Annotated in this window: 112 protein-coding genes and 1 tRNA gene; 77 read left to right on the forward strand and 36 right to left on the reverse strand. The window is 61.6% G+C overall.

Annotated elements, in window-relative coordinates; all coding sequences use genetic code 11:
- Positions 1-299 (forward strand): transposase (locus BM131_RS06325; RefSeq protein WP_139222589.1); only part of this gene is annotated, 299 nt, incomplete at its 5' end.
- A gap of 55 nt (positions 300-354) precedes the next feature.
- Here BM131_RS06325 and BM131_RS06330 read toward each other — a convergent pair.
- The 5 genes from BM131_RS06330 to BM131_RS06350 form a co-directional block, all read right to left on the reverse strand.
- Positions 355-1344 carry an ABC transporter permease gene (locus tag BM131_RS06330; protein ID WP_090187234.1) on the reverse strand — a complete coding sequence of 330 codons (990 nt, stop codon included), beginning with the start codon at positions 1342-1344 and terminating at the stop codon, positions 355-357.
- Positions 1337-2344: an ABC transporter permease gene (locus BM131_RS06335; RefSeq protein ID WP_090187237.1), complete on the reverse strand. Its 1008-nt coding sequence runs from the start codon at positions 2342-2344 to the stop codon at positions 1337-1339. The genes BM131_RS06330 and BM131_RS06335 overlap by 8 nt, the downstream gene beginning before the upstream one ends.
- 96 nt (positions 2345-2440) lie before the next feature.
- Positions 2441-4162 (reverse strand): peptide ABC transporter substrate-binding protein, encoded by a 1722-nt coding sequence (locus BM131_RS06340; RefSeq protein ID WP_090187242.1) that lies wholly within the window; start codon positions 4160-4162, stop codon positions 2441-2443.
- A gap of 24 nt (positions 4163-4186) precedes the next feature.
- Positions 4187-5209, reverse strand: a complete 1023-nt coding sequence (locus tag BM131_RS06345) for an ABC transporter ATP-binding protein (RefSeq protein WP_090187245.1) — start codon at positions 5207-5209, stop codon at positions 4187-4189.
- Entirely contained in the window at positions 5202-6215 is a 1014-nt protein-coding gene (locus tag BM131_RS06350) for an ABC transporter ATP-binding protein (RefSeq protein ID WP_090187248.1), read from the reverse strand. Before BM131_RS06350 ends, BM131_RS06345 begins: the two co-directional genes overlap by 8 nt.
- 259 nt (positions 6216-6474) lie before the next feature.
- On the opposite strand from BM131_RS06350, the gene argE reads away from it, so the two are divergent.
- The 3 genes from argE (at position 6475) to BM131_RS06365 (ending at position 10205) form a co-directional block, all read left to right on the forward strand.
- Positions 6475-7638, forward strand: coding sequence for an acetylornithine deacetylase (argE, locus tag BM131_RS06355; protein ID WP_090187250.1), 1164 nt, complete (start codon positions 6475-6477; stop codon positions 7636-7638).
- The gene (locus tag BM131_RS06360) at positions 7635-8975 is read left to right on the forward strand and encodes an NAD(P)/FAD-dependent oxidoreductase (RefSeq protein ID WP_342713948.1); all 1341 of its coding nucleotides are present in this window, start codon (positions 7635-7637) and stop codon (positions 8973-8975) included. The genes argE and BM131_RS06360 overlap by 4 nt, the downstream gene beginning before the upstream one ends.
- A gap of 66 nt (positions 8976-9041) precedes the next feature.
- The gene (locus BM131_RS06365; RefSeq protein ID WP_090187253.1) at positions 9042-10205 is read left to right on the forward strand and encodes a M20 aminoacylase family protein; all 1164 of its coding nucleotides are present in this window, start codon (positions 9042-9044) and stop codon (positions 10203-10205) included.
- A 147-nt stretch (positions 10206-10352) separates the two neighbouring features.
- Here the strand turns inward: BM131_RS06365 and BM131_RS06370 are convergent, their stop codons facing one another.
- The 3 genes from BM131_RS06370 to moaA are packed head-to-tail and all read right to left on the reverse strand — an operon-like array spanning position 10353 to position 13703.
- A complete protein-coding gene (locus BM131_RS06370; RefSeq protein ID WP_090187255.1) occupies positions 10353-11420 on the reverse strand; it encodes a glycosyltransferase family 4 protein in 1068 nt (355 codons plus the stop codon).
- Positions 11417-12697: a 3-deoxy-D-manno-octulosonic acid transferase gene (locus tag BM131_RS06375; protein WP_139222590.1), complete on the reverse strand. Its 1281-nt coding sequence runs from the start codon at positions 12695-12697 to the stop codon at positions 11417-11419. The genes BM131_RS06370 and BM131_RS06375 overlap by 4 nt, the downstream gene beginning before the upstream one ends.
- Position 12698: 1 nt before the next feature.
- Positions 12699-13703 carry a GTP 3',8-cyclase MoaA gene (gene moaA, locus BM131_RS06380; RefSeq protein ID WP_090187737.1) on the reverse strand — a complete coding sequence of 335 codons (1005 nt, stop codon included), beginning with the start codon at positions 13701-13703 and terminating at the stop codon, positions 12699-12701.
- Between the two features lie 87 nt (positions 13704-13790).
- Between moaA and BM131_RS06385 the strand changes: the two genes are divergently transcribed.
- Complete coding sequence (locus BM131_RS06385; protein WP_245754155.1) at positions 13791-14273, forward strand: D-galactarate dehydratase; 483 nt, start codon at positions 13791-13793, stop codon at positions 14271-14273.
- A 183-nt stretch (positions 14274-14456) separates the two neighbouring features.
- Here the strand turns inward: BM131_RS06385 and glmS are convergent, their stop codons facing one another.
- Both glmS and glmU read right to left on the reverse strand, forming a co-directional pair.
- Entirely contained in the window at positions 14457-16280 is a 1824-nt protein-coding gene (gene glmS / locus BM131_RS06390) for a glutamine--fructose-6-phosphate transaminase (isomerizing) (protein WP_090187261.1), read from the reverse strand.
- Between the two features lie 4 nt (positions 16281-16284).
- Positions 16285-17634 carry a bifunctional UDP-N-acetylglucosamine diphosphorylase/glucosamine-1-phosphate N-acetyltransferase GlmU gene (gene glmU / locus BM131_RS06395; protein ID WP_090187265.1) on the reverse strand — a complete coding sequence of 450 codons (1350 nt, stop codon included), beginning with the start codon at positions 17632-17634 and terminating at the stop codon, positions 16285-16287.
- Positions 17635-17763: 129 nt separating this feature from the next.
- Between glmU and BM131_RS06400 the strand changes: the two genes are divergently transcribed.
- Genes BM131_RS06400 through BM131_RS06410 form a run of 3 tightly spaced genes read left to right on the forward strand, consistent with a single transcriptional unit; the run spans position 17764 to position 20172 of the window.
- The gene (locus BM131_RS06400; protein WP_090187268.1) at positions 17764-18426 is read left to right on the forward strand and encodes an HAD-IA family hydrolase; all 663 of its coding nucleotides are present in this window, start codon (positions 17764-17766) and stop codon (positions 18424-18426) included.
- Positions 18427-18466: 40 nt separating this feature from the next.
- Positions 18467-19660 carry a DegT/DnrJ/EryC1/StrS family aminotransferase gene (locus BM131_RS06405; protein WP_090187270.1) on the forward strand — a complete coding sequence of 398 codons (1194 nt, stop codon included), beginning with the start codon at positions 18467-18469 and terminating at the stop codon, positions 19658-19660.
- A complete protein-coding gene (locus BM131_RS06410) occupies positions 19657-20172 on the forward strand; it encodes a hypothetical protein (protein WP_090187273.1) in 516 nt (171 codons plus the stop codon). Before BM131_RS06405 ends, BM131_RS06410 begins: the two co-directional genes overlap by 4 nt.
- A 184-nt stretch (positions 20173-20356) precedes the next feature.
- On the opposite strand, the gene BM131_RS06415 is transcribed toward BM131_RS06410, so the two are convergent.
- Positions 20357-20815 (reverse strand): CreA family protein, encoded by a 459-nt coding sequence (locus BM131_RS06415; protein WP_090187275.1) that lies wholly within the window; start codon positions 20813-20815, stop codon positions 20357-20359.
- Positions 20816-20917: 102 nt separating this feature from the next.
- On the opposite strand from BM131_RS06415, the gene BM131_RS06420 reads away from it, so the two are divergent.
- From BM131_RS06420 to BM131_RS06560, 30 genes are all read left to right on the forward strand, one after another.
- On the forward strand, positions 20918-22081 hold the full coding sequence (locus tag BM131_RS06420) for an isovaleryl-CoA dehydrogenase (protein WP_090187276.1): 1164 nt from the start codon (positions 20918-20920) through the stop codon (positions 22079-22081).
- Positions 22078-22362 (forward strand): hypothetical protein, encoded by a 285-nt coding sequence (locus BM131_RS06425; protein ID WP_090187279.1) that lies wholly within the window; start codon positions 22078-22080, stop codon positions 22360-22362. Before BM131_RS06420 ends, BM131_RS06425 begins: the two co-directional genes overlap by 4 nt.
- A gap of 14 nt (positions 22363-22376) precedes the next feature.
- Entirely contained in the window at positions 22377-22871 is a 495-nt protein-coding gene (locus BM131_RS06430) for a lysozyme inhibitor LprI family protein (protein ID WP_090187281.1), read from the forward strand.
- Complete coding sequence (locus BM131_RS06435; RefSeq protein ID WP_090187283.1) at positions 22868-24427, forward strand: carboxyl transferase domain-containing protein; 1560 nt, start codon at positions 22868-22870, stop codon at positions 24425-24427. Before BM131_RS06430 ends, BM131_RS06435 begins: the two co-directional genes overlap by 4 nt.
- A gap of 45 nt (positions 24428-24472) precedes the next feature.
- Positions 24473-26392, forward strand: a complete 1920-nt coding sequence (locus BM131_RS06440) for an acetyl/propionyl/methylcrotonyl-CoA carboxylase subunit alpha (protein ID WP_090187285.1) — start codon at positions 24473-24475, stop codon at positions 26390-26392.
- Between the two features lie 136 nt (positions 26393-26528).
- The gene (locus BM131_RS06445; protein WP_090187287.1) at positions 26529-26894 is read left to right on the forward strand and encodes an NADH-quinone oxidoreductase subunit A; all 366 of its coding nucleotides are present in this window, start codon (positions 26529-26531) and stop codon (positions 26892-26894) included.
- A complete protein-coding gene (locus tag BM131_RS06450; protein ID WP_175499207.1) occupies positions 26885-27415 on the forward strand; it encodes a NuoB/complex I 20 kDa subunit family protein in 531 nt (176 codons plus the stop codon). Before BM131_RS06445 ends, BM131_RS06450 begins: the two co-directional genes overlap by 10 nt.
- Before the next feature lie 9 nt (positions 27416-27424).
- Positions 27425-28057 carry an NADH-quinone oxidoreductase subunit C gene (locus BM131_RS06455; protein WP_090187289.1) on the forward strand — a complete coding sequence of 211 codons (633 nt, stop codon included), beginning with the start codon at positions 27425-27427 and terminating at the stop codon, positions 28055-28057.
- Positions 28054-29292: an NADH-quinone oxidoreductase subunit D gene (locus tag BM131_RS06460; protein ID WP_090187291.1), complete on the forward strand. Its 1239-nt coding sequence runs from the start codon at positions 28054-28056 to the stop codon at positions 29290-29292. The genes BM131_RS06455 and BM131_RS06460 overlap by 4 nt, the downstream gene beginning before the upstream one ends.
- A complete protein-coding gene (locus BM131_RS06465) occupies positions 29289-29624 on the forward strand; it encodes a hypothetical protein (protein ID WP_090187294.1) in 336 nt (111 codons plus the stop codon). Before BM131_RS06460 ends, BM131_RS06465 begins: the two co-directional genes overlap by 4 nt.
- Before the next feature lie 60 nt (positions 29625-29684).
- On the forward strand, positions 29685-30881 hold the full coding sequence (locus tag BM131_RS06470; RefSeq protein WP_090187296.1) for an NADH-quinone oxidoreductase subunit E: 1197 nt from the start codon (positions 29685-29687) through the stop codon (positions 30879-30881).
- A gap of 139 nt (positions 30882-31020) precedes the next feature.
- On the forward strand, positions 31021-31833 hold the full coding sequence (locus BM131_RS20225; protein WP_175499209.1) for an NADH-quinone oxidoreductase subunit E: 813 nt from the start codon (positions 31021-31023) through the stop codon (positions 31831-31833).
- A 3-nt stretch (positions 31834-31836) separates the two neighbouring features.
- Positions 31837-32052, forward strand: a complete 216-nt coding sequence (locus tag BM131_RS06480) for a DUF5337 domain-containing protein (protein WP_090187299.1) — start codon at positions 31837-31839, stop codon at positions 32050-32052.
- 57 nt (positions 32053-32109) lie between these two features.
- A complete protein-coding gene (gene nuoF, locus BM131_RS06485) occupies positions 32110-33393 on the forward strand; it encodes an NADH-quinone oxidoreductase subunit NuoF (RefSeq protein ID WP_090187301.1) in 1284 nt (427 codons plus the stop codon).
- A gap of 246 nt (positions 33394-33639) precedes the next feature.
- Entirely contained in the window at positions 33640-33762 is a 123-nt protein-coding gene (locus tag BM131_RS20655) for a hypothetical protein (RefSeq protein ID WP_281245313.1), read from the forward strand.
- Between the two features lie 162 nt (positions 33763-33924).
- A complete protein-coding gene (locus tag BM131_RS06490) occupies positions 33925-34323 on the forward strand; it encodes a DUF5333 domain-containing protein (protein WP_090187304.1) in 399 nt (132 codons plus the stop codon).
- Between the two features lie 126 nt (positions 34324-34449).
- A complete protein-coding gene (gene nuoG, locus BM131_RS06495; RefSeq protein WP_090187307.1) occupies positions 34450-36459 on the forward strand; it encodes an NADH-quinone oxidoreductase subunit NuoG in 2010 nt (669 codons plus the stop codon).
- 2 nt (positions 36460-36461) lie between these two features.
- A complete protein-coding gene (locus BM131_RS06500; RefSeq protein ID WP_090187309.1) occupies positions 36462-36839 on the forward strand; it encodes a hypothetical protein in 378 nt (125 codons plus the stop codon).
- A 23-nt stretch (positions 36840-36862) separates the two neighbouring features.
- The gene (gene nuoH / locus BM131_RS06505) at positions 36863-37900 is read left to right on the forward strand and encodes an NADH-quinone oxidoreductase subunit NuoH (protein WP_090187312.1); all 1038 of its coding nucleotides are present in this window, start codon (positions 36863-36865) and stop codon (positions 37898-37900) included.
- 2 nt (positions 37901-37902) lie between these two features.
- Positions 37903-38391 (forward strand): NADH-quinone oxidoreductase subunit NuoI, encoded by a 489-nt coding sequence (gene nuoI, locus BM131_RS06510; protein ID WP_090187315.1) that lies wholly within the window; start codon positions 37903-37905, stop codon positions 38389-38391.
- Positions 38388-38777, forward strand: coding sequence for a carboxymuconolactone decarboxylase family protein (locus BM131_RS06515; protein ID WP_090187318.1), 390 nt, complete (start codon positions 38388-38390; stop codon positions 38775-38777). The genes nuoI and BM131_RS06515 overlap by 4 nt, the downstream gene beginning before the upstream one ends.
- A complete protein-coding gene (locus BM131_RS06520) occupies positions 38774-39175 on the forward strand; it encodes a carboxymuconolactone decarboxylase family protein (protein ID WP_090187320.1) in 402 nt (133 codons plus the stop codon). Before BM131_RS06515 ends, BM131_RS06520 begins: the two co-directional genes overlap by 4 nt.
- Entirely contained in the window at positions 39172-39777 is a 606-nt protein-coding gene (locus BM131_RS06525) for an NADH-quinone oxidoreductase subunit J (protein WP_090187323.1), read from the forward strand. Before BM131_RS06520 ends, BM131_RS06525 begins: the two co-directional genes overlap by 4 nt.
- A gap of 147 nt (positions 39778-39924) precedes the next feature.
- On the forward strand, positions 39925-40230 hold the full coding sequence (gene nuoK, locus BM131_RS06530) for an NADH-quinone oxidoreductase subunit NuoK (protein WP_090187326.1): 306 nt from the start codon (positions 39925-39927) through the stop codon (positions 40228-40230).
- A gap of 4 nt (positions 40231-40234) precedes the next feature.
- Complete coding sequence (gene nuoL, locus BM131_RS06535) at positions 40235-42367, forward strand: NADH-quinone oxidoreductase subunit L (RefSeq protein WP_090187328.1); 2133 nt, start codon at positions 40235-40237, stop codon at positions 42365-42367.
- A complete protein-coding gene (locus BM131_RS06540) occupies positions 42367-43908 on the forward strand; it encodes an NADH-quinone oxidoreductase subunit M (protein ID WP_090187331.1) in 1542 nt (513 codons plus the stop codon). The genes nuoL and BM131_RS06540 overlap by 1 nt, the downstream gene beginning before the upstream one ends.
- 12 nt (positions 43909-43920) lie before the next feature.
- Positions 43921-45357, forward strand: a complete 1437-nt coding sequence (gene nuoN / locus BM131_RS06545) for an NADH-quinone oxidoreductase subunit NuoN (RefSeq protein WP_090187334.1) — start codon at positions 43921-43923, stop codon at positions 45355-45357.
- Entirely contained in the window at positions 45347-46108 is a 762-nt protein-coding gene (locus BM131_RS06550; protein ID WP_090187744.1) for a biotin--[acetyl-CoA-carboxylase] ligase, read from the forward strand. The genes nuoN and BM131_RS06550 overlap by 11 nt, the downstream gene beginning before the upstream one ends.
- 13 nt (positions 46109-46121) lie before the next feature.
- Entirely contained in the window at positions 46122-46895 is a 774-nt protein-coding gene (locus BM131_RS06555; protein ID WP_090187335.1) for a type III pantothenate kinase, read from the forward strand.
- Positions 46892-48571, forward strand: a complete 1680-nt coding sequence (locus BM131_RS06560) for a ribonuclease J (RefSeq protein ID WP_090187338.1) — start codon at positions 46892-46894, stop codon at positions 48569-48571. The genes BM131_RS06555 and BM131_RS06560 overlap by 4 nt, the downstream gene beginning before the upstream one ends.
- Here the strand turns inward: BM131_RS06560 and BM131_RS20230 are convergent.
- Both BM131_RS20230 and BM131_RS06565 read right to left on the reverse strand, forming a co-directional pair.
- Positions 48555-48710 carry a hypothetical protein gene (locus BM131_RS20230; RefSeq protein ID WP_175499211.1) on the reverse strand — a complete coding sequence of 52 codons (156 nt, stop codon included), beginning with the start codon at positions 48708-48710 and terminating at the stop codon, positions 48555-48557. The genes BM131_RS06560 and BM131_RS20230 overlap by 17 nt on opposite strands.
- 66 nt (positions 48711-48776) lie before the next feature.
- The gene (locus BM131_RS06565) at positions 48777-50510 is read right to left on the reverse strand and encodes a DEAD/DEAH box helicase (protein ID WP_090187340.1); all 1734 of its coding nucleotides are present in this window, start codon (positions 50508-50510) and stop codon (positions 48777-48779) included.
- 178 nt (positions 50511-50688) lie between these two features.
- Between BM131_RS06565 and BM131_RS06570 the strand changes: the two genes are divergently transcribed.
- Entirely contained in the window at positions 50689-51114 is a 426-nt protein-coding gene (locus tag BM131_RS06570; protein ID WP_090187343.1) for an OsmC family peroxiredoxin, read from the forward strand.
- Positions 51115-51181: 67 nt separating this feature from the next.
- Here BM131_RS06570 and BM131_RS06575 read toward each other — a convergent pair whose 3' ends face one another.
- The 4 genes from BM131_RS06575 to BM131_RS06590 form a co-directional block, all read right to left on the reverse strand.
- Positions 51182-51604 carry a hypothetical protein gene (locus BM131_RS06575; RefSeq protein ID WP_139222591.1) on the reverse strand — a complete coding sequence of 141 codons (423 nt, stop codon included), beginning with the start codon at positions 51602-51604 and terminating at the stop codon, positions 51182-51184.
- A gap of 103 nt (positions 51605-51707) precedes the next feature.
- Positions 51708-52253 carry a GIY-YIG nuclease family protein gene (locus tag BM131_RS06580; RefSeq protein WP_090187347.1) on the reverse strand — a complete coding sequence of 182 codons (546 nt, stop codon included), beginning with the start codon at positions 52251-52253 and terminating at the stop codon, positions 51708-51710.
- The gene (locus BM131_RS06585; RefSeq protein WP_090187349.1) at positions 52250-53398 is read right to left on the reverse strand and encodes a DNA cytosine methyltransferase; all 1149 of its coding nucleotides are present in this window, start codon (positions 53396-53398) and stop codon (positions 52250-52252) included. The genes BM131_RS06580 and BM131_RS06585 overlap by 4 nt, the downstream gene beginning before the upstream one ends.
- A 78-nt stretch (positions 53399-53476) precedes the next feature.
- The gene (locus BM131_RS06590; protein ID WP_090187351.1) at positions 53477-55072 is read right to left on the reverse strand and encodes a peptide chain release factor 3; all 1596 of its coding nucleotides are present in this window, start codon (positions 55070-55072) and stop codon (positions 53477-53479) included.
- 183 nt (positions 55073-55255) lie between these two features.
- Between BM131_RS06590 and BM131_RS06595 the strand changes: the two genes are divergently transcribed.
- The 3 genes from BM131_RS06595 to BM131_RS06605 all read left to right on the forward strand — a co-directional run bounded on the left by BM131_RS06595 (position 55256) and on the right by BM131_RS06605 (position 57315).
- Complete coding sequence (locus tag BM131_RS06595) at positions 55256-55903, forward strand: hypothetical protein (RefSeq protein WP_139222592.1); 648 nt, start codon at positions 55256-55258, stop codon at positions 55901-55903.
- A gap of 122 nt (positions 55904-56025) precedes the next feature.
- On the forward strand, positions 56026-56655 hold the full coding sequence (locus BM131_RS06600; protein WP_090187357.1) for a hypothetical protein: 630 nt from the start codon (positions 56026-56028) through the stop codon (positions 56653-56655).
- A gap of 81 nt (positions 56656-56736) precedes the next feature.
- Positions 56737-57315 (forward strand): hypothetical protein, encoded by a 579-nt coding sequence (locus tag BM131_RS06605; RefSeq protein ID WP_139222593.1) that lies wholly within the window; start codon positions 56737-56739, stop codon positions 57313-57315.
- On the opposite strand, the gene BM131_RS06610 is transcribed toward BM131_RS06605, so the two are convergent.
- Positions 57316-58317 (reverse strand): Hint domain-containing protein, encoded by a 1002-nt coding sequence (locus BM131_RS06610; RefSeq protein ID WP_090187361.1) that lies wholly within the window; start codon positions 58315-58317, stop codon positions 57316-57318.
- Positions 58318-58465: 148 nt separating this feature from the next.
- Between BM131_RS06610 and BM131_RS06615 the strand changes: the two genes are divergently transcribed.
- Together BM131_RS06615 and BM131_RS06620 are read left to right on the forward strand one after the other, a co-directional pair.
- Complete coding sequence (locus BM131_RS06615) at positions 58466-59245, forward strand: SDR family oxidoreductase (protein ID WP_090187364.1); 780 nt, start codon at positions 58466-58468, stop codon at positions 59243-59245.
- Positions 59246-59347: 102 nt separating this feature from the next.
- Positions 59348-60430, forward strand: a complete 1083-nt coding sequence (locus tag BM131_RS06620) for an ABC transporter ATP-binding protein (protein ID WP_090187366.1) — start codon at positions 59348-59350, stop codon at positions 60428-60430.
- A gap of 29 nt (positions 60431-60459) precedes the next feature.
- Here the strand turns inward: BM131_RS06620 and BM131_RS06625 are convergent, their stop codons facing one another.
- The 3 genes from BM131_RS06625 to ccmI are packed head-to-tail and all read right to left on the reverse strand — an operon-like array spanning position 60460 to position 62374.
- The gene (locus BM131_RS06625; RefSeq protein WP_090187369.1) at positions 60460-60711 is read right to left on the reverse strand and encodes a DUF1289 domain-containing protein; all 252 of its coding nucleotides are present in this window, start codon (positions 60709-60711) and stop codon (positions 60460-60462) included.
- A complete protein-coding gene (gene ruvX / locus BM131_RS06630) occupies positions 60708-61184 on the reverse strand; it encodes a Holliday junction resolvase RuvX (protein ID WP_090187371.1) in 477 nt (158 codons plus the stop codon). Before ruvX ends, BM131_RS06625 begins: the two co-directional genes overlap by 4 nt.
- Complete coding sequence (gene ccmI / locus BM131_RS06635; protein WP_090187374.1) at positions 61181-62374, reverse strand: c-type cytochrome biogenesis protein CcmI; 1194 nt, start codon at positions 62372-62374, stop codon at positions 61181-61183. The genes ruvX and ccmI overlap by 4 nt, the downstream gene beginning before the upstream one ends.
- A gap of 211 nt (positions 62375-62585) precedes the next feature.
- On the opposite strand from ccmI, the gene BM131_RS06640 reads away from it, so the two are divergent.
- The 13 genes from BM131_RS06640 (at position 62586) to BM131_RS06700 (ending at position 76334) form a co-directional block, all read left to right on the forward strand.
- Positions 62586-63830 carry a sarcosine oxidase subunit beta family protein gene (locus tag BM131_RS06640; RefSeq protein ID WP_090187377.1) on the forward strand — a complete coding sequence of 415 codons (1245 nt, stop codon included), beginning with the start codon at positions 62586-62588 and terminating at the stop codon, positions 63828-63830.
- A gap of 115 nt (positions 63831-63945) precedes the next feature.
- On the forward strand, positions 63946-64275 hold the full coding sequence (locus tag BM131_RS06645; RefSeq protein WP_090187379.1) for a hypothetical protein: 330 nt from the start codon (positions 63946-63948) through the stop codon (positions 64273-64275).
- 96 nt (positions 64276-64371) lie between these two features.
- Positions 64372-64701 carry a sarcosine oxidase subunit delta gene (locus BM131_RS06650; protein WP_090187382.1) on the forward strand — a complete coding sequence of 110 codons (330 nt, stop codon included), beginning with the start codon at positions 64372-64374 and terminating at the stop codon, positions 64699-64701.
- A complete protein-coding gene (locus tag BM131_RS06655) occupies positions 64698-67703 on the forward strand; it encodes a sarcosine oxidase subunit alpha family protein (protein WP_090187386.1) in 3006 nt (1001 codons plus the stop codon). The genes BM131_RS06650 and BM131_RS06655 overlap by 4 nt, the downstream gene beginning before the upstream one ends.
- A complete protein-coding gene (locus tag BM131_RS06660) occupies positions 67696-68271 on the forward strand; it encodes a sarcosine oxidase subunit gamma (protein ID WP_090187388.1) in 576 nt (191 codons plus the stop codon). The genes BM131_RS06655 and BM131_RS06660 overlap by 8 nt, the downstream gene beginning before the upstream one ends.
- An 81-nt stretch (positions 68272-68352) precedes the next feature.
- On the forward strand, positions 68353-68952 hold the full coding sequence (locus BM131_RS06665) for a superoxide dismutase (RefSeq protein ID WP_090187391.1): 600 nt from the start codon (positions 68353-68355) through the stop codon (positions 68950-68952).
- A gap of 66 nt (positions 68953-69018) precedes the next feature.
- Positions 69019-69999: a threonine ammonia-lyase gene (locus BM131_RS06670; protein WP_090187747.1), complete on the forward strand. Its 981-nt coding sequence runs from the start codon at positions 69019-69021 to the stop codon at positions 69997-69999.
- 63 nt (positions 70000-70062) lie between these two features.
- Positions 70063-70515 carry a host attachment family protein gene (locus BM131_RS06675; RefSeq protein WP_090187393.1) on the forward strand — a complete coding sequence of 151 codons (453 nt, stop codon included), beginning with the start codon at positions 70063-70065 and terminating at the stop codon, positions 70513-70515.
- A 123-nt stretch (positions 70516-70638) separates the two neighbouring features.
- Entirely contained in the window at positions 70639-71541 is a 903-nt protein-coding gene (rarD, locus tag BM131_RS06680; protein ID WP_090187396.1) for an EamA family transporter RarD, read from the forward strand.
- A gap of 135 nt (positions 71542-71676) precedes the next feature.
- The gene (locus BM131_RS06685; protein WP_090187399.1) at positions 71677-72819 is read left to right on the forward strand and encodes a LysM peptidoglycan-binding domain-containing protein; all 1143 of its coding nucleotides are present in this window, start codon (positions 71677-71679) and stop codon (positions 72817-72819) included.
- Positions 72820-72876: 57 nt separating this feature from the next.
- Positions 72877-74703 (forward strand): ABCB family ABC transporter ATP-binding protein/permease, encoded by a 1827-nt coding sequence (locus tag BM131_RS06690; protein ID WP_090187402.1) that lies wholly within the window; start codon positions 72877-72879, stop codon positions 74701-74703.
- A complete protein-coding gene (locus tag BM131_RS06695; protein WP_090187404.1) occupies positions 74700-75041 on the forward strand; it encodes a hypothetical protein in 342 nt (113 codons plus the stop codon). Before BM131_RS06690 ends, BM131_RS06695 begins: the two co-directional genes overlap by 4 nt.
- A 102-nt stretch (positions 75042-75143) precedes the next feature.
- Complete coding sequence (locus tag BM131_RS06700; protein ID WP_090187407.1) at positions 75144-76334, forward strand: multidrug effflux MFS transporter; 1191 nt, start codon at positions 75144-75146, stop codon at positions 76332-76334.
- Positions 76335-76397: 63 nt separating this feature from the next.
- Here BM131_RS06700 and BM131_RS06705 read toward each other — a convergent pair whose 3' ends face one another.
- Both BM131_RS06705 and BM131_RS06710 read right to left on the reverse strand, forming a co-directional pair.
- On the reverse strand, positions 76398-80024 hold the full coding sequence (locus tag BM131_RS06705) for an efflux RND transporter permease subunit (RefSeq protein ID WP_090187411.1): 3627 nt from the start codon (positions 80022-80024) through the stop codon (positions 76398-76400).
- A complete protein-coding gene (locus tag BM131_RS06710; protein WP_090187415.1) occupies positions 80021-81244 on the reverse strand; it encodes an efflux RND transporter periplasmic adaptor subunit in 1224 nt (407 codons plus the stop codon). Before BM131_RS06710 ends, BM131_RS06705 begins: the two co-directional genes overlap by 4 nt.
- Before the next feature lie 219 nt (positions 81245-81463).
- Here BM131_RS06710 and BM131_RS06715 point away from each other — a divergent pair, with 219 nt between their 5' ends.
- From BM131_RS06715 to der, 3 genes are read left to right on the forward strand one after another with little or no spacing between them, the layout of a single operon-like run.
- The gene (locus tag BM131_RS06715) at positions 81464-82171 is read left to right on the forward strand and encodes a tetratricopeptide repeat protein (protein WP_090187418.1); all 708 of its coding nucleotides are present in this window, start codon (positions 81464-81466) and stop codon (positions 82169-82171) included.
- A gap of 14 nt (positions 82172-82185) precedes the next feature.
- Positions 82186-83487, forward strand: a complete 1302-nt coding sequence (locus BM131_RS06720; protein WP_090187422.1) for a PQQ-like beta-propeller repeat protein — start codon at positions 82186-82188, stop codon at positions 83485-83487.
- Between the two features lie 51 nt (positions 83488-83538).
- Positions 83539-85020, forward strand: a complete 1482-nt coding sequence (gene der / locus BM131_RS06725) for a ribosome biogenesis GTPase Der (protein ID WP_090187425.1) — start codon at positions 83539-83541, stop codon at positions 85018-85020.
- Between the two features lie 11 nt (positions 85021-85031).
- On the opposite strand, the gene BM131_RS06730 is transcribed toward der, so the two are convergent.
- Positions 85032-85751 carry a hypothetical protein gene (locus tag BM131_RS06730; RefSeq protein ID WP_090187428.1) on the reverse strand — a complete coding sequence of 240 codons (720 nt, stop codon included), beginning with the start codon at positions 85749-85751 and terminating at the stop codon, positions 85032-85034.
- Between the two features lie 42 nt (positions 85752-85793).
- Positions 85794-87086: a serine--tRNA ligase gene (gene serS, locus BM131_RS06735; RefSeq protein WP_090187431.1), complete on the reverse strand. Its 1293-nt coding sequence runs from the start codon at positions 87084-87086 to the stop codon at positions 85794-85796.
- Between the two features lie 266 nt (positions 87087-87352).
- Here serS and yajC point away from each other — a divergent pair, with 266 nt between their 5' ends.
- The 9 genes from yajC to BM131_RS06780 are packed head-to-tail and all read left to right on the forward strand — an operon-like array spanning position 87353 to position 93339.
- Positions 87353-87634 (forward strand): preprotein translocase subunit YajC, encoded by a 282-nt coding sequence (gene yajC, locus BM131_RS06740; RefSeq protein WP_090187434.1) that lies wholly within the window; start codon positions 87353-87355, stop codon positions 87632-87634.
- Between the two features lie 34 nt (positions 87635-87668).
- Positions 87669-89300, forward strand: a complete 1632-nt coding sequence (gene secD, locus BM131_RS06745) for a protein translocase subunit SecD (RefSeq protein WP_090187438.1) — start codon at positions 87669-87671, stop codon at positions 89298-89300.
- Positions 89301-89304: 4 nt separating this feature from the next.
- Positions 89305-90276 (forward strand): protein translocase subunit SecF, encoded by a 972-nt coding sequence (secF, locus tag BM131_RS06750; protein ID WP_090187440.1) that lies wholly within the window; start codon positions 89305-89307, stop codon positions 90274-90276.
- Positions 90277-90630 carry an Mth938-like domain-containing protein gene (locus BM131_RS06755; RefSeq protein WP_090187442.1) on the forward strand — a complete coding sequence of 118 codons (354 nt, stop codon included), beginning with the start codon at positions 90277-90279 and terminating at the stop codon, positions 90628-90630.
- Positions 90631-90635: 5 nt separating this feature from the next.
- Positions 90636-91250, forward strand: a complete 615-nt coding sequence (ccmA, locus tag BM131_RS06760; RefSeq protein ID WP_090187445.1) for a heme ABC exporter ATP-binding protein CcmA — start codon at positions 90636-90638, stop codon at positions 91248-91250.
- Positions 91247-91903, forward strand: coding sequence for a heme exporter protein CcmB (ccmB, locus tag BM131_RS06765; protein WP_090187447.1), 657 nt, complete (start codon positions 91247-91249; stop codon positions 91901-91903). The genes ccmA and ccmB overlap by 4 nt, the downstream gene beginning before the upstream one ends.
- A gap of 42 nt (positions 91904-91945) precedes the next feature.
- Positions 91946-92674: a heme ABC transporter permease gene (locus BM131_RS06770; protein WP_090187451.1), complete on the forward strand. Its 729-nt coding sequence runs from the start codon at positions 91946-91948 to the stop codon at positions 92672-92674.
- Positions 92667-92807: a heme exporter protein CcmD gene (gene ccmD, locus BM131_RS06775; protein WP_090187454.1), complete on the forward strand. Its 141-nt coding sequence runs from the start codon at positions 92667-92669 to the stop codon at positions 92805-92807. Before BM131_RS06770 ends, ccmD begins: the two co-directional genes overlap by 8 nt.
- Positions 92800-93339: a DsbE family thiol:disulfide interchange protein gene (locus BM131_RS06780; protein WP_090187457.1), complete on the forward strand. Its 540-nt coding sequence runs from the start codon at positions 92800-92802 to the stop codon at positions 93337-93339. The genes ccmD and BM131_RS06780 overlap by 8 nt, the downstream gene beginning before the upstream one ends.
- 200 nt (positions 93340-93539) lie before the next feature.
- On the opposite strand, the gene acnA is transcribed toward BM131_RS06780, so the two are convergent.
- On the reverse strand, positions 93540-96308 hold the full coding sequence (gene acnA, locus BM131_RS06785) for an aconitate hydratase AcnA (RefSeq protein WP_090187459.1): 2769 nt from the start codon (positions 96306-96308) through the stop codon (positions 93540-93542).
- Positions 96309-96549: 241 nt separating this feature from the next.
- Between acnA and BM131_RS06790 the strand changes: the two genes are divergently transcribed.
- The gene (locus BM131_RS06790; RefSeq protein ID WP_090187462.1) at positions 96550-97263 is read left to right on the forward strand and encodes a DUF1223 domain-containing protein; all 714 of its coding nucleotides are present in this window, start codon (positions 96550-96552) and stop codon (positions 97261-97263) included.
- A gap of 4 nt (positions 97264-97267) precedes the next feature.
- On the opposite strand, the gene BM131_RS06795 is transcribed toward BM131_RS06790, so the two are convergent.
- The 3 genes from BM131_RS06795 to BM131_RS06805 form a co-directional block, all read right to left on the reverse strand.
- The gene (locus BM131_RS06795; protein ID WP_090187752.1) at positions 97268-98170 is read right to left on the reverse strand and encodes a lysophospholipid acyltransferase family protein; all 903 of its coding nucleotides are present in this window, start codon (positions 98168-98170) and stop codon (positions 97268-97270) included.
- Between the two features lie 99 nt (positions 98171-98269).
- A complete protein-coding gene (locus tag BM131_RS06800) occupies positions 98270-99349 on the reverse strand; it encodes a FliG C-terminal domain-containing protein (RefSeq protein ID WP_090187465.1) in 1080 nt (359 codons plus the stop codon).
- Between the two features lie 44 nt (positions 99350-99393).
- Entirely contained in the window at positions 99394-99876 is a 483-nt protein-coding gene (locus tag BM131_RS06805; protein ID WP_090187468.1) for an autoinducer binding domain-containing protein, read from the reverse strand.
- Between the two features lie 139 nt (positions 99877-100015).
- Here BM131_RS06805 and BM131_RS06810 point away from each other — a divergent pair, with 139 nt between their 5' ends.
- Entirely contained in the window at positions 100016-100612 is a 597-nt protein-coding gene (locus BM131_RS06810) for a helix-turn-helix transcriptional regulator (protein ID WP_245754156.1), read from the forward strand.
- A 147-nt stretch (positions 100613-100759) separates the two neighbouring features.
- Positions 100760-101410: an acyl-homoserine-lactone synthase gene (locus BM131_RS06815; RefSeq protein ID WP_090187473.1), complete on the forward strand. Its 651-nt coding sequence runs from the start codon at positions 100760-100762 to the stop codon at positions 101408-101410.
- 67 nt (positions 101411-101477) lie between these two features.
- Here BM131_RS06815 and purB read toward each other — a convergent pair whose 3' ends face one another.
- Positions 101478-102785, reverse strand: coding sequence for an adenylosuccinate lyase (gene purB / locus BM131_RS06820; protein ID WP_090187475.1), 1308 nt, complete (start codon positions 102783-102785; stop codon positions 101478-101480).
- 82 nt (positions 102786-102867) lie between these two features.
- Here purB and BM131_RS06825 point away from each other — a divergent pair, with 82 nt between their 5' ends.
- Positions 102868-103305, forward strand: a complete 438-nt coding sequence (locus BM131_RS06825) for a DUF6314 family protein (protein ID WP_090187478.1) — start codon at positions 102868-102870, stop codon at positions 103303-103305.
- Between the two features lie 29 nt (positions 103306-103334).
- Here the strand turns inward: BM131_RS06825 and BM131_RS06830 are convergent, their stop codons facing one another.
- The 3 genes from BM131_RS06830 to BM131_RS06840 all read right to left on the reverse strand — a co-directional run bounded on the left by BM131_RS06830 (position 103335) and on the right by BM131_RS06840 (position 105953).
- Positions 103335-103949: a hypothetical protein gene (locus tag BM131_RS06830; protein ID WP_090187479.1), complete on the reverse strand. Its 615-nt coding sequence runs from the start codon at positions 103947-103949 to the stop codon at positions 103335-103337.
- Between the two features lie 195 nt (positions 103950-104144).
- Positions 104145-105563: a type I glutamate--ammonia ligase gene (gene glnA / locus BM131_RS06835; RefSeq protein WP_090187482.1), complete on the reverse strand. Its 1419-nt coding sequence runs from the start codon at positions 105561-105563 to the stop codon at positions 104145-104147.
- Positions 105564-105614: 51 nt separating this feature from the next.
- A complete protein-coding gene (locus tag BM131_RS06840; RefSeq protein WP_090187754.1) occupies positions 105615-105953 on the reverse strand; it encodes a P-II family nitrogen regulator in 339 nt (112 codons plus the stop codon).
- 174 nt (positions 105954-106127) lie between these two features.
- On the opposite strand from BM131_RS06840, the gene BM131_RS06845 reads away from it, so the two are divergent.
- Positions 106128-107867, forward strand: coding sequence for an NAD(P)H-hydrate dehydratase (locus tag BM131_RS06845; RefSeq protein ID WP_090187485.1), 1740 nt, complete (start codon positions 106128-106130; stop codon positions 107865-107867).
- A 58-nt stretch (positions 107868-107925) separates the two neighbouring features.
- Here the strand turns inward: BM131_RS06845 and BM131_RS06850 are convergent, their stop codons facing one another.
- Positions 107926-108393, reverse strand: coding sequence for a Hint domain-containing protein (locus BM131_RS06850; protein ID WP_090187488.1), 468 nt, complete (start codon positions 108391-108393; stop codon positions 107926-107928).
- A 173-nt stretch (positions 108394-108566) separates the two neighbouring features.
- Here BM131_RS06850 and BM131_RS06855 point away from each other — a divergent pair.
- The 3 genes from BM131_RS06855 to BM131_RS06865 all read left to right on the forward strand — a co-directional run bounded on the left by BM131_RS06855 (position 108567) and on the right by BM131_RS06865 (position 110652).
- A tRNA-Leu gene (locus BM131_RS06855) sits at positions 108567-108650 on the forward strand.
- Between the two features lie 25 nt (positions 108651-108675).
- On the forward strand, positions 108676-110010 hold the full coding sequence (gene tig / locus BM131_RS06860; RefSeq protein ID WP_090187491.1) for a trigger factor: 1335 nt from the start codon (positions 108676-108678) through the stop codon (positions 110008-110010).
- Between the two features lie 153 nt (positions 110011-110163).
- The gene (locus tag BM131_RS06865) at positions 110164-110652 is read left to right on the forward strand and encodes a hypothetical protein (RefSeq protein ID WP_090187494.1); all 489 of its coding nucleotides are present in this window, start codon (positions 110164-110166) and stop codon (positions 110650-110652) included.
- Positions 110653-110686: 34 nt separating this feature from the next.
- Here the strand turns inward: BM131_RS06865 and BM131_RS06870 are convergent, their stop codons facing one another.
- Together BM131_RS06870 and BM131_RS06875 are read right to left on the reverse strand one after the other, a co-directional pair.
- Positions 110687-112645, reverse strand: coding sequence for a bifunctional 2',3'-cyclic-nucleotide 2'-phosphodiesterase/3'-nucleotidase (locus tag BM131_RS06870; RefSeq protein ID WP_090187497.1), 1959 nt, complete (start codon positions 112643-112645; stop codon positions 110687-110689).
- Positions 112646-112767: 122 nt separating this feature from the next.
- The gene (locus BM131_RS06875; RefSeq protein WP_245754157.1) at positions 112768-114075 is read right to left on the reverse strand and encodes an MDR family MFS transporter; all 1308 of its coding nucleotides are present in this window, start codon (positions 114073-114075) and stop codon (positions 112768-112770) included.
- Between the last annotated feature and the right edge of the window lie 20 nt (positions 114076-114095).

Consider the following 114095-nt stretch of genomic DNA (forward strand, 5'->3'; position numbering starts at 1 on the left):
CGATCGCCTCGCGCTATCCATCATTGCGACATGTATTTGCGGATGGCGGGTATGCAGGGCCCAAACTGCGGGACGCGCTAAAGGCCCTCGGCCGATGGACCGTCCAGATCGTCAAACGCTCTGACACCGCGGAGGGCTTTGAAGTGCTGCCGCGACGGTGGGTCGTCGAGCGCACCTTCGCCTGGCTGAACCGATGTCGCCGCCTATCGAAAGATTGGGAAAAATCCATCGCAAGCGCAGAGGCTTGGATCCTCATCGCACACATCAGACGCGTCACACGGCATCTCGCAAGGGATTGAGAAGGTGCAGTTAGTTTTGAATCAGACTCTTAGGGCTGGGAAAAGTCTTCGGGCGCTAAAGACCGCGGATGCGCGGGTCGAGGGCGTCGCGTAGACCATCGCCGATATAGTTCACCGCCAGCACCGTCAGCGAGATCGCCAGACCCGGCAGCACAACACGTTCGGGGAAGGCGGTCATACGCGGCACGCTATCGGCAAGGATTTTACCCCATGTCGGAAAGTCCGGCGGAAAACCAAGACCAAGAAAGCTAAGCGCGCTTTCCGTGATGATCGCGGTGGCAAGGCCAAGGGTGGCGCTGACCATGATCGGCGATAGCACGTTGGGCAGCAGGTGCCGCGTGATGATGCGGCGGCTGGGCGTGCCGATGCTGCGGGCGGCAAGGACGTATTCCCGTTCTTTCAGCGCCAGCACATCGCCGCGCACGATGCGGGCGGTGTGCATCCAGCTGGTGATGCCGATGCCGGCAACGATCAGGATAAAGATGCCTTGCTCTGGCCCAAAGGCGCTGCGCAGCGGATCGCGGAACAGCAGCATCATCACCAGCAGCAAGGGCAGCAAGGGCAGGGCAAGGAACAGGTCGGTCAGGCGCATCAGCAGCCCGTCAAGGCGGTTGAAGTAGCCTGCGATCACACCGACGAAGGTGCCGATCAGGATCGCGAGGATCATCGCGGCGGCCCCGACGGCAAGGCTGATCCGGCCGCCCTGCATGATCTGCGCCATCAAATCGCGGCCAAGGTTATCGGTGCCAAAGGGGTGGGCCCAAGCGACCTTTTCCGCGCCCCACAGGGCGTTAATGATCGGGCGCAGGTCCTTGTTGCGGATATCCAGCGCGGCGGGGTCCAGCCGCCAGACCAGCGGGCCTGCAAGCGTAAACAGGATGATGGCGATCAGAAAGACGAGCGAGGCCACAGCACCCTTGTGGGTGCGGAACTGGTCCCAAACGTCGAGCCATTGGTTGCGGGCCTTGACTGCCTCTACGGGGGCGGTGGGATCGCCCGCCACTAGCAAGTTGTCAGCATCTGCGTGGGGGGCACGATTAGTCATAGCGGATCCTTGGGTCGAACACGCCATACAGGACGTCGGCAATCAGGTTGAACATCACGATCAGGATCGCAAAGAGGAAGGTCAGGGTCATCACCATCGGAATGTCATTGCCTTGCAGGGCGATGATCAGCAACTGGCCAAGGCCGTTCACCTTGAAAATCTGCTCTGTGATGATCGCGCCGCCAAAGATGGCGGGGATGCCAAGGGCGATGACGGTGATGACGGGGATCATGGAATTGCGCAGCACATGGCGCATGACCACGACGCTTTCCTTCATCCCCTTGGCGCGCGCTGTGCGCACATAGTCTTGGCCAAGGTTATCCAGCATGGACGCCCGCATGTAGCGGCTGACCTGCGCGGTGGTTTGCAGCGCCAGCACCATGACGGGCATGACCATCTGCATCAGCTGCACCTTAAAGCTGGCCCAGTCGTTTACGACGTGGGTGGTGTCATAAATCGACGGCAGCCAACCGAGTGTGACCGAGAAAATCACGATCAGCAGCACGCCGGAAAAGAACGGCGGCACGGAAAAACCGATCATCGACACGAAGGTGCCGACTTGGTCGAACACCGAATACTGGCGGTAGGCGCTGATGATACCGATGGGCAGGGCGATCAGCACGCCGACGACATAGGACATGCCGACGACCCACAGGGTCTGGGGCATGCGCTGTGCGATGGTGTCAAACACGGGGCTGCGCGATTGAAAGCTGATGATGCGCTGTGCGCCATCTGCGAAATTCGTGCCAAAGGCGCTATCGAACCAATACTGCGGCTCTACGATAAAGAATTGTTTAAGCCAGAGCGGGAAGCGTATCCACCACGGCTCTCCTAATCCCAGCGCAAGGCGCATTTTCTCTTTGACCTCTGGCGGGATGGTCAGGGGCATGTTCGCCATGGGATCGCCGGGGGCGAGTTCCAGCAGCATGAAGATCACGAAAGCGATGAACAAAAGCGTCGGGATCGAGATCAGCAGCCTGCGAAAGGTGTAGGTCAGCATTGCGGGGGGCGCCTTGGTTCAGGGCTTTGCGGGCAAAGCGGCAGACAGGAAAACGGCGGGGCGGGGGATAATCCCCGCCCGCGCCAAACGGAAGACTTATTCCTTGATGCGGTACCAGTCGGCTGCGTTCCACAGCTCTGAGTCCCATGTGTTCAGCAGCACGCCGCCAAGGGTGTTGGCGTGGGCAGACACGCGGCCACGGTCGACCAGCGGCACGATCGTCATGGACTCTTTGGTGACCATGTCGTTCAGCTTTTTGGCGATGCGCGAACGCTCGTCCAGATCGGCGGTGCCGTTCAGTTCAGCCACCAGTGCGTCGTATGCTGGATCGCAATAGCGGTTGATGTTCTCGCCCTGCCAGCCAGAGTCCGGGCGCGGTGCCTTTTCGCAAGTGTAGGACGCGAGGTAGGACGCAGGATCGGTGCCGTCAAAGTTGTTGGCATACATTTCCACGTCGGCATAGAACTTCTGGAAGGTATCGGGCGAACCCGGATCACCGCCAAAGAAGACCGAACCGTCGATGTTGCGCAGCTCGACAGAGGTGCCGATCTGTTCCCACCAGTCTTTGATCAAGGCTTGGAAGTCCTGACGCACAGCGTTGGTGGACGACTGGAACAGGATGTTCATCTCTACGCCGTCTTTGTCGCGGATGCCGTTGCCGTCGGTGTCGGTCCAGCCAGCTTCGTCCAGCAGCGCCTTGGCACCGTCAATGTCCTGCACCAGGCAGTCGGTGTTGTCGGATGCGTACATTGCAGGGGCAGGGACCAGATTACAGGTCGCACGGCCCGCATCGCCGTAGCCGACTTCAACCAGCAGATCGCGGTCGATGGCCATGGACAGGGCGCGGCGGACTTTTTCGTCCGACAGGAACGGGTGCGGGTGTGCAGCGGTTGCACGCTCGCCCTCGGGCAGATCGGATGACGGATCGGTCATGTTCATCTCGATCCGCTCGACCAGTGTGCCGAATGCGGACACAGGTGTGCCGACGCCGCCGTCAGCCATGGCTGCGATGACATCGGGTGCCAGCTGCAGGTTCCAAGCGTAGTCGAATTCACCGGTTTGCAGCACAGCGCGGCCAGCAGCCTCTGCGTCGCCGCCCCCTTTGAAGGTCACGGTCTGGAAGGCCGGCTTCATCGGGTCACGGTAGTTGGAATTGGCTTCCAGCTGGATCACGTCGTTGGTGCGGAAATCCGTCACAACGAAGGGGCCGGTGCCGATGGGCATAAAGTTCGCGTCGGTGCATTCCGGCGCGCGTGTGCCGGTGCATTCGGCGAACTGTGCGGCCTGAATGATGGGCGACTGGTTGCCCATGAAGGGACCATATGGGTTCGGGGTTGGCGCGGCAAAGTTCACCTTGACCGTCAGATCGTCGATGACTTCGACGGACTCGACGCCTTCGAACTTGGCCAGCTGCGCGCAGCCGCCTTCGGGGTCCATGCAGTAATCAGCGGTGAACTTAACGTCGGCAGAGGTGACGGGCGTGCCGTCGGACCACAGCAGACCTTCGGACAGCTTCCACGTGATCGAGGTCAGGTCTTCGGCCACGCCGCCATTGGCGACGGTGGGGATTTCGTCAACCAACCAAGCAACAGGTGCGCCGGTTTCGTCATAGCGGCCAAGGGGTTCGGTGACCAGCGATGCGGCCTCGATGTCCTTGGTGCCGCCCGACAGATAGGCGTTCATGATGGATGGCGCTTGCCAATAGATGATGCCAAGCGCGCCATCACGGCCCCGCTCGCCTTCGTGGGCGGCTGCATTTGCCATTTGGCCAAAGGCCATCGTGGCGGCAGCGCCCATGAGCATTGTTTTCATTTTCATCAGGTAACTCTCCCTTGTTGATGATCAGATGTAGCCAGCGGTTTTCTCCGCCGTGCCGGTTGTCTCGAACAGGTGGCAGGCCACAAAACGGCCCGGCGTCACCTCTTGGTATGTGGGTTCAATGTCTTTGCAGACCGGCATGACGGCCGGGCAGCGGGTGCAGAAATTGCAGCCCTTTGGCGGGTTGGCCGGTGACGGCACGTCGCCTTGCAGCACGATCCGTTCGCGGGTTTGCGCGATGGCCGGATCGGGTTCGGGCACGGCAGACAGCAGCGCCTTGGTATAGGGGTGCAGCGGGTCGCTATACAGCTCTGCCCGGGGGGCCAGTTCGACGATCTTGCCCAGATACATCACCGCGATGCGCGTCGCGATATGGCGCACCATCGACAGGTCGTGGCTGATGAACAGATAGGTCAGGCCGTATTTTTCCTGCAAATCCTCTAGCAGGTTCACGACCTGCGCTTGGATCGACACGTCCAGCGCGGCAATCGGCTCGTCGCAGACGATAAACTTGGGGTTCAGAGCCAGCGCGCGGGCGATGCCGATGCGCTGGCGCTGGCCGCCGGAAAAGGCATGGGGATAGCGTTTGGCAAAGCGGCGGTTCAGGCCGACGGCGTCCATCAGCTCGCCGACTTTGGCTTCCTTCTCGGCTGCCGATAGCTTCGTGTGCTCGTCCAGCGGTTCGCGAATAATCGCCTCGACCGTCATGCGGGGATTCAGGGACGCCTGCGGGTCTTGGAACACCATCTGCATGGTGGGCCGCTTTGTGCGCAGGTCGGACTGCGACATCTGGCCGATGTCGGTGCCGTCGATTGTGACCTCGCCGCCGGTGATATCGTACAGCCGCAGGATCGCGCGGCCGCAGGTGGATTTGCCGCAACCGGATTCGCCGACAAGGCCCAGCGTTTCGCCCTGCATCACGTCAAAGCTGACGCTATCCACGGCCTTTACCGCGCCAGTCTGGCGGCGCAGCAGGCCGGAATAGATGGGAAAGTGCATCTGAAGGTCGCGTACGCGCACCAATGCTGTGTTGGTTTGATCAAGCATCGACGGCCCCTTTGGCAACGAAACAGGCCGCATCATGGCCGCCGCCAAGGTCATAGCGGGGCGGGTTTTCTGTCGCGCAGCGCGCAATTGCCACATCGCAACGGTCGCGGAACGGGCAGGCTGTGGGCGCATCGCCAAGGATCGGCGGCTGGCCCTGAATGACCGTCAGGCGGCGGGCACGCTCGCCACTGATTTTCGGAATCGTGGTCAGCAAGGCGCGGGTATAGGGGTGCTGCGGGTTGCGGAACAATTCCTGCACCGGCGCATGTTCGACAACTTGGCCGCCGTACATCACCAACACGCGGTCAGCGATTCCGGCAATGACGCCAAGGTCGTGGGTGATCCAGATCACCGCCATGCCCAGCTTGTCGCGCAATTCCTTCATCAGCTCGATGATTTGCGCTTGGATGGTGACATCAAGGGCGGTCGTCGGCTCGTCCGCGATCAGCACTTTGGGATCGCAGGCCAGCGCAATCGCGATCATCACGCGCTGGCGCATACCGCCGGAAAATTGGTGAGGGTAATCGTCCAGCCGCTGCGCCGCGCCGGGGATGCCGACGAGTTCAAGCAGTTCCTGCGCACGGGCACGGGCGGCGTTTTTGTTCAGACCCATGTGGGCGCGCAGCGGCTCCATGATCTGATAGCCGACGGTGAACACGGGGTTCAGGGACGTCATCGGGTCTTGGAACACGAAGCCAATGCGCCCGCCGCGCACGGCGCGCAGCTGTTCCGGTGTGATATGCAACAGGTCTTGGCCTTCGAACCTGACCGAACCGCCGCGCACATCGGCGGGGGGGCTGGGCAGCAGACCCAGCAAGGACATCATGGTCACCGATTTGCCAGAGCCGCTTTCGCCGACGACGCCAAGAAGCTCTCCGGCGCGCAGGTCAAAGCTGACATTGTTCACGGCATGCACTTCGCCGCCGCGCACTTTGAAAACGGTTTTTAGACCCCGCACGTCCAGCACAGGATCAGCCGATCCCGGCTGTAGCGCCCCATCGGGCATAAGCGAACCTCCCCGGTTCATTTTTAAGCATACGCCTGTCTTTAGTGCAGGTCGTCTGGTGTCGGACGGTAACATGGTTTCCGAGGCCCGCAAGTGGAAAGCTATTTACCGTATGGTCAACAATCTTTGCGCTGAAAAAACGAGCGTTTGCAAAGGTTTTGCGCGAAAGTGTGGCGGTGATGGTCGCGGGGTGCCTTGACCTTTGGGATTCGGCGGGCAGGGTGGGCGCATTCATTTTTCCCATTCAAGGACTGCGCAAATGACCGCTACCCCCAGCCCGCGCGCATTGCTGGACAAGCTTGTCAGCTTTCCCACCGTCAGCCGCGACAGCAATCTGGACCTGATTGATTGGGTGGAAACCTACTTGCAGGGAATCGGGGCATCTGTGGTGCGCGTGCCCAGCCCCTGCGGGAACAAGGCCGCGCTTTATGCCCATGTCGGGCCGATGGTGCCGGGCGCTGTGGTGCTGTCGGGGCATACGGATGTGGTGCCTGTGGACGGGCAGGACTGGACGACGGACCCGTTCACGGTGGTGGAAAAGGACGGCAAGCTGTTTGGCCGTGGCTGCTGCGACATGAAGGGATTCGATGCGCTAGCGCTGTGGGCGATGGGGCTGGCCGCTAGCCAAGGCGTCAGCCGCCCGCTGCAAATCGCGCTGAGTTATGACGAAGAAATCGGCTGCACCGGCGCGCCCGTGATGATCGACCACATGGTCGCCCACAACATGCCGCGCGGCGATACGGTGCTGGTCGGAGAGCCGTCCATGATGCAGGTTGTCACCGGCCATAAAGGCGGCATCGGCCTGTCCGTGCATGTGCGCGGGTTCGAGGTGCATTCGTCCAAGATCACCGAAGGCGTCAGCGCCGTGATGCAGGCTGCAAGGCTGATCGACTGGGCCAACCAGATCAACGCCCAGCAGGTGGCAAAGACACCCGCGCCGATGGCCGCCGCCTTTGACCCGCCCTTTACCAGCCTGCACGTCGGCACCATTCAGGGCGGCACCGCCCACAATATCACCGCCAAAGACTGCCACTTTGACCTCAGCTTTCGCACTGTGCCAGGCGAAGATGTGGCGACATGGCGCGATCTGTTCATGGCAAAAGTCGCCGAGATCCAGGCCGAAATGCAGGCGATCCACCCCGAGACCGGCATCGACGTCGTGCAAAGCTTCGGCCTGCCGGGCCTCGCGCCAGAGGAACAGGGCAAAGCTGAAGAGCTGGCCCGCCGCCTGACCGGCGACAACGGCACCCATGTCGTCAGCTATGGCACCGAGGCCGGGCAGTTTCAGGAACGCGGCTTTTCCGCCTGCGTCGTGGGACCGGGCGATATCGCACAGGCGCATCAGCCCGATGAATTCATCACGGTGGATCAGTTCGCTGCCGGGCAGGACTTTATGCGCGCCTTGGTGGCGCATCTAAAGTGACCTTTCCCTTTACAATGACCACCCCGGCGCAATTCACCGATGCGCTGCCCGCACAGGCCGATGCCGTCGTGATTGGCGGCGGTATCATCGGCGTTATGACCGCGTGGGAACTGGCGCGGGCCGGGCAAAGCGTTGTTTTACTGGAAAAGGGCCGCATTGCGGGTGAACAATCAAGCCGCAACTGGGGCTGGATTCGCGCGCAGGGCCGCGATCTGGACGAGCTGCCGATCATGCAAGAGGCGCAGAAGATGTGGCCTGACCTTGCCGCCGAGGTGGGCGATATCGGGCTGCGCCAGACAGGCACGCTCTATCTGGCCGAAGACGCGGCCCAGCTTGCTGGATTCGAGGAATGGCAACGCGCCGCAGCCCCGCATCGCCCCGGCGCGATGATGCTGACGGGGCAGCGTCTGGCCGAGGCTTTGCCGGGGGCCAAGCGCGCCTATGCGGGCGCACTGTGGACCAAAACCGACATGAAGGCAGAGCCATGGCTGGCCGTGCCGAAATTCGCCGCCGCCGCCCGCAAGGCTGGCGTGCAGATCGTCGAAGGCTGCGCCGTGCGCGGGCTTGATCTGGTCGGTGGACGCGTGGCGGGTGTGGTGACGGAACAGGGGCTGGTGCGCACGAAAACCGTGGTGCTGGCGGGCGGATCGTGGTCATCGCTGTTCCTGCGCCGCCACGGCGTGAACATCCCGCAACTGTCCGTGCGCGCGACCGTAGCCGCGACGACGCGCATGGGCGACGTGAACCTTGGCGGCGCGGTCGACAAGCGGCTGGCATGGCGCAAGCGCGCCGATGGCGGCTATACCCTTGCGCCCGCTGGCTTTCACGAGCTGTTCGTCGGCCCCGATGCCTTTCGCGCGTTGCGCAATTTCGCGGGCTTGCTGTGGCAGGACCCGCTTGGCACCAAACTGCTGCTGGCCGCGCCAAGCGGCTATCCGGACGGCTGGCGCACGCCGCGCCAATGGGACGATGGCGATATCAGCCCGTTCGAGCAGTGCCGCATCCTTGATCCATCCCCCAACGCCGGGCGCGTGAAAAAGATGGCCCGCGACTTTGCCGATACTTTTCCGGGACTGGGCGAGGTCACAATCGCGCGCAGTTGGGCGGGCATGATCGACACGCTGCCCGACATCGTGCCAGTGGTGGACCATGTCGACCAGATCCCCGGCCTGACCGTCTGCACGGGTATGTGTGGCCACGGCTTTGGCATCGGCCCCGCCTTTGGCCGCATCACCGCGCGGCTGGCGCTGGGGCAGGCGCCGGGCTTTGATCTCAGCCGCTTCCGCCTGTCACGCTTTACCGACGGATCAAAATTGATCGCCGGCCCAAATTTGTAGGCCGAATTTGTAATCCGCGCCGCCACCACGGCGGCGCTTTGACGTTGTCTAGAATGGAGAGCTTAAATGCCCGTTAAGAACCGCTTTGCCGAACTGCTGCCCGATATCACCGCAATCCGCCGTGACCTGCACGAACACCCCGAAATCCTGTTTGAAACGCATCGCACTGCCAAAGTCGTCGCCGACCACTTAACCGCGATTGGCTGCGAAGAGGTCGTGACCGGCATCGGCCGCACCGGCGTGGTGGGCGTGATCAAGGGCAAGACCGACACCAAAGGCCGCGTCATCGGCCTGCGCGCCGACATGGACGCGCTGCCGATTCTAGAGGCAACAGGGCTGCCCTATGCCAGCAAAACCCCCGGCGCGATGCATGCCTGCGGCCACGACGGCCACACGGCCATGCTGATGGGCGCAGCGCAATATCTGGCGGAAACGCGCAATTTCGACGGCACGGTCGTCGTGATCTTTCAGCCCGCCGAAGAAGGCGGCGCGGGCGGCAAGGAAATGTGCGACGACGGCATGATGGACCGCTGGAACATCGACGAGGTCTACGGCATGCATAACTGGCCCGGCATGCCGCTGGGCACGTTCGGCATCCGTACAGGCGCGTTTTTCGCCGCGACCGATCAGTTTGAAATCACCGTAGAGGGGAAGGGCGGCCACGCGGCCAAGCCGCAGGAAACCATCGACAGCACGCTGATCGCGTCCCACGTCGTCGTCGCCCTGCAATCCATCGCGTCCCGCAACGCCGATCCGACCGATCAGGTTGTGGTGTCTGTGACCAGCATCGAAAGCTCCTCCAAAGCGTTTAACGTGATCGCCCAGCGGGTCATGCTAAAGGGCACCGTGCGCACGATGTCCAAAGACATGCGCGCCTTGGCTGAAACCCGGCTAAAGGCCTTGGCGGAAGGCACCGCAAGTGCCTTTGGCGCAAAGGCCGATGTGAACTACATCAAAGGCTACCCCGTCATGGTCAACAGCCCGGAGCAGACAGAGTTTGCTGCAGACATAGCCCGCAGCGTATCGGGCGATTGCACGGAGGCGCCTTTGGTGATGGGCGGCGAGGACTTTGCCTTTATGCTTGAAGAGCGTCCGGGGGCCTACATCTTGGTCGGCAACGGCGAAGGGGCCAGTGTGCACCACCCCGAATACAATTTTAACGACGATGTGATTCCGGCCGGCTGCAGCTGGTGGGCCGAGATTGTCGAAAAGCGGATGCCTGCGGCTTAAAGGATTTGCCCTGCGCTGCAGGGCAAGCCTCCGGCGGGGATATTTGTAAAACAGAGAGGGGGGCGGTTTCGCGTCGGCGGGGCCGCCCTTCTTCTGGTTGAAAATACCTTCGGGGGTCTGGGGGCAGACAGCCCCCAGTTGTAGGGTTCAATCAGTGCTGCTGCTAAGAAGCTTGCGATAGATCGCGATCAGCGATTGGGCTTCATCGTTGATGCGAAAGCCATCCTCGGCGCGGGGGCGGCAGGCGGCTTGCCAGCGCGTCAGGCTTGCGGGGTCGGACAGCACGTTGTCCAGCGCGGCGATCAGCGCGGGGGTGTCGTCAGTGGGAATGACGGTGCCTGTGACGCCCTCGCCTACGATTTCAGCGAAAGCCCCTGTGCGGGTCGCGATGGAGGGCACGCCGCAGGCCATGGCTTCAAGCGGGGTCAGGCCGAAGCCTTCGTGGCGTTGCGGCGCGACGTAAAGGTCAAGGGCGGCATACCACGGGGCGGTGGCGTCAGCGGGGACTTCGGGCAGGAACCGCAGGCGATTTACCAGCTTGTGGCCTTGGACGCGGTCGCGCAAGGCTTGCAAGAATGGGGTGTCGCGGCCCACGGCGCGGCCCATGACAAGACCGACCGCGTTCGGGTGGCGGGGAAGGACGTCGAGCATCGCCTCGACAAAGATATCGGTGCCTTTGGATTCGCGAATGCGGCCGTAGCAGCCGATCAGCAGGGCATCCTGCGGCAGGCCAAGACGCGCGCGCAGGGCGGCTTTGTCCGCGCTGGGGGCGAAGGTGTCTGTGTCGATGCCGTGGTGGATCACGGTGCTTGGCACCTTCAGATAGGCTTGCGTCAAAGCAGAGGTGGCAACGACGGCGTCCATCTGGCCGATCAACCAGCGGGTCAGGCCGGTGTGCTGCCGCTGCGAGGCGGAGGTGAACATGAGTTGCAAGTCTTTGCGCAGCAGATATTTTAGGCCAAGCCCCGCGATCATTTCGATATTGCGGCGGGCGTGCCAGACGCGGGGGCCGCCGCCGGGGCCTTGGCGGGACATCGTCAGCAGGCGGCGCAGCGGGATTTGTGGCACGCTGGCGGGTAGAACTGGGCCGGTCGCGGCAATGGCGATATCGCGCGACTGCAGCGGCACGAGGCGCAGCACGGTGGAGGTTACGCCAGAAAGCCTGCGTTTCAGGTTCGGTGCGATCACTGAAATCGCGCTTGGATCACGGATCATGCGGTGTCCTTTGCGGGCAGCAGGGCGGTCAATTCTGCGGCGATACGGGCAAGGTCGCCCTTTTGGGCGGCGGCGCAGGCGGCAGCATTGGATGCCATGTCGCGGGCGATCTGAGGATCGTTCAGCATCGTGCGTAGGGCGTCCGTCAGCTGCTGCGGCTTCAGGCCCGAGGTGGCACCGCGCGCCTCTGCCAGCATGTGCCAGTCAGCGGCGCAATTGTTCAGGTTTGCCCCCGTCAGCAGGGCGGTGCCCAAGGGGGCGGCCTCCCACGGATTATGGCCGCCGTTGGGGGTGAGCGATCCGCCAATGAAGGTCAGGGGCGCGGTGCGGTACCAAAGTCCCATCTCTCCCAATGTGTCGGCCAGATAGACCTGCGCGGTGGGGGTGTCCCCGTCGCTGCGGCGGGTCAGGGTCAGGCCTGCGTCCGCGATCAACTGGGCGATGCGGTCCGCGCGGTCGGGGTGGCGGGGGGCGAGGATCAGGCACAGGTCCGGCGATGTGGCCAGCAATGCTTTGTGAACGTCCAGCAGCAAGGTTTCTTCGCCCGCGTGGGTGGATGCGGCAAGCCAGCGGGGGCGGGGGCCCAGGGCGCTGTTCATCTGCGCGAGGGTATTTGGGTCGGCGGATGGCGGCGCTGCGGCGGCCTTTAGGTTCGCGCCGGTGCGGATGCGGCCTGGCGTGACGCCAAGGCTGCGCAGGCCTGTCGCCACAGCCTCTGTCTGGGCGATGATCAACGTGAGCTGGCCCAGCAGCCAACCTGCCGAGGCCCCGAGTTTCTGCCAACGCGCCAGCGCGCGCGGCGACAGGCGGGCATTCAGCAGCACAACCGGGCAAGGGGCGGTGGCGATCATCTGAGGCCAGATTTCGGATTCCATCAGCACCAGCAGATCGGGCTGCCAATGGGCATTGAACCGGCGCAGGGCGGCGGCGCTGTCCAAAGGGGCAAACTGGTGAATGCACCCCTGCGGCAGGCGCTGCGCCAAGATTTGCGCGCTGGTGGCGGTGCCCGATGTCACAAGGATTGTCGGCGCGTCCGGCTGGTCCAGCAGCGCTGCGATCACAGGCAGGGCAGAGAGGCTTTCGCCAACAGAGGCACCGTGAAACCAGATCAGCCGTCCGGCGGGGCGCGGCAGCGTGGCATGGCCCAGCCGTTCGCGCGTGCGCGCCGGGGCGGTACCGTGGGCAATCAGGCGGTCGCGGACGCGGCGAAACAGCAACGGCGCTGCGACATTCGCAACCCGCCCGTAGACGCGCAAGGCCATGGGCGGGCGTGTCACGTCAGCCGCCAGTGTGGCTCATGTGGCGACTGACTTGGCCATCGACCGTTTGGCGCGAATAGTCGAAATCGTGGCCCTTGGGTTTCAGCGCAATGGCGGCGCGGATGGCGTCATCCAGCACGGTATCGGATTCGGATGACCGCAGCGGACCGCGCAGGTCAGAGTGACCCTCTTGCCCTAGACAGGTATAGATCTCGCCAGTGCAGGTGATGCGGACGCGGTTACAGGATTCGCAGAAGTTATGGGTCATTGGCGTGATAAAGCCGATCTTTTGACCGGTTTCCTCAAGCCGCACATAACGGGCCGGGCCGCCGGAGTTATCGGGCAGGTCCGTCACGGTATACTGACCCGCGAGGTCCGCACGCAGGTCTTTGAGGGACCAGAACTGGCCGATGCGATCCTCGTTGCCGATATCGCCCATGGGCATCACCTCGATAAAGGTCATGTCGATGTCGCGGGACGCGGCCCATTCGGTCATGGTGAACAGCTCGTCCTCGTTAAAGTCCTTCAGCGCGACGGCGTTGATCTTGACGCGCAGACCAGCAGCTTGGGCCGCGTCAATGCCGCGCAGGACCTGCGGCAGACGTCCCCAGCGGGTGACGCGGGCGAACTTATCCTCGTCCAGCGTATCGAGCGAGACATTCACCCGGCGCACGCCAGCGGCGTAAAGGTCGGCGGCAAAGCGTTCCAGCTGGCTGCCGTTGGTCGTCAGCGTCAACTCTTTGAGAGCGCCGCTTTCCAGATGCCGGGACATGGCGCGGAAAAAGGTCATGATTTCGCGGCGCACCAAAGGCTCGCCGCCGGTAATGCGCAGCTTTTCAACGCCAAGACGGACAAAGGCGGAACACATGCGATCCAGCTCTTCCAGCGTCAGCAGCTCCTTTTTGGGTAAAAAGGTCATGTTTTCCGACATGCAATAGACGCAGCGAAAATCGCAACGGTCCGTCACAGAGACGCGCAGATAACGGATCGCGCGGGCGAAAGGGTCTATCAATGGTGCATTCATAAACATGAACCTAGGGCTGCGCGCATGTCTGCGCAAGGACAAGGCGGGCACTTGTCAGTTTTGTGCACGGGTCATAGCGTGAGGCCCATGAGAATCCTGTTATTGATCCCCGCCTTCGCCCTGTCCGCCTGTGAGGCGATGATGGTCCCCGCCGCCGCAACAGCCCCCGCTGCTGCGCCAGTGAATGCAGTCGCCACACCTGCGCCGACGCTAGACCCCACACCGCCGCCGCGCCCGCCCGCCGCCGCGCGCACTGTCGATCAGTTCGACACAACGAGCGCCGCCGACAAGGCCGAGGCTTTGGACGTTAAGGTGGATGCGCCGGTATCTGCGCTGGGCACCACGCAAGCAACGCTTGGCCCGCCCGCAGAGCCGGGCATCTGGATGAAAACGCCCTTGGTTAAGGCCTTGGTGATGGGACGGGTGTCCTACAACGGCAAAGACGCGAATGTTGAACTGCGCCCCTCTGGCGGGGCTGCCGGGTCTGGCAGTCAGATTTCGCTGGCGGCGATGCGGTTGCTGGACATTCCACTGACGGATATCGCGGAAGTTACGGTTTACGCCCAGTAGTTTAAGCGCAGTAATTTGCGCGCAGTAAGGTGGCTGGCGGCCCCGCCCGCCACCCCTTTCGGGGCTTTGCCCCGGACCCCAAGGTATTTTTGACCAGAAGAAGGGTGGACGGGGTTCCGCCGGGCGGTTGCCGGCTCTGTCGTGGGTGCGGCCGGACCGTCTAGGCGGGGCCGGCCATTTGTTTTACTCGACCGTGACGGATTTCGCCAGATTGCGGGGCTGGTCCACATCCGTACCTTTGGCGATGGCGGTGTGATAGGCCAGCAGTTGCGCCGGGATTGCGTAAAGGATGGGCGCGAGGAAGTCGGGCACATCGGGCAGGATCAGGGTTTTCCACACGCCCTCTGACGCAGTGCGCGCACCTTCGGCGTCGGTGATCAGAAGCACCTTGCCGCCGCGGGCCATGACCTCTTGCATGTTAGATACGGTTTTGTCGAAAAGCGCGTCGGTCGGGGCCATGACGATGACGGGGACGGCAGGGTCGACAAGCGCGATGGGGCCGTGCTTCAACTCTCCTGAGGCATAGGCTTCAGCGTGGATATAGCTGATTTCCTTGAGCTTCAGCGCGCCCTCATGGGCGAGAGGGTACATCGCGCCGCGGCCCAGAAACAGGATGTCGCGGGCCTCTGACAGTTCTTGCGCCAGGGCTTGCGTCGCGCCTTCGATATTCAGTGCGGCGTTCATGATGCCGGGCAGGTGGCGCAGGTCGGTCAGGCGCTTGGCAAGGGTATCTTCGTCAATCTCGCCCCGATCAGCGGCGGCTTTCAGGACCAGCAGCGCCAGCGTGGTCAGCTGGCAGGTAAAGGCCTTGGTCGAGGCGACGCCGACTTCGATGCCGGCCAAGATTGGCAGGGCCAGATCGCTTTCGCGCGCAATGGACGACTCGGGCACGTTCACGACGGACAGGATCCGGTCCGCCTTGCCCACCATGTAGCGCAGGGCAGCAAGGGTGTCGGCGGTTTCGCCGGACTGGCTGACGAACAGCGCCACGGTGCCGCGGGTGACGGGCGGTTCGCGGTAGCGGAATTCGGACGCGACGTCGATTTCCACCGGGATGCGTGCGATCTGTTCGAACCAGTATTTCGCGACCATGCAGGCGTAGAAGGCCGTGCCGCAGGCGACCAGCGTCAGACGCTCGACCTGTGCAAAGTCGATGCCGGGCTCGGGCAGGGTAACTTCGGTGCCAGCGGCGTTGATGTAATGGGAGAGGGCCCCTTGCAGCACGGTGGGCTGCTCGGCGATTTCCTTGGCCATGAAGTGCTTGTAGCCGGACTTGTCGACGGCGGCAGAGCCTGTCTCGATCTTTTTGCGCGGGCGGCTAACTTGTTCGCCAGCGGCATTGCGGATCTCAATGCTGGTACGGGTCACGATGGCCCAGTCGCCTTCGTCCAGATAGGTGATCGTGTCAGTCATTGGGGCCAGCGCGATGGCGTCGGAGCCGACGAAGTTTTCGCCGTCCCCGTGGCCGATCGCCAGCGGGCTGCCTTTGCGGGCGGCGATCAGCAGGTCGTCTTCACCGTCGAACAAAAAGCACAGCGCATAGGCACCGTGCAACTGGGCGATGGTCGCGGCAGCCGCCTCGCGGGGGGATTGCCCTTGATCAAGGTGATATTGTGCCAGCAGGGCGACGGTTTCCGTGTCGGTGTCGGTCTCATAGCTGATGCCGTTGTCGGCCAGAAAGGCGCGAAGTTCGCGAAAGTTTTCGATGATGCCGTTGTGCACGACGGCGACGCGGCCTGCGCGGTGCGGATGCGCATTGGTGACAGAGGGCACGCCGTGTGTGGCCCAGCGGGTGTGGCCAATGCCGGATTTGCCCGCGAGGGGATCATGCACCAGCAAGTCTTGCAGGTTGACCAGCTTGCCGATGGCCCGGCGGCGGTCGAGTGTCTTGCCGTTGATCGTCGCAATCCCGGCGCTGTCATAGCCGCGATATTCAAGGCGCTTCAGCGCATCCACCAAAATGGGGGCAGCTTCGTGGTTCGACAGGACTCCGACAATACCGCACATGGGGTCAGCCTTTCTTTGTGGCGGCCTTGAGGGCCTTGAGTTTACCCATCAAGCGCGCAGCGAGGCCCACCTTGTTGACTTGGGGCGCGCGGCCAAGGGCCAGATCGCCGGGGGCGACGTCGCGGGTAATGACAGAGCCTGAGCCGGTCATCGCGCCAGCGCCGACGGTGACGGGGGCGACCAGCATGGTGGACGAGCCGATGAAAGCGCCAGCGCCGATGACGGTCTGATGCTTGAAGTAGCCGTCGTAATTGCAGGTCACGGTGCCTGCGCCGATATTGGCACCAGCGCCGATCTGCGCGTCGCCGATATAGGTCAGGTGGCTGACCTTGGCGCCTGTGTCGATCAGGGCGTTCTTGATTTCGACGAAGTTGCCGACCTTCGCGCCTTCGGCCAGTTCCGCGCCGGGGCGCAGGCGGGCGTAGGGGCCGACGACGGCACCTTGGCTGACGTGGCAGCCTTCGAGGTGGGAAAACGCGCGAATGGTTGCGCCGGATTCGACCGTCACGCCGGGGGCGAAGACGACGTAGGGCTCGATCAGCGCATCGGCACCGATATAGGTGTCATGGGCAAAGATCACCGTGTCGGGCGCAGGCATGGTGACGCCGTCGGCGATGGCATTGCTGCGGGCGCGGCGCTGGTATTGCTGCTCTGCCGCGGCAAGCTCTGCGCGAGAGTTGATGCCAAGCGTCTCAGCCTCGTCGCAGGTGACCACGCCAGCGGACAGGCCCCGTGCGCGGGCAAGGCCAACGATGTCCGTCAGATAGTATTCACCCGAGGCGTTGTCGTTGCCGACCGCGTCGATGAGCGAGAACAGTGTATCCGCATCGGCGCAGATGACGCCGGAGTTGCAGAGGGTGATCGCGCGGGTCGCCTCGTCTGCGTCCTTGTATTCGGTGATCGCGGCCAGTGTGTCGCCGTCCATCACAAGGCGGCCATAGCGGCCCGGATCGGCGGCGTGAAAGCCCAGCACAACGACGTCATGTTTGGCGCGGGCGGTGATCATCGAATCCAGCGTGTCGGGGCTGATGAACGGGGTGTCGCCGTAAAGCACGACCGCGTTGCCGCTAAAGCCGTCCAGCGCGGGGCGGGCTTGGGCCACAGCATGGGCGGTGCCCAGTTGTTCGGTCTGCTGCACGCAGGTGATGCGGTCGTCGAAGGATTGCGCCGCGCGTGTCACCAGATCGCCGCCATGTCCGGTGACGACAACGGTGCGGTCCGGGTCTAGCGTGCCGCCTGACTGCAGCGCGTGGATCAGCAGGGGGGCACCGGCAAGGGGGTGAAGCACCTTGGGCAGGTCGGACTGCATCCGCGTGCCCTTGCCTGCTGCAAGGACGATTAATGCCGTGTTCATATGCCTGCCTTTATCATGTCGTCTTTGGCGTGGGTTGTATCCATTCCGCCTGCCGATACAAGGGAGGCGGGCGTCACGAAGGTTTACGGATCGTAACAGTGGGCGCGGGGTGACACAGGGATTTACGACATGCGCACAGTGGTTTTTGATCTGGATGGCACCCTTGCCAATACAAGCGGCGATTTGATTGCCGCCGCGAACGCCTGTTTTCGCGATTTGGGTTTGGGCGATCAGCTGGACGCGGCTCTGGACCAAAAGACCGCCGTGCGCGGGGCCAAGGCGATGCTGCGGCTAGGGCTGGAACGCGCCGGTGTGCCGGACGAGGATGTGGTGGATGCGCAGTATCAGCCGCTGCTGAACTACTACGGGCAGGCGATCAGCACCCATACCTATCTGTATGACGGCGCGATCACTGCGATTAACGGCTTGGTGGACGCAGGTTACCGCGTGGCGATCTGCACGAATAAGCCAGAGGCGCTGGCGATCCAGCTGCTGACCGCGCTGGGCGTGCTGGACCATTTCCACGCCATGCTGGGGTCCGACACGTTGCCCGTGCGCAAGCCTGATCCAGAGCATCTGTTCGAAACCGTGCGCCGCGCAGGCGGTGATACCACGCGCTGTTTGCTGGTGGGCGATACCGAGACAGACTCAAAGACTGCCCGCGCCGCTGGCGTGCCGTCTGTGCTGGTGACCTTCGGTCCCGCGGGCGAGGATATGGCCGCTTTGATGCCCGACGCGCTGCTGGATCACTACGATGACCTAGGGGCGGTTGTGCGCAGGCTGATCGGGTAAGCCATTGACGCCGCCAGAGCCCGGCGCGAAGGTTAACCTTATGTCAGAGGTCTTTACCGGCAATTTCACGCAGCAAGAACCGCTGCCAGAGGCGTCCATCGCGGCAGCAGAGGTCGTTTTGCGCCATGGCCGCCTGCACCGCTACAACGTGGCAGAGGGCGAGGTGTCTGAAACTGCGCGGCTCGAGGAAGACTTTGCCGCCAGCACCGGGGCGGCCTATGCGCTGGCGGTGGCATCGGGCGGTTACGCGCTGGGCTGCGCCTTGCGCGCCTGCGGTGTCGTGCCGGGCGAGCCTGTGCTGACCAATGCCTTTACGCTGGCCCCGGTACCCGGCGCGATTGCCGGGGTGGGGGCCGTGCCAGTGTTCGTCGGCGTGACCGAGGCGCTGGTGATCGACATGGATGATCTGGCCAAGAAGCTGGAGAGCGCCCGCGTGCTGCTGCTGAGCCATATGCGCGGGCATATCTGCGACATGGATGCGCTGATGGCACTGTGTGATGCGGCTGGCGTGACGGTGATCGAGGATTGCGCCCATACGATGGGTGCGCGCTGGAACGGCACGCCCACGGGTCGCTTTGGCAAGATGGGCTGCTTTTCCACGCAAACCTATAAGCACATCAACGCAGGCGAAGGCGGCTTGCTGATCAGCGATGATGCAGAGGCGATGGCCCGCGCCGTGCTGCTGTCGGGGAGCTATATGCTGTATGACCACCACCGCGCCGCGCCCCCGGCCGAGGTGTTCGCGGGGCTGCGGTATGACGTGCCCAATATCTCTGGCCGGATGGATAATCTGCGCGCCGCAATCCTGCGCCCGCAGCTGAAAGCGCTGACGCGGCAGGCGGGGCGCTGGAATGACCGCTATACGCGGTTGGCGCGGGGGCTGGCGGATGTGCCGGGGCTGACGCTGCCTGTGCGGTGCGCGAAAGAGCAATTCGTGGCGTCGTCGTTCCAATTTCTGCTGCTGGATTGGGCCGCGCCCGATGTGATCGCCGTGGTGGACGGCTGCGCTGCGCGGGGCGTTGCGCTTAAATGGTTTGGCGCGGCAGAGCCTGCGGGCTTTACCTCGCGCTATGACAGCTGGCGATATGCGGACACACCGCCGCTGCCCGCGACGGACCGAATATTGGCAGGGCTGCTGGATATGCGCCTGCCGCTGACGTTTTCCTTGGAGGATTGCGCGCTGATCGCCCGGATCATCCGCGATGTCGTCATGCAAGTGCGGGGGACACCATGAGGGTCACTGAAGTCGAAGCGGCCATTCGCGAGGCGCTGGGCCGGATCAACCGCCCCTTTCCCGGCTATACCATCGACCGCACCCCGCGCGGCGACGGCACACCGCATATCGAGGGCGAGGGGCCGTTCTTTGATCTGATCGTGGATGATGACGGCATGGAGCGGTCGCGCGAGACTGTGGATGGGCACGAGCTGTTGTTCCGCATCCTGCGCCGCGACATGCGCCTGATCGCCATGGCCGAAGAGCGCCGCACCCGCACGGACACCGCCCCCAGCTGGCTGAAAGCGCTGCGCAAATGGTGGCCCGGCGCGTTGGAGGGGTTGATTGGCAGCGACGACTATTCGCGGGGGACATGGATCGACGGGCATATCCGCTTGATGACCCATCTGCGCAGCGACTGGGGCGCCCGCGTGCATACCGAAAACGACGCCATGCTGCGGCGGTATCCGCTGACCAAAGGCGAGCACGAGAACTTTCGCAGGCTTGATTTGAGCGCCTACGGGGTGAAGTGAAGTTTTTTCGGCGCGGCTGGATGCCTCCGGCGGGAGTTTATCTGGCAAGGTGAATGCGGGTGGATTTTCGCGCGGGGGTCTGTGGGCCGCGCTGGGCGACGTGCATCGGGCTCGGGTCTGATCCCCTTCGGGGGGAGTATTTTTTGAAAAAGCGAGGACAGGCGGGGGCGGGCGTTTGGCTGGGTTATTCGCTGGGCGTGTAGAGGGGGACGGTGCTGATCGACATTTTGGCCGAGCCTTGGGTGAGCTCGTTGGCATGGGCGAGGTAGATCAGGGTGTTGTTCGCCTCATCGAAGATGCGCTTGATCTTGATGGATTTGAGGATGATCGACTGGCGTTCGCTAAAGACGTTTTCGCCGTCGGCACTGCGGTCAATATTGCCAAGCACGATGGGGCCAGTCTGGCGGCAAGAGATGGACGAGTTCGAGGGGTCTTCGAACCAGTTGCCATTGGACAGCCGGTCGATGATCGAGCGGTCGAAATAAGCCAGATGGCAGGTCACGCCCTGCACCTTGGGGTCTGAGACAGCCTCTATCACGATATCATTGCCGACCCAGTCCACGCCGACTTTGCCAACCACATCGGCGAAGGCAGGTTGCGTCATCAGGGTGAGGGCGGTCGCGAGCGCGGGGATATGTTTCATGACATGCGATGTAGTTTGCGCAGGGGATGATGCAAGAGGCTTGACCTGCGCGCGGGGCATGGCCTAACAATTGAACAAGTGTTCAATAAAGGATGCGCGGCAATGTTCCACGGCTCTATGACGTTCGATCTGGGTGAAGATGCTAATGCGTTGCGCGATATGGTGCATGCTTGGGCGCAGGACCGGATAAAGCCGATGGCGGCGACGATTGACCGCGAAAACGCCTTTCCCCCGACGCTGTGGCGCGAGCTGGGCGAGATGGGGCTGCTGGGTGTCACGGTGCCAGAGCAGTACGGCGGCGCGGGGATGAGCTATTTGGCGCATACCGTCGCGGTCGAGGAAATCGCGCGGGCGAGTGCGTCGGTGTCGCTGTCGTATGGTGCGCATTCGAACCTATGCGTCAATCAGATCAAGCTGAATGGAACCGACGCGCAAAAGGCCAAGTATCTGCCGCGTCTTGTCAGCGGCGAACATGTCGGCGCGCTGGCGATGAGCGAGGCTGGCGCTGGATCGGACGTGGTGTCGATGTCGCTGGCTGCCGAGAAGCGCAACGATCATTACCGTTTGTCGGGGACGAAATACTGGATCACCAACGGGCCGGATGCGGATACGCTGGTGGTCTATGCCAAGACGGATAAGGCGGCGGGGTCCAAAGGGATTACGGCGTTCCTGATCGAGAAAGAGATGAAAGGGTTCAGCACCAGCGCCCATTTCGACAAGCTGGGGATGCGCGGATCGAACACGGCAGAGCTGGTGTTTGACGATGTCGAGGTGCCCTTTGAAAACGTCCTTGGCGAAGAGGGCAAGGGTGTTCGCGTGCTGATGTCGGGGCTGGATTACGAGCGGGTGGTGCTGGCGGGCATTGGCCTGGGGATCATGGCCGCCTGTCTGGACGAGGTGATGCCTTACCTTGCGCAGCGCAAGCAGTTCGGCCAGCCGATCGGGTCGTTCCAGCTGATGCAGGGCAAGATCGCCGATATGTACACCGCGATGAACTCTGCCCGCGCCTATGTCTACGAGGTCGCGCGGGCCTGCGACCGGGGCACGGTCACGCGGGCGGATGCGGCGGCGTGTTGTTTGTACGCGTCCGAAGAGGCGATGAAGCAGGCGCATCAGGCCGTGCAGGCGCTGGGCGGGGCGGGCTTTATGGCCGACGCGCCCGTCGCCCGGCTGTTCCGGGACGCCAAACTGATGGAGATCGGGGCCGGCACAAGTGAGATCCGCCGGATGCTGGTCGGCCGCGAGCTGATGGCCGCGGTGGGATGACCCGCTGGCGCCTTTTCGCGCCGCTGGCCGCGCTGGTTGTGCTGACCGGGTATCTGGGGCTGCGGCTGGGGCAGCCATTGGATGACACGGCGATCATCGAACAGGCCGCGGCGCGGTATCTGACAGAGGCGGGGCCGGGTGCGCAGCGGACAGATTGTGCGGCGACGGCGCATCCGGATGCGCGGATGATCGTGGTGTGCCACGCGGCGGATGGGCGTGAGTTTTCCTATGTCATGGGGAACCGTGGCGAAGTGTTCGAGCGGTCCGGGCCGCAAGCATAACAGGAGTCTTGAACATGAAGATCGGTCGATATGCCGTTGTGATTGCAGCATTACACGCGCTGCCAGTAATGGCACAGGACTTGGGAGTCGACCGGGGCGATGTGCTGGCCTGCTTTGCGGATACGCCCATTGGTGCGATTTATCCGGACTGCCTTGGGGCTGCTGCAAACGTCTGCCAAGATCAGGATGGGGGCAGCACGACCATCGGGATGACGGAATGCATCATGGCAGAGACGGCGGTTTGGGATGACATGCTGAACGAGGAATACACGCGGCTTCAGCGCAATTTCAGCGCCCGCGGCTGGGCTGGTGGCGCGGTGACGAATGCAGAGCTGAAGATCGCGCTGCGCGATGCGCAAAGAGCGTGGATCGCATACCGCGATGCCGATTGCGGCTTGCGTTACAAAGTCTGGGAGGGCGGGACCATCAGAGGTGTTGTGGCAGCGAATTGCGAAATGACGATGACCGCCAGCCGTGCGCTGGATTTGCGCGATATGGACCGGCCATGAGCCGCGCCGCGCACATGGAGGCGCTGGACCGCGTGGCGCATGCGGCCGCCACGGCGATGGCGGGCGGGGGCGCGCGGGCGCGGGAGCGGCATGTCAGTCGCGGCAAGATGCTGCCGCGTGAACGGGTCGCCAACCTGCTTGATCCGGGGTCAAGCTGGCTGGAAATCGGCGTGACGGCGGCGCATGGCATGTATGGCGGCGACGCGCCGGGGGCTGGTGTGATCGCGGGGATCGGCTGGGTCAGCGGCGTGCAGGTCATGGTCGTGTGCAATGATGCGACCGTAAAAGGCGGCACCTATTACCCCGTCAGCGTGAAAAAACACCTGCGCGCCCAAGAGGTTGCGGCGCGCTGCGGGCTGCCTTGCGTCTATCTGGTGGACAGCGGCGGGGCGAACCTGCCCAATCAGGACGAGGTGTTTCCCGACCGCGACCACTTTGGCCGCATATTCTATAATCAGGCGAATATGTCGGCGGCGGGGATTGCGCAGATCGCAGTGGTCATGGGGTCCTGCACGGCGGGCGGTGCCTATGTCCCGGCGATGGCCGATGTGTCGATCATCGTGAAAGAACAGGGAACGATCTTCCTCGCGGGGCCGCCCTTGGTCAAGGCGGCGACGGGCGAAGTGGTGTCAGCTGAGGAATTGGGCGGCGGCGATGTGCATACGCGCCTGTCTGGCGTGGCGGATTATCTGGCCGAGGATGACGCCCATGCGCTGGCTTTGGCGCGGCAGGCGGTTGCCTCGATCTCTGCTCGGAATACGGGCGATATCAAGCGGTTGCAAAGCGAAGTTCCTGCAGTTGATCCGGATAGCCTGTTCGACGTGATCCCGGCGGATCTGCGTACGCCCTATGACATCCGCGAGGTTATTCGCCGGATCGTCGACGGCTCGCGCTTTGACGAGTTCAAAGCCCGTTTTGGCGAGACGCTGGTGACGGGATTTGCGCATATTGACGGCTGGCCCTGCGGGATTGTGGCGAATAACGGGGTGCTGTTCAGTCAGGCGGCGCAAAAGGGGGCGCATTTTGTTGAACTGTGCTCTCAACGCCGGATCCCGTTGATCTTTTTGCAGAACATCACCGGCTTTATGGTCGGGCGCGAATACGAGAACGAGGGGATCGCGCGGCACGGGGCCAAGATGGTCACGGCTGTTGCGACGACCAAAGTGCCCAAGATCACGATGGTGGTCGGCGGCAGCTACGGCGCGGGAAATTATGGCATGGCAGGAAGGGCTTACAGCCCGGACTTCATGTGGACGTGGCCCACGTCGCGCACCGCTGTAATGGGCGGCGAACAGGCGGCGGGCGTGCTGGCGACGGTAAAGCGTGACGGCATGGAGCGGCGCGGCGAGGCGTGGTCGGCAGAGGAGGAGGCTGCCTTCAAGCAGCCGGTGCTGGACCAGTTCGCTGAGCAGAGCGATCCGCTTTATGCATCTGCGCGGCTTTGGGATGACGGGGTGATTGACCCGCGTCAAAGCCGGGCGGTGCTGGCCTTGAGCCTTGCGGCCAGCTGCAATGCGCTCATCGAGGAGACACGCTTTGGCGTGTTCCGGATGTGATGATTTTCGCAGGGGACATGACGCGCCTGCACGGGGGGATGTGCGATGTTTAACAAGGTTCTGATTGCGAACCGGGGCGAGATTGCCTGCCGGATCATCCGCTCTTGCCAAAAGCTGGGCGTGGCCACGGTGGCGGTCTATTCCGACGCCGATGCGGATGCGCTGCATGTGCGCATGGCGGACGAGGCGGTGCGCCTTGGGCCTGCGCCGGTGGCGGATAGCTATTTGCGCGGCGATCTGATTGTACAGGCGGCGCTGGATACGGGCGCGCAGGGCATCCATCCGGGTTACGGTTTTCTGTCGGAAAATCCGGGGTTTGTGGATGCGGTCACGGCTGCTGGGCTGGTGTTTATCGGCCCGTCTGCGGATGCGATCCGCAAGATGGGGCTTAAGGATGCCGCAAAGGCGTTGATGGACAAGGCGGGGGTGCCGGTGGTGCCCGGATACCTTGGCGCGGATCAAAGCGCCGATGTGCTGGCCGCTGAGGCGGGCAAGATCGGCTATCCGGTGCTGATCAAGGCCGTGGCGGGCGGCGGCGGCAAAGGTATGCGTCTGGTCGAGGCGGCCGCGGATTTCGCGGATGCACTAGACAGCGCCAAGGCCGAGGCGCGGACCGCCTTTGGCAACGCCGATGTGCTGATCGAAAAGTATATCCAGCAGCCAAGGCATATCGAGGTGCAGGTCTTTGGCGACGGCACGGATGCGGTGCATCTGTTCGAGCGTGACTGTTCCTTGCAGCGGCGGCATCAGAAGGTGATCGAGGAAGCGCCAGCGCCGGGCATGACGGACGCAGTGCGCGCCGCGATGGGCGACGCGGCGGTCAAGGCGGCGCGGGCGATTGGTTATAGTGGCGCGGGCACGATCGAATTTATCGTCGACGGCAAGAACGGCCTGCGCACGGACGGCTTTTGGTTCATGGAGATGAACACGCGCCTTCAGGTCGAACATCCGGTGACAGAGGCGATTACTGGCGTTGATCTGGTGGACTGGCAGCTGCGCGTCGCATCGGGGCAGGCTTTGCCGCTGCGGCAGGATCAGTTGCAGATCACCGGCCACGCGTTCGAGGCGCGGCTTTATGCAGAAGACGTGCCCGCCGGGTTCTTGCCTGCGACGGGCACCTTGGCTGCGCTGCACTTTCCGGCGCTGGCGCGCATTGATAGCGGCGTTGCGGCGGGTAGCGAAATCTCTCCTTGGTATGATCCGATGATTGCCAAGATTACGGTGCACGGCCCGGACCGAGGGGCGGCGCTGACGGCGCTGTCCACGGCCCTCGCGCAGACGCAGGTGGCGGGGACGGTGACGAACCTTGGGTTCTTGCAGCGGCTAGCGGCCGCGCCGGATTTTGTGGCGGGCACGATGGATACCGGGCTGATTGGGCGGATGCCGGAATTGGCGGCATCCGCCGTGCCGGGCGCGCAAAGGCTGGCCTATGCCGCGTTGATTGCGGCGGGGCTGGACCGGGGTGCGCCGTGGCAAGGCTTTGCCCTGTGGCAGGGCGCGCCGCAGCGGGTGCTTATCGGCGAAGAAAGCGTTTTGGTCACAGCGGCGCAGGGCGGCTGGGATGTGCAGGTGGGCGAGCAGATCGTGCAGCTGCGGCGTGCCGGCCCGAACTGGCGGGTAGATGGCGCGCTGATGCCGCACGCCTTGCGGCACGGCGCGGCGGTGACCGTGTTTGGTGCGGACCCGTTCACGCTTGATCTGCCTGATCCGCTGGCGCGGGGCGGTGCGGGGCCGGGGGGCGATGTCGTCCTGTCGCCAATGCCCGGGCTGGTGGCGGCGGTGGCGGTGACCGAGGGGCAAAGCGTCGCAGAAGGCGACCGCATGGTCGTGCTAGAGGCGATGAAAATGGAACACGTCCTGCGCGCACCGCGCAGCGGGATCGTGGCGCAGGTCGCGGTGACGGCGGGCGATCAGGTCAAGGCAGGCGTCGCGCTGGTGACACTGGCACCCGAGGATGCCGCCTAAACCCCGCACCTGACCCCCGCGACAAAGCGGAGCGGCAGGCGGCGGGTTGGTTGACCCTGCCGGGGCACGGGTTTAAGTGTGACCCCAGCCGCGCCCGGCCGTTCGCTACCGGGTGCCACGGGAAAAGGATCACCCCTTGGAATCGATGCTGAACGAATACCTGCCGATCATGATTTTTCTGGGCCTTGCCATTGCGTTAGGCCTTATTCTGATACTGGCAGCTGCCCTGCTTGCTGTGCGCAATCCCGACCCTGAAAAGGTGTCAGCTTATGAATGCGGCTTTAACGCATTCGATGATGCGCGGATGAAATTTGATGTGCGATTCTACCTCGTGTCGATCCTGTTCATCATTTTCGACCTAGAGGTCGCGTTTCTGTTTCCTTGGGCCGTCGCGTTCCAAGACATTTCGATGACCGGTTTCTGGTCGATGATGGTTTTCTTGGCCGTGCTGACCGCAGGCTTTGCTTATGAGTGGAAGAAGGGAGCTCTCGAATGGGAGTGATGACCGGGACGCAAGTCGGACCCGACCGCGAGGTCGCAACGCAAGCGCTGAACCGCGAATTGACCGACAAGGGTTTCCTTGTCACGTCCACCGCTGACATTGTGAACTGGGCGCGCACCGGATCGCTGCACTGGATGACCTTTGGTCTGGCCTGCTGCGCGGTCGAGATGATGCACACGTCCATGCCACGCTACGACTTGGAACGCTTTGGCACCGCGCCGCGCGCATCCCCGCGTCAGTCTGACCTGATGATCGTGGCAGGCACGCTGACCAACAAGATGGCACCAGCGCTGCGCAAAGTGTACGACCAGATGCCAGAGCCGCGCTACGTGATCAGCATGGGGTCCTGCGCGAATGGCGGCGGTTATTACCACTACAGCTATTCCGTGGTGCGTGGCTGCGACCGGATCGTTCCGGTTGACATCTATGTGCCAGGCTGCCCGCCGACGGCAGAGGCGTTGCTGTATGGTATCCTGCAGCTGCAACGTAAAATCCGCCGTACCGGCAACATCGTCCGCTAAGGGGATCTTATGTCTGACGCTTTGAACGAACTTGGCCAGCACCTGGAATTGAAGCGCCACGATTGCGTGCTGGGGTGGGCTGTTGCCCATGACGAGCTGACCGTGACAGTCGCGCTGTCCAACATTGTGGGCTTTGTCGAGTTTTTGAAAACGGATGCGGCCTGCCGGTTTTCGTCGCTGGTCGATATCACGGCTGTGGATCACCCCCAGCGGCCCAAGCGGTTCGAGGTCGTGTATCACTTCTTGTCGATGTACCAGAACCAGCGCATCCGGCTGAAAGTCGACGTGCGCGAGGACGAGATGGTGCCGTCGATCATCACCGTGCACCCGTCCGCCAACTGGTTCGAGCGCGAAGTGTTCGACATGTTCGGCATCCTGTTTTCCGGCCACCCGGACCTGCGCCGTCTGCTGACCGACTACGGTTTCCGTGGCCACCCGCTGCGCAAGGATTTCCCGACGACGGGTTACACCGAAGTGCGGTATGACGAAGTGCAAAAGCGCGTTGTCTATGAGCCGGTGAGCCTTGTTCAGGAATACCGCCAGTTCGACTTTATGTCGCCTTGGGAAGGTGCCGAGTATATTCTGCCCGGCGACGACAAGGTTGCGCCGGATGGCCATGTCTCCAAGGGAGCAGCGAAATGATGGACGGCGATATTCGCGTGAACACCTATGACGACGGGTCCACGGACGCGCGTACGGGCGAGCAGAAGATCCGGAACTTCAACATCAACTTCGGCCCGCAACACCCTGCGGCGCACGGCGTTTTGCGTCTGGTGCTAGAGCTTGACGGCGAGATTGTAGAGCGGTGCGATCCGCATATCGGCCTGCTGCACCGCGGCACTGAAAAGCTGATGGAATCGCGGACTTACCTGCAGAACCTTCCGTATTTCGACCGGCTGGATTATGTGGCCCCGATGAATCAGGAACACGCTTGGTGCCTTGCCATCGAGCGTCTGACCAAGACCGAAGTGCCGCGCCGTGCGCAGCTTATCCGCGTTTTGTATTCCGAAATTGGCCGCATCCTGTCGCACCTGCTGAACGTGACCACGCAGGCGATGGACGTTGGCGCGCTGACCCCGCCGCTGTGGGGCTTTGAAGAGCGCGAAAAGCTGATGGTGTTCTATGAGCGCGCCTGCGGTGCACGTCTGCACGCAGCGTACTTTCGCCCCGGCGGTGTGCATCAGGATCTGCCCGACCAGTTGGTCGAGGATATCGACGCATGGTGTGTGGAATTCCCCAAGGTGCTGGCCGACATCGACGGTCTGCTGACGGAAAACCGCATTTTCAAGCAGCGTAACGCTGACATCGGCGTGGTGACAGAGCAGGACATTCAGGACTGGGGCTTTTCCGGCGTGATGGTCCGTGGCTCTGGTCTGGCATGGGATTTGCGCCGGGCGCAGCCATACGAGTGCTACGACGAGTTCGAATTCCAGATCCCCGTGGGCAAGAACGGCGACTGCTATGATCGCTACCTTGTCCGCATGGAAGAGATGCGCCAGTCGATCCACATCATGCGCCAAGCTTGCGAAAAGCTGCGCCATGAAAAGGGTGACATCATGGCCCGCGGTAAGATGACCCCGCCGACGCGCCACGCGATGAAGACCGACATGGAAAGCCTGATCCACCACTTCAAGCTTTATACCGAAGGCTTTCACGTGCCCGCGGGCGAGGTTTACGCCGCGGTCGAGGCACCGAAGGGTGAATTCGGCGTCTATCTGGTCGCTGACGGCAGCAACAAGCCATATCGCGCCAAGATCCGCGCGCCGGGCTATCTGCATTTGCAGGCGATGGACTATATTGCAACTGGGCACCAACTGGCTGACGTGGCCGCCATTATCGGCACCATGGACGTCGTTTTCGGAGAGATTGACCGATGATCGCACGTATCGCTTCCGCCGTCGCCGTATTGTCGCTGGCCGCTTGCGCCAGCAGTGGCACGGGCATTCGTCCGCTGGGCAACAACCTGCCGGCGAACCCGGTGCCTGTCGCCACGCCGCAGCCTGCCGTGCTGACCGCGAAAGAACGCCTTGTTGGCGCGATTGAATCCAATGGCTGCGCCTTGACGGCCGACAATGTCGGTGCGGTTCTGACGCAGGCGACGATCAGCCGCGAAGAACTGGTTCAGCTGACGCCGCAACTGCAGGCCGAAGGCCGGGTGGAAACCTCTGGCGACGGTGCAATCCGTGTGACCAGCGACCGCTGCATCTGACCCCAATGACGCGCCCCGCCATGACGGCGGCGGCGCCTGAGTAGACCGGAAGACCCTGATATGCTGCGACGCCTTTACCACGACCAGCCCGAGAGCTTTGAGTTCACTCCAGCCAACTTGGCTTGGGCAGAAGGCCAGATGACGAAGTTCCCCGAAGGGCGTCAGGCCAGCGCGGTTATTCCGCTGCTGTGGCGTGCGCAGGAACAGCATGGCTGGCTGACACGGCCCGCGATTGAATACGTCGCGCGCCTGCTGGGCATGGAATACATTCGCGTCCTAGAGGTCGCGACATTCTACTTTATGTTCCAGCTGCAACCCGTTGGATCCGTTGCACATATTCAGGTCTGCGGCACGCTGTCCTGCATGATCTGCAACGCCGAAGACTTGATCAGCGTCTGCAAGGACAAGATCGCGCCAAAAGCGCATCAGCTGTCCGCCGACGGCAAGTTTTCGTGGGAAGAGGTCGAATGCCTTGGGTCCTGCGCCAACGCGCCGATGGCGCAGATCGGCAAGGATTACTACGAAGACCTAACCGCCGAAAAGCTGGCCGAGATCATCGACGAAATGGCCGCTGGCCGCGTCCCCGTGCCCGGCCCGCAAAATGGCCGCTATGGCTCTGAGCCGAAGTCTGGCCTGACCAGCTTGAAGGACCACGAAAGCGGTAAGCATCAGTATAACGCCAGCGCCCAACTGGCCGTGGATATTGGCGACACGATCAAGCGGATCGACGGCACCGAAGTGCCGCTGCTTACGCCGTGGAACCTGTCCAAGACGGGCGGCAAGCCCGTCCGCGACGACATGATGCCGCCCGCTGGCCCCGATGGGACCCAAGGCGGCCGCACGGCAAGCGAGGCAGAAGCGCCGCGTGATCGCGGCGATTCCTCTGACGGTGTGGCAGAGGCAGAGGGCGAAGCCGCTGGCGTTCAGCGCAAGGGTAAGCCGAAAGAGGGCAGCGTTGCGCCCGCCGCGAAGACTGCGGTTAAGGCCGAGAGCGGCGTCGCCGTGGAACCTGTCGCTGAGGAAAAGCCGCTGACACTGACCGAGCCGCGTGGCGGCAAGGGCGATGATCTGAAGCGAATGAATGGTGTTGGCCCCAAGATCGAAGGCATCCTGCAAGAGCTTGGCTTTTGGCATTTTGACCAGATTGCGAATTGGACACCGGCAGAGATTGCTTGGGTCGATAGCCGTCTGAAGTTCAAAGGCCGGATCGAGCGCGAAGACTGGGTCAATCAGGCAAAGGGCCTTGTTGGCGCCTAATCTGCCTGATTTGCACGATAATCTTTGTGAGTGGTGAAAAAGTGGCTAACATTCCCCTTGGGGGGCTGTCCGTGCCACGTGCAGGCTGTCCGAAATTAAACTGACGTCGGTCCTGCCAGACCGCCGCACGGAGGGACAGATGAACAACACCGTTACACGCGAAAAGCGCATCCTAAAAATTGCCGCGATCACGGGACTTGTGGTCGCGGCCTTATGCTATCTGCTGCTGCGGTTCGGATTTCCCGGGGCTGTGATGACGGGGCTGATCATCGGCCTGATCGTCGCGGTAATCCTTTGGCTGATGGGGCGAAGCGATGATGCGGTTGTGACGCAGGATCCAGCCCCTGTTGCTGCGCCTGTTGCCAGTCCTGTTGCAGCGAGCCCTGTCGCGACTGATCCTGTTGCTGCCCCAGTCGTTGATGCGGGGCAGGGCGACGGCGTCGAAACGGCGGCCCCTGCTGCGGACACCGGGTCCGTTTTGAAACCTTCAGCCCGCCTTGCTGGGCAAGACGAACTGGCCAGCCGTAAGGGCAGCTGGAGATATGAAGGTGCCTCTGCCGTAGACGCTATGCCGGACGCCGATGCGGCCCCGGTGGCCCACCCGGGTGCGGAAGGCGCGTCAGAGGCGCAGGCTTTGCCCGACGCAGAAGCGACAGCGGGTCCGTCGATCAAGCCTGAGATGTTGACTGCCCCGCGCGATGGCGGCGGCGATAATCTGAAAGAAATCAAAGGTGTCGGCCCGAAACTGGAAACCTTGCTGCACGAGATGGGCGTTTACCATTTCGACCAGATTGCAAGCTGGTCCGAAACCGAGGTCGCTTGGATGGATCAGAACCTGAAAGGGTTCAAAGGCCGCGTCAGCCGCGATACATGGATCGCGCAGGCGCAGGTTCTTGCGGCCGGCGGCGAGACTGAGTTTTCTTCTAAGGTTGGAAAAGGCGGCGTTTACTAAATTATGACGCATAGACATGATGATAACACGGCACGGCAGGGGCGCATCGCCGCTGTCGTGATCGCGTTGGCCGGGGTGCTGGCGATGCTGGCCCCTTGGATTGTGGCGCAGACTGGAATTGCGCCGAAGTATGAAATTTTGATGTATCTGGTGTCGATGGCTGCGTTCATTTGGTCACTGGCTGTCACGCTGAAAATCTGGCAGAAGACCCGTAATTGATTTGTGCCGCGCCGCTTTGCGCCGCTGTTACAGCCCCAGCTTTCAAGGGATGATCCAATGCTGAAAGACCAGGACCGCATCTTTACCAACCTGTATGGGATGCACGACCGTTCGCTGAAAGGCGCACAAGCGCGTGGCCATTGGGACGGAACCAAGGACATTCTTGGCAAGGGCGCTGGCTGGATCGTGGACGAGATGAAAGCCTCTGGCCTGCGTGGCCGGGGCGGTGCGGGTTTCCCGACCGGTCTGAAATGGTCGTTCATGCCAAAGGAATCGGATGGTCGTCCGTCCTATCTGGTTGTGAACGCTGACGAATCAGAGCCGGGCACCTGCAAAGACCGCGAAATCATGCGCCACGATCCGCATACGCTGATCGAAGGTTGCCTGATTGCCAGCTTCGCGATGCAAGCGCATGCCTGCTACATCTACATTCGCGGCGAATATATTCGCGAAAAAGAAGCGCTGCAGAACGCGATTGATGAAGCTTATGACGCGGGTTTAGTGGGCAAAAATGCCTGCGGCTCTGGCTGGGATTTTGACATCTATGTCGCCCACGGTGCGGGCGCTTATATTTGCGGCGAAGAAACTGCGCTGCTGGAAAGCCTTGAGGGCAAAAAGGGTATGCCGCGGATGAAACCGCCATTCCCTGCGGGCGCAGGTCTGTATGGCTGCCCGACGACGGTGAACAACGTCGAATCAATTGCGGTTGTGCCGACGATTCTGCGCCGTGGCGGCGCTTGGTTCGCGGGTATGGGCCGGCCGAACAACGCGGGCACCAAGCTGTTTGCGATTTCCGGCCACGTCAACAACCCCTGCGTTGTCGAAGAAGAGATGTCGATCCCGTTCAAAGAGCTGATCGACAAGCATTGCGGCGGTATCCGCGGCGGCTGGAAGAACCTGAAGGCTGTGATTCCCGGCGGATCGTCCGTGCCCTGCCTGACGGCAGAGCAGATGGAAGACGCGATCATGGATTTCGACTGGCTGCGCGAACAGCGGTCGGGTCTGGGGACGGCGGCGGTCATCGTGATGGACCAGTCGACCGACATGATCAAAGCGATCTGGCGTCTGTCCAAGTTTTATAAGCACGAATCCTGCGGCCAGTGCACGCCATGCCGTGAAGGTACGGGCTGGATGATGCGCGTGATGGAACGTCTGGTGCAGGGCAATGCCTCGGTCGATGAAATCGACATGCTGCTGGACGTGACCAAACAGGTCGAAGGCCACACAATTTGCGCCCTTGGCGACGCGGCGGCTTGGCCGATTCAAGGTCTGATCCGCAACTTCCGCGGAGAGATCGAAGACCGCATCCGCCACAAGCGCGGACCGATCGCCGCGGAATAAGCGACATTCTTGCAAACGCCGGCCTTTGGGCCGGCGTTTTGCGTTGCGGCGTAAAGCCGCCCAAGTGCCGCCCGGGGCGTGCTTTTTGCATGACAGGGCGTGATAAATCTATCGCGCGCCGGCTCGACTAAACCGCTGCCGCATCTATCGTGATCCGCGATGGTCGCTTTGACCGTTTGCGCCTTTGGCTTATCCCGTCCGCTGGATGTCGCATCGCATATAATCGGGTTATTGAGGATGCATCTAATGAAATACGCTTTGATCGCGACCGTCTTGCTTGCTGCTGCCTGTGCCAAACAGCCAGAGCCGATGTCCCCTGTCACATTCACACCGCCAGCAGAGCCGGTGTTTGACTCGAGCATGAAGTAAGCCCATCCGGGCCTGCGTTCGGTGCCGCGCACGTTGCACCGGACGCATGAAAACAAGGGGTTTGTCACCCACAATCATCCGGGCGATATTGCATAACACGCCCGCTGGCCCAATGTAGAACGTCAACGGGACATCACGTTCCCGCCCTACAGGAGCAGAGACATGCGCAATTTTCTGATGAGTGCCGCCGTTTTGGCGATGGGTTTGACGGCTGCGGGCAGCGCGCAGGCCGCCCTTAAGGACGAGGCTGAAATCCGCAACGGTTTGCTGGTGGTCGGCATGGCCTATGAGATCAGCGAAAAATGCGGCAGCATTGATGCGCGGACCCTGCGCGGCATCACAACCTTGCTGAACCTGAAATCCCGCGCGCGCGAGCTGGGCTATTCCAACAGCGAAATCGACGCCTATGTCGACAACAAGCCCGAGAAGAAGCGCCTAGAGGGTATTGCCCGTGCGCAGCTGGTCCAACTGGGTGTGACCCCCGGCGTGGAAGAGACGTATTGCACCGTCGGACGCGACCAGATGGGCAAGAATACAGGCGTTGGCCGCTTGCTTCACTAAGACGCGGGCAAGCAGCGGCGAAAAAAGCGTCGCTGCGTCTGGCATACGCGTTCGCAACGGGTTAGAACGCCATCCAAACACCCGGCTTCTTGTGGCCGGGCTTGGGTCCGGAAGCCGGAGGCGTTCATGTCCGATCTGCGCAAAATCAACATTGATGGTCAAGTGATCGAGGTTGAAGGGGCGATGACGCTCATTCAAGCCTGCGAAATCGCGGGAATCGAAATCCCGCGTTTCTGCTATCACGAACGTCTGTCCATCGCTGGCAACTGCCGCATGTGTCTGGTCGAAGTCGTCGGCGGCCCGCCGAAACCGACCGCATCCTGCGCCATGCAGGTCCGCGACCTGCGCCCCGGCAAAGACGGCGAGCCACCTGTGGTGAAGACCAATTCGCCGATGGTGAAGAAAGCCCGCGAGGGCGTGATGGAATTCCTGCTCATCAACCACCCGCTGGATTGCCCGATTTGCGATCAGGGCGGTGAATGTGACCTGCAGGATCAGGCGATGGCTTATGGCGTCGACTTTTCCCGCTTTCGCGAGCCAAAGCGCGCGACCGAGGATTTGAACCTTGGACCGCTGGTCGAAACCCACATGACGCGCTGCATTTCCTGCACGCGCTGCGTCCGCTTCACGACCGAGGTCGCAGGTATCCACCAGATGGGCCAGACAGGCCGCGGCGAAGATGCAGAGATCACGTCCTATTTGGGCGAAACGCTGGCGTCCAACATGCAGGGCAACATCATTGACCTGTGCCCAGTGGGCGCGCTGGTGTCGAAGCCTTATTCCTTTACCGCCCGTCCGTGGGAGCTGTCGAAGACCGAATCTGTCGACGTGATGGACGCGCTGGGATCGAACATTCGCGTGGACACCAAAGGCCGTGACGTGATGCGCATTTTGCCGCGCAACCATGACGGAGTGAACGAAGAGTGGATCAACGACAAATCCCGCTTTGTGTTTGACGGTCTGCGCAAGCAGCGTCTGGATACCCCTTACATCCGCGAAAACGGCAAGCTGCGTAAAGCCGACTGGCCAGAGGCGCTGGCCGCTGTTGCTGCTGCGATGACGGGCAAAAAGGTGGCCGGTCTGGTCGGCGATCTGGCCCCCGTTGAGGCAGCATTTGCGCTGAAGCAATTGGTTGAAGGTCTGGGCGGCAACGTCGAATGCCGCACCGATAACGCCCAGCTGCCTGCGGGCAACCGCGCAGCTTATGTCGGCACGGCGACGATTGCGGACATTGATACCGCGCAGAACATCGTTCTGATCGGCACCAACCCCCGCGTTGAAGCCCCTGTGCTGAACAGCCGCCTGCGCCGCGCGTGGTCGCGGGGCGGTGACGTGACGCGCTTTGGCACGCCAGTCGATCTGACCTATGACGTCATCGAAGGCGGCACAGGCCGCGACGCGCTGACCGACTTTGCAAAGCAGGACCACGCTGGCAAAGGCACGCTTGTGATCGTGGGGCAGGGCGCATTGACCGGCTCTGACGGCGAGGCTGTTTTGGGCCATGCCGCACAGATCGCCGCAAGCGCTGGCGGCAAAGTTCTGGTGCTGCACACTGCCGCTGGCCGTGTTGGCGCGATGGATGTGGGCGCTGTGACCGATGGCGGCATCACTGCGGCGATCGACGGTGCAGAGGTGATCTATAACCTTGGCGCAGACGAAGTCGAAATCGCTGCCGGTGCCTTTGTGATCTACCAAGGCAGCCACGGCGATCGCGGGGCGCACCGCGCTGATGTGATCCTGCCGGCTGCGGCCTACACCGAAGAAAACGGTCTGTTCGTGAATACCGAAGGGCGCCCGCAGCTTGCGATGCGCGCCAGCTTCCCTCCGGGGCAGGCTAAGGAAAACTGGGCGATTCTGCGGGCTTTGTCCGCAGAGCTGGGCGCTGTCCTGCCGTTTGATTCGCTGGCCGCGCTGCGCCGGACCTTGATTGCGGCGCACCCGCATCTGGGCCAGATCGACGTGGTCGCTGCGAACGAAGGCGCTGCGCTGGACGCGGGTACGCTGGGCAGCGGTGATTTCGGCTATGCGGTCAAGGACTTCTATCTGTCCAACCCGATCGCACGGGCCTCTAGCCTGATGGCAGAGCTGAGCGCGAACGCCAAACTGCGCGGCGCGGAAAAGATCGCGGCCGAGTGAACATGATGCGGCCCGCCGTTGTTGCGGCCTTGCTGCTGGCGGGCTGCGTGCCACCGCAGGCCGCGCCAGGTGGGCCGACGTATTTGGGTGTCCGGACCAGCTTGCTGGACGGGGATCTTGTGAACTTTAACGTGGCCCTGACAGGGGCCGCGACACCGGATGCGGTGGAAAAATATGCGCAATGTGCTGCGGCGCAATATGCGTTAATCCGAGGTTACAGTTTTGCGCGTTTGGTGCGCACGAACGTCACCGAAGAGGGTGGCACTTGGGGCGCGGATGCTGTTTACACCATCTCGTCGGACCTGCCGCGCGGATTGGCGACGATTGACGCGGTAGTAACGGTTGCAGATTGCGGAACGTCGGGCATACCGACGGTCTGAAGGACGAAGGGTCAGAGGGAATTATGGTCAACTTCTTCACCACGACGAACACGGGCATCGTCCTGTTGATCTTGGGGCAGTGTTTGCTGCTGCTGATCCCGCTTTTGCTGGCGCTGGCCATGCTGATGTATGCGGACCGTAAGGTCTGGGCTGCTGTGCAGATGCGTCGCGGCCCGAACGTGGTGGGCCCTTGGGGCGTGCTGCAGTCTTTTGCCGACTTTCTAAAGTATATCGTCAAGGAAATCGTCGTGCCTGCGGGCGCTGACAAGGCGGTCTATTTCATTGCGCCGCTGCTGTCCTTTGTTTTGCCAGTCATTGCCTGGTCGGTGATTCCCTTCAACACCGGTTGGGTGCTGTCGGATATCAACGTCGCGATCCTGTTCGTCTTTGCCGTGTCTTCGCTGGAAGTCTACGGCGTGATCATGGGCGGTTGGGCGTCGAATTCTAAGTATCCGTTCCTTGGATCCCTTCGGTCTGCCGCGCAGATGATTTCTTATGAAGTCTCGCTTGGCCTGATCATCATCGGTATCATCATCTCGACCGGGTCGATGAACTTTGGCGACATCGTCGAGGCGCAGCGCGGCGCTGGTTTGCTGTCGTGGTACTGGGTCGCCCACTTCCCGATGCTGTTCTTGTTCTTCATCTCGGCGCTGGCTGAAACCAACCGTCCGCCGTTCGACCTGCCAGAGGCCGAATCGGAACTGGTCGCTGGTTATCAGGTTGAATATTCGTCCACGCCCTTCCTGCTGTTCATGATCGGCGAGCTGATGGCCGTCGTGCTGATGTGCGCGCTGGTGTCGCTTCTGTTCTTGGGCGGCTGGCTGTCCCCGATCCCCGGTCTGCCTGACAGCATCCTGTGGATGATCCTTAAGATGATGGCCTGCTTCTTTATGTTCGCCATGGTGAAGGCCATCACCCCGCGCTACCGCTACGACCAACTGATGCGGATCGGCTGGAAAGTCTTCTTGCCGCTCTCGCTGATCTGGGTCGTGCTGATCGCATTCCTTGCAAAATTTGAAGTAATGGGTGGCTTCTGGGCCCGTTACACTTGGGGAGTCTAACGATGGACTACGCACGCTCTGCGAAATACTTCCTGCTGTCGGACTTCTGGAAAGGCTTTGGGCTGGGGATGAAGTACTTCTTTGCCCCCAAAGCCACGCTGAACTATCCGCATGAAAAAGGCCCGCTGTCCCCGCGTTTTCGCGGCGAGCACGCCCTGCGCCGTTATGCCAATGGCGAAGAGCGTTGCATCGCTTGTAAGCTGTGCGAGGCCGTTTGCCCCGCGCAGGCGATCACCATCGACGCGGCCCCGCGCACGGATGACGGATCGCGCCGCACGACGCGCTATGACATCGACATGACAAAGTGCATCTACTGCGGTTTCTGCCAAGAAGCCTGCCCTGTGGACGCCATTGTCGAAGGCCCGAATTTTGAGTTCAGCACCGAGACACGTGAAGAGCTTTACTACGATAAAGAAAAGCTGCTGGCGAATGGCGACCGTTGGGAAGCCGAAATCGCGCGCAACCTCGAAATGGATGCGCCCTACAGATGAGCCTTGATGAAGCCACATATGAACGCGGCAAGGCACTGTCTGAGGCAGTGAACCCGGGCATGGAAGACGCGCTTGCAGCGCGTTACGATGCTTTGGTGCCTGGCTTGTCGCGCATGGTGGTCGAGGTGCCTTACGGTACATTCTACAGCCGCGGCGTTGTGGAAGAGAAAACCCGTCTGCTGGCGACGATTGCGGCCCTTACTGCGATGGGGGGGCAGACCAAGCCCCAGCTTAAGGTCAACATCGCCAGCGCCCGCGCTGTTGGTGCGAGCCGCGCAGAGGTCTGTGAGATTATCTATCAGATGACGCTTTACGGCGGCTTTCCTGCGATGATTAACGCGCTGAATGCCGCGATTGAGGTTTTTGAAGCGGAGGATGCGGCGTGAGCGATGCAAAGAACCCTTTTGAGGCCATGATGACCATGGGGCAGGACTGGGTGAAACAGCTCAATCCTGCGATGGAATCTTTTACGCCCAAAGGGTTCGAGACGCTTTGGCCGACGATGCCCAAAGAAATGATGGAAACCTTCTTTGGCAAGGGGTTGAACCCGGACGGTCTAGACGCCAAGACGCGGCTGTTGATGACCCTGATGGGCCTGACGATCATGGGCGCACAAGCCGAGGCGCAGTTGCGCATGACGGTGCGCCATCTGGTCGAGGCCGGGGCCACTGAAAAAGAAGTCGCCGAGACGATTGCGATGGCGGCCATGTTTGGCGGCGTGCCGTCGATGACCAAGGCGATGGAAATCGCCAACGACGTGATGAAAAAGGATGCCGAGGCATGACCCCTTTCGTTTTCACCTTTTACCTGTTCGCGATCACAACGATCATGGGCGGCCTGATGACGGTGCTGTCGCGCAACCCGGTGCATTCGGTGTTGTGGCTGATCTTGGCCTTCCTGTCTTCGGCAGGTCTGTTCGTGATCCTTGGCGCTGAATTTGTCGCCATGCTGCTGATCATCGTCTACGTCGGCGCGGTTGCGGTCTTGTTCCTGTTTGTCGTCATGATGCTGGACGTCGACTTTGCCGAGTTGAAGGCAGAGATGTCGAAATACTTGCCGCTGGGTTTGCTGATCGGCGTCGTCGTTCTGATGCAGCTGGCCATCGCCGTCGGCGCATGGAGCTTTTCGGACGGGATTGATGCGCGCCTCGCTGCGCCGGTGCCGGACACCTACAATACAACCGGCCTTGGTCTGTTGATCTATGATCGCTACATCATTTTGTTCCAACTGTCGGGTCTGATCCTGCTGGTGGCGATGATCGGCGCGATCGTTCTGACCCTGCGCCACCGCGTGGACATCAAGCGCCAGAACGTCATGGCGCAGATGCACCGCGACCCCAAGCTGGCGATGGAACTCAAAGACGTGAAACCGGGGCAGGGCCTGTAAGGCGCTCTCTTTGACCGAAGGATATAGCTGATGTCGAATACCACCATTGCTGCGCTGATCGTTGTGCTGATCCTTGTCTTCGGCGGCGGCTACACCTTTTTCGGCTAAGACCATAAAACGAAGGGCGAACGCCCAGAGGGACACGACATGATCGGACTAGAGCATTATCTTGTGGTGGCGGCGGCGCTGTTCGTCATTGGCATCTTTGGCCTGTTTCTGAACCGCAAGAACGTCATCATCCTGCTGATGAGCATCGAATTGATGCTGCTGGCGGTGAACATCAACTTCGTCGCCTTTTCCAGTTTCCTTGGGGATCTGGTGGGGCAGGTGTTCACGCTGTTCGTGCTGACCGTCGCCGCCGCAGAGGCCGCGATTGGTCTGGCGATCCTTGTCTGTTTCTTCCGTAACCGCGGAACCATCGACGTTGAAGACGTCAACGTGATGAAGGGCTGAACCCATGGAAACGATTATCCTATTTGCACCGCTGGTCGGGGCCCTGATCTGCGGCTTTACGTGGCGGATCATTGGCGAAAAGCCGGCGCAGTGGGTGGCCACTGGTCTGCTGTTCTTGGCCGCGTTCCTGTCTTGGATCGTGTTTCTGGGCTTTGATGGCGTCACGCGCGACATCACGGTGCTGCGCTGGATCGAATCCGGCTCGCTTGCGACCGACTGGGCGATCCGTCTGGACCGTTTGACCGCGACGATGCTGATCGTGATCACGACGGTCTCCGCGCTCGTGCACCTGTATTCCTTTGGCTACATGGCGCATGACGACAACTTCAAAGACGGCACGCCTTATCGCGCGCGCTTCTTTGCGTATCTGTCGTTCTTTACCTTCGCCATGTTGATGCTGGTCACCGCCGACAACCTGATCCAGATGTTCTTTGGCTGGGAAGGCGTGGGCGTTGCGTCCTACCTTTTGATTGGCTTCTACTACCGCAAGCCGTCCGCCAACGCCGCAGCGATCAAGGCGTTTGTCGTCAACCGTGTGGGTGACTTCGGCTTTGCCCTTGGTATCTTTGGCCTGTTCTTCCTGACGGACTCGGTCAAGTTCGCTGACATCTTTCCGCAAGTGGCCGATATCGCGCAGACCCAGATCCATTTCTTGTGGACTGAATGGAATGCCGCGAACCTGATTGGCGTGCTGCTGTTCATTGGTGCGATGGGTAAATCCGCCCAGCTGTTCCTGCACACGTGGCTGCCCGACGCGATGGAAGGCCCGACACCTGTGTCCGCGCTGATCCACGCCGCGACCATGGTCACCGCCGGTGTGTTCCTTGTTTGCCGCATGTCGCCGCTGTTCGAATACGCGCCAGAGGCGAAGCAGATGATTGTTTTCGTCGGTGCCTCGACCGCGTTCTTTGCTGCGACCGTGGGCTTGGTGCAGAACGACATCAAGCGCGTCATCGCATATTCCACCTGTTCGCAGCTGGGCTACATGTTCGTGGCCGCTGGTGTGGGCGTTTATTCCGTCGCGATGTTCCACCTGCTGACGCATGCTTTCTTTAAGGCGATGCTGTTCCTTGGCGCGGGTTCTGTGATCCATGGGATGCACCACGAACAAGACATGCGGAACTATGGCGGATTGCGCAAAAAGCTGCCCTATACCTTCTGGGCGATGATGATCGGTACGCTGGCCATCACCGGCGTCGGCATCCCGCTGACCCACTTTGGTTTCGCTGGCTTCCTGTCCAAGGACGCGGTTATCGAATCCGCTTGGGCTGGCGGCACGGGCTATAGCTTTTGGATGCTGGTCATCGCGGCGATGTTCACCAGTTTCTATAGCTGGCGCCTGATGTTCATGACCTTCTTCGGCAAGGCGCGCGGCGATCACCATACACATGATCACGCCCACGAATCCCCGATGGTCATGCTGATCCCTCTGGGTGTCCTAAGCCTTGGCGCAATCTTTGGCGGCATGGTCTGGTACAACAGCTTTTTCGGCGATCACCACAAAGTCGAACAGTTCTTTGGCATGACCACGGCAGAGGCACATGCGACCGAAGGCGGCGAAGAGGCTGCCGCAGAGGGTGACCACGCTGTTGCCGGGGCCGGGGCCGAGCACGCTGCCCAGTCCGAAGCTGCGGTTGAAGGCGAAGCTGATCACGGCGACGTTGCTGCGAACACTTACACGCCGGGGCAGGGTGCCATCTATATGGCCGCCGACAATCACGTCATTGATGACGCGCACCACGCGCCTGTCTTGGTCAAGCTGTCGCCGTTCATCGCCATGCTAATCGGTTTTGTCACCGCGTACATGTTCTACGTCCGCCGTCCGGATCTGCCGGGCAAGCTGGCAGCGAACCAGTCGCATCTGTATCAGTTCCTGCTGAACAAATGGTACTTTGACGAAATCTACGGCTTCCTTTTCGTGCGGCCTGCGCTGGCGATTGGTCGCTTCCTGTGGAAGCGCGGCGACGAAGGCACGATTGACGGCGGGATCAACGGTCTGGCCCTTGGTATCGTTCCGTTCCTGACCCGCACCGCTGGGCGGATGCAGTCCGGCTACTTGTTCACCTACGCCTTTGCCATGGTGGCGGGCATCGCGGCCCTGCTGACCTGGGTCACTCTGACCGGAGGGGCCAACTAATGGGCAACCTGCTTTCACTCACCACGTTTATTCCGCTGATCGGCGCTGCCATTCTGGCGCTGTTCCTGCGGGGCAATGACGCGGCGGCACAGCGCAATGCCAAGTGGGTGGCGATGTTTGCCACGTCCGCGACGTTCCTGATTTCGCTGTTCATTCTGTTCCAGTTCGATCCTGCCGATACCGGCTTTCAGATGGTCGAGGAGCATTCGTGGCTTCTGGGTCTGAACTATAAAATGGGCGTCGACGGCATTTCCGTGCTGTTCGTGATGCTGACCACGTTCCTGATGCCGCTGGTGATCGCGTCCTGCTGGGGCGTGGAAAGCCGCGTTAAGGAATACATGATCGCGTTCCTGCTGCTGGAAACGCTGATGCTGGGCGTCTTTATGGCGCTGGACATGATCCTGTTCTATCTGTTTTTCGAGGCAGGCCTGATCCCGATGTTCCTGATCATCGGCATCTGGGGCGGGGCGAACCGCATTTACGCGTCGTTCAAGTTCTTCCTTTATACCTTCCTTGGATCGGTCCTGATGCTGGTGGCCATGGTCGCCATGATCAACATCGCGGGCACCTCTGACATCCCGACGCTGATGACGACGGTTTTCCCGTCGGACGCCTTTACCGTGCTGGGGATCAACATTGTTGGCGGCGCGCAGACGCTGATGTTCCTTGCCTTCTTTGCCAGCTTTGCGGTGAAGATGCCGATGTGGCCCGTGCACACGTGGTTGCCTGACGCCCACGTGCAGGCCCCGACTGCGGGTTCTGTCGTGCTGGCCGCGATCCTGCTGAAAATGGGCGGCTACGGCTTCTTGCGCTTTTCGCTGCCGATGTTCCCCATCGGGTCCGAAGTCATCGGCCCGCTGGTGCTGTGGCTGTCGGCGATTGCGATCGTCTACACCTCTCTTGTTGCGTTGGTGCAGCAGGACATGAAAAAGCTGATCGCCTATTCGTCCGTTGCACACATGGGTTACGTGACCATGGGTATTTTTACGGTGAACCAGCAGGGCATTGATGGCGCGATTTTCCAGATGATCAGCCACGGCTTTATCTCTGGCGCGCTGTTCCTTTGCGTTGGCGTGATTTACGACCGGATGCACACCCGCGACATCGACGCTTATGGCGGTCTGGTGAACCGGATGCCCGCCTATGCGCTGATCTTCATGTTCTTCACCATGGCCAACGTCGGCCTGCCGGGCACATCTGGCTTCGTGGGTGAATTCTTGGTCCTGATGGGCATCTTCCAGGTGAACACCTGGGTCGCCGTGATCGCCACCTCTGGCGTGATCCTGTCGGCGTCGTACGGTCTGTGGCTGTATCGCCGCGTCGTCATGGGTGATTTGATCAAGGAAAGCCTGAAGTCGATCACCGATATGACAACCCGCGAGCGGGCGATCTTTGCCCCGCTGGTGGTGATGACCTTGTTGCTGGGCGTCTATCCTAGCCTTGTTACCGATATCATCGGGCCGTCGGTTGGCGCGCTGATCGATCAATACGACACGGCGACCGCGGCGTTTACCGCAGCCACTCAAGTCGCTTTGCACTAAGGAAACGGACCCATGATTTCTGCCGATATCCAGATTGTCCTGCCGGAAATCGCACTGGCGGTCTATGCGATCACCGCCTTGCTGGCGGCCGTTTACACCGTCAAAGACGGGGCGGCGTCGTTGCTGGTCTGGCTGACCTCTGGCATCTTTGTGCTGGTGGCCGCTTGGCTGATGACGAACGGTGCCGATGCGCAGACAGCCTTTGACGGCATGTTTGTCGCCGACAGCTTTTCGCGCTTTGCCAAGGTCACGATCCTGCTGTCCGCCGCCGCCGTCTTGGTGATGAGCGAGCAATACATGGTCGCGCGTAACCTGTTGCGGTTCGAATATCCGCTGCTGGTGGTCTTTGCCGTCGTCGGCATGATGGTCATGGTGAGCGCTGGTGATCTGATGTCGCTTTACATGGGCCTAGAGCTGCAGTCGCTGTCGCTTTATGTCGTCGCGTCCTTGCGCCGTGACAGTGTCAAATCGACAGAAGCTGGCCTGAAGTATTTCGTTCTGGGCGCGTTGTCCTCTGGTCTGCTGCTTTACGGTGCCTCGCTGACCTATGGCTTCACTGGCACGACTTTGTTCTCTGGCATCATGGCCGGCGTGCAGGATCAGCCGTCGCTGGGTCTGCTGTTCGGCCTCGTGTTCCTGATCTCGGGTCTTGCGTTCAAGGTTAGCGCCGCGCCGTTCCACATGTGGACGCCGGACGTTTACGAAGGCTCGCCAACGCCGATCACTGCGTTCTTTGCAACGGCCCCCAAGGTCGCGGCGATGGCGCTGTTCGCCCGCCTGATGTTTGATGCCTTCGGCGGTATTACTGGCGACTGGCAGCAGATCATTGCCTTCTTGTCCGTGATCTCGATGTTCCTTGGATCGATCGCGGCGATTGGCCAGCGCGATATCAAGCGTCTGATGGCTTACTCGTCCATCGCGCACATGGGCTATGCTTTGATGGGTCTGGCGGCTGGCACTGCGCTGGGTGTGCAAGCGATGCTGATCTACATGGCGATCTATGTGACCATGAACATCGGCACCTTTGCCTTTATCCTTGGCATGCAGCGCGATGGTCGTCCGGTGACGGATATCCAAAGCCTGAAAATGTACGCCAAAGACCAGCCCACCCGGGCACTGGCCATGCTGGTGCTGATGTTCAGCCTTGCTGGTGTGCCGCCGATGGTCGGCTTCTTTGGTAAGCTGTATGTGCTGCGTGCCGCCTATGACGCGGGCCTTGCATGGTTGGCGGTGGCCGGTGTGGTCGCATCCGTGATCGGCGCGTATTACTACCTGCGCATCGTCTACTACATGTACTTCGGCGAAGAGACCGAAAAGCTGGACGCCCCGTCGCAGCCCATCCTTGGCGCGTTCCTGATCGCTTCTGCGCTGATCATGGTCGTCGGCGTGGTCAACCTGTTCGGCGTAGAGCCGATTGCGGCTGCTGCCGCTGCGGCCCTTGTCAACTGATCCAACACAGCACGCCCTCTGGCCAGAGGGCGTGCTGTGCCACCACCTGACGCAGGTGGATAGCACCATGGCAGAGGCGGTGCGCATTGCGCCAACCCTGCAAGCGCCAACTTGGGTGATCGCTGATATCCAGACCGGCGCACGCGGTCGCCGGGGCCGCGCATGGCAAAGCCCGCCGGGCAACTTTGCCGCCACCCTGATTTATCGCCCCAACTGCACCCCGCAACAGGCCAGCCTGCGATCCTTTATGGCCGCCGTGGCCCTGTTCGAGGCGCTGGCGATGTATATTGACCGCACCAAGCTCAGCCTGAAATGGCCCAATGACGTCCTGCTGAACGGCGGCAAGATCGCTGGCATTCTGCTGGAAACCAGCGGGCAGGGGCCTTACGTCGATTGGCTGTCTGTTGGCATCGGCGTTAACCTTGCTGCTGTGCCCGACGACGTCCGCGACGCGGCCTTTGCGCCTGTGTCCCTGCGCGGCGAAGGCGGGCCAGAGGTCACGCCGGGTGATTTCCTTGTGCGTCTTGCCAATGACTACGCCACGCAAGAGGCGAAGCTGTGGGAATTCGACTTTGACATTATCCGCAGTGACTGGCTCCGCCATGCGGCCCGTCTGGGCGAGGTGATTACCGCCCGCACCAGCCGTGAAGAGATCACCGGCACATTTGACACCATCGACACCGACGGCAATCTGATCTTAACCACCCCCGAGGGGCGCAAGGTCATTCCTGCCGCCGACATCTATTTCTAAAGGGGCGCTGCCCATGCTTCTGGCCATCGACTGCGGCAATACGAATACGGTGTTTTCCATCTGGGACGGCACCCGCTTTTTGGCGACCTGGCGGACCAAGACGGACTGGCAGCGCACGGCTGACCAGTATTTCGTCTGGCTGACGTCCCTGATGCAGATGCAAAAGGTTGATGTGACCATCAACGAAGTCATCGTCAGTGCGACAGTGCCGCGCGTGGTGTTCAACTTGCGTGTTCTGGCCGACCGCTATTTCAACTGCCGCCCCATTGTCGTGGGCAAGCCTGAATGCAAACTGCCCACGCAGCCGCGCGTCGATCCCGGCACCGCCGTTGGTCCGGACCGGCTGGTGAACACCGCTGGTGCCTTTGATCGCCACGGCGGCAACCTGATCGTGGTGGATTTCGGCACGGCAACAACGCTGGATGTGGTTGACGATGACGGCGCCTATGTCGGCGGCGTGATTGCCCCCGGCGTCATGGTCAGCCTAGAGGCATTTCACATGGCCGCCGCTGCGCTGCCGCACGTCGATGTGACCAAGCCAGAGCGCGTGATTGGCACGAATACCGTCGCCTGCATGCAGTCTGGTGCGTTCTGGGGTTACATTGGCCTCGTGAAAGAGATAACCGCACGGATCAAAGCCGAACGCGGCAGACAGATGACCGTCATCGGAACTGGTGGACTGGCCTCTCTGTTTGCACAAGGCGACCAATTATTTGACCGGGTCGAGGATGACCTGACGATGCACGGGCTGACCGTGATTCATCAATACAACAAGGACCTTACATGAGTGCTGCAAAAGCAAACGACCGACTGATCTATATGGCGCTTGGCGGCGCCGGTGAAATCGGCATGAACTGCTACGTCTACGGCTATGGCCCCAAAGGCAAAGAGCGTCTGATCGTCATCGATCTGGGCGTCACCTTTCCCGACATGGATGGCACGCCCGGCGTTGACCTGATTTTCCCCGATATCACCTGGCTGAAAGAACGCCGGGCGCAGATCGAGGGTATTTTCATCACCCACGCCCACGAAGACCACGTCGGCGCGGTTGGCCTGCTGTGGGAACAGCTGGGCGCGCCGATCTATGCGCGTAAATTCACCGCGAACATCGCGCGGCGCAAGCTGCAGGAAAAGGGCCACCCCGACAACGTCGTCACCGTGGTTGAACCTTATCCTGCCGTGATCGACTGCGGCCCGTTCAAGGTGTCCTACGTCCCGATCAGCCACTCGATCCCCGAAAGCGCGGGTCTGGTGATCGACTCGGCCGCTGGCCGCATCGTGCACACGGGCGACTTTAAGGTCGACATGACCCCCGTGGTCGGCGACCCGTTCAACACCGCCCTATGGGAAGAGATTGCCAAGGACGGCGTCAAGGCGCTGGTCTGCGACAGCACGAACATCTTCTCTCCGCACGCGGGCCGTTCGGAAATGTCCATCGGTCCAGCGATCACGGAACTGATGCGCAATGCCACCGGCATGGTCGCGGCGACGACCTTTGCGTCAAACATCGCGCGCCTAAAGACACTGGCTGACGCCGCTGTGGCCGCTGGCCGCACGGTCTGCCTGCTGGGCCGGTCGATGAACCGCATGGTCGAAGCGGCCAAGGAAACCGGTCTGCTGACCAACTTCCCCGCCACGATCGGGCCAGAGGATGCGGTCAACGTGCCGCGCAATCAGCTGATGTTGCTGGTCACCGGCTCTCAGGGTGAACGCCGCGCTGCGTCTGCCCAGCTGTCGCAAGGCAGCTATCTGGGGCTGAAGCTGAAAGAAGGCGACACCTTCCTGTTCTCGTCCAAGACGATTCCGGGTAACGAAAAGGGTGTGATCCGCATCATGAACCAGCTGAGCGAGCTGGGCGTTGATATCGTCGACGACGATGGCGGCAAGTATCACGTCTCTGGCCACGCGAACCGCCCTGATCTGGAAACCATGCACCAGATCATCAAGCCGCAGTTCCTGATCCCGATGCACGGCGAGCACCGTCACCTGCGTGAACACGTGAAGGTCGCGGGTCAGTTCGGCCTGCCCGGTATCGTGGCCGTCAACGGTATGATGATCGACCTGTCGGGCAACCAGCCCACCGTTGCTGAATACGTCGAAACCGGTCGCACCTATCTGGACGGCTCGGTTCAGATTGGCGCGATGGACGGCGTTGTACGTGACCGGATCCGGATGGCCTTGAATGGCCTTGCCGTGGTCACGGTGATCATCGACGAAAACGATGAACCGCTGGGCGATCCTTGGGTCGAACTGTCGGGTCTGACGGAAACAGGACGCTCCGACTCTGCCCTTGCAGAAATCATGGAGGCCGATCTGGCGCAATTCATTGGCCGCGCAGACGCCAAGACGATCCGCGATGATGTGAAGCTTGAAAAAGAGCTGAAGAACGTCGCGCGCCGCTCTGCCCAAGGTGAGATTGGCAAAAAGCCCGAAGTCATCGTTGTGATCAGCCGTCTGGGCTGATCACCGCATCAGGCAAAGCAAAAGGGCGCTGGATCAGATTGATCCAGCGCCCTTTTTCATGTCCGAACAGACCGTCGCTGTCCTTCATTCTTTCGGTTGATAATATATCGGGTGGCTGTTTGGTGCGCCAATGGTTCATGAACCAGCCAGCGATGGGCAGCGCCCCGACGGATCGACCGGGCAAAACCCAGTCGATCCATTTTGCTTAACCGTTGCTACGCTCTTGAAAGCTTTTCGCAATGAATTCAGGTGTGTCGTCACCCATACCAATCACATTGTCAGCGCGCCCGCCACGGTCGCGGTTGCCGCGGTCGTTACCATTGCGATTGTTGTCATGCCGTTCGTTCCGGTCGTTTCCGTTCCGGTCCGATGCATTGCGATCTTGCGGCCCGCGATCTTGGGGGCCACGGTTGCGGCCGCCACGGCGATTGGCTTGCGCCGCGTCAGGCGCTTGCGCAGGTTCTTGGTCTGCAACAACGACCGGCGTTGGCGTTGCAACAGCTTCTGCGACAACTTCTGGCGCTGCGGGCACTGGGTTTACAGCCTCTGGCGCAGTGTCCCGGCGCGTGCGGCTGCGCCGTGTGCGGCGTTCGGGGCGCGGTGCGTCGGTTGCTTCTGCCGCAGGTGCGGCTTCGGCTTGCGGTGCAGCCTCGGTCGTTTGATCTGCAACCGCTTCTACCGGGGCAGTGGCTGCTTTGCGTGGACCGCGTGTGCGCGAGCGGCGCGGCTTTTCCTCGCGCGGGGCATCAACGTCGTCAATCGGGGACGTCGTCGTCGGCGGTGTCACATCGCCCATCAGGTTTTCAAGCCGCGGGATCGGGGCTTGTACCAGACGTTCGACGTCAGCCAGGTTCTTTTCATCGCGCGGCGCGCAAATCATGATCGCAACGCCGGACCGACCAGCACGGCCGGTGCGGCCAATCCGGTGGACGTAATCCTCGGCGTGGCTGGGCACGTCGAAGTTAAAAACGTGTGTCACGGCAGGAATATCAAGCCCGCGTGCGGCGACGTCGGACGCCACCAGAAAGCGGATCGACCCATCGCGAAAGCCGTCCAGCGTACGTGTGCGGTGCGACTGGTCCAGATCGCCGTGGATCGGCTCGGCGTTCATACCATGCTTTTTCAGCGACTTAGCGACCACGTCCACGTCGGACTTGCGGTTGCAAAAGATGATCGCGTTGGAACAAGCGTCGCCTTCGGCGGCGATCAGGCGGCGCAGCAGCTCGCGCTTTTCCGCATCGGCCTTGGTCTTGTTGGAGCCTTGAAAGAGTACCACACCTTGCTTGATATTCGCACCAGTCGAGGCCGCACGTGCGACTTCGATCTTGGCAGGATTGGACAAGAAGGTATTGGTAATACGCTCGATCTCCGGTGCCATCGTGGCCGAGAAGAACAGCGTCTGACGCGTGAAGGGCGTCATTTGGAAGATACGTTCAATATCCGGGATGAAACCCATGTCCAGCATGCGGTCAGCTTCGTCGACGACCATGATTTTCACGTCGGACAGAATCAGTTTGCCACGCTCGAAATGGTCGATCAGGCGGCCGGGCGTCGCGATCAGCACATCGACGCCTTTGTCGATCAGCTGGTCTTGCTCTTTGAACGAGGTGCCGCCGATCAGCAGCGCCTTCGTCAGCTTGGTGTATTTGGCATAGGCGTCAAAGTTTTCCGCAACCTGCGCCGCCAATTCCCGTGTTGGGGCCAGCACCAGCGACCGGGGCATCCGCGCCCGGGCACGTCCGCGGCCCAGCATGTGGATCATCGGCAGGGTGAAGCTGGCGGTTTTGCCGGTGCCCGTCTGGGCGATCCCAAGCACATCGCGCCCTTCAAGGGCGGGGGGAATCGCGCCAGCCTGAATCGGCGTCGGCGTCTCGTAGCCCGTATCGGCAATTGCCTTGAGCACTTTGGGATCGAGGTTAAGGTCAGAAAACTTGGTCATGTAGCCCTTTCAGAAATGCGGCTTATCCGGCCGCAGAACTGCGCGGCCCGCCCGACCGGATTGTCGGGGCGTTCGACAGGCATCGCGTTACGCCAATAATGCCCAATCGTCAAGGTTTAGGCGGAACAGCACCGTCTTTGAGGGCGTTGAGGTGCAAATAACACCGAAAGGACACGACATGATCAAGAAGCATGGCACGGCAAACTGGCAGGGCACGCTGAAAGATGGAATCGGCAAGGTGTCGACTCAGACGGATGCGTTGAACGATCACCCCTATGGTTTCAAGGCCCGGTTCGAGGATGGCCCCGGCACCAATCCCGAAGAACTGGTCGGCGCAGCCCATGCCGCGTGTTTCGCGATGGCGATGTCGCTGAACCTTGGTGAAAAGGGTTATACGGCGGATAACATCGACGCCAAATCAACGGTGTCGCTCGAAGAGGTCGATGGCGGTTTTGCTGTCACAAAGGCACATATCGAGGTCACTGCGACGATCCCCGGAATTTCGGATGCAGACTTTTTGGCTGTCGCGCAGGCTACGGAAAAAGGTTGCCCAATCAGCAAGTTGCTGAATGCTGAAATCACGATGGATGCCAAGCTCGTCTGATTTTCGACTTTGTGCGTATGATGATGGGGGCAGCACTTTGCTGCCCCTTTTCGTTGGGACTGTCCCACTATCCGTCATCCACTTTCGCTAAAACGCGGGCAAATGCCTCTGCCGGGACGGTGCCGTTATAGCGTCCACGCAGTCCCCAAACACGCAGCGGCAGGCCGGTTTGCGCGGCAAGGCGGAACGCGGTTTCGCTGAGTGTAACAACGCCCACTTCGGCCGGTTGGCAGCCGTCTATGCAATGGGTCAGAAGGCGATCATGGGCTGTATAATCCAGCGTTTGCCCGCCAGAGGTCATGCGGCCGATCCGCGGGCCATTCGCGTCCCGCCTTCGGACATTGGTGAAAACGCCAAAGGCACGCCCGTCCGGCCCCAGCGTAATGACAGGCCGCGCGGTCATCAGGCCATTGCCATCCGCGCCGCGGAACACTTCCCTTTCCTGCGTTGTAAATGTCGTCGTGCCGCGCCAGCCATCGTAGGATTGCAAGACGTCATCCCTGATCGGGATGCAGGCGGATAAAAACAGAATCAAACATAACCATCGCATAACGTCACTTTGGACGTACCGGGTTAACTATTACTGAACGAATCTAAGACAAAAACGTCGTGTGATAGGCGACCAGCCGATCGAAATGAGCTTGCAAAGAGCGTTTGAGGTGCCGCTCGTCCTTAACGGTTTGAATATAGTCTACCAGCGATAGGTAATGCGCGATCTGGCGGGGCAGGCGCTGCGCGGGGCGCAGGCGGTCTTGGCGTTCGTCTTCGGCGATGACCTGCACAATCTGCGGCGCGGGCAGGTCGGCGGACAGGTCGGTGTCGCTGGTCATGGCCTTGCCATTCATCAGCTGGTTCTGGGCGTCGAATGTTGCGAATAGATAAGCCTCTAGCGCGGGAATGGCGCTTGGGTCGGCGACGGGCCACGCCTTGACATAGGCGATTTCCCAGACGTCGATCATGCGGTTGGCGATGATGTCTGACCGAGCAGATGTCAGGTGTCGCCGCACGCGGGACCGGATGCCGTCAACGGATTGGCCGACGTAGATCGGCACGCCGTCCAGGTCGCACAGGGCGTAGACGCCGATTTGGTCGGTCAGATCCTTGATCTGGCGCGCGCGGTAAGCCTTGGGATCGATCACGCGGCGGACCGGATGCGACGCGTATGGCGGATCAGCGGTTGGAAAATATGGGTGTCTAAATGGCGCACGACGGGCACAGCCACGCCGTCACCGGACAGGCGGTAGGCGTCGTTAAACCGCGCGGGCAGGCGGTAACTGTCGGGCAGGCCCATCAGGCGCGCGGCCTCGCGTGTTGAGAGCAGGCGAGCGGTGACGGTGCCGTCGCGCACGATCAGGACAGTCTGCCGGGATGATCCGCCACCCGGCGTGCGCAGGCAGCCTGCGATGCCGTCAAAGCGGACCTCTGCCCGCTGCACGGTTTGGCCCAGCCCATCAGGACGGCCGCGTTTATAGACGGTGCCCACGTGCAAGCCGCCCGCGTCGACTGCATCTTGCACGCGGGCGCGGTGGGGGGCGGTCATGAGGCTGAGCAAGCGGTCTAGGCTGGTGGGTGTCATGACGTCGGGCGCAGCGGTGTCGATCAGATCGGCCAGCGCCGCATTGGGGCGCGCGGGGTCGGGCAGGGTCCACCAGATCCAGCGCTGCGCCAATTTGCGCGGTAGCGCGGCATGGGCGGCGCGGATGCGGTCCGTATGAAAGGTGCCGCTGGGGGCATCTTGGGTCAACCCGGCGGGCAGGTCCAGATCATCGCGCACGGCGATGACAAAGACGCGGGGACGGCTTTGCGGTAGGAAATGGCGGGCGTCAATCTCCATCGCGCCGCAGCGATAGCCGCAGGCAGCGAAGGCGTCGACGACCGCCTGAAAATCCCGGCCCCCGTGGCTGGACAGCAGGCCTGTGACGTTTTCAAACGCAAGAATGCCGGGCGCAAAGCCGCCCGCGCGCGCCGCGCGAACGTGTTCGATCCATGCAAAAAACGTTGATGACCGCGCCCCCGCAAGGCCGGACCGGTGGCCAGCAAGGCTGAGGTCCTGACAAGGGCTGCTGGCCCAATATAAATCAATCGGTTGTTGCAAAAGGGCAGGGTCTAGCGCTGCGATATCACCGCAGATCAGACCATCAGCGCCCCAATTTTCCGCATAGGCTGCGCATTTGCCCGCATCAATGTCATTGGCAAAAGCTAAATCCCAGCCATCCGACAAGGCCGCCCTGACCATGCCCGCACCCGCGAAAAATTCGGAAAATCTGGGGGTGGGCGGGGTCATTTCTGTCCTTTCAGCTTCGAACAGAATAGGAACGGGGCGGGTTTTTCACAAGGCAAAACCCGCCCCAATCGATGTCCTTTAGACCATCATTTCCTTGGTCGCCGACAGCTTGATATCCGGGTAATCGCGGCCCACGCGGTCGATGTCCCATTGTAGGCGGGTCAAGAACACGGTGTCGCCGTCGTTATCCAGCGCGATGTGCTGTTTGTTGGCGGCGGCGAATTTATCCACCGCGTCGCGGGTGCCGTGCACCCAGCGGGCCGATGTGAATTGCGAGCCTTCAAAGCGGACGGGCAGGCCGTATTCCATCTCGATCCGGCTTGCGAGCACTTCGAACTGCAGGGCCCCGACGACGCCGACGATAAAGCCAGAACCAAAGGTCGGCTTGAACACCTTGGCCGCGCCTTCTTCGGCAAACTGCATCAGCGCCTTTTCAAGGTGCTTGGCCTTCATCGGGTCGCCCGCGCGGGCGGTTTGCAACAGCTCCGGCGCAAAGGACGGGATGCCGGTCACTTTCAGCGCTTCGCCCTCGGTCAGGGTGTCGCCGATCCGCAGCTGGCCGTGGTTGGGGATGCCGATGATATCGCCGGCCCAGGCCTCTTCGGCCAACTCGCGGTCGGCGGCGAGGAACATCACCGGGTTGGTGATTGCCATCTGCTTTTTGCTGCGCACGTGGGTCAGCTTCATCCCGCGTTCAAAGTGGCCCGACGACATGCGGACAAACGCCACGCGGTCGCGGTGCTTTGGGTCCATATTGGCCTGCACCTTAAAGACAAAGCCGGTGACAGGCGTCTCCTCTGGCGCGATCATGCGGGGTTCGGCGCGCTGGATCTGCGGCTCTGGCCCGTAGGTCGCGATGCCTTCCATCAGTTCCTTAACACCGAAAGAGTTGATGGCAGAGCCGAACCAGATCGGGGTCATAGTGCCCGCCAGCATCGCGTCGTGATCCAGCTTTGGCATCAGTTCTTGCGCCATCTCGATCTCTTCCAAGAAGGTACCAAGCAGCTCTGCGGGGATCAGTTCCTTGAGTTTCGGATCAGACAACCCGCTGATGCGCACGGATTGCGCGACCTTGTTGCGGTCGGCGCGGTCCATCAGGTCCAGCCGGTCGTTCAGGATGTCATAGGTGCCGATGAATTCACGGCCCTTGCCGATTGGCCAAGACGCAGGCGTCACGTCAATCGCAAGATTTTCCTGAATCTCGTCAATGATTTCAAAGGTATCGCGGCTTTCGCGGTCCATCTTGTTACAGAACGTCAAGATCGGCAGATCGCGCATGCGGCAGACTTCAAACAGCTTTTGCGTCTGGCTTTCCACACCCTTTGCGCCGTCGATCACCATGACGGCGGCGTCCACGGCGGTGAGTGTGCGATAGGTGTCTTCGGAAAAGTCAGAGTGGCCGGGCGTGTCCACCAGATTGAACCGGTAGCCATCGAAATCGAACGACATCGCCGAGGCCGAGACGGAAATGCCCCGGTCCTTTTCCATCTGCATAAAGTCAGAGCGCGTGCGCCGCGCTTCGCCCTTGGCGCGCACCTGTCCAGCCATCTGAATAGCGCCGCCATACAGCAGGAATTTTTCAGTCAGCGTCGTCTTACCAGCGTCCGGGTGCGAGATGATCGCAAAGGTCCGGCGGCGGGCGATTTCAGGCGGAAGGGCAGGGCGATTTGTCATGGCTGATCCTGTAACCTGCGGCAGGGGTAAGGGCAATGCGGGGCTGTGCGTCACGCGCTGCATCCCTGTCATGAAAAGAAGTTAGCCTAAATCAACCTGTGGGCTGCTTTCGCCATATTCTTGCCGAACCATTTTGTGATTAATCATTTAGCAACTATTGGAAGAACCAAGAGAGATGCTTTGATGAAATTAGTAATGAGTGCGATCGCTTTGGCTAGCCTTGCAGCCTGCGGCGGAGCCGGGACAGACTTGTCACCGCAAGTGCCGACCTTATCGCAGTTTGAAACCAGCGTCCGCAGCTTTGGCGCGACGGCTGACAATATCGACAGCATGACCGATACGGTACCGCGCAATATTCCCTCTACGGGCACGTCGACGTTCAGTGGTCCCGCGCTTTTGTCGGTGGACGGGTTCACAAACAGCTATGCCATGACGGGCGATTCGCGTTTGACCGTCAACTTTGCCAATGACGACATGAGCGGCGGTGTCACGAACTTCAGGGGCGTGGATGAAAACGGTCGCGGTGTGAATGTCGGGGGGCAGATCGCCTTTACCGATGGTCTTGTCGGCTCGGACGAGACGTCCGGGCTGTTTGCCGTCGATTTCAACGGCAACCTGACCGCCGGTTCAGACCGGATTGCACTGGACGGGATTGCCATCGGCTATTTCGAAGGCAACCGCACGTCAGGGTCCATCCGCACGCGGGCTATTCAGGCCTTCAGCGGCACCAGCGGCTCCTTCTTCGCCGACCAGGGGTTTCCACCTTCGATGACCGCGACGATGAACGGCAACTCTGCGGTTGCCGACTTTGCTTTCGTGGGCGAAAACTAAGGCCGCTATACGATAGCACACCCCCCGTCATCGCATGACGGGCCGGGTCTGGTGCAAGGATTGGGGCAAGGCCGCGCGGTTTGCGGGGCTTTGCCCTTTTTGTTTGCAACAGGATCACTGCCATGACCGTCAATCCCCTTCGCACCGCGATCAGCGTAACCGCCCTTGCCGTCATGACAGCCTGCGGCGGCGCTGGCGTGCCCGTGACGACCTTGCCGCAGGTGCCCGATAATAGCCGGCTTAGCCTTGCGGAAATTCAAAGCGTGCAGGAGCAGATTGCGCCCGCCTACGATAGAACCGACCCGACACTAAAGCAGCAGGTGCCGGTCAGCGGCGGGTCCAATTATCTAGGCTATGTGACCGGCGATCTGAGCGTGCCGGGCCGCCGCACCGATGTTGCTGGCGTCATGCAGATGGGCGTTGATTTCAGCACGGACCGCGTGGGCGGCACGGCGGGTAATTTTGTGACCTCTCAAGGTGCACCGATTGACGGCGTACTGACCTTGTCGAACGGCCGGCTTGACCGCGATTTGAACCGCTCTCAGGTGACGATCCGGTCCGACGTGGATGGCACGCTGCGCACCGGCGCAGGAGAGACGGTCCGCGTTGACGGCGTCATTACCAACGGCGGCTTTAAGGGCTCAAGCGGTCAGTTCATCGGCGCGCCAATGTATGGCGATATCACTGTCAGCAATGGCAATGCGGTCGAAGGCGGCACCTTTGGCCTGACCGGCATTCTGGCCCGCGAATAATCCTGCGGGGCTTGGCGGATTAATCTTTGATTAACCGCGAGGCGTCAGTTTAGCCCCCATCAGATCATGGGGGCTGAACAGATGATCACGCGGTGCTTGGGCGGTGCGATGCTGCTGTGTTTAGCCGGTTGCGGTGGTGGCGGGGGCGGCAATGAAAACGGCGGGCCGACGCCGGGGCAGATTGACGGCCAAATTGACGGCCAAGATGTCAGCGACCCGAGCTTGCTGCCGACGACAGGCCGCGCCAGCTATGACGGCTACATGCGCGCCGCCCTACCAACAGGAGAGGACGGCGCACGCGTCGAATACCTCGCCGATCTGACGCTGGCGGTGAATTTTGGCGCGGGCTTTGACCAGATCCGCGGCCAAGCCAGCGGGTTCGAGGCGCGCGACGGCGTCCCTTTGTCCGGCGGTCTGGCAATCACCGATGGCAGCATTTTTCGCGGCACGGACAGCAGCGCCGCTTATAGCTTTGATGCTGATTTGGACGGCACCCTGTCGGACGGCAGGGCCAGTTACACCATTGATGCCAGTATGGACGGCGAGTTTATCAACCAGACCCAAACCGCCGTGCGCGGGCTGGTGTTTGGCGATATCACAGGACCGGCAGGGCAGGATATTTTTGACGGCACCTTTGCCGGAACGCGCATTCCAGAGTGATCAGTCGCGCGAGGCCTGGCGCAGCAATGACACCGCATCGCCTGACGACAGCAAGGATTCGCGCACTTCATAGTCATGATGCGGCCGGTGCCCATGCCCCCGGCGCACTTCTTCGTCCAGATGGTCGGGCAGCGCCGCGCGGGTGCGCGGGTCGATCAGCAGGGATTCTGCGGCAATCCCCTCGGCATAGATGATCTGGTGCTGATCAAACAGCAGCTGGAAATAGTCAACAAATCCGCCGGCTTGCTGGAATACCGTCTCTCCGTTGATCAGGTGGCGGACCTTGACCAGCACCTCGTTACGGCCCGCGCCTAAACGGTCTTGCCGTTGGTAGACGAACAGGCGGTGATCGGGGCTAAGGATCAGGTCATTGGCGTTATGCAGCGCCCCCCTGCGGATCACGACGGGGGCAAATTCACCGACGGCGCGCAGGGTCGATTCGCCCACCCAGCGCACCGGCTGGGGGCCGTCATCGCGGGTCAGAACCTTGTCGCCGACGCGGACGTCTTCAATCGGAACCTGCGCACCCGATGACATGGTGATCCGGGTGCCGCGGGTAAAGGATACGCTGGCGACCTCTGCAAAGCGCATGGGCGCGATCTGCCGGTCGACGCCGACCAAGCGATAAGGCGTGCCCGATTTCAGGTTCGCAAGCGGCAGCATATAGACGGCTTCGACACCGCCAGCGACCACCTCGACCAGGAGGAGCGCCTCGTAGGTTTTGCCATCGACGGCCATCAAGGTGATGCAGCAATCCAGAAACACATCGCTGTCCGGCATCCCGGTTTGCCCGCCCGGTGCGACCTTAAACTGCCCGCTGACGTCCGTCGCGCTCAGCGATAGGGCCAAAGCGCGCGATACGGGCGACATTTCATAGATGTCGTCCAGCACCAATTCGTCAGCAAAGGTCAACGGCTCGCCAAAGGCGACGCCATCAGTCACGCAAAACGTGGTGGCAGAGAGCACCTGCACGCTTTGAACCTGGGCCGTTTTTTGCGTCATGGACACTCTTAAACAATTAGATGCAAGTTAACGAGTCTGCATCTGGGGTCAATGTTATCGCAGTCAATCTATGATCGCCGAGCGATTGCTGTATGTTAACCGATGTAGTGTTAATAAACCGGCTTATTGCTGGATAGGGAGTGACAGGATGGACCTGAACATCAAGGGGAAAACCGCGCTGGTTTGCGCATCTTCGCGTGGACTTGGGCGCGGCTGCGCCGAAGCGTTGGCCGAGGCTGGTGTTGATCTGGTGCTGAACGCTCGCGGCGCGCAGGCGCTAGAGCAGACCGCGCAAGAGATCCGCGACCGCTGGGGCGTCAAGGTGACAACCGTCGCAGGCGATGTGTCGAACGAGGACGACCGCGCCGCATTGATCAAAGCGGCGCAGGGCGTTGATATCCTTGTGAACAACGCTGGCGGCCCGCCCCCGGGCCTGTGGTCCGATTGGAACCGCGACGATTTCATCAAGGCGCTGGACGCCAACATGCTGGCCCCCATCGCGCTGATGACGGCCCTGCTGCCGGGCATGATCGACAAGGGCTGGGGCCGGGTCGTGAACATCACCTCTGGTTCGGTCAAGGCACCGATCCCGCAGCTGGGCCTGTCTAACAGCGCCCGCGCGGGCCTGACCGGCTATGTCGCCGGCACCTCGCGGCAGGTTGCGCCATTTGGCGTGAACATTAACAACCTGCTGCCCGGTATCCACGACACCGACCGCGCCGCATCGCTTGATGGTGGCGTGTCCAAGGCGCAGAACATCTCGGTCGAAGATGCCCGCGCGCAGCGGATTGCGACGATCCCGGCCCGCCGCTACGGTACGGCCGCCGATTTTGGCGCGATGTGTGCGTTCCTGTGCTCTGACCGGGCGCAGTTTATCGTCGGGCAGAACATCCTGCTGGACGGCGGCGCGGTCAACGCGACGCTGTAAAACATTTGGCATGCGCGGCGCTTTGACAGTGCCGCGCGTGCTGCCTTGCCCTTGGGGGCAGGGATTGCTAGGCCATGCCTTAGTATTTCGCTAGAGTATGCCATGACCGCCACGCCGCGCCTTGAAATCAGTCACATTGCCAAAAGCTTTGGCGGCCAAAAGGTCGTCGATGATGTCAGCCTGAGCGTGATGCCGGGGCAGGTGACCTGCCTGCTGGGCCCCTCTGGCTGCGGCAAATCCACAACATTGCGGATGATCGCTGGGGTGGAATCGCCCGATGCGGGGCAAATCCACGTCGATGGCCAGCTGATTTGCGGCGACGGGCGCGACGTGCCGCCTGAATCGCGGTCGATCGGTCTGATGTTTCAGGATTTCGCCCTGTTTCCGCACCTAAGCGTCGCGCAAAACGTGGCCTTCGGCCTAAAGCTTGACCGCCGCGCGGCCCGCGCCCGCGTCGAAGAATTGCTGGGCAAAGTCGGCATGGGCCGCCATATCGACCGCTTCCCGCACGAGCTGTCGGGCGGAGAGCAACAGCGCGTTGCACTGGCCCGCGCACTGGCACCGCGGCCCAAAGTCATGCTGATGGACGAGCCGTTTTCGGGCCTTGATGACCGTCTGCGCGATGACATCCGGGATGAAACCTTGGACGTGCTCAAGGCCGAAGGCACCGCCGTGCTGCTGGTCACCCACGAGCCGGGCGAGGCGATGCGCATGGCGGACGAGATTGCGTTGATGCGCGATGGCCGGATCGTGCAGCGCGGCGCGCCTTACAATATTTACAACACGCCGGTTGATCGCAAGGCGGCGGCATTCTTTAGCGATATCAACGTGATCCGGGGCGAAGTGCGCGGGGCGTTGACCGACACGCCCTTCGGCCAATTCCTTGCTCCCGGTGTGCCGGACGGCACGGCGGTCGATATTTGCATCCGCCCGCAGCACCTGAAAATCGACTTTGACCGCGCGGGCCGTGGCCCGAACCCAACCCCGATGGAAGGCACGCCCGCGCGCGGTGTCGTGCAGCGGGCGCGGTTCATGGGATCAGAATCCTTGGTGGAATTCCGCATGGATTACGATGGCACGATCTTGCGGGCGCAAATCCCGTCGGTGTTCCTGCCCAAACCCGGCACGCCGCTGTGGATCATGATCCGCCGCGATCGGTGTTTTGTGTTTCCGGCAGCAGCGTAAAAAGTCTTCGTCCAGAGACGTTTAGGACCCTAAGGCTTTTCGTCCGAGAGATCTTTGCCCAGCCGCGCCGCGCGCCCGCCGCGCCGCTGGGTGATCTGGCCGGACCTGTTTGGCAGCTCTTCCATCACAGCGCGCCGCGCGTCAGGCGTCATGCGCGACCAGGATCCGATTTCGTCAATCGTGCGCAGGCAACCGGTGCACAGCCGGCTGGCCGGGTGGATGACGCAAATCTTGATGCAGGGGCTGTCGATTTCGTCGCGTTTCCAGACATCGTCGGTCATGGGTTGGCCTTCATATGGGTGATCCGGTCCAGCGCGCCTTGCAGGATATAGGCGGCGGCGACGTGGTCGATCACTTCGGCGCGGCGCTTGCGGGATGTGTCAGCCTCCAGCAGGGCGCGGGTGGCGGCGACGGTGGATAAACGCTCGTCCCAATAGGTGATTGGCAGCGGTGTCAGCCGTTCCAGATTGCGGGCAAAGGCGCGGGTGGCTTGGCAGCGCGGTCCTTCGCTGCCGTCCATGTTCAGCGGCAGGCCCAGCACCAATCCGGTGATCTGGCGCTTTTCGCACAGCGCCAAAAGCGCGGCGGCATCCAGCCCGAATTTCTTGCGCTTAATCGTTTCCGTCGGGGTGGCCACGCCGCGCATCACGTCGGACACGGCAACGCCAATCGTCACAGTCCCAAGGTCCAGCCCCGCCAGTGCGCCAAAGGCGGGGACGTTGCCCAAAAAGCTGCTGACGTCTTCGCAGATCATTCCGCGACCCCGGCAGATTGCGCTGCGGTTTCAATCGTTTGCAAGGCGATGTTGTCACCGGCAAAGGCGGTTTGCGCCTCGGTATAGACGGTACGCGCTTCCTCGGTTTGGCCTAGCACGCCGTAGGCAGAGATCAGCCGCGCCCAGTCCGCAGCAGGCCCGCCTTCGGCGGCCAGACGGCCTGCCAGTTGTGCCACCATGCCGCCGATCATCGCGGTGCGGTCTTCTTCGGTCATGTCTTCGGCGGCTGCGATATCCGCCGCGCCGGGACCGCGCAGATCGGGCAATTCATATTCCACACCCGCGCGGGCGGCGGCACCTGCGATCTGGGACCGGATTAATTCGCCGTGAAAGGACGTGTCGCCGCTGTCGGCAATGGGGCGCCAAAAACGCAGTGCAATGTCGGATCGTCCGGTTTGGTCATAGATCGCACCGATGTAATACCGCCCGGCGACGTTTGCTTCATCGCGGGTCAGGATCGCGCGGGCGACGGTTTCAGCCTCTGGCGACACGATGCCATTCGCGGCGGCCACCATAAGGTCAATTTCGCGTTCCAGGTCTTCCATCGGAACGTCGTCACCCTTCAGCGCGACAACGCGCGCCTGTGCGCGGGCCGCCGCGCCATAGTTGCCTAAGCGGGTTTCGTGAAAGGTCAGCAGCGTCCAGCCTTGTAGGTCATCGGGACGGGTCGGCACCATCGTGCGCAACTGGTTGATCTGCTCTAGGTAGTCGGTGGGCGCATCGACCGGGGGCAGGGTCGGGGCTGCAGCCTCGAGCGCGGCCTGATCGGGGCGGGTGTCCCGCATCACCTCGGCCTCGGCATGGCGGGCAGCGAGGGGCTGATCGGGATCGCCGGGCGCACCCAGTTGCAGGTAGGTGTAACCGCCAACGCCAAGCAACATGACGCCCACAACGCCCGCAACCGCGATGTTTGCACTGCGCGGCGCGGTGCCTGTGACCTGATGCGTGCGGCTGACGGCCAGCAGACGGCGCGCGATCTCGGCGCGGGCGCGCTCTGCCTCATCGGCGTTCAACACGCCGCGGGTGATGTCGCGGTCGACCTCTTCCAGCTGGCCTTTGTAGATCGCCACCTGCGGGTGGTCATCGCGCGCAACTGCCGGGCGCAGTAACGGCGCCGCAAGTAGCGACGCAAGGCCAAGCGCCATGACAATGCAAATGATCCAGAACATGCTGTTCCCCCTTGGGTTCGCGCCTTACCTAAGCGGTCACGGCCCCTGTGAAAACCCCGCGTAAGGCCCCCTGCGACAACGCGGGCATTGCCCAACCGCAGGGGATGTCGCAAACCTCGTCTGTCTTGCCGCTGGCGCACAGCTTCGGTATGTCTGTTTTGTTCAGGAAAGGCGGGTAAGACCCGCACAGGCCTTGAAGGATTCGAGCCTCATGAAACGCTATTCCGCCTTTGCCATCGCCCGCGAAGCTTTTCGTCAGCACAGCGGCTGGACCCGCGCATGGGGGCAGGCCGAACCAAAGCCGCGCTATGATGTGATTATCGTCGGTGCTGGCGGCCACGGGCTGGCGACGGCCTACTACCTTGGCAAGAATTTCGGCATCACCAATGTCGCGGTGCTGGAAAAGGGCTGGCTGGGCGGCGGCAATACGGGCCGCAACACGACGATCATCCGCAGCAACTATCTGCAGGACCCCTCTGCCGCGATCTATGAAAAGGCGCGCAGCCTGTACGAGGGGCTGTCTCAGGACCTGAACTACAACGTCATGTTCAGCCCGCGCGGCGTGATGATGCTGGCGCAAACCCAGCACGAAATCCGCGGCTATCAGCGCACGGTGCATGCCAACAACTTGCAGGGCGTGACGACGGAATGGATTAGCCCGGCGCGGGTAAAAGAGCTGTGCCCGATCATGAACATCGACGGCCCACGCTATCCGGTGTTGGGCGCGTTGTGGCAAGCGCGCGGCGGCACGGCGCGTCATGATGCGGTCGCGTGGGGCTATGCCCGCGCCTGCGCCGATATGGGCATGGACATCATCCAGCAGTGCGAAGTCACGGGCGTCACGACTGAGGCTGGCAAAGTCACCGGCGTGAACACCACGCGCGGCGATATCAAATGCGGCAAGCTGGGCATGGTCGTCGCAGGCCACGCTAGCGTTCTGGCGCAAAAGGCGGGCTTTCAACTGCCCATCGAAAGCGTCGCGTTGCAGGCCTTGGTCAGCGAGCCGATCAAGCCTTGCATGGATGTCGTCGTCATGGCGAACACGGTGCACGGCTATATGTCCCAGTCCGACAAGGGCGAAATGGTCATCGGCGGCGGCACGGACGGCTATAACAACTATACCCAGCGCGGCAGTTTCCATCATATCGAAGAAACCGTCCGCGCCTTGGTCGAAACATTCCCCATCGTCGGGCGGTTGAAAATGCTGCGCCAGTGGGGCGGGATTGTGGACGTGACGGGGGATCGGTCGCCGATCCTGTCGAAAACCCCGGTGGAAGGCATCTTTGTCAACTGCGGCTGGGGCACGGGCGGCTTTAAGGCGATCCCGGGCTCTGGCTGGGCCATGGCAGAGCTGATGGCCAAGGGCGCATCGCCGCTGACCGAAGAGTTTTCGATGAACCGTTTCCGTCATGGCAAGTTCATCGACGAGAGCGTCGCCGCTGGCGTGGCGCATTAATCATGCAGTTTAAGAGCATGACGCAAGATCAGCCTGATATTTGTGCAGACCTTGGGAACCAATGGCAAGGTTGCGACGTTTTGTCGCCAAATAGACCTTATCAGGAGCCCGCAACATGTCGGACTACAACAACAACACTGACCCAACCCGCCCGAACACGACAAACATCCACAACACGACCCCGGTCGTGGAAAAGTCCGGCGGCGGCACAGCCGTCATTCTGGGCATCGTGGTCATCGTTCTTGCCGTTCTGGCATTCTTGTTCTTCGGCGGCGACGGCGCTGGCACGACAGCCACGACCGACACCTCTGCTGCGGCGACGGCTGATGCTGTTGGCGATGCAGCGGCTAGCACCGCTGACGCCGTTGGCGACGCAGCTGCTGGCGCAGCCGAAGCGACTGGCAATGCTGCCGAAGGCGCGGCTGACGCGACGACTGGCAACTAAGGCACTACAGATTATCCGCGACGCTAAGGCCGCTCGGTTCCCAATGGGACCGGGCGGCCTTTCGTCGTTTTCGGCCCTCACTTCAAAGGTTATCCCATGCTGATCCTGCATTGCCCGCACTGCGACCGGATGGTCGATGAAACCGATCTGCACGCCGGCGGAGAGGCGCATGTGAAACGCTTTGGCCCCGGATCAGAGGCGGAGGAGTTCGAGAACTACCTGTTCATGCGCGAAAACCCAAAGGGTGTGCATTTTGAACGCTGGCGTCATGTTTACGGCTGCGGCAAGTGGTTTCTGGCCGCCCGCAACACTGCGACGCTAGAAGTTTACGGCACCTATTCCGCGCAAACGACGGAGCCGCCGCAAGCGATCCGCGACGCGATATCCGCAAAGCAACCGGGCTGGTCGTGGGGGACATTCCAATGAGGCTGCGCACAAACGGCAGGCTGGTCGCCAAGAACCGGCCAGTGCATTTTACCTTTAACGGCAAACGGTTACAGGGCTACTCTGGCGACACGCTCGCCTCTGCCTTGTTGGCGAACGATCAACTGCTGGTCGGCCGCTCGTTCAAATACCACCGCCCACGCGGCCTTGTCGCCGCTGGCGCAGAAGAGCCGAACGCGCTGGTGGAACTGGGGCGCGGCGACCGGCAGGAACCCAACGCGCGTGTCACGCAGGTCGAACTGTTTGACGGCCTCGCTGCCCGCAGCCAGAACCATTGGCCAAGCCTTGAATTCGACGTCGGCGTCATCAACGCCAAGCTGTCGCGCTTTTTGCCCGCAGGTTTCTATTACAAGACCTTCATGCAGCCGCAGGCGTTCTGGAAGCATGTCTATGAGCCGATCATTCGCGCCTCTGCCGGCCTTGGCCGTGCGCCGGAAACCGGCGACGATCACACCTACGAGCACTTTAACGTCACTGTGGATGTGCTTGTTGTTGGGGGCGGAATTGCGGGTCTGGCAGCGGCGCTGGCTGCGGGCCGTGCGGGTGCGCGGGTGCTGCTGGTGGAACAAACCTCTGGCTGGGGTGGCCGGGCTGTTGTGGACCGGCCCAGCATTGAAGGCATCAGTGCGCAGGACTGGGTGAATGCGACGCTGGCAGAGCTGGACGCCATGCCCAACGTCGATGTGCGGCTGCGCTGTCAGGGCGCTGGCGTCTTCGATCACGGCTATGCGTTGGCGCACGAACGCCTGACCGACCACGCGCCCAAACAGGGCGGTCCGCGTCAGCGGCTTTGGCGGATCAGGGCCGGACGCATAGTCACCGCGACGGGCGCGATTGAACGGCCTTTGTCCTTTGCTTACAACGACGTGCCGGGCGTTCTTCTTGCGGCTGCCCTGCGCGATTACGTCGTAAACTTTGGCGTCGCTGTCGGCGAACGCACTGTGATTGTCACCAATAACGACGACGCCTACCGCACCGCGATTGCCCTGCATGACGCAGGGCTAGACGTGCCCGCCGTGATCGACGCACGCACATCTGCGAAGGGCGAGCTGCCAGAGCAAGTGCGCGCCCTTGGCATTAAAGTGCTGACAAACAGCGGGATCGCATCCGTCGATGGCGGCAAGCGCGTCACCGGCGTGCAGGTCTGCGCGCAGGACGGCGAAGGCACGGTCACGGAAACGATCCCCTGCGACTGCGTTGCCATGTCGGGCGGCTGGTCCCCCGTGGTGCACCTGTGGTCCCACTGCGGCGGCAAGCTGGTCTGGGACGAGCCGCATGCCTTTTTCCGCCCCGACGCGGATCGCCCGCCGCTGGGCGCGGACGGCGAAGGCTTCGTCATCGCGGTTGGCACTGCCAACGGCCATTTGTTCACCGCCGAGGCGATTGCCGACGGCTTTAGCGCCGGGCGCAAGGCAGCCAAGGTGGCGGGTCATACGCGCAAACCGGGCCAAGCCCCGATGGGCGACGATGTGGCAGAGGATGCGCTGACCCCGGTCTGGATCATGCCCGCGCAGGCCCCGTACAAGCTGCGGTCAAAGATGTGGCTGGATTACCAAAACGACGTTAAAGTCAGCGACGTGCAACTGGCCGCGCAAGAGGGCTTTCAGTCTGTTGAGCACGCCAAGCGATACACCACGCTGGGCATGGCAACGGATCAGGGGAAGTTGAGCAATATCAACGGACTCGCGGTGCTTTCTAATGCACTGGGTGAAGCAATCCCGCGAGTCGGCACTACGACCTTCCGTCCGCCTTATACACCGCTACCGCTAGCCGCGATCACAGGTGTGGCGCGGGACGAGCTGTTCCAGCCGATCCGCAAAACGCCGGTCCACGCATGGCACGATGCGCAGGGTGCAGAGTTCGAGCCTGTCGGCCAATGGCGCAGGCCCTATGCCTATCCGCGCGGGGACGAGACAGCGCATGACGCGGTCACGCGCGAGGTGGTGAACACCCGCGAAAACGTCGGCCTGCTGGACGCGTCCACCCTTGGCAAGTTGATCGTCAAAGGGCCGGACGCGGGCAAGTTTCTGGACATGATGTATACCAACATGATGTCCAATCTGGCCGTCGGCAAATGCCGCTATGGTCTGATGTGCAGCGAAAACGGCTTCTTGATGGACGACGGTGTTGTCGCCCGGATGGATGACGACACCTGGCTTTGCCACACCACCACCGGCGGCGCTGATCGTATTTTGGCGCATATGGAAGACTGGCTGCAGTGCGAATGGTGGGATTGGCAGGTCTATGTGGCCAATGTCACCGAGCAATACGCTCAATTTGCTGTCGTTGGCCCCAAGGCACGGCAGCTGTTGCAGGCGATTGGCGGCATGGCGCTGACCAAGGATGACCTGCCGTTTATGCAATGGGCAAGCGGGCAGATTGGCGGCTTTGACGTGCGGGTGTTCCGCATCAGTTTCTCTGGCGAGTTGTCGTATGAAATCGCCGTCGCCGCGGGCCAAGGGGCTGCGTTCTGGGATATGCTGGTCAAACAGGGCGAGGCTTTCGGCCTGATGCCCTACGGGACAGAGGCGCTGCACGTCCTGCGGGCCGAAAAGGGCTTTATCATGATCGGTGATGAAACCGATGGTACGGTCATTCCGCAGGACTTGAATCTGAACTGGGCGATTTCCAAGAAAAAGGACGACTTTTTGGGCAAGCGCGGCCAGCTGCGCAGCCATATGGTCGACCCGGATCGCTGGAAACTGGTCGGGCTGGAAACAGTGGATGGCTCGGTCTTGGCAGACGGCGCTTATGCGGTGGCAGAGGGCGTAAATGCCAATGGCCAGCGCAACACCCAAGGACGCGTCACATCGACCTATTATTCGCCGACGCTGAAAAAGGGCATCGCGATGGGGCTGGTGAAACACGGCCCCACCCGCATGGGCGAAGTGATCGCCTTTACCAAAGAGGGCGGCGGGTTTGTCGATGCGCGCATCGTCGATCCGGTGTTCTATGACAAGGACGGAGAGAAGCAGAATGTCTGATCCCATCAGCGCCCTTAGCCTGCGGGCCACGCACGGCAGCGTCCAAGTCAGCGATACCGGCGTGCACGGCATGATCACCCTGCGCGGCGATCTGGCGTCCTCGAAAATCCGGTCGCTTTGCAAGGATTTGGTTGGCTTGCCAGCCCCTGCGCCGCGTGAAGTGCAGGTCAAAGGCGACGCCGCCGTGCTGTGGATGTCCCCGGACGAGCTGCTGTTCGTGCTGCCTTATGGCAGTGTGGCGGATAGTTTGGCCCGCATCGCCAAAGTGCTGAAAGGCCAGCATCATCTGGCGGTCGACGTCTCTGATGCGCGCACCATGCTGCGGGTGGACGGGCCGTTCGCCCGCGAAGTCATCGCCAAGCTGGCCCCCGTTGATCTGTACCCCGGCGCATTCGGCGAAGGCCAAGTGCTGCGGTCCAGACTCGGGCAGATCGCGGCGGCTTTTTGGATGAGCGGTCCGCAAACGTTTGAAGTCATCTGTTTCCGCTCTGTTGCCGAATATGCCTTTGATTTGCTGGCTGCATCGGCGGCTGCGGGGCCAGTTGGGCACTTTCCACGCGGAACTTGATCCGCTTTCAGGGGTTGACCCTGCAGCTAATCGCGCTTCCATTCGCGGCAGCGAAATACACTTTATAAAAGGGGTCACATCATGGCTTTTGAACTTCCCGATCTTCCCTACGCCCACGACGCGCTGGCATCCAAGGGCATGTCCGCAGAGACGCTGGAGTATCACCACGATATCCACCACAAAGCCTATGTCGACAACGCCAACAAGCTGTTGATTGCCTCTGAATACGAAGGCATGTCGCTGGAAGACGCGATTACCAGCACCTACCAGTCCGGTGCCGTGGCGCAGAGCGGTCTATTCAACAACCTGTCGCAACTGTGGAACCACAACCAGTTCTGGGAAATGATGACCCCCGACACTAAGGCAATGCCAAGCGAGCTAGAGCTGGCACTGGCCGAAAGCTTTGGGTCCGTACAGAAGTTTAAGGACGAGTTCGCGGCTGCTGGTGCCGGTCAGTTCGGCTCTGGCTGGGCATGGCTGGTCAAGGACACCGATGGCGGCCTGAAGATCACCAAGACTGAAAACGGCGTGAACCCGCTGTGCTTTGGTCAGACCGCGCTGCTGGGCTGCGACGTGTGGGAACACTCCTACTACATCGACTTCCGCAACAAGCGTCCGGCTTACCTGACCAACTTCCTCGACAACCTGGTAAACTGGGAAAACGTCGCGGGCCGGATGTAATTCGCCTGCACTTAGACTAACAAGGGCCCGCGTTTTGTGCGCGGGCCTTTTGCTTTGGATGATGCCATGACCGACGTAAGCCTGCCCACCTTTGATGAAATCGCCGCTGCCGCCGCCGACATCGCGGCAGAGACGATCCGCACGCCTGTGCTTTCCCTGACCTCTGACCGCTGGCGCGGGATTTTGCCGGATGCGGCTAGCATCACGGTCAAGCTAGAGCTGTTTCAGCAGGCCGGATCGTTCAAGGCGCGCGGTGTTTTGCTGGGCCTGCGTCGGCTCGACGCGGTGCAGCGGCGCGTTGGCGTGGTGGCAGCGTCTGGCGGCAATCACGCGCTGGCGGTCAGCTGGGCGGCGCAGGCGGCAGGCGTCAGCGCCCGGATCGCCATGCCATCCACGGTGGACCCGCTGCGTATCGAAGGTTGCCGCGCGATGGGGGCCGAAGTCACGCTGTGCGACGACATGCCCGCCGCCTTTGCCGAAATGGACCGCGTTGTCGCGCAAGAGGGACGCGCGATCCTGCATCCGTTTGACGGCGCGCATATGACCCTTGGCGCGGCCGTCTGCGGCGCGGAATACGCGGCCCAAGCCCCCCAGATTGACACGCTGGTCGTGCCTGTGGGCGGCGGCGGCTTGATCGGCGGGCTGGGGCATGGGTTTAAACTGGCGAACCCTGCTGTGCAGGTGATCGGGGTGGAACCGACCGGCGCTGACAGCATGACTCGCAGCCTTGCGGCAGGCCATCCGGTTGCGCTGGACAAGATCGCCACGATTGCTGACAGCCTGAGTGCACCCAAGGCGATGCCTTATTCCTTTGCCGTGGCGCAGCAGGTTGTGGACCGCATGGTGCACGTGACGGACGCGCAGATGCGCGCCGGCATGGGGCATTACATGGACGTGCTGCGTCTGCTGGCGGAACCCGCCTGCGCCGCGTCCCTTGCCGCAATCTGCGGGCCGCTGCGGGATGAATTGGCTGGAAAGCATGTGGGCATCATCGCCTGCGGGTCCAATGTGTCTGTGGCGCGGTGGCAGACGGTGATGGCCGGGTAGGGCGGAACAATGCGCCCGCGCGGATCGTTGGTTTCCCAAGTGATAACCAAAGGAGATCCGAGCATGACACAGATCAAAAATGGCACATGGGTTGTGGTGGCTGATGGCGAAAAGGCACTCTTTTTGCGCAACATCACCGACGGGACCAACCCAAACCTAGAGGTGATCCGCAAAGAAGAGCAGGATAACCCCAAGGATATCGACCAATCCGCCAACCGCCCCGGCCGCGTTGGCCAATCCGCCAATCCGGGCAAGTCGGCCTATGACGACACCGATTGGCACGAGCTGGCCAAGGACCGCTTTGCCGCCGATCTGGCAGATATCCTGTATGAACGCGCCCATAAGGGCAAATTCGACAGCCTTGTGCTGGTCGCCAGCCCCGGCGTGCTGGGCGAATTGCGCGGGCAGTTGCATCAGGAAGTCACCGACAAAATCGTCGGAGAGATCCCCAAGACCCTGACCAACCATCCGGTCAAGGATATCGAGGACATCGTGAAGGCCGACCTCGTCGCCTAAACCGACCTTGTCGCACCAACAGATCAGAGGCCGCCTGCGAAACACGCGGGCGGCCTTGTCGTTTCGCCTTGTGACCGCCGCCGATTTCGAAGCAGATGGGCGCGACTGATCAAGGCCATTCCCATGCGATTTTCCCCAAGCGTTCAAGGCGTGCTCGCCCTTATTCTGGCCTGCACGGTCTGGGGGCTGTCACCGCTGTATTATCACCTGCTGGCCCACGTCCCCCCGCTAGAGGTGCTGTGCTATCGCACGGTCTGGTCGCTGATATTTCTTGGCGCATTGCTGGCGGTGCAGGGGCGGCTGGGGCTGGTTGGGGCCGCATTGCGCGACCGGCGCACCATGTTGCTGATCGTGGCCTCTGCTGTGACCATCTCTTTGAATTGGTTCGGCTTTATCTACAGTATTTCCATCGGCAACGCGCTAGAGGCGTCGCTGGGCTATTACATCTTTCCGCTGGTCGCCGTGGTGCTGGGCTGGCTCGTGTTTCGCGAAAGCCTAAGCCGGGCGCAGATCGCGGCCGTCCTGCTGGCCGCTGTCGCCGTGATCGTGCTGACAATCGGCCTTGGCGTCGCGCCGTGGATCGCGCTGGGGCTGGCGCTGACCTTTGGGGCCTACGGCGTGCTGAAAAAGGGCCTTGATCTGGGCGGCGTGGTGTCGGTCACGGCAGAGGTCGCGGTGCTGGCCCCGCTGGCGCTGCTTTGGCTAATCTTTCGCGGCACCGAAATTGGCAATCACGCGATGAACTGGCCCGATATGGCGCTGCTGGCGCTATCGGGCATCCTGACTGGGGTGCCGCTGATCCTGTTCAGTTTTGCCACGCGGCGGCTGCGGCTGTCGACGGTCGGCCTGCTGCAATACCTGAACCCGACGCTGCAATTTGGCTGCGCCGTGCTGTTCTTTGGCAATGTGCTGACGCCGTGGCACGCCATCGCCTTTCCCATGATCTGGGCGGCGTTGGCGCTGTATTCGGTGTCCACTATCGCCGCGGATCGCCGCGCACGGCGACGGGCGCGGGCGGTGATCTGACCGCGCAAATGTGTGTTGCGCGCGCCATCGCTTGAAATCCTTGCGCCGACGGACGCTTGCAGCGGCCACCGCTTTGCGCCAGCCTGTCTTTGGGCGGGATTTCGCCAAGACGGGATCGCTGGGGGGCGAAGGATTATGGCAAATAACACAGCACGGTTGATTGGCGGCGCAGGGGCGGCGGTGGCGCTGGCCGTCTTCGTGATCGCGCTTTTCCCCCGCGATGTGCCGCAGGTGGACGATGGGCCCGCTGCCGCGCCAGCTCAAGCGGCAGACACCGTGCCAGAGGCCGCGCCTGTGATGCAGGCGGCTGGCCCCACCGTCGATACCTTTTTGCTAGGCCCGGACGGGGTCGCGGTTGTCGCTGGCCACGCCGCGCCGGGCGCTGAAGTCACCTTGCTGCTAGAGGGAGAGGCGATTGCAACCGCGACCGCCGACGGCGCGGGCAGTTTTGCCACCACGGCAGAGGTTACGGCATCGGATACGCCTCGCAGCCTGACATTCGCTGAAAACGGCGCGGCCCCCAGCGGTGAAGCTGTGCTGGTCCGCCCCGGCACCGGCGCACCAGTAGAGCCAGTTGCGGTCGCAGAGGCTGAGGCTGAAATTGCCGAAGCGCCGGTCGCGGAAACTGCGGTGCCATCAGAGCCAGCAGAGGCCGCCGTCGCTGAGGCCGCGCCAACCGCGACGGAAACCCCTGCCATCGCCAGTGCAGATGCGCCTGCCGCAGCAGAGGCGACCGCGGCCGTCGCAGAGGCCCCCGCGCAACCCACCGTCGTTGTTGATAATCAAGGCGCGCGGGTCTTGGGGCCGGGGCCGCAGGTTATGGACCGCGTCGCGCTGGACGCGATCACCTATGACACGGCTGGCGGTGTGCAATTGGCGGGGCGCGCGCCCGGCGATGGGAACTTGCAGGTCTATGTCGATAACGAACCTGTCGTCGCTGGCCCCGTGGGCCCGCAAGGCGACTGGCGCGTGACCCTGCCGGACATCAACGCTGGTACCTACACGCTGCGCATCGACGAAGTCGCACAGGACGGCACCGTCGCCAGCCGCGTGGAAACGCCATTCCGGCGCGAGGAGCCGGGCAATGTCGCCGCGCTTCAAGGGGATACGGGCGCTGCCACGCAGACCGTGCAACCGGGCAATACGCTTTGGGCGATTGCCCGCGACAACCTTGGCGACGGCATCATGTATGTCGATCTTTTTGCGGCGAACGCCGATCAAATCCGTGATCCTGACCTGATCTATCCGGGGCAGGTCTTTGTTATCCCGGGCCGCTAGGGCGCTGGCCATCGCCCGCCCACCTGCCTAGGTAAGGGCATTAGCCAAGGAATTTTCATGCGCCGCCTGTCCAAAACCGATGCCAATTTCGACCCCAACGCCAAAATCGAAGGCTGGAACGTCATCAGCCGGGTTGCGCCATACCTTTGGCCCGCGGGCGACAAGAACACCAAAATCCGCGTTGTTGCCGCCATCAGCGTCCTGCTGGTTGCCAATGCCATCGCCGTCGGCACGCCGTTTTTATACAAAGCCGCCGTCGATGCGCTGGCGGCAGAGGCGCGGGATGATACGTGGCTGATCGCCCTTGGCGCGGTTTGGCTGACCGTGCTTTACGGCGTATCGCGGCTGGCCACGACGGGCCTGACGCAGTTGCGCGACGTGATTTTTACCCCGGTTGGCCAGCGGGCGCTGCGCACATTAGCGCTGGAAACCTTCACCCATATTCATCGCCTCTCCATGCGCTATCACATCACGCGCAAGACGGGCGGGCTGTCCCGCATCATCGAGCGGGGCGTCAAAGGCGTTGATTTCCTGATGCGCTTCCTCATCTTCTCGATGGGGCCGCTGCTGTTGCAGCTGATCATGATTTCCGTGGTTTTGTTCTTTAATTTCGACGTCTGGTATATGGTCGTCGTGGTCGTCACGATCGCGCTTTACGTTTGGTTCACCTTTGCGGTGACAGAATGGCGCGTGAAGATCCGCAAGGTGATGAACGATCAAGACACCGACGCCAACCAAAAGGCGATCGACAGTCTGCTGAACTTTGAGACTGTGAAATACTTTGGCGCAGAGCGGTGGGAAGCCGCGCGCTATGACGGCGCGATGAAGCAGTATGAAACCGCTGCAGTGCGCACAAACTATAGCCTCGCGTTTTTGAACTTTGGCCAATCGCTGATTATCACAGCGGGTCTGGTGATCGTTATGGTGATGGCCGCGATGGGCGCGCAGGCGGGCAATCTGACCGTCGGCGATTTCGTCATGGTGAACGCCTATATGATCCAGATCACGATGCCGCTGAACTTCCTCGGCACCGTTTACCGCGAAATTCGCCAAGCCTTGATCGATATGGGCGGCATGTTCGACCTGCTGGAACAACCAGCAGAGGTCGTGGACAAGCCCGGTGCCGCCGCGCTGAAGGTCACCGGCGGCCAAGTCACATTGCGCGATGTGCATTTTGGCTATGACGCGGCGCGCCCCATTTTAAAAGGCGTCGATCTGGACGTGCTGCCGGGGCAAACCGTGGCGATTGTTGGCTCTTCTGGGTCTGGCAAGTCGACGATTGGGCGGCTGCTGTTCCGGTTCTATGACGTGACCGGCGGGGCCATGCTGATCGACGGGCAGGACGTGCGCGACGTGACGCAGGAAAGCCTGCACGCGCAGATTGGCGTCGTGCCGCAGGATACGGTGCTGTTTAACGACACGGTCCACTACAATATCGCTTACGGTCGCCCAGGCGCGAGCGAGGCTGAAATCCGCGAGGCGGCGCGGGCGGCCAATATCCACGACTTTATCATGAGCCTGCCCGACGGCTATGGCACGACCGTGGGCGAGCGCGGGCTCAAGCTGTCGGGCGGCGAAAAGCAGCGCGTTGGCATTGCGCGCACCTTGCTGAAGAACCCACCGATCCTGCTGCTGGACGAGGCGACGAGCGCCCTTGATACCGATACAGAGCGGGAAATTCAGCGAGAACTGCGCCAGATGGGGCAGGGCCGCACGGTCATCACCATCGCGCACCGCCTGTCCACCATTCAGGACGCCGACCGCATTGTTGTCCTTGAGGATGGCGAGATCGTCGAGACCGGCACCCACGACGCGCTGCTGGCGCAGGCTGGCCGCTATGCCCATCTGTGGAATCGCCAAAGCGAGGAAGAGGACGCGGCGTGAGCGCCAAAGACTATCCCACAACGCCTGACGGGCGCTATTTCGTGGCAAAAGGCCGGATGTGGCGCAAAACGAACCCGGCGCTGGATGACACCGCGCGGCGGGCTGCGGTCAAGGCGCTGATGCAGGCGCGCCGCGGCGTTGGGCAGGCGGATAGCGAAGATGCCACCCGCGCGGCCCGTGATAAAGTGGACGCAGCCAAGCGGGCCTTGGGCGAGCGCGGGCCGGTCTGGTGGGACGACGGTGCCCCGGACGAGGGCGGCAAACATCCCAAAAACACCAGCTATGCGGATTGGTGGGCGGGGCTGGATGCGGGGACGCAGCAGGTTGGCCTAAGCTGACCCTGTGCGCTATCGCGCAGAGCGGCCGCAGGCGCGGGCGATTGCGCGGCGCGGGGACGCAGCGTAGCTATGGCAAAACCACCCATAGATCAGGACGTTTCCATGTCACTTTTTCATATGGCCCTGATCCTGGGCCTTTTGTCTGCTGTCGGCCCCTTTGCGATCGACATGTATTTGCCCGCGATGCCCGCCCTTGCGGCGTCGCTGGGTGTCACTGAAACCGCGGCGCAGCTGACATTAACCAGCTATTTCGTCGCCTTCGGTTTGGCGCAGCTGGTCTATGGCCCGTGGTCGGACCAGTCGGGGCGCAAGCGGCCTTTGTACGCGGGTCTGGCCATTTTCATTGTCGGCAGCACCATGGCGGCGCTGGCACCGACAATCGGCGCTTTGGTCGCGGCCCGCGCGGTGCAAGGCATCGGCGGCGCAGTACTGATGGTCGTGCCGCGCGCCGTCATCCGCGACTCGGCGACAGGCACTGACGGGACCAAGATGATGGCCATGGTCATGCTGGTGATCTCGGTCTCGCCGATGCTGGCACCCTTGGCGGGCTCTGGTCTGATCCAATTGGGCGACTGGCGCCTGATCTTCTGGGTGCTGTGCGGCGCGGCGGTTGTCGCCTTGCTGATCACGGGCTTTGCCTTGCCTGAAACACTGGCCCCGGCGCAGCGCCAAAAAATCCACATGGGATCATTGCTGGCCAGCGCTAAGGTGCTGTTGACGGACCCGGTGTTCATGGGGCTGACCTTCATCGGCGGCTTTGGCATGGCGAGCTTTTTCGTCTTCATCGCCTCTGCGTCCTTTGTTTACGTCGACCAGTTCGGCCTGACGCCAACCGGCTTTTCGCTGGCCTTTGCGATCAACGCCGTGGGCTTCTTTTCCGCCAGCCAAGCTGCGGGCCCGCTGGGCGAACGGTTTGGCATCGTGCGCCTGATGCGCTGGGGCGTGATGGGCTTTGCTGGCTTTGCCGTTGCCTTGCTGGCGCTGGTGCTGGCGGGCTTTGTGTCGCTGCCGATCATCGTGGCGGGCCTGTTTTTGGCGAACGCCTGCCTTGGCCTTGTGATCCCGACGACGATGGTCATGGCGCTGGACGCCCATGGCCGGATCGCGGGCCTCGCATCCAGCCTTGGCGGCACGCTGCAGATGGTGGCTGGCGGCGTGATGATCGCGCTGACGGGTCTGTTTTTTGACGGCACCGCGCTGCCGATGGTCGCGGCGATTGCGCTGTGCGCTGTCGCGGCCTTGGTGCTGGCGCTGATGACGCTGGGCCGGGTGTCGCGCGCGCAGATGGTCTGACCCCACGCCTTAACCGCAACTTAAAGGCCCGGGCGCAAATCGCGTCCGGGCCTTTTTGCTGTGTTATTCGGCAGCGCGCACCGTCTTCGGGCGGGGTTTGGGTTCATCGTCCAGCCAGATCAGCTCGGTCGAGGTCATCTTGGCCGCCGACCTTGCCAGCGCCCAGTCCTGCGCCGCGCGGCCCGACCGCCCGCCGGTCAGCGCCGCAATCCCGCGTCCGGCCATGGCAACGTAGGTCGACAGCCAGACCCGCAGCGCCAGCATCGCGGGGGTAAAGACCAGCGTCAGCACTGTCGCGATGCCAAGGCCAAAGACGACGGCCGTCGCCAACTGTTTCCACCACAGCGCCGTTGGGCTGTCGATGGTATAGCCGCCTTGCATAAAGTCGAGGCTGAGGCCGAACATCATCGGCGCAAGGCCCGCCATGGTGGTGATCGTGGTCAGCAGAACGGGCCTGATGCGATCCTCTGCCGTGCGGACGATAGCGGTTTGGCGCGGCATATAGGCTGCGTATTCTTGGTAAGTGTCGATCAGGATGATGTTGTTGTTCACCACGATCCCCGCCAGCGCGACGATGCCCGTGCCGGTCATGATGATCGAAAACGCCTGATCCATCACCAGCATGCCCACCAGCACGCCGGCCACGGACAGCACGACCGCCAGCAGCACCAGCACGGCGTTATAAACGCTGTTGAACTGCGCCAGCAGGATGATGAACATCAGCATCAGCGCGCCGGAAAAGGCGGTTTGCAAGAAGGCGCCGCTTTCGGCCTGATCCTCTTGATCGCCGGTCCATTCCCAGGCGACGCCAGCGGGCAGGGGGGCGGTGTCCAGCCAATCGGTCAGGGTGGCAATGCGTTCGTTCGCGGTCAGCACTTGCAGGGTCAGATCGCCCTCTGCCACCAAGGCCTGCGCGGCGTCGTCTGCGTCATAGCGCGCTTGCGGCATGGCGGTGACGACGCCGTCGCCCCCCTTCAGCACGACCATGTCGGATGCCACGCCGGCCTTGACGTCAAAGTAGCGCTGTTGGTCCACGCGGTCGATTTGCGCCAGTTTTGGCACCGGCTGGCGCGTGGTAAAGTTGGACAGCGGCACGAGCCCCTGATCGGTGCGGACTTTCAGCGTATCAAGCGTGGACAGCACGCGGTCTTTTTCAGGCAGGCGTGCGCGGATCTCGATCTCTTCATCAGAGCTGTCGACGGGCATCGTGTCCAGCAGGATGCCGCGCGTGACCAATTGCACCATGCCGCCGACGGCCATGACGTCCGCGCCGTACCGGCCAGCGGCACGGGTATCGACGTCGATCTGCCAGTCGATGCCGGGCAGGGGGCGGGTGTCTTCGACCTGCGTCAGGCCCGGCGTTGCGTCGAACATTTCCCGCACGACGGCGGCGGCGTTGCGCAGGGCGTCCCAATCGTCGCCTTTGAGGCGCAGGTGCACGGGTTTGCCCGATGCGGGGCCACGCGCTTGGGCCAGGATTTCGGTCTGGATGCCGGGGATCAGGGCAAGCTGGGTTTCAAGTTCCGAGATCACCAGATCGCCGTCCAGTTCGGGGCGGTCGGCGCGGTCCTCCCACGGGATCGTCTCGAACTGGACTTGACCAATCGTGTCGCGGGGGGCGGTTGCGCCGCCGGTGTTGGAGTTCAATCCCCCTTCGCCCGCGAAGGCAAAGGCGGTGTCGACGCCGGGGTGGGCAAGGACGACCTGTTCGACCTGCGCGACCAGCCCGTCCTTTTCGTTCAGCGACAGGTTGCCGCGTGCGCGGACATAGACGATGGCCTGTTCGGGTTCGGATTCGACAAAGAATTCAACGCCGTTGTTGTTTTTGCCAAAGTAGCCAAAGGTCCAGATGACAAAGCCCAGAACGGCGGCAATCGTGACCAGCGGCATGATCGGATTGCCGGTCAAAAAGGCGATCAGGTGGCCAAAGGGCGTGCGGCGATAGCCTGCGTTGATGCGTTTTGGCGCGCGGGTGATCTTCGCCGCGCCCATGGTGATCGCCAGCGCCATTGCGCCAAAGGTGAACAGCACCATGCCGGGCAGGGCGGCGGACAGTCCAGCGACAGGGGATGCGTTGCCGGACAAATACCCGGGGTTCAGCGTCAGCATCGCGCCGGTAAAGACGATCAGCATCGCCACTGGCACAAGGCCCGCGCGGACCATCCACGGCAGGGGCCGCAGGCGGGCAGAGGCATGATCAAAGGCACGGCTGACGCGCCCGGTGACGCCGCCCAAGACGGGCAGATAGACCAGCGTCACAACCAGCGCGGCGGATAGCACAAAGATCAGCGTGACGGGCAACATGCCCATGAACTGCCCCGGCACGCCGGGCCAGAACAGCATGGGCAGGAACGCGCAAAGCGTTGTCGCGGTGGATGAAATGATCGGCCAGAACATGCGTTTGGCCGCTTCCGTATAGGCGTGCATCGGGCCGGTGCCTTCGGCAATCCTGCGGTCGGCGTATTCGACCACGACGATGGCCCCGTCCACCAGCATACCGACGGCCAAAATCAGGCCGAACATGACGATGTTGGAAATGGTGATGCCCATGACCGCCAGCAGCGCAAAGCACAAAAGGAACGACGTCGGGATCGCAAAGCCGACCAGCAGCGCAGGCCGTGTGCCAAGGGCGGCAAGGACCACGATCATCACCAGCGCGATGGCCGTCAGAACGGATCCTTCAAGCTGGCTGACCATAGAGGCCACGCCGCGTGACTGGTCGTTGCTGGCCCCCACATCGACGGCTTGCTGCACGGCCTCTGGCCAGGTGGCACGCTCTGCCGCGATGGCTTCGCGCACCAAAGCGGCGGTGTCGATCAGGTTAAAGCCTTTGCGTTTGACGACCTGCAAGGCGACGGTAGTGACGCCGTTGAACCGGGCGGTGCCGGCGCGATCCTCAAACGTCAGGCGAATGTCGGTCAGATCGCCCATCGTCACGACGCGGTCGCCGTTGCGCTTGACGGGCAGCTCGTAGACATCGGCGGCTTCGGTAAAGGACGACGGGATTTTGACGGCAAAGCTGCCTTGCGCGCTTTCAACTTCGCCTGCGGCGATCAACAGGTTGTTGTTGTTCACCACGCTGATCAGCTCGCCTGCGGTGACGTCGTAGGCTTCTAGCCGCAGGGGATCGATCACGACCTCCAGCATCTCGTCCCGTTGGCCAGCAAGGCCAGCTTCGAGCACGGCGTCGATGCCTTCGATGCGGTCTTGCAGGCTGCGGGCAAGGCGCAGCAGGGTGCGTTCGGGCACGTTGCCGGTCAGGTTAACGATCAAGATCGGAAATTCGGAAAAGTTGATTTCGTTGACGGAATATTGGTCGGCGCCGGCGGGAAACTTCGCCTCTGCCGCGTTCATCGCGTCGCGCACGTCAGCCAGAACCTGCGTTTTGTCCCAGCCGAATTCGAATTCCAGCGCGACCCCGGCGTAGTTTTCCGACGCGGTCGAGGACATGGTTTTCAGACCGTCCAGCGAGGACAGCTCAGTCTCCATCGGTTTGACCAGCAGGGTTTCGCTGTCGGCGGCAGAGATGCCGGGGAAGGGTACAGAGACGAAAATCGCCGGGATTTCGATATCCGGCTCACCCTCTTTCGGCAGGCTGGCATAGGCGAAACCGCCCGCCAATAGGGACAGCGCGATAAAGGCGATGACCATGCGCGCCCGGGCCGCGGCCCAGTCGACAAGGCCGATCATGGCTGAACCTGCGCATAGGTCGGCAGAACCGCGACGTCGTCGCTGACGAAATCTTGGCCGACGGTGATGATATTGACCGTATCGGGCAGATCGGTCAGCCAGACGCCGTCCACCGTGTCGCGCAGCAAAGTGACAGGGGCGAACTGCGCGGTGCCGTCAGCGGCCACGGTGCGCACGCCAAGGTCCCCGTCGTCGTTCAGGGTCAGCGCCGATTGCGGCACCAGATGCGCCAGCGCGCCGTTCGATGCGATGATGATTTCCGCCGTTTGCCCGTCGCGGATCGCAAGGTCGGGGTTTGGCACGGTGACTTCGACGCGAAAGGTGCGCGTGGTTTCATCCGCGACGCGCGATACAAAGGTGACTTTGCCCTGCGCTGCGCCGCCAGAGGCAAGCTGCGCGCGCACATCAGCGCCCATGGTGACGCGGTCGACGTCCAGTTCGGGCACGAAGCCGACCAGCTTGATCGGGTCGATCTGCACGATGGTCGCGCAGGCATTGCCGGTTTGCAGCAAGGTGCCAAGCTCTGCCGTGTCGGTGTCCAGCAGGCCCGCGAAGGGCGCGGTGATGGTCAGGCGGTCGATGTCGCGGGTGACGACGGCGACGGCGGCAGTTGCAGCCTCGATCCCGGCTTCGGCGCTGGTGATGGCGGAATTGGCGCGCTGGATGCCCGCGCTGGCGGCTTCGCGCTGCGCCTCTGCGCTGACCAAACGGGTCTGGGACGCGAATCCGCCCTCGTTCAACTGGCGTGCTGCATTCACATTGATGTCAGCTTCGCGGATGCGGGCCTCTGCTTCGGCGAGCGAGGCTTGCGCCTCTGGCACGCGGCTTTGCGCCTCTGACAGGCGGGCCTGCGCCTCTGCCAACTGGCTGTCACGGGTGCCGGGATCAAGGCGGCACAGGGTGTCGCCAGCGGTCACAAAGGTGCCCTTGCGCAGCGGATCAGAGGTGACGCGCCCTGCGGTTTCCGTGGCGATGGTGACCTGGCGTGCAGCTTCTGTCCGGCCGCGCAGGATCACGGCGCTATCGACGGTCTGGGCCGTTGATTTCATGGCGACAACGCGCACGCCGCTGGGGGTGTCTTGGACGGGTTCGGCCTGCGGCGCGGGGGCCGCTGCTTCGGGTGCGCGGCCTGCAAAAGTCAGAAGGGTATCGCGTTCAAACACGACGAAATACAAAGCGATAGAGACGATAATCGCGATCAGCACTGGCACGAGTTTCATTGTGGTCCTTTACCTCTGAAACAGGGCGGCAGCGATGCAAGATCATATGCCGCCGCTACGTTAAGGGACAATGAACGCCGCCTCAAGTCTGCTGGATGGCCCCGCAAGCGGCACATTCACGCAGGCGGCAACGGCGCGGGTCTTGGCAATCCGGGGCGCTTCACGTTAAGAAGCTGCCAACATCACCGCCCCAACGGGCGGCGGACGCGGGGGACGGTCATGAGCGATAGCGACAGTTTTATCAATGAAGTCAGTGAAGAGGTGCGCCGCGACCGCCTGTTCGGCCTGATGAAACGCTATGGCTGGATTGCCATCGTGATCGTCGTTCTGCTGGTGGGCGGCGCGGCGTGGACCGAATACAGCCGTGCGCGCGACGCGGCGCAGGCAGAGGCCGCTGGCGATGCCTTGCTGGATGCCCTGTCTAATAGCGATCCCGAGGCACGTGCCGCTGCGCTGGACGGCCTGTCGCCGGACGGCGGCGCAGGGGCGGTCAGCCTGCTGATCGCTGCGGCCGCACAAGAAGAAGCTGGCGATTTGGACACCGCAGTTGCGTCGCTTGATGCGCTGGCAGCCCGCACGGATGTGCCGGCCATTTACCGCGATCTGGCCAGCTTTAAGGCGGCCATGCTCGACGCTGGCACTGATCCTGCTGCACGCCGCACGCGGCTAGAGGCGCTTGCGAACCCCGGTAAGCCTTTTGCGCTGCTGGCGCAGGAACAGCTGGCTTTGGCCGATCTGGCGGCGGGCGAGCGTGATGCAGCCATCACCCGCCTGAACGCGATCATCCAAGACGCGGGCGTCAGCCAAGGCTTGCGTGACCGCGTCCAAACCCTGATGGTATCGCTGGGGGCCCCGCTGCCTGACGCACTTCCATCCGGCGATGCGGCTGCCGTTGCGGCCCCTGACGCTACTTCGACCAACCCGTGAAAGGGAACCGCGCCGTGACATCCAAGACCCTGTCGATCAGCCTTTTGGCGCTTGTTGCCCTGTCCGCCTGCGGCGAAAAGGATATCATCCTGCCCGGCACGCGCGAGCCGATCCGCGCCGAGGCGACGCAAGTCAACCGCGCGCTGCCGATCAGCTTTGCGGCGCCTGTGGCGAATGCCAACTGGACCCATCGCAATGGCGGGGCCGACCACAATAGCCCGCAGCCGGCGCTTGGTGGATCGCTCAGCCAGATTTTCGCTGTCGATATCGGTGAAGGCGACAGCAAGGGCGCGCGTATCACGGCGGACCCGGTTGTCGCGAACGGCATCGTTTATACGCTGGACGCGCGCAGCCATGTGACGGCGACCACGACCGGCGGCGCTGCTGTGTGGAGCGCGGATATCACCCCGCCGACAGATACGCGCAGCGATGCGTCGGGCGGCGGTCTGGCCTTTGGATCCGGGCGTTTGTTTGTGTCCACTGGCTACGGCACGCTGACCGCACTGGACCCGGCCACGGGCGGCGTGATCTGGGTGCAGGAACTTGACGCGCCGGGCACATCTGCGCCAACGGTTGTGGGCGATCTGGCCTATGTCGTCAGCCGCGACAGCCGCGCTTGGGCGATTGATGTGACCAACGGCCGGATTCGCTATCAGCTGAGCGGTATTCCGTCGACCACGTCCTTTGCGGGCGGCGCTGGCCCGGCGGTGACGGATGATCTGGCGGTTTTCCCGTTCTCGTCTGGTGAAGTCATGGCGGTCTTTCCGCAGGGCGGCATTCAGCGTTGGTCTTCGGTGATCAGCGGCGACCGTCCCGGTCAGGCTGTTGGCGATCTGTCGGACATCGGCGGCGATCCGGTGATTGACGGTGACCGCGTTTACGTCGGCAACTTTTCCGGTGTGACCGTCGCGCTGGATAGCGCATCCGGCGAACGGATCTGGACCGCAGGCGAAGGCGCAGCAGGTCCTGTGTGGCCAGCGGGCAATTCGGTGTTCATGGTCAACGACCTGAATGAACTGGTGCGCCTAGATCGCGACACAGGCGAATCCATTTGGCGCACAACCCTGCCGGACTTTGTCGAAACCGGATCGTTCCTGCGCAAAGGCCGCACGGTCTATGCGCATTTCGGGCCGATCATGGCGGGCAATCGGCTTGTTGTGGCGTCCTCTGACGGGCAGCTGCGGTCGTTCGATCCGACCTCTGGCGCGCTACTGGGCAGCGTCGCTTTGCCCGGCGGTGCGGCCTCTGCTCCTGCGATTGCGAACGGCGTGCTTTACGTCGTAAACAAGAACGGGCAACTGCTGGCTTTCCGTTAAGGGCAAAGCGGTGTATGGCCCGCCTCTGACTATAGCCGGAGCCTGTGCGCCATGACCTTTACCCTTGCCCTTGTGGGCCGACCCAATGTCGGCAAATCCACCCTGTTCAACCGTCTGGTGGGCAAAAAGCTTGCCTTGGTGGATGACCAGCCCGGCGTGACACGCGATTTGCGTGAAGGGCCGGGGCGCATTGCCGACATTAAGTTCACGGTGATCGACACCGCCGGTCTGGAAATGGCCACGGACGAATCGCTGCAGGGCCGGATGCGCAAGCTGACGGAACGCGCAGTCGAAATGGCCGATGTCTGCCTGTTTATGATCGACGCCCGCGTCGGCGTTCTGCCGGCCGACCGGATTTTCGCCGACATTCTGCGCAAGAAAAACGCCCATGTCATCCTTGCCGCCAACAAAGGCGAGGGCCGGGCCGCTGATATCACCATCCTAGAGGCTTATGCCTTGGGACTGGGAGAGCCGATCCGCCTGTCCGCCGAACACGGCGAGGGTATGGGAGAGCTGATGGACGTGCTGCGTCCGTTGTCCGAAGAGTTCGAGGAGCGCGCCAAGGCCGATCTGTCCTTTGCGCCGGAAACGGATGTGGGCGTCGACGACGAAGACCCCGATGCGCCCCGCGTGCCAACACGCGCCAAGCCGCTGCAAATTGCCGTTGTGGGCCGCCCGAACGCAGGTAAATCCACGCTGATCAACAAGATCATCGGCGAAGAGCGTCTGCTGACCGGGCCTGAGGCCGGGATCACCCGCGACGCGATTTCGGTCATGACCGAATGGGCCGGGCCGGACGGTGTGGGCGTGCCGATGCGGATTTTCGACACCGCTGGTATGCGCAAAAAGGCGCGGATCAACGAAAAGCTGGAAAAGATGTCGGTCAGTGATGGCCTGCGTGCGGTCAAGTTCGCCGAAGTCGTGGTCGTGCTGCTGGACGTGGATATTCCGTTTGAACAGCAGGACTTGCGCATCGCCGACTTGGCAGAGCGTGAAGGCCGCGCCGTCGTGATCGGGGTCAACAAGTGGGACACCGAGGACGACAAGCAGGACAAGCTGCGCGAGCTGCGTGAAGAATTCGCCCGCCTGCTGCCACAGCTGCGCGGCGCGCCGCTGGTGACTGTGTCCGCGAAAACGGGCAAGGGTCTGGACCGTCTGCAACAGGCGATCATGAAGGCCTATGACGTTTGGAACCGCCGCGTGACGACCGCGCAGCTGAACCGCTGGCTGACGGGCATGCTGGAACAGCACCCGCCACCCGCACCGGGCGGCAAGCGGATCAAGATGCGTTATGCGACTCAGGTGAAAACCCGTCCGCCGGGCTTTGTCGTCATGACTTCGCACCCTGATTTGGTGCCGGCGTCTTATTCGCGCTATCTGGTCAACGGTTTGCGCGATGACTTTGACATGCCGGGTGCACCGATCCGCCTGACGCTGCGCGATCAGGGCGACAAGAACCCCTATAAGGGCAAAAAGTCGTCCCAGCCGTCACGTCTGAGCAAGCACAAAAAGGCGCCGGGCCCTGATCGGTAGGACCTAATTGGTTATGACAGGGTCCGCGGTGTGCGCGGGGCCTGCATCGCCATCACGCACAGCAGAATAACGATGCCTGTGATGGCCAGCGCGGTGACGACAAAGTTCGCCATGCCGTTGGCCACACAAATCCCCACCAGCGCCCAGACAACGGCCACGATATAGGTCGACGATTCGACGCGGCGATAGGTGGCGATCGCCACGGTCAAGGCTGCGATAATCCCGGCGATGGCCCAGCCATAGCTGTCAAACCCGATGTTGTAGCCCGCCAGCGTTGTCGCCAGCGACACAAAGCTGGCCGCTGTCAGCCACCCTGCATAAAGCCCGACCGGCCCGCGCACCCACCAGCGATCCTGCACCGGGCTGCGGATGAGCGCCGCAATCGCAGCGCCCGCCATGATGAAAATCGTGATCGTCGCCAAGATAACGCTGACCTGCGCGATCAGCAGCCATGGCACGCCAACCGCAAGGCTGATGCACAGCGGCAACCGGGCCGTGTCCCAGTCCACGTCGTCCTTGCGATACATCACGCCATAAATCGACGAGGCGATCAGCCAAAGGTAAATCGGCCCCCAGATCGCAAAGGCATAACCCGCCGGTTGGACCGGCGGGTTGATCTGCGGATTGGGCAGCATGTCAGATGCAAAGCCTGCAAAGTCGCCCGAAAAAAACGGGGCGACCGCGAAGGCAAGGCTCAGTGCGAACGTGAGATAAGCAAGACTATGTTTCATACTCAGCCAACGCGGCCCGCGCCCTTATTGTTCAGCGCGGCGTTAGATTAAATCGCCTGTTGCCGAAATCGTGTTTTTGCCGCCCAGATAGGGGTGCAAAACGGCGGGCAAAACAACCGACCCATCAGCCTGCTGGCCGTTTTCCAGCACCGCGATCAATGTGCGTCCCACAGCAAGGCCAGAGCCGTTCAGCGTGTGCACAAATTCCGGCTTGCCACCATCCGCAGGCTTGAACCGCGCGTTCATGCGCCGCGCCTGATAATCGCCGCAGGTCGAGATGGAGGAGATTTCGCGGTAGGTGTCCTGACCGGGCAGCCACACTTCTAGGTCATAGGTGCGGCGCGCGCCTGCGCCCATATCGCCCGCGCAGAGCAGCATGGTGCGGTAGGGCAGTTCCAGCTTCTCTAGGATCGCCTCGGCGCATTGGGTCATGCGGGTATGTTCGGCGTCGCTTTCGTCCGGGTGGGTAATGCTGACCATCTCGACCTTTTCGAACTGGTGCTGGCGCAGCATGCCGCTGGTGTCGCGGCCCGCGCTGCCGGCCTCTGAGCGGAAGCACAGGGTGTGCGCGACATGGCGACGGGGTAGGGTGCCCGCGTCAACGGTTTCGCCATTCACAAGGTTGGTCAGCGTCACCTCTGCCGTGGGGATCAGCCACCAGCCGTTGGTCGTCTGATAGCTGTCCTCGCCGAATTTGGGCAGCTGGCCGGTGCCATACAGCATTTCTTCGCGCACGATGACGGGTGTGTTCGTCTCTGTCAGGCCATGTTCGTCCACATGGGTGTCCAGCATGAACTGCGACAGCGCCCGGTGGACGCGGGCCACCGCGCCGCGCAGCACGACAAAGCGCGAGCCGGACAGCTTGGCCCCAGCGGCAAAGTCCATGCCGGGCTGCACGGCGGGGATGTCGAAGTGTTCGACGGGCTTGAAGTCGAACGCGCGCGGGGTGCCGGTGCGCTTTTGCTCGACGTTGTCGTGTTCATCCTTGCCCGGCGGCACATCGGCGTAGGGCAGGTTGGGCAGGGCAATCAGAAGCTCATTAAGCCTCTTGTCGGCATCTGCCGCTACTTGGTTTAGCTCCACCATTTGAGCTTTTTCTTGATAAACTTCTTCACGAAATCTCTCGAATTCAGCCTCGTCGCCCTTGCTCTTGGCAATTCCCGCAGCCTTGGACAGCCCGTTAGCGGCCGCTTTTGCGTTTTCCGCCTGTTTGATCGCGGCGCGGCGGTCGGCATCAAGGGCCAGCAAAGCGCCGGACACCGGTGCGAGGCCGCGCAGGGAAAGGGCGGCGTCAAACGCGTCTGGAGTGTCGCGGATCATGCGAATGTCATGCATGTGTCTGGTCCTTGTTGTCGAAGTGTTCAGAGCGGGTATGCACCATTGGGGGCCTGCGTTGAAGGGGGGAAAGCCGCCCGCGCCCCCGCGATTGTGACCGCATAGGGGTGCATTCGCGCCGCCCGCCATTGACGCAAGGCATGATCGCCCCGATATCGCGGCAGACGTGCGCGGGTTGCGGTTGCCAATCGGGTGGCCCAGACCTAATGTGCCGCGACTTTGATGCGGGGCCATTGCCCTGCGCGACGAATAGAAAAGGAACCGCCATGCAGGGCAGCCAATCGCTTATTTTGATGATGATCATCTTCGGGATCATGTATTTCCTGTTGATCCGTCCCCAGCAGAAAAAGCTGAAAGAACATCAGGCGATGGTAAACGCGCTGCGCCGGGGTGACCGCGTCATCACGCAAGGCGGGATCATGGGCAAAGTGACTGCGGTGAACGAGGCCGACAAAGAGGTCGAAGTCGAAATCGCAGCCGGTGTGAAGGTCCGCGTCATCCGCTCGACCATCGCAACCGTCTTGAACAAGACCGAACCGGCAAAGTAAGCCGCGACACCTTTGGCCCAAGGGGCTTTGCTACATGCTGCACATTTCTGCTTATAAGCAGGTCATGATCTGGCTGACCGTTGTGGTTGGTCTGGCGCTGGCCCTGCCGAATGCCTTTTACTCTAGGGTTGAAACCCACAACGACGCGTTGGCGCAGGGGCAGGATGATACATCCTGGCCCGGCTTTATGCCGTCGGGGTTGGTGAACCTTGGGCTTGATCTGCGCGGCGGTGCGCATCTGTTGGCCGAGGTGCAGACCGCTGACGTCTATGCCACGATCATGGATGCCACCTGGCCAGAGGTGCGCGACGCGCTGGCGGCCGACCGGGACACGGTCGGTTTCGTCACCCGCGAGGCAAGCCGCCCGGACCAGCTGATCGTGCGGATTTCTGAACCCGCAGGGGCGGCGCGTGCGCTGGAAATCGTGCGCGGCTTGGCGCGGCCGATCACATCGCTGACCGGCGTTGGATCAACCGACATCGAAGTGGCTGGTAACGGTCCGATGCTGACGATCAATCTGTCGGACGCGGAAAAGCTGGCGGTCGATGACCGCACCATGCAGCAGTCCCTTGAAATCATTCGCCGCCGCATCGACGAAGTCGGCACGCGAGAGCCGACAATCCAGCGTCAGGGCGATACCCGTATTCTGGTCGAAGTCCCCGGCGTCGGATCGGCGCAGGAAGTCAAAGACATCATCGGCACCACCGCGCAGCTGACCTTTCAGCCTGTTATCGGCGGCGCGGGCAGCACCAGCGATCCGGTCAGCGCGGGCCAAGAAATCCTGCCAAGCGTAGATTCGCCCGGCACCTTCTATCTGCTGGATACAGCCCCCGTCGTCAGCGGCGAAGAGCTTGTGGATGCCCAGCCGTCGTTCGACCAGAACGGCCGCGCTGCGGTCAGCTTCCGCTTTAACGTAAGCGGCGCGCGTAAGTTTGGCGACTATACGCTGGACCATATCGGCGAGCCCTTTGCCATCGTGCTGGATAACGAAGTGATCAGCGCGCCGACCATTCAAAGCCATATCCCCGGCGGCTCTGGCATCATCACCGGCAATTTCACGGTCGAGGAATCGACTAACCTTGCCGTGCTGCTGCGCGCGGGTGCCTTGCCCGCCAAGCTGAACTTTCTAGAAGAGCGGACCATTGGCCCGCAGCTGGGGCAGGATTCGATTGATGCGGGTAAAAAGGCCGCGATGGTCGGTTCCGTGCTGGTCGTCGGCTTTATGTGGATGACCTACGGGCTGTTCGGCTTCTTTGCCAATATCGCGCTGATCATCAACATGGGCCTGATCTTTGGCGGCTTGTCGCTGCTGGGGGCCACGCTGACCCTGCCGGGTATCGCGGGCATCGTGCTGACCGTCGGCATGGCGGTGGACGCGAACGTGCTGGTGTTCGAGCGGATTCGAGAAGAGCTGAAGACCGCAAAGGGCCCCGCCCGCGCGATCGAGCTGGGCTATGAACGTGCACTGTCGGCCATCGTGGACAGTAACGTCACCACGCTGATCACCGCTTTCATCCTGTTCTACATGGGCTCTGGCCCGGTGCGCGGCTTTGCTGTCACGCTGGGACTGGGTATCATCACCTCGATCTTTACCGCGATTTTTGTCACGCGGTCGTTGATCGTCATCTGGTTCGCCTGGCGGCGTCCGAAAACAATCGAGGTCTAAGGCTATGCGTCTGCGTCTGATTCCCGACGATACCAAGATCAACTTTTTCGGCTTTGCCAAGGTCACCTTTGGCGGGTCCGTCGTGCTGCTTGTGCTGTCGATCGTCGCCTTTCTGGCCTTTGGCCTGAACTACGGCATCGACTTTAAGGGCGGCACCACGATCCGCACCGAAAGCACGCAAAGCATTGATGTCGGTGCTTACCGCGCTGCGCTGGAACCGCTGAACCTAGGCGATGTCGCCATCACAGAGGTGTTCGATCCCGGCTTTGGCGCCGACCGCAACGTTGCAGAGGTCCGCATCCAGGCCCAAGGCGACGCGGAAAGCATCGCGCCAGAAACCATCGCCGCGATGGAAGCCGCGCTGACGGCTGTTGATCCCAACGTGACATTCGCCTCTGTCGAAAGCGTCGGCCCGAAGGTGTCAGGAGAGCTTATTCAATCTGCGATCCTGTCCGTCGTCGGCGCGATCGGTGCTATCGTGATCTACATCTGGCTGCGCTTTGAATGGCAGTTCGCCGTGGGCGCGATTGTGGCGCTTGTGCATGACGTGGGCCTGACCATCGGTTTGTTTGCGCTGCTGCAGATCAAGTTCGATCTGGCGATCATCGCGGCGCTGCTGACCATCGTGGGTTATTCGATCAACGATACCGTGGTCGTGTTTGACCGGGTCCGCGAAAACCTGCGCAAGTACAAGATCATGCCTCTGATCGACATTCTGAACCTATCCGCGAACGAGACTCTGTCGCGCACCATGATGACATCGGGCACAACACTGCTGGCGCTGATCGCGCTGCTGGTGCTGGGCGGCGATGTGATCCGGGGCTTTGTGTTTGCGATTACTTGGGGCATCGTTGTCGGCACCTATTCGTCGATCTACATCGCGAAAAACATCGTGCTGATGCTGGGTGTTAAGCGCGATTGGTCCAAGAAAGACCCGCGCACCGTGGGTCGCTATGCCGACGTGGAAGGCAAATAAATGCGTCTGACCGAGATCACTTACGACAACGCGAAACCCATCGACGGCTATGGCCCCGGTTTCTTTCGTATTGGCGGCAAGGTGATCGAGGGGGCGGTGACCGTCATGCCGTCCGGCATCGCCAGCTGGGGCGGCTATGACGACACCGCCGCGCTGCTGGCGATGGCGGACAAGGTCGACGTGATCTTTGTCGGCACTGGCGCGGAAATCGCCCATCCGCCCGCCGCCTTTCGCGAAACGCTAGAGGCGGCGGGCCTTGGCGTGGAAACCATGGCATCCCCCGCCGCCTGCCGCACCTATAACGTGCTGCTTAGCGAAGGCCGCCGCGTCGCGCTCGCGCTGTTTCCGGTCTGACCGCCTTGCTGCAAGTCCGCGCCCTGCGCTGCGCGCGCGGCGGTGTGCCGGTGCTGGACGGCGTATCCTTTGACGTGAAAGCAGGCGAAGCGCTGATCCTGCGCGGCCCCAACGGGGTCGGCAAAACCACCCTTTTGCGCACGCTTGCAGGCCTGCAGCCCGCGCTGGATGGGACGGTTGAATATCCGGGCGCCACCGGCGCTTACGCCAGCCATGCTGACGGGATCAAGACGGCGCTAACCGTCACGGAAAACCTGACCTTTTGGGCGCAAGTCTACGGCCGCGATGTGCCCGGTAGCGTCTATGCCGCCTTTGATCTGGACGCATTGCGTACCCGCGCCGCTGGCACCCTGTCGGCTGGGCAAAAAAGGCGCCTTGGCCTTGCGCGGCTGGGCGTCATTGGCCGCAGCGTGTTATTCCTAGACGAGCCGACGGTCAGCCTTGACGGCTTTTCCGTGCGCATGTTTGCCGATTGGATGCGCGATGTGCATCTGGCGGGCGGCGGCTGCGCCGTGATCGCGACGCATATCGACCTTGGCCTTGATGCGCCCGCGCTGGACCTGACGCCCTATGTGGCGCAGCCTGATGCGGATGGCGGCGCGGACGAGGCGTTCTTGTGATTGCCCTGCTCCGCCGTGATCTGGCTTTGGCCGTGCGGGCCGGCGGCGGCTTTGGTCTTGGCCTTGCGTTTTTCCTGATCGTCGTCGTGCTGGTGCCCTTTGGCGTGGGCCCCGACCGCAGCACGCTGACGCTGATCGCGCCCGGCATCCTTTGGGTCGCGGCGCTGCTGGCGGCGCTGCTGTCGCTGGACCGGATCTTTGCGCTCGATTTCGAAGACGGCTCGCTGGCGTTGCTGGCCACCGCGCCGCTGCCGCTGGAAGGCATCGCGCTGATCAAGGCGCTGGCCCATTGGATCACCACAGGCCTGCCGCTGACGCTGGTTGCCCCGGCGCTGGGATTTTTCTTAAACATGGCACCCGACGCCTACGGCTATCTGCTGGTCAGCCTTGCCCTTGGCACACCCGCGCTGTCGATGATTGGCAGCTTTGGCGCGGCGCTGACAGTGGGTCTGCGGCGGGGCGGGTTGCTACTGTCACTGCTGGTGCTGCCGCTTTATGTACCCACACTGATTTTCGGTGCAGAGGCGGTGCGCCGCGGCGTCGATGGCACCGGGGCGACAGCGCCGCTGATGCTGATGGGGGCGATCACACTGGGCTGCTTTGCGCTGCTGCCCTTCGCCTCTGCGGCGGTATTGCGCATCAACCTGCGGTGATCAGGGATTGAGGGGCGCGGGGCGCCGGGGTAGGGATAACACATGTCGATTTGGGAATATGCGAATCCGAAAAGGTTCATGGACTGGACCGCGCCTGTCATGCGCGTGGCCTTTGCCGTGGCTGCGGCCTGTTTGGTGGTTGGCCTGATCTGGGGCTTCTTTTTCACCCCGGACGAGACGCGCCAAGGATCGACGGTTAAGATCATCTACTTGCACGTGCCAAGCGCGCTGATGGCGATTAACGCATGGTTCATGATGCTCGTGACATCGCTGGTCTGGCTGGTGCGCCGCCACCACGTCAGCGCACTGGCCGCCCGCGCCGCCGGGCCGATCGGCCTTGCGATGACAGTGATCGCACTGATCACCGGCGCGATCTGGGGCAGCCCGATGTGGGGCACCTATTGGGCGTGGGACCCGCGCCTGACATCGTTCCTGATCCTGTTTTTGTTCTACCTCGGCTACATCGCCCTTTGGGCCGCAATCGAAGACGCGGATACCGCCGCCGATCTGACATCCGTGCTGTGCCTTGTCGGGTCAGTCTTTGCGATCCTGTCGCGCTATGCGGTGAACTTCTGGAACCAAGGTCTGCACCAGGGGGCATCCCTGTCGCTGGACAAAGAGGAAAACGTCGCCGACGTATTCTACATCCCGCTGCTGATCTGCATCGCAGGCTTTGTCGCGTTGTTCGTGGCACTTGTCTTGCTGCGCACCCGTACCGAAATCCGCGCCCGCCGAACCGCCGCCCTGATCGCAAGGAGCCAACGTGCCTGATCTTGGAAAATACGCCTTCGAAGTGCTGACCGCCTATGCCGGCAGCATTGCCGTGCTTGCAGTGCTGATTGGGGCAAGTCTGCGCCGGTCGCGCAGGGTGAAAGCCGCGCTGGAGGCTGTTGAACGTGGCTAAAATTTCGCCTCTGCTCGTCGTCCCGCCGTTGATCTTTGCCGCGCTTGCCGGATTGTTCTGGGGCGGGCTGATGCGCGAAAACGCTGGTGAGCTGCCGTCGCAATTCATCGGTCAGCCCGCGCCGAACCTGCCGACCGAAGCGGTCGCAGGCACCCAACTGCTGACCGCCGCCGACCTGAATACGGGCGAGATTACGATCGTGAACTTCTGGGCCAGCTGGTGCCCACCTTGCCGCGCCGAACACCCAACACTTCAGGCGCTGTCCGATCAAGGCTACCGCGTCGCGGGCGTAAACTTTCGCGACCAGGCTGACGATGCGGCTAGCTATCTGGCAGACGAAGGCAACCCGTTCTTTGCCACAGGCTTTGATCTGCGCGGCCGCGTCGCCATCGACTGGGGCGTGACCGCGCCGCCTGAAACCTTCATCGTCGGCCCCGATGGCAAAGTGCTTAGCCGTTTTATCGGACCGCTCATTGGCTCCGACTATGAGCAGCGCTTCCTGCCGATGCTTGAAGCCGCCGCCGCCGAATAGCGACCCTCCTTCTTCTGGTTAAAAATACCTCGGGGTGCGGGGCAGCGCCCCGCGTGCCGAATTTTCTACGAAAATTCGGTGATCGCCATTGCCTTGCAATGGCGAAGCCTCCGGCGGAGGTATTTTTAACCAGAAGAAGATCGGACATCAAAAAGGCCGCGCTGGGAGGCGCGGCCTTTTGTCGTGCTATGTTTTAGGGCTTACTTCGCCTTGGCGAGATCGCGCAGCACGTAGTGCAGCACGCCGCCGTGTTCGATGTATTCGATCTCGATCGCGGTATCGATGCGGCACTTGATGTCGATGGTCTTGGTCGCGCCATCGGCCATCGTGATGTGCGCTTTCACGACTTCCAGTGGCTTGATCGTGTCGAGGCCGTCGATGCTGACGGTTTCCTCGCCGGTCAGGCCCAGCGTCTTGCGCGTGTCGCCGTTCGTGAATTCGAACGGGATGACGCCCATGCCGACGAGGTTGGAGCGGTGGATGCGCTCGAAGTTCTCGGCGATGACCGCTTTGACGCCCAGCAGGGCTGTGCCTTTGGCTGCCCAGTCGCGGGAGGAACCTGCGCCGTACTGCTCGCCTGCGAAGATGACCAGCGGGGTGCCTGCGTCCTCATAGGCCATGGCCGCGTCAAAGATGGAGGTCTGGTTGCCATCGGGGCCTTTGGTGTAGCCGCCTTCGACGCCGTCCAGCATCTCGTTCTTGATGCGGATGTTGGCGAAGGTGCCGCGCATCATGACTTCGTGGTTACCGCGGCGCGAGCCATAGGAGTTGAATTCGCGCACGGGGACCTGATGATCGAGCAGGTATTGACCAGCAGGGCTGCTTTCGGCGAACGAGCCAGCAGGGCTGATGTGGTCGGTGGTGACCATGTCGCCCAAGACGGCCAGGACTTTCGCGTCCTTGACGTTGTGGATCGTGCCGGAGTCCTTGGACATGCCTTTGAAGTAGGGCGGGTTCTGGACGTAGGTCGACTGCGGTGGCCAGTTGTAGGTTTCGCTGTCGACGACTTCGACAGCCTGCCACTTTTCGTCGCCTTTGAAGACGTCGGCATACTTGGACTGGAACGCTTCGCGCGTGACGGTCTTTTCGACAAGCGCGTTGATTTCGTCGGAGGTTGGCCAGATGTCTTTCAGGTAGACGTCATTGCCGTCGTGATCCTTGCCGAGCGAGTCCTTGGTGATGTCGACGTTCATGTCACCGACCAGCGCATAGGCCACGACCAGCGGCGGGCTTGCCAAGTAGTTCGCGCGCACGTCGGGGGAGATGCGGCCTTCGAAGTTGCGGTTGCCCGACAGGATCGACGTCGCGATCAGGTCACCTGCCGAAATCGCTTCGGAGATTTCCTTTTGCAGCGGGCCAGAGTTGCCGATGCAGGTGGTGCAGCCATAGCCGACAAGGTTAAAGCCGATGGCGTCCAGATCCTTTTGCAGATCAGCCGCTTCCAGATAGGCCGACACGACCTGAGAGCCGGGCGCGAGGGATGTTTTCACCCAAGGCTTGCGGTTCAGGCCAAGGGCGGCGGCCTTGCGGGCCACCAGACCTGCGCCGATCATGACGTAGGGGTTGGATGTGTTGGTGCAGGACGTGATCGACGCGATCACGATAGAGCCGTCGTGCAGGGTGTAATCCTCGCCCTCGACCTTCTGCGACTTGTGGTGGCCTTCGTTGCCGGGGATGTGATGCGGGGCAGGTGCGCCGCCTTCCTCAGTCCAGTCGGCTTTTTCATCCTTGGGCACGGACTTTTCAGACCGCTGACCAGCGATGTACTTGCCAAATGCGCCGGCCGCGTCCGTCAGGGCGATGTAGTCCTGTGGGCGCTTGGGGCCGGAGATGGCAGGGACGATGGTGCCCATGTCGAGGTGCAGGGTCGAGGTGTAGACCGGTGCATAATCCGCGTCACGCCAGAACCCGTTTGCCTTGGCGTAGGCTTCGACCAGTGCGATCCGGTCTTCGTCGCGGCCCGTGTTACGCAGGTAACGCAGGGTTTCGTCGTCGATGGGGAAGTAGCCGCAGGTCGCGCCGTATTCGGGCGCCATGTTGGCAATCGTCGCACGGTCGGCCAGCGGCAGCTTATCAAGGCCAGCGCCAAAGAATTCGACGAACTTGGACACAACGCCGTGGGCGCGCAGCATTTCCACAACCTTAAGCACAAGGTCGGTGCCGGTGGTGCCTTCGACCATCGCGCCGGTCAGCTCAAAGCCGACGACTTCGGGGATCAGCATGGAAATCGGCTGGCCCAGCATCGCGGCCTCAGCCTCGATCCCGCCGACGCCCCAACCCAGAACGGCAAGGCCGTTGACCATGGTGGTGTGGCTGTCGGTACCGACAAGCGTGTCAGGATATGCGACCATGTCGCCGTTCTGGTCGGTGTCGGTCCAGACGGTCTGGGCCAGATATTCCAGGTTCACCTGGTGGCAGATGCCGGTGCCTGGGGGGACGACGCGGAAGTTGTTAAACGCGTTCTGGCCCCACTTCAGGAACTGGTAACGCTCCATGTTACGCTCGTATTCGCGGTCGACGTTCATCTGGAACGCACGCGGGTTGCCGAATTCGTCGATCATGACCGAGTGGTCGATGACCAGATCGACAGGGGCCAGCGGGTTGATCTGCTGTGCGTCGCCGCCCAGTGCCTTGATGCCGTCGCGCATGGCGGCAAGGTCAACCACGGCGGGCACGCCGGTGAAGTCCTGCATGAGCACGCGGGCAGGGCGATAGGCGATTTCGCGCGGGTTCTGGCCGCCCAAGGTGGCCCATTCGGCGAAAGCTTTGATGTCATCCACGGTGACGGTCTTGCCGTCCTCGAACCGCAGCATGTTTTCCAGCACGACCTTCAGCGCGGCGGGCAGCTTGCTGAAATCGCCCAGACCGGCCTGCGTGGCCGCATCAATCGAGTAGTAGGAGACCGACTGGTCGCCGACCGTCAGGGTCTTGCGGGTTTTTGCGGTATCTGTGCCGACTGTGACTGTCATGGCTATCCCTTTAGGGTTGAGGACTATGGCTTGTGTCACTTTTGCCCCAAGCTGCGCACGCGTTCAAGGGGTGCCTGCGAAAAAAGGTATACAATTGTATACCGCCGTGCGAGCAGCTTGGCGCGTGTGGGTTGCTATGGCCGGCAAGACGTTGCGACACCCTCGTCGCAAATGCTTGATTGGTCATTACAAAGTCTTTTTCTTACACCATAGAAATAGAAATTGTCTGGAAAGTGCTGCCATGCGTCACGTCTTCGCCGCCTCTGTTATCGGAGCGTTATTCGCCGGATCTGGGCTGGTTGCGCAGGATCGGGGGATTCAGGACTGGGGCACGGTGGTAGAGCTTTACACCTCTCAGGGCTGTTCCAGTTGTCCGCCTGCCGACCGCATTTTCGAACAGATCGCAGACCGCGATGACGTGATCGCCTTGGCGCTGCATGTGGATTATTGGGATTATATCGGCTGGAAAGACGATCTAGGCAGCCCCGCCTATACCGCCCGCCAGCGGGGCTACGCGCAGGAGTGGCAGGCGCGGAATGTTTATACGCCGCAAATGGTTGTGGCTGGGGTCAAGGAATTAGTAGGCAGCCATCCGGTCGTAGCAATGGACGCGATTGCGGCCCATCCGGCGCAAAATAATCCGGTTGAAGTGTCACTGCGCCGCACTGGCGATGTGGCGACGATCAGCGCCACTGCCGTTGGCGCTGTGCCTGCCCGCGCACTGGTGCAGATCGTGCGCTATACGCCCCGTATTACGCGCGAGATTCATAAGGGCGAGAATGCTGGCAAGACGGTGGTGTATCGCAATGTCGTGACCAGCTGGGCCGAGGCAGGAGAGTGGAACACGTCGCAGCCGCTGTCATTGCAGGTCAACGTGACGGGCGACGAGCCAGTGGTGGCCATCATCCAAGACGGCCCTGCGGGCGCGGTGCTAGGCGCAGTTCAGCTGCGCTAGCGCCTTATTTCCAACGGCGATGCACCCAGAACCACTGTTCGGGGTGATCAGCGATCCGCGCCTCTAGCCGTTTTGTGGCGTCAGTCATCATGGTCAGGGGATCGCTGTGCGGAATGGGCGATTCGACGACCACGTCAAAGGACAGGCCATCGGGCTGGCGGATGCCGAAATAGGGTACCAGCAGCGCGTCAAAGCGCAGCGCCATTTCCGCAGCCGCCATTGACGTCAGCGCCGGGCGGTGCAGGAAATCAATCGCCGGCGCGCCGTAGACATGGACGTCAAAGAGCAGCGTGCCCATGCCGCCGCCCTTGATGTGCCGGGCAAATCCCATCGTGCCGCGCTTGCCTTGGGCAAAGACGGGGCCGCCCCAACTGGTCATGGTTTCGCGGTAGTGCGCATCGACATAGGCGTTCGCCATGGGGCGATAAAGTCCGCCAATCCGCGTGCCATCGCGGGTCAGGACGTGACGCGGCGCTTCAAAGTTGCCGAAATGGGCGGTCAGAAAGATGATTGGGCGGCCTGCGGCCTGCGCCGTGCGCACGGCCTCCACGCCGTCGCCGCGCGGCATCGTTTGCGCCAACTGCGCGGCAAAGTCGCGGTTGGCGTAGTTTTCCATCAACGTCCGGCCAAAGTTATCCAGCACGCGGGTCGCCAGATCGCGGCGGGCGGCTTTGTCCATATCCGGGTAGGCATCAGCCAGATTAATCATGGCGCGGCGGCGATAGCCTGCCAGCGGGCCGATCACGCGGGCCACAATGGCACCGGTTCCGCCGATCCGCATGGGGTAAGGCAGCAGGTTCATGCCGCCAATCAGGGCGCGCAGCACCAGATTTTGCAGCCATTGGCCACGGCTGCCGCTGGGGGCGGCCTGAGAGTCGGTTGTATCGGTTTGAGCGTTATCGGTCATATCAGTCAGGTAGTGCCCAAGCGCGACTTTGAAAAGCCCCGCAGCTTGCGTCCTGCGTTGGGGCAGGGCCGCCAATTGGGCGCGGCGGGCTGGGATGACTTAACCCTCTTCCTCGGCGTCGGGATCTATCAGGCTGATGGTGCCGTCGTCGGCAAGTGCGCGGATCGCGGCGCTGACGGCGTTCATCGCCGCTTCGCCGTCGACGGTTTTGGGGGTGCCGCGTTCGGCGGCTTCTTCTTTCATGCTGGATGCCATGCGTTGGGAAATGCAATCGAGGATGAAATTCGCCGCCTCTTCGCGTTTGCCGCCGTTGCCAAGGGCAAAGGCCATGGCGGTTGCCAGATCGCTTGCTTCGATCACGCGCAGGCAGCCGGGGACGTGGATGGGGCGCACGCGGGCCGGGATGTCTTCGAAGGTAAAGATCGCCTTGCGCACATCCTTGGCAAAGTCGGCGTCGGATTCGTCAAGGCCAACCAACACGTCGTCGCGGGTCAGCGCCGGGCTAGAGTTCAGGATCGCGCCCACCCGTTCAACCGGGGCCTTTTCAAAGGCGGTCAGGCGGGTGCGGCAATAGTCGGACACCAGCGCATGCCCGATCCGCGTGACGGCGTCCGGGGCGATATCAGCGGTCTGGCGCACGGCAAAGGTGATGCGCCGTGCGCGTTCGCCCGGCAGTTTGCCCAGCACTTCTGCCGCGCGGGCCACGGGAAGTTTAGACAACAGAACTGCCCCGATCTGTATGCTTTCATTCGATAAGACTTTGACCACCTCATCCGTGGTCAGGTTTTGCAGCCGGATAAACGGATCGCGCCCAGTGCGGTTATCAAGCTGATCGCGCAGTTTATCGGCGAGATGCGGAGAGATATGACCGGCCAACGCCTCTAGCGCGGCATCGACGTTGCCGGGGGCGGATAGGCCGATGGCGTCCAGCAGGTCGGCAAATTCGGTGGCCACGGCGTTCACCGTATCCCGGTCCACCAGCCTGATCGCGCCAAGTTCGCGGGCCAAATCCTCTTGCACATGGTCGGGCATGCTGGACAGCGCCAGTTTATTGCCGTCGCTGATCAGCAATTGCACAATCAGCGCCGCCTTACGCTTGCGCGTTAGCCGCAGCGTGCCAGAGGGACTGGGCGCACCAAACGGCGCAGAATCGGGAAGGGGATCAAAGGCATTGAGCATGCCCCGACATTAGCGTCAGAGCGGTCAATGAATGGTAAACGTGCCTAGCCCTTGGCGTAGTTAATCGACATGCCGCGCAGCGCTTCGATCGCTTCTGGCGACAGATCCTCTACGGATTTGGTCGCGTCGTGCAGTTCGGATAGCACTTCGGACAGCTCGTCGATTTCGTCTTGGGTAAATTCGCGGTCCGCCCGTGCAAAGCTGCCAAAGCTGCGGCTGCCGTCGGTTTCCAGCGCGCAAACGATGCCATAGTTCAGACCATGCTGCGCCGCACGCTGCATCACCCGCGATGGATCGTCGGTCAGATCAGACCAGCGGCAGCTGCCGTCGTTGCTAAAGCCCCATGACACGGTCGGATCGGCCATGACCAAAGCATGCAGCGAATAATAGGTCGTCCACGCCTTAGGGTAGGCCTGTAGCAAGAATGTCGGTGTTGTGTAACGAATGTGAAAAGCCAGCGCATAACCTGCAGGTGCAAGACCCGAAGCATGTTCTAACCGTTTCAGCATCTGCGTAACGTCTGACATTTTTCACAATCCTGTGGCTTGGTGGTTCAGGTTTCACTAACAGCGAAAAGCTGATTTTCTTTCACGGTCGGGTAGCTTACTATCCAAAAGTGTAATGCGCAGTTTAACTATAAGGCGACGTTAACTGATGGTCCGACAGATGACGCCTCAGGACGTTGAACGTGTGTCGCCGTCGGGACACTATATCGCATTGCGTATCGGTTTTGCCTTCCCGATGGAAGAGATCAATGCGCTTCCGACCGACTGGATTGACCATTACACCAAGAACCGCCTGATGCTGTTCGACCCTGTGATGCGGTGGGCCTATGCAAATACAGGCTTTATGCGCTGGTCGGACCTGCGCGGCGATGATCCTCATGGGGTTCTGACCATGGCTGCTGCCTTTGGGTTGCGTTTTGGTCTTACGGTGGCTGTCTTTGATGAGAACCTAGAAGGCCACCGGTCTTTTGCAAGTTTCACCCGCCCAGATCGCGAATTTGAGGATCTAGAGGCGCGGCTATTGGTTGCGTTTTTGACCCGGCGCCACCTTGAAATGCTGCCGCCCACGAACCTGACCAATGCAGAGCTGGAAGCCTTGGCGATGGTGAAGGACGGCAAGCGGCTAAAGCAGATTGCCTTTGATTTGGGCGTGACCGAAGGGGCTGTGAAGCAACGGCTTAAGAACGCCAAGGTCAAGCTGGGGGCCCATACCAGCACGCAGGCGGCCACCATGGCGCGGCAATTTAAGCTGATCTAAGGGCCGATCAAACGGCGGCTGCGGCTTGGTGTTTCGTTGCACCCAATACCACTCTGGGCTGTACATTCTTTTTGGGATGTGAACTGCGGTTGAGACTTCTACAGCGACTTTGCCTAAAAATGGATTCATCCTAAAGGAGAATCCACCATGGAAAACATTACCTTCAATCTTTCGACCCTGCACCTGCATGGCTCTGCTTTTTATGATTTTCTGCGCCTGCGTAAGCGGTTCTTTGTCGACACGCTGGGCTGGCACATCCCCCATGACGACTTTGTCGAGATGGACCAATACGACAACCCAAAGGCATGGTATTCGCTTGTGCTGCGAGATGGCGAAGTCATCGGCGGCGCACGGGCAATGGCGACGACGGCCACCTGGGGCAGTCATAGCTATATGCTGCGCGACGCCGTGCAGGGTAAGCTGATCGACATCCCGCCAGAGGTGCTGGGCGAAGATATCGTCAGCGCGGATATCTGGGAATGCACCCGTTTGGTGATGTCAGAAACTGTTGAAACGCAGGCAGAGCGGAGCGCCTGCCTGACGATGATCGTGCAGGGTTTGATCAATGTCGCAGCAGATCAGGGCGCAACGCAGCTGATGTCGCTGTCGCCGCTGGCGTTGATGCGGGCGCTGCGGCAGTTGGGCTTTGGGGCGCAGCGGATTGGCGCGCCTTATACCAATGACAACGATGGTCGCCGCTATGCGGTGCTGTCGATGCCGGTCACGCGCAGTGTCGCCGATGTGCCCCGCGCCACCCACCGTGCGCAGCCGCAGCCGCTGCACGCGCCATCTGTTTAACGCAATATGGCCGGGCGCGCTGTTATGCTCGCCCGGCCATACCACTGTTGCCCAAAAGGGCCTTTGTTTAGTCTTTCCCGAACACGCGGGCAAAGATCGTGTCGACGTGTTTGGTGTGATAACCAATGTCGAACTTTTCTTCGATCTGCGCAGGTGACAGGGCCGCGGTGACTTCAGCGTCGGCCAGCAGCTCGGTTTTGAAATCAGCGCCTTTTTCCCAGACCTTCATCGCGTTGCGCTGCACCAGCTTATAGCTGTCCTCGCGGCTGACGCCGGCTTGGGTCAGGGCCAGAAGCACGCGCTGCGACATCACCAGACCGCGGAACTTGTTCATGTTCGCCAGCATGGTTTCGGGATAGATCACCAGCTTTTCAATCAGGCCCGCCAGACGGTTCAGCGCGAAATCTAGGGTGACGGTGGTGTCTGGGCCGATGGTCCGCTCGACAGACGAATGCGAGATATCGCGCTCGTGCCACAGCGTGACGTTTTCCAGCGCAGGGGTGACGGACATGCGCACCAGACGGGCAAGGCCAGTCAGGTTTTCGGTCAGCACCGGGTTACGCTTGTGCGGCATCGCGGACGATCCCTTTTGACCAGGAGAGAAGAACTCCTCGGCCTCTAGCACTTCGGTGCGCTGCATGTGGCGCACTTCGGTGGCGATATTTTCCATCGAGGATGCGATCACACCCAACGTGGCAAAGAACATCGCGTGACGATCGCGCGGGATGACCTGCGTGCTGATCGGCTCTGGCGTCAGGCCCAGTTGCTTGCAGACGTGCTCTTCGACAGCCGGATCGATGTTGGCAAAGGTGCCGACAGCGCCAGAGATTGCGCCGGTCGCGATTTCAGCGCGGGCGTTGACCAGACGGGCGCGGCCCCGGTCCATTTCGGCATAGAATCGGGCAAAGGTCAGGCCCATCGTGGTTGGTTCGGCGTGGATGCCGTGGCTACGACCAATGCGGACGGTGTCCTTATGCTCATAGGCGCGCTTTTTCAGCGCGGCCAGCACGCGGTCCATGTCGGCCAGCAGAATGTCGGCGGCGCGCACCAGCTGGACGTTGAACGTGGTGTCCAGCACGTCAGAGGACGTCATACCCTGGTGCACAAAGCGTGCCTCGTCTGCGCCGATGTGTTCGGACAGGTGCGTCAGGAACGCGATGACGTCGTGCTTGGTAACGGCTTCGATCTCGTCGATGCGGGCCACGTCAAAGGTGACGTCCTTGGCTTTCCACACGGCCTCGGCGTTTTCGCGCGGGATCACGCCCAGATCTGCCATGGCGTCGCAGGCGTGCGCCTCGATCTCGTACCAGATTTTGTATTTTGTGGCCGGGTCCCAGATGGCAACCATCTCGGGACGGGAATAACGCGGGATCATGGGCAGAACCTTTCGGGATTGGCAGCGACGCTGTGGGCGTCATACTGGGACCGGGCCAGAATGAAAAGAAGCGGAGGCTGCCGTGGCGGAAACCAAATGGACACAAGGCAGATCACGGGACGATTTTCTGGGCGATTGGGTGCTGACACGCCGCATTGAGGACCGCCATGCGGGGCAGGCGGGGCTGTTCGAGGGCACGGCGCAATTCGTGGCGGACGGTGACAGCGGCGCAATCTATGACGAATCGGGCCTGCTGCACATTGGCAGCGCCGCCCCGCTAAAGGCAGAGCGGCGCTATCTATACGACTTCTCGGGCGGCATGATCACGATCCGCTTTGCCGATGGGCGCGATTTCATCCAGTTCAACCCGGCGTCAGTGCATCAGGCCGTGCACGCCTGCGATCCCGACGCCTACCGCGCGCACCATGATTTCAGCCGCTGGCCGCAGTGGCATGCGGTCTGGACCGTGACCGGCCCGCGCAAAGATTACACGATGCGGACGATGTGGCAGCGGCGCTAGTGCTAGCCGAGGGGCGGTGCCACCAGCGTTCAAGGGATTGTTGACGGCACGAAGCCTTCGATTGCCCCGGCATAGACCGACGTCGGTGCATTCCCCGCGAAGGCACCCACAAGGTTGCCTTCGTCCGCGCGGCCGCGCAGGTCGCCTTCGATCCCGCGCCAGGTGGTCGTGCCGGTAAACCCGGCCGAACCCGCCATCATCTGGCCGGCAACGCGCAGACCGTCGCCCTGGCCCTGCACGCGCCCGGTCGCGAAATCGATCGTGATGGGCAAGGATCCCTCGGCGTCGGTGATTTCACGGCTTGTTGCGGTATTGCGGATTTCCGACAAACTGTAGTTCGTGTCAAACGTCGCGCGTCCGCTAGTGGTTACGACATTGAAGATCTGCGGATTGACCAGCGCGGCCCGGGCCGACACGTCGTTGCCGCGCGATTGAACGGCGTATGTTGCGCCATAGCCGCCGAGGTTCACTGACCGAACGGAGAGCTGTTCCGCGTCTGATGCCGTGGGGATACTGCCGTCCGCTGCTGCCGTGACAACGCCGGAGCGCGTCACGCCGGGGCCGGAACCACCCGTGCTGAGGCCGCCACCACAGGCCGACACGCCTGCCAGCGCGCCCAGAAGAAAAATGTGCCGAATTATCATGAATAACCTTTGAATATACCTAGAAGGCAGTTTGCAGATTTTCGGCGATGAGGGAATGGCAATTCACGCGTGTCAAGCCGGGGGCCTGCGCACGACCGCGGGCCGATCCGGTAACACTATGATCCGACGGGCCGATCCTGAAAGGATAAAGGGCGCCCCGATGGGACGCCCTTCCTTGCCGTAATCCGAGGTGGATTAGCAGCTGTAGTACATCTTGTACTCGATTGGGTGCGGTGTGTGCTCGTAGGCGTAAACCTCTTCCCACTTCAGCGCCATGTAGCCTTCCAGCTGGCCTTTGGTGAACACGTCGCCAGCGAGCAGGAACTCGTGATCCTTCTCCAGCTCGTCCAGAGCCTCGCGCAGCGAGCCGCAGACGGTGGGGATTGCGGCCAGCTCTTCTGGCGGCAGATCGTAAAGGTCTTTGTCGGACGCGGGGCCCGGATCGATCTTGTTCTTGATGCCGTCAAGGCCAGCCATCAGCAGTGCTGCAAAGCACAGGTAGGGGTTGGCTGCTGGATCGGGGAAACGTGCCTCGACGCGCTTTGCTTTGGGCGATTCGGACCAAGGGATACGTACGCAGCCCGAACGGTTACGCGCAGAGAACGCACGCAGAACCGGGGCTTCGAAGCCGGGGATCAGACGCTTGTAGCTGTTCGTGGTCGGGTTGGTGATCGCGTTCAGCGCCTTAGCGTGCTTTAGGATACCGCCGATGAAGTACAGCGCTTCCTGGCTCAGGTCAGCATACTTGTCGCCCGCAAACAGCGGCTTGCCGTCTTTCCAGATCGACATGTTGACGTGCATACCGGTGCCGTTGTCGCCGGACATTGGCTTTGGCATAAAGGTTGCCGACTTGCCGTAGGCTTGCGCGACGTTGTGGATGACGTACTTGTACTTCTGGATCTCATCCGCCTGCTTTGTCAGCGTGCCGAAGATCAGGCCAAGTTCGTGCTGGCACGATGCGACTTCGTGGTGGTGCTTGTCGACCTTCATGCCCATGCGCTTCATGGTGGAAAGCATCTCGCCGCGCATGTCTTGTGCGTCGTCGATTGGGTTGACGGGGAAGTAGCCGCCCTTGACGCCCGGACGGTGGCCCGTGTTGCCAACGCCAGTTTCCGAACGGAAATCGGTGTCGGTGTTCCATGCGCCGTCGATGGCATCGACCTGGAAGGACACTTTGTTCATCGAAACGCTGTAGCGCACGTCGTCGAAGACAAAGAATTCAGCTTCTGGGCCGCAATAGAACGTGTCGCCGATGCCCGATGCCTTCAGATAGGACTCAGCCTTTTCTGCAGTGCCGCGCGGGTCACGGTCGTAGGGTTCCATCGTGTCGGGCTCGACCACGGTGCAATGCACGCAGACGGTCTTTTCCGCGTAGAACGGATCGACGTAGCCGCTGGTGGTGTCCAGCACGAGTTTCATGTCGGACTGGTCGATCGACTTCCAGCCAGCAATGGAAGAGCCGTCGAACATGAAGCCTTCTTCGATGAAGTCCTCGTCCACCAGATCAGACACGAGAGTGACGTGCTGAAGTTTACCTTTTGGATCGGTGAAGCGGATGTCGACGTAGTCGGCCTCTTCATCCTTGATCAGTTTTAGAAAATCTTTGGTGCTCATCGAGAGAGGTCCTTTTCAGTCTTGATCGTGTGGAGTGTCGCGGTTCAGCGCTTACAGCGCGTCATCGCCCGTTTCGCCGGTGCGGATCCGGATCGCCTGCTCGACTGGAGAGACGAAAATCTTGCCGTCGCCGATTTTGTCGGTTTTGGCTGCCGCGATGATCGCCGCAATGGCGGCATCGACCTGATCGTCAGCGATGACGATTTCAAGTTTCACCTTTGGCAGAAAGTCGACGACGTATTCAGCGCCGCGGTAAAGTTCGGTGTGGCCCTTCTGGCGGCCGAAACCCTTCACCTCGACAACGGAGAGGCCTTGAATGCCAACCTCCTGCAAGGCTTCTTTCACTTCGTCCAGCTTGAACGGCTTGATGATGGCTTCGATCTTTTTCACAGGTTTCGCCCCCCTTGGTTGCGGTCTTGTCGCGGTCAGACCATCATAGACAGACAGGAACAATTCACGGCGCGCAAGGTGCAAGCGAAGACCGGCACAAATTAGGCGGCGCGCTGCAGAAATGTGCGGTTTGATTGTTTTTTGTGCGATATGAAAACTAAAGGTGCTGAAACTGTGACCGAACTGCTGACCGCTGCCCAAATGCGCGCCGTTGAGCATAGCGCGATTGAGTCTGGGGCCGTGACTGGACTGGAACTGATGGAGCGGGCCGGGCAGGGCGTCGTGGACGCGATTTTTGCGCAGTGGCCGGAGTTTGTGGGCAGCGCTGATGTAGAGCGGGGGCCAGCCCCCGCACCCCCGAGGTATTTAAGACCAGAAGAAGGGAGGACCCGGCGCGCGGTGGTGCTGTGTGGTCCGGGCAATAACGGCGGTGACGGGTTTGTCGTCGCGCGGTTGTTGCGGGAGGCCGGGTGGGCGGTAGAGGTTTTTCTGTACGGCGATGCCGAGGCGTTGCCGCCGGATGCGCGGGTGAATTACGAGCGGTGGGCGGAGGTCGGGGCTGTGCAGCGGCTATGTTTTCCCAAGCCTTCTGAAGATGATGAAGAAAAGGTGTCTCATCTTCTAAGGGGAGCCACTACTGACGTGACATTGTGTGTGGATGCCTTGTTTGGCACCGGCCTGACGCGACCATTGTTCGGGCTCAAGGATTTCTTCGATGCGTGCTATTTGGCTTATGCTGCGAATCTTGGTGACGATGGGCCTTACGTTGTCGCGGTCGATCTGCCTTCGGGGCTGTGTGCTGATAGTGGCCGGATCATAGGCGACGATTTAGGTCTTGCCGTGGGCGCGCATCTGACTGTGACCTTCGCGTTTGCTAAGCATGGTCATGTGTTGTCCAGCGGCGGTGTGAGCGCGGCCAGACTGGTAACAGTGCCGCTGGGTATCGACCGCTCGTTGCCGTACAGAGTTTTGCATCACAAACGGAACGAGAACGGGACGCTTTATATCGATCACTCGACGACAGTCAAAATGGCTGAGCGACAATGGTTTGAGGCTGGGTATGTAAGTGACCTACCATGGACGAGTAAGGATCCGAGAGAAGCAAGTCACAAGTATTCGCATGGCCACGCTCTGATTCTTTCCGGCGGGGTTGGCAAGGGCGGCGCGGCGCGGATGGCGGCGCGGGGGGCTTTGCGGATTGGTGCGGGGGCGGTGACTGTTGGGTGTCCGCCATCAGCGCTGATCGAGAATGCGGCGCAGCTGAATGCGGTGATGTTGCGCCGGGTGCCGGGCGCTGATGCGCTGAGCGAGGTGCTGACGGACAAGCGAATCAATGCGCTGTGTTTGGGTCCGGGTCTGGGGACTGGCGCGCGCGAGGCGGATTTGGTGCGTGCGGCTTTGACGGCGGGACGCGGGCTGGTGCTGGATGCAGATGCGCTGACGCTACTGTCCCAAGATGCGGATTTGTTTGCGTTGCTCCATAACAAATGTGTGCTGACGCCGCATGGCGGCGAATTTGCCCGGCTGTTTCCGGGTATTGCTGAAAAGCTGGATGCGCCTGCATTGACCGGCCCGGCCTATTCCAAGGTGGACGCCGCGCGCGCAGCGGCGCAGCAGGCGGGATGCACGGTACTGTTCAAGGGGCCCGATACGGTGATTGCGGACCCGTCGGGGCGCTGCAGCGTCAACGCGGCGGTTTACGACCGCAGTGCGCCGTGGCTTGCGACGGCGGGGGCTGGTGATGTGCTGGCGGGGTTCATTACCGGGCTGATGGCGCGGGGATTCGCACCGATGCACGCGGCAGAGGTTGGCGCTTGGCTACATGTCGAATGCGCACGCGCGTTCGGGCCGGGGCTTATCGCAGAAGACTTGCCCGAGGCGCTGCCCGGCGTCTTGCGCGATTTGGAGAAATAAAAAAAGGTCAAAGCCGCCCCGGCTTTGACCTTTGAAGTTCATGTATCACATGAAGAGTTTAGACGGCGGCGGACGCCATCTCGATTCCGTCAGCATAGACAATGTGCTGGCGGTCGAATGTCAGGGTGTAGACTGTCATCTCGCAGGCGTCTTGCACGGCAAGGAATTCGCCGTCGACAAGGCGCTGTGCCTCTACCATGGCGGCGGGGCTGCCAAACAGCGCCTCTGCGCGCCAGTCGCGGATGTGGATCTGGGTGCCCGGTGCGACCAGCATGTCGCGGTCGGGGCGGGTGTGGCCAAGGCTGCCGGCCTTGATGCGGATCGGTGCAACACGCAGGGTTTCCGACGTGATCGACCGCAGGACAGCCATACCGCTGTCGCGGGTGATGATGCGGGTACCTGACGTCAGGTCCTCGACGCACATCTCTCCGTTCAGTGTCAGAATCGTCGTCTCTGCACATATCCCGGATGTCAGGGTTACGGCTGCTTTTGCGACGGTGTCGCGTGTCATTGTCCCGGTCTGCATGGCGTGTTTCCCGCTCTTGCTAATGTCTGCCTCAATCTCTGGTTTAGAACTAAGGCGTAAAAAGGGCAGAGTCCCGCCTTTTTGAGGATGACGATTTGCACTCGCATCCCTGTGTGACCTTTGATAGACACCGCGCAAAGCCGGGGGTGAATGAAATTCGCCCCTGTTTTAATGCGGGTGTGGCGGAATGGTAGACGCACCAGATTTAGGTTCTGGCGCCGCAAGGCGTGGAGGTTCGAGTCCTCTCACCCGCACCAAGATTTATAGACAGAAGGAAAACCCATGCAGGTCAAAGAGACCCAGAACGACGGCCTCAAGCGCGGATACACCATTACGGTGACGGCAGCTGAACTTGACGACAAAGTGGTCGGCAAGCTGAAAGAAGCGCAACCCGAAGTCGAGATGAAGGGTTTCCGCAAGGGCAAAGTCCCAATGGCCATGATGCGCAAGCAGTTTGGCCCGCGCCTGATGGGCGAAGCGATGCAAGAAGCCATCGACGGTGCATTGAACGAGCACATGACCACCTCTGGCGACCGTCCCGCGGCACAGCCCGAGATGAAGATGGCCAACGAGGACTGGAAAGAGGGCGACGATGTCGTCGTCAACGTGTCCTACGAAAAGCTGCCCGATGTGCCAGAAACTGACCTGAGCAAGGTCAAGCTGGAGCGTATGGTCGTTAAAGCAGACGATTCGGCTGTTGAAGAAGCGCTGAAGAATCTGGCTGAAAGCCCGCAGGCTGTTGCCTATGAGGCAAAAGACGCAGCAGCAGAGAACAACGATCAAGTTGTGATCGACTTCGTGGGTAAAATCGACGGCGAAGCCTTTGAAGGCGGCGCAGGCGACGATTATCCGCTGGTTCTGGGCTCCAACAGCTTCATCCCCGGTTTCGAGGATCAGCTGGTCGGCACGAAAGCTGGCGAAGAAAAGGCCGTCACGGTCAGCTTCCCTGCTGAGTATCAGGCTGCCCATCTGGCCGGCAAAGAAGCCGTGTTTGATGTGACCGTTAAAGAAGTCCGCGCTGCGAATGCACCGGAAATCGACGACGAGTTGGCCAAGAAGTTCGGCGCAGAAGATCTGGACGCCCTGAAGGGCCAGATCCGTGAGCGTCTGGAAGCTGAATACAACGGTGCGTCCCGTGCCATCGCCAAGCGCAAGCTGCTGGACGAGCTGGACACGCTGGTGTCTTTCGATCTGCCAGAATCGCTGGTCGAAGCTGAAGCAAACCAGATCGCGCACCAGCTGTGGCACGAAGAGAACCCTGACGTTCAGGGCCACGATCACCCAGAAATCAACCCGACCGACGAGCACAAGACGCTCGCGCAGCGCCGGGTAAAGCTGGGCTTGCTGCTGGCTGACATCGGTCAGAACGCAGAAGTGAAGGTCAGCGATCAGGAAATGACGCAGGCGATCATGAACCAGGCACGTCAGTACCCGGGCCAAGAGCGTCAGTTCTTTGAGTTCGTGCAGCAGAACGCCCAGTTCCGCCAGCAGCTGCAGGCGCCGATGTTCGAAGATAAGGTCGTCGACCACATCTTTGAAAAGGCGACTGTCACTGAAAAGACCGTCACCAAAGAAGAGCTGCAGACCGCCGTTGAGGCGCTGGAAAGCGAAGACTAAACCAAGCCCTTCATTCACGAAGGCTTGTTGGAATGGCACCCCGGATCGGGGTGCCATTTTTCGTTTGCCCTTGTTGCCTTGGGGCGGATGCCGCATATCTAAGGGATAGGCGGCATATTGGCCGCACAATTCCTTTAGATATTAGGGGCGGTGATGTCCTTTTGGCGCATTGCAGTGCTTGGCATATTTTTTGCTGTGACACAGATGGTTGGCGCGGCTGTGGCTTGTCCAAATCCCGACATGGCCACCGCGCGGCAGATCAGCAGTAACGGGGCCGCGCTGCGGCTGGGACAGAATCGCCGCGTCTTTGCCGGTGGCAAGGCCGGGCTGGCGGGATGCGATCACATCGCGTTGCCGCAGGTGCCTGCGGTGATGTTCAATGATGCGCCAAGCTTTAGCGCTGATCTGAGCGGGATGATCGGCCTCGCGATGGAGATTCGCGCCGAGGGCGATTGCCCGACGGGGCTGCTGGTGCGCACCGAGGATGGTCATTGGTATTTTGACGATAGCGGCCGGGGTGCGGGGCAGCCACGGTTGATTCTGCGCCATCCGGGCCGCGGTAAAATCGCGGTTTGGGTTGGCACAGTGGATGGTGTGCAATGCCGGGCGCGGCTGAATTTACAGACCTACGCCGGGTATTGATGGACCACCCGCAAGGCGGATGGCCCGGTTTTGCCTACAGAATCATGCGGTACAGCGCGAAGCCTTCTGGCGTATTGCCAGCGGGTTCGAGCGAGACGCTCTCAATCGTTTCAGCGTATGCGGCCGCTTTGGGGCCGGTTTCGAACATCGCCGTGGTGCCTGGCATCGGTTTGAACGACCAGTTCGCGTCCGCGTTAGGGCTGATTGTGCCTTGATCGACGATATAACGCACGATGACGTCGCGGTTGGTGTCCGGGCCTTCGAACACGATGGTGCTGCCGTCAGCGCCGGGGAAACTGCCGCCGCCACTGGCGCGGTAGTTGTTGGTGGCAACGATGAATTCCGCAGTGGGATCAATGGGTTCGCCGTTGAACTTCAAGTCGATGATGCGGTTTGCATCCGCGGCGACCACGGCACCTTCACGATCAAACTTGGACGGTTGGCTGAGGTCGATCTGATAGGTGACGCCGTCGATAACGTCGAAGTTGTAGCTGGGGAATTCTGCGTTGAGCAGCGGCGCGTCTTGTGCGCCCTCCGCAATCTGGTTGAACATGCCTGCGCTCCGCTCCAGCCAGTCCTTAACCTGCGCGCCGGTGATCTTCACCGCGCGGACCGTGTTGGGATACAGATACAGGTCAGCGACGTTCTTGATCGCCACATCGCCCTTGGGCACGTCGGTGTAGTATTCCGGCCCTTGGCGACCGCCTGCCTTGAACGGGGCTGCTGCGGAAATGATGGGAAGCCCATCGTTTTCAGTGCCTTGCATCATCTTCTTAATGTACCATGTCTGGGCGTTCGACACGATCTGGACGGACGGATCATCGGCGACTAGCGCAAAGTAGCTGTAAAGCGGCGCATCGGTCTGGCCGACGGCACGGCGGACGTATTCCAGCGTTTCGTCGTGTTGCTGCTGCACGGCGTCCAGCACTTTTTGATCGCTTTCAACCAAGGCGGTAATGCTGCGATCTTCGTTGCGCTGGGAAATCGGACGCGCCTCTGAGGTATGGCTGACGATTTTCCAATCGCTGCCGTCGCGTTCCAGCATCAGGTCGATCATGCCCATGTGGCTGCCCCAGAACCCGCCCATGACAGCCGGTTTGCCCATCAGCGTGCCAGCAGCGACGTCGACACCGTCAAAGCCATCGTAGCTTGAGGACGGGAAGACAAGGTGGCTGTGGCCTGTCATCACCGCATCGATTCCTTCAACGCCAGCCAGCGGGATAGAGGCGTTTTCCATACCGTCCGTCGCGGTCGCCGCGCCGATGCCTGAATGGGACAGGGCGATGATGATTTGCGCACCTTGTTCCTTCATCTGCGGCACGTAAGCCTGCGCGGTGGCAACGATATCGCGGGTTTGGACTTTGCCATCCAGATGTTGGCGGTCCCAGTTCATGATCTGCGGCGGCACAAAGCCGATCAGGCCGATCTTGATGGCATGCTTTTCGCCAGCGCCATCAGTCAGTTCGCGGTCGATGATGATGTAGGGGGGGATCAGCGTGTCATCGTCCAGCGGGGTCGCGCCCATGGTTTTCACCACGTTGGCGCTGACCACCGGATAATTCGCCCTGGCTAAGGATTTTGTTAGGAAATCCAGGCCATAGTTGAATTCGTGGTTGCCCAAGGTGGATGCGTCAAAGCCCAGCGTGTTCATCGCGGCGATGACCGGGTGCATGTCGCCTTCTTTCATGCCGCGTTCATAGGCGATGTAATCGCCCATCGGGTTGCCCTGTAGGAAGTCGCCGTTGTCGAGCAGAAGGGAGTTTGTCGATTCGGCGCGGGTGTTTTCGATGATGGACGCTGTCCGCGCGAGGCCGACCGTGTCGACGGGCTGGTCCGAGTAGTAGTCGTAGGGAAAGACATGTACGTGCAGGTCGGTGGTTTCCATCAGGCGCAGGTGGACTTGGTTTGCTTGCGCGCGCGCAGAAAACGGGTGCAGCGCGATGAAACCGGCGGTCGAGGCCAGAAAGGAACGGCGGGACAGGGTAAAGGACATGAGGGTTCAGACTTTCGCAGGGTTTGAATAGGTCAATCCTGCGCTGTCTTTGGTAACGCTGTCACGACGCAGCGCAGCATTTTGGTGCCTTGGGCGGAGATATTTTAACGAAAGGTCAAATATTACGCGCGGGCGGGGTCCCGCGCGAGGACAGAGGCACCCGCCGTGGGCGTGAGGCGCAAGAACCAGATGGTTGACGAGACCGAGACGAGCGCCAGCATCGCAAAGACCGCTGGAAAGTGGTCGATGTCGATGGCCGCGCCGCCATAGATGCCCTGCATCGCCTCTAGCCCGAAGGCGGCGAGGGTGATGCCCATGGAGGCTGACAGCTGTTGCAGGACTGAATTAAAGCTGGTCGCACTGCCCATTTGCGGCGGCTCTACGTCGGAATAGGCAATGGCGTTGATGGCTGTGAATTGCAGCGAGCGGCAGATGCCGCCGACAAACAGCGTGGCGATCACCAGCAAATAAGGTGTTTGCGGTGTGAAGCCTGCGGGGGCCAGCAACATCAGTGCGGCCAGTGCGGCGTTCACGACCAGCACCCGGCGAAAGCCGAAGCGGCGCAGGATGGGCTGGGCGATGAACTTCATCAGCATCGCACCGATGCCGGTGGCAAAGGTCATCATGCCGGATTGAAACGCGCTAAGGCCGAAGCCGATTTGAAACATCAGCGGCAGCAGGAACGGCAGTGCGCCGCCGCCGACACGGAATAGGGTGCCGCCGATGGTGGCGACGCGGAAGGTGGGGATGCGCAGCAGGCGCAGGTCCACCAGCGGCGTGGGGGTGATGCGGGCGTGGCGCACATAGGCGAGCGTGAGGGCGGCGCCTGTCCCGATCAGGGCGACCAGCAGCGGCACGGGCGCAAGGCCAAGGCCCGCGATGGGGATGTTGATCCAGAAGATCCAGCGCCAGTCGGCGTAGGTCGTGATGAAACCGCCCAAGGGTGGGCCTAGCACCGGGCCAATCAGCGCCGGCACGGTGAGCCATGCCAACGCGTTGACAAGGCCTGCCTTTGGCACGGCGCGCAGTACGATCAGGCGTCCGACGGGAACCATCATCGAGCCGCCAATGCCTTGGGCAATGCGCGCCAGAATCAGGGTGCCCAGCGTCGGGGCCATCGCACAGGCGACAGAGCCCAGCGCGAAGGTGATGATCGCAAGGCGGAACACGCGGCGCACGCCAAAGCGGTCAGCAGCCCAGCCAGAGGCGGGAATGAACACGGCAAGCGCCAGCAGGTAGGACGTCAGCGCCAGTTTCAGGTGGATCGGGTCGGTGTTCAGGTCGGCGGCGATCTGCGGCAGCGACGTGGACAGCACGGTGGCGTCGATGTTTTCCATCAGCAGCGCGGTCGCGACGATCAGGGGCGTGGTCCTGCTGCGCAAAACGCTGCGCATATTGGTCAAGCGGGAGCTGCTGGTGGGGCTGGGCATCGGGACACTCTTTGGGCTTG

The sequence above is a fragment of the Loktanella salsilacus genome (genome assembly GCF_900114485.1).
Taxonomy (GTDB): Bacteria; Pseudomonadota; Alphaproteobacteria; order Rhodobacterales; family Rhodobacteraceae; genus Loktanella; species Loktanella salsilacus.

Bases quoted from the DNA above. Each gene is read 5' to 3' on its own strand.
- BM131_RS06330 (WP_090187234.1), bottom strand. From the start codon at position 1,344: ATGACTAATCGTGCCCCCCACGCAGATGCTGACAACTTGCTAGTGGCG.
- rarD (WP_090187396.1), top strand. From the start codon at position 70,639: ATGCGATTTTCCCCAAGCGTTCAAGGCGTGCTCGCCCTTATTCTGGCC.
- BM131_RS06685 (WP_090187399.1), top strand. From the start codon at position 71,677: ATGGCAAATAACACAGCACGGTTGATTGGCGGCGCAGGGGCGGCGGTG.
- BM131_RS06385 (WP_245754155.1), top strand. From the start codon at position 13,791: ATGAGAATCCTGTTATTGATCCCCGCCTTCGCCCTGTCCGCCTGTGAG.
- BM131_RS06875 (WP_245754157.1), bottom strand. From the start codon at position 114,075: ATGCCCAGCCCCACCAGCAGCTCCCGCTTGACCAATATGCGCAGCGTT.
- BM131_RS06620 (WP_090187366.1), top strand. From the start codon at position 59,348: ATGACCGCCACGCCGCGCCTTGAAATCAGTCACATTGCCAAAAGCTTT.
- BM131_RS06790 (WP_090187462.1), top strand. From the start codon at position 96,550: ATGCGTCACGTCTTCGCCGCCTCTGTTATCGGAGCGTTATTCGCCGGA.
- BM131_RS06340 (WP_090187242.1), bottom strand. From the start codon at position 4,162: ATGAAAATGAAAACAATGCTCATGGGCGCTGCCGCCACGATGGCCTTT.
- BM131_RS06370 (WP_090187255.1), bottom strand. From the start codon at position 11,420: ATGATCCGTGATCCAAGCGCGATTTCAGTGATCGCACCGAACCTGAAA.
- BM131_RS06700 (WP_090187407.1), top strand. From the start codon at position 75,144: ATGTCACTTTTTCATATGGCCCTGATCCTGGGCCTTTTGTCTGCTGTC.
- BM131_RS06850 (WP_090187488.1), bottom strand. From the start codon at position 108,393: ATGCAGACCGGGACAATGACACGCGACACCGTCGCAAAAGCAGCCGTA.
- BM131_RS06675 (WP_090187393.1), top strand. From the start codon at position 70,063: ATGACACAGATCAAAAATGGCACATGGGTTGTGGTGGCTGATGGCGAA.
- BM131_RS06335 (WP_090187237.1), bottom strand. From the start codon at position 2,344: ATGCTGACCTACACCTTTCGCAGGCTGCTGATCTCGATCCCGACGCTT.
- BM131_RS06805 (WP_090187468.1), bottom strand. From the start codon at position 99,876: ATGTCAGACGTTACGCAGATGCTGAAACGGTTAGAACATGCTTCGGGT.
- BM131_RS06435 (WP_090187283.1), top strand. From the start codon at position 22,868: ATGAGCCGCGCCGCGCACATGGAGGCGCTGGACCGCGTGGCGCATGCG.
- BM131_RS06595 (WP_139222592.1), top strand. From the start codon at position 55,256: ATGAAATTAGTAATGAGTGCGATCGCTTTGGCTAGCCTTGCAGCCTGC.
- glmS (WP_090187261.1), bottom strand. From the start codon at position 16,280: ATGTGCGGTATTGTCGGAGTCCTGTCGAACCACGAAGCTGCCCCCATT.
- glnA (WP_090187482.1), bottom strand. From the start codon at position 105,563: ATGAGCACCAAAGATTTTCTAAAACTGATCAAGGATGAAGAGGCCGAC.
- BM131_RS06540 (WP_090187331.1), top strand. From the start codon at position 42,367: ATGGGCAACCTGCTTTCACTCACCACGTTTATTCCGCTGATCGGCGCT.
- glmU (WP_090187265.1), bottom strand. From the start codon at position 17,634: ATGAACACGGCATTAATCGTCCTTGCAGCAGGCAAGGGCACGCGGATG.
- BM131_RS06515 (WP_090187318.1), top strand. From the start codon at position 38,388: ATGAGCCTTGATGAAGCCACATATGAACGCGGCAAGGCACTGTCTGAG.
- yajC (WP_090187434.1), top strand. From the start codon at position 87,353: ATGCAGGGCAGCCAATCGCTTATTTTGATGATGATCATCTTCGGGATC.
- BM131_RS06560 (WP_090187338.1), top strand. From the start codon at position 46,892: ATGAGTGCTGCAAAAGCAAACGACCGACTGATCTATATGGCGCTTGGC.
- BM131_RS06770 (WP_090187451.1), top strand. From the start codon at position 91,946: ATGTCGATTTGGGAATATGCGAATCCGAAAAGGTTCATGGACTGGACC.
- BM131_RS06870 (WP_090187497.1), bottom strand. From the start codon at position 112,645: ATGTCCTTTACCCTGTCCCGCCGTTCCTTTCTGGCCTCGACCGCCGGT.
- BM131_RS06810 (WP_245754156.1), top strand. From the start codon at position 100,016: ATGACGCCTCAGGACGTTGAACGTGTGTCGCCGTCGGGACACTATATC.
- BM131_RS06465 (WP_090187294.1), top strand. From the start codon at position 29,289: ATGATCGCACGTATCGCTTCCGCCGTCGCCGTATTGTCGCTGGCCGCT.
- BM131_RS06625 (WP_090187369.1), bottom strand. From the start codon at position 60,711: ATGACCGACGATGTCTGGAAACGCGACGAAATCGACAGCCCCTGCATC.
- BM131_RS06795 (WP_090187752.1), bottom strand. From the start codon at position 98,170: ATGACCGATAACGCTCAAACCGATACAACCGACTCTCAGGCCGCCCCC.
- nuoI (WP_090187315.1), top strand. From the start codon at position 37,903: ATGGACTACGCACGCTCTGCGAAATACTTCCTGCTGTCGGACTTCTGG.
- BM131_RS06525 (WP_090187323.1), top strand. From the start codon at position 39,172: ATGACCCCTTTCGTTTTCACCTTTTACCTGTTCGCGATCACAACGATC.
- BM131_RS06865 (WP_090187494.1), top strand. From the start codon at position 110,164: ATGTCCTTTTGGCGCATTGCAGTGCTTGGCATATTTTTTGCTGTGACA.
- BM131_RS06425 (WP_090187279.1), top strand. From the start codon at position 22,078: ATGACCCGCTGGCGCCTTTTCGCGCCGCTGGCCGCGCTGGTTGTGCTG.
- BM131_RS06730 (WP_090187428.1), bottom strand. From the start codon at position 85,751: ATGAAACATAGTCTTGCTTATCTCACGTTCGCACTGAGCCTTGCCTTC.
- secF (WP_090187440.1), top strand. From the start codon at position 89,305: ATGCGTCTGCGTCTGATTCCCGACGATACCAAGATCAACTTTTTCGGC.
- BM131_RS06755 (WP_090187442.1), top strand. From the start codon at position 90,277: ATGCGTCTGACCGAGATCACTTACGACAACGCGAAACCCATCGACGGC.
- BM131_RS06400 (WP_090187268.1), top strand. From the start codon at position 17,764: ATGCGCACAGTGGTTTTTGATCTGGATGGCACCCTTGCCAATACAAGC.
- BM131_RS06490 (WP_090187304.1), top strand. From the start codon at position 33,925: ATGCGCAATTTTCTGATGAGTGCCGCCGTTTTGGCGATGGGTTTGACG.
- BM131_RS06365 (WP_090187253.1), top strand. From the start codon at position 9,042: ATGCCCGTTAAGAACCGCTTTGCCGAACTGCTGCCCGATATCACCGCA.
- BM131_RS06410 (WP_090187273.1), top strand. From the start codon at position 19,657: ATGAGGGTCACTGAAGTCGAAGCGGCCATTCGCGAGGCGCTGGGCCGG.
- BM131_RS06605 (WP_139222593.1), top strand. From the start codon at position 56,737: ATGATCACGCGGTGCTTGGGCGGTGCGATGCTGCTGTGTTTAGCCGGT.
- der (WP_090187425.1), top strand. From the start codon at position 83,539: ATGACCTTTACCCTTGCCCTTGTGGGCCGACCCAATGTCGGCAAATCC.
- purB (WP_090187475.1), bottom strand. From the start codon at position 102,785: ATGATCCCGCGTTATTCCCGTCCCGAGATGGTTGCCATCTGGGACCCG.
- ruvX (WP_090187371.1), bottom strand. From the start codon at position 61,184: ATGATCTGCGAAGACGTCAGCAGCTTTTTGGGCAACGTCCCCGCCTTT.
- BM131_RS06415 (WP_090187275.1), bottom strand. From the start codon at position 20,815: ATGAAACATATCCCCGCGCTCGCGACCGCCCTCACCCTGATGACGCAA.
- BM131_RS06565 (WP_090187340.1), bottom strand. From the start codon at position 50,510: ATGACCAAGTTTTCTGACCTTAACCTCGATCCCAAAGTGCTCAAGGCA.
- BM131_RS20225 (WP_175499209.1), top strand. From the start codon at position 31,021: ATGAACAACACCGTTACACGCGAAAAGCGCATCCTAAAAATTGCCGCG.
- BM131_RS20230 (WP_175499211.1), bottom strand. From the start codon at position 48,710: ATGAACCATTGGCGCACCAAACAGCCACCCGATATATTATCAACCGAA.
- BM131_RS06555 (WP_090187335.1), top strand. From the start codon at position 46,122: ATGCTTCTGGCCATCGACTGCGGCAATACGAATACGGTGTTTTCCATC.
- BM131_RS06690 (WP_090187402.1), top strand. From the start codon at position 72,877: ATGCGCCGCCTGTCCAAAACCGATGCCAATTTCGACCCCAACGCCAAA.
- BM131_RS06670 (WP_090187747.1), top strand. From the start codon at position 69,019: ATGACCGACGTAAGCCTGCCCACCTTTGATGAAATCGCCGCTGCCGCC.
- nuoG (WP_090187307.1), top strand. From the start codon at position 34,450: ATGTCCGATCTGCGCAAAATCAACATTGATGGTCAAGTGATCGAGGTT.
- BM131_RS06420 (WP_090187276.1), top strand. From the start codon at position 20,918: ATGTTCCACGGCTCTATGACGTTCGATCTGGGTGAAGATGCTAATGCG.
- BM131_RS06450 (WP_175499207.1), top strand. From the start codon at position 26,885: ATGGGAGTGATGACCGGGACGCAAGTCGGACCCGACCGCGAGGTCGCA.
- nuoN (WP_090187334.1), top strand. From the start codon at position 43,921: ATGATTTCTGCCGATATCCAGATTGTCCTGCCGGAAATCGCACTGGCG.
- serS (WP_090187431.1), bottom strand. From the start codon at position 87,086: ATGCATGACATTCGCATGATCCGCGACACTCCAGACGCGTTTGACGCC.
- BM131_RS06500 (WP_090187309.1), top strand. From the start codon at position 36,462: ATGATGCGGCCCGCCGTTGTTGCGGCCTTGCTGCTGGCGGGCTGCGTG.
- BM131_RS06710 (WP_090187415.1), bottom strand. From the start codon at position 81,244: ATGAAACTCGTGCCAGTGCTGATCGCGATTATCGTCTCTATCGCTTTG.
- ccmI (WP_090187374.1), bottom strand. From the start codon at position 62,374: ATGTTCTGGATCATTTGCATTGTCATGGCGCTTGGCCTTGCGTCGCTA.
- BM131_RS06470 (WP_090187296.1), top strand. From the start codon at position 29,685: ATGCTGCGACGCCTTTACCACGACCAGCCCGAGAGCTTTGAGTTCACT.
- BM131_RS06650 (WP_090187382.1), top strand. From the start codon at position 64,372: ATGCTGATCCTGCATTGCCCGCACTGCGACCGGATGGTCGATGAAACC.
- BM131_RS06815 (WP_090187473.1), top strand. From the start codon at position 100,760: ATGGAAAACATTACCTTCAATCTTTCGACCCTGCACCTGCATGGCTCT.
- BM131_RS06645 (WP_090187379.1), top strand. From the start codon at position 63,946: ATGTCGGACTACAACAACAACACTGACCCAACCCGCCCGAACACGACA.
- BM131_RS06460 (WP_090187291.1), top strand. From the start codon at position 28,054: ATGATGGACGGCGATATTCGCGTGAACACCTATGACGACGGGTCCACG.
- BM131_RS06660 (WP_090187388.1), top strand. From the start codon at position 67,696: ATGTCTGATCCCATCAGCGCCCTTAGCCTGCGGGCCACGCACGGCAGC.
- acnA (WP_090187459.1), bottom strand. From the start codon at position 96,308: ATGACAGTCACAGTCGGCACAGATACCGCAAAAACCCGCAAGACCCTG.
- moaA (WP_090187737.1), bottom strand. From the start codon at position 13,703: ATGAATGCACCATTGATAGACCCTTTCGCCCGCGCGATCCGTTATCTG.
- BM131_RS06350 (WP_090187248.1), bottom strand. From the start codon at position 6,215: ATGCCCGATGGGGCGCTACAGCCGGGATCGGCTGATCCTGTGCTGGAC.
- BM131_RS06665 (WP_090187391.1), top strand. From the start codon at position 68,353: ATGGCTTTTGAACTTCCCGATCTTCCCTACGCCCACGACGCGCTGGCA.
- nuoH (WP_090187312.1), top strand. From the start codon at position 36,863: ATGGTCAACTTCTTCACCACGACGAACACGGGCATCGTCCTGTTGATC.
- BM131_RS06600 (WP_090187357.1), top strand. From the start codon at position 56,026: ATGACCGTCAATCCCCTTCGCACCGCGATCAGCGTAACCGCCCTTGCC.
- BM131_RS06830 (WP_090187479.1), bottom strand. From the start codon at position 103,949: ATGATAATTCGGCACATTTTTCTTCTGGGCGCGCTGGCAGGCGTGTCG.
- secD (WP_090187438.1), top strand. From the start codon at position 87,669: ATGCTGCACATTTCTGCTTATAAGCAGGTCATGATCTGGCTGACCGTT.
- argE (WP_090187250.1), top strand. From the start codon at position 6,475: ATGACCGCTACCCCCAGCCCGCGCGCATTGCTGGACAAGCTTGTCAGC.
- nuoF (WP_090187301.1), top strand. From the start codon at position 32,110: ATGCTGAAAGACCAGGACCGCATCTTTACCAACCTGTATGGGATGCAC.
- nuoL (WP_090187328.1), top strand. From the start codon at position 40,235: ATGGAAACGATTATCCTATTTGCACCGCTGGTCGGGGCCCTGATCTGC.
- BM131_RS06800 (WP_090187465.1), bottom strand. From the start codon at position 99,349: ATGCTCAATGCCTTTGATCCCCTTCCCGATTCTGCGCCGTTTGGTGCG.
- BM131_RS06570 (WP_090187343.1), top strand. From the start codon at position 50,689: ATGATCAAGAAGCATGGCACGGCAAACTGGCAGGGCACGCTGAAAGAT.
- tig (WP_090187491.1), top strand. From the start codon at position 108,676: ATGCAGGTCAAAGAGACCCAGAACGACGGCCTCAAGCGCGGATACACC.
- BM131_RS20655 (WP_281245313.1), top strand. From the start codon at position 33,640: ATGAAATACGCTTTGATCGCGACCGTCTTGCTTGCTGCTGCCTGTGCC.
- BM131_RS06585 (WP_090187349.1), bottom strand. From the start codon at position 53,398: ATGACCCCGCCCACCCCCAGATTTTCCGAATTTTTCGCGGGTGCGGGC.
- BM131_RS06430 (WP_090187281.1), top strand. From the start codon at position 22,377: ATGAAGATCGGTCGATATGCCGTTGTGATTGCAGCATTACACGCGCTG.
- BM131_RS06705 (WP_090187411.1), bottom strand. From the start codon at position 80,024: ATGATCGGCCTTGTCGACTGGGCCGCGGCCCGGGCGCGCATGGTCATC.
- BM131_RS06655 (WP_090187386.1), top strand. From the start codon at position 64,698: ATGAGGCTGCGCACAAACGGCAGGCTGGTCGCCAAGAACCGGCCAGTG.
- BM131_RS06480 (WP_090187299.1), top strand. From the start codon at position 31,837: ATGACGCATAGACATGATGATAACACGGCACGGCAGGGGCGCATCGCC.
- BM131_RS06590 (WP_090187351.1), bottom strand. From the start codon at position 55,072: ATGACAAATCGCCCTGCCCTTCCGCCTGAAATCGCCCGCCGCCGGACC.
- BM131_RS06715 (WP_090187418.1), top strand. From the start codon at position 81,464: ATGAGCGATAGCGACAGTTTTATCAATGAAGTCAGTGAAGAGGTGCGC.
- BM131_RS06615 (WP_090187364.1), top strand. From the start codon at position 58,466: ATGGACCTGAACATCAAGGGGAAAACCGCGCTGGTTTGCGCATCTTCG.
- BM131_RS06640 (WP_090187377.1), top strand. From the start codon at position 62,586: ATGAAACGCTATTCCGCCTTTGCCATCGCCCGCGAAGCTTTTCGTCAG.
- BM131_RS06345 (WP_090187245.1), bottom strand. From the start codon at position 5,209: ATGCTTGATCAAACCAACACAGCATTGGTGCGCGTACGCGACCTTCAG.
- BM131_RS06610 (WP_090187361.1), bottom strand. From the start codon at position 58,317: ATGACGCAAAAAACGGCCCAGGTTCAAAGCGTGCAGGTGCTCTCTGCC.
- nuoK (WP_090187326.1), top strand. From the start codon at position 39,925: ATGATCGGACTAGAGCATTATCTTGTGGTGGCGGCGGCGCTGTTCGTC.
- BM131_RS06455 (WP_090187289.1), top strand. From the start codon at position 27,425: ATGTCTGACGCTTTGAACGAACTTGGCCAGCACCTGGAATTGAAGCGC.
- BM131_RS06440 (WP_090187285.1), top strand. From the start codon at position 24,473: ATGTTTAACAAGGTTCTGATTGCGAACCGGGGCGAGATTGCCTGCCGG.
- BM131_RS06405 (WP_090187270.1), top strand. From the start codon at position 18,467: ATGTCAGAGGTCTTTACCGGCAATTTCACGCAGCAAGAACCGCTGCCA.